This is a genomic window from Paenibacillus sp. FSL H8-0280, from assembly GCF_045040665.1.
GTDB classification, from domain to species: domain Bacteria; phylum Bacillota; class Bacilli; order Paenibacillales; family Paenibacillaceae; genus Paenibacillus; species Paenibacillus xylanexedens_A.
The window spans coordinates 4,959,744-5,075,086 of sequence record NZ_CP150296.1; the positions used below are offsets into that span (position 1 = coordinate 4,959,744).

Annotated in this window: 89 protein-coding genes; 35 read left to right on the forward strand and 54 right to left on the reverse strand. The window is 45.6% G+C overall.

What is annotated here, in order from left to right; all coding sequences use genetic code 11:
• Nucleotides 1–91 precede the first annotated feature (91 nt).
• Nucleotides 92–949 (forward strand): SDR family oxidoreductase, encoded by an 858-nt coding sequence (locus MHI12_RS21710; RefSeq protein WP_405170267.1) that lies wholly within the window; start codon nucleotides 92–94, stop codon nucleotides 947–949.
• Nucleotides 950–1,145: 196 nt separating this feature from the next.
• On the opposite strand, the gene MHI12_RS21715 is transcribed toward MHI12_RS21710, so the two are convergent.
• The 7 genes from MHI12_RS21715 to rnhA form a co-directional block, all read right to left on the reverse strand.
• The gene (locus MHI12_RS21715; protein WP_405170268.1) at nucleotides 1,146–1,685 is read right to left on the reverse strand and encodes an RNA 2'-phosphotransferase; all 540 of its coding nucleotides are present in this window, start codon (nucleotides 1,683–1,685) and stop codon (nucleotides 1,146–1,148) included.
• Between the two features lie 31 nt (nucleotides 1,686–1,716).
• A complete protein-coding gene (gene imm48 / locus MHI12_RS21720; protein WP_405170269.1) occupies nucleotides 1,717–2,157 on the reverse strand; it encodes an Imm48 family immunity protein in 441 nt (146 codons plus the stop codon).
• Between the two features lie 91 nt (nucleotides 2,158–2,248).
• Nucleotides 2,249–3,490 (reverse strand): transcriptional regulator, encoded by a 1,242-nt coding sequence (locus MHI12_RS21725; RefSeq protein WP_405170270.1) that lies wholly within the window; start codon nucleotides 3,488–3,490, stop codon nucleotides 2,249–2,251.
• Between the two features lie 182 nt (nucleotides 3,491–3,672).
• Complete coding sequence (locus tag MHI12_RS21730; RefSeq protein WP_405170271.1) at nucleotides 3,673–9,360, reverse strand: S8 family serine peptidase; 5,688 nt, start codon at nucleotides 9,358–9,360, stop codon at nucleotides 3,673–3,675.
• Between the two features lie 546 nt (nucleotides 9,361–9,906).
• On the reverse strand, nucleotides 9,907–10,896 hold the full coding sequence (locus MHI12_RS21735) for a serine/threonine protein kinase (protein WP_405170272.1): 990 nt from the start codon (nucleotides 10,894–10,896) through the stop codon (nucleotides 9,907–9,909).
• A gap of 299 nt (nucleotides 10,897–11,195) precedes the next feature.
• Nucleotides 11,196–12,065, reverse strand: a complete 870-nt coding sequence (locus MHI12_RS21740) for an alpha/beta hydrolase (RefSeq protein WP_341008275.1) — start codon at nucleotides 12,063–12,065, stop codon at nucleotides 11,196–11,198.
• A 332-nt stretch (nucleotides 12,066–12,397) separates the two neighbouring features.
• Complete coding sequence (rnhA, locus tag MHI12_RS21745) at nucleotides 12,398–13,051, reverse strand: ribonuclease H (RefSeq protein WP_341008276.1); 654 nt, start codon at nucleotides 13,049–13,051, stop codon at nucleotides 12,398–12,400.
• A gap of 154 nt (nucleotides 13,052–13,205) precedes the next feature.
• On the opposite strand from rnhA, the gene MHI12_RS21750 reads away from it, so the two are divergent.
• Complete coding sequence (locus MHI12_RS21750; protein WP_405170273.1) at nucleotides 13,206–13,838, forward strand: DUF421 domain-containing protein; 633 nt, start codon at nucleotides 13,206–13,208, stop codon at nucleotides 13,836–13,838.
• Nucleotides 13,839–13,980: 142 nt separating this feature from the next.
• Here MHI12_RS21750 and MHI12_RS21755 read toward each other — a convergent pair whose 3' ends face one another.
• The gene (locus MHI12_RS21755; RefSeq protein ID WP_405170274.1) at nucleotides 13,981–14,748 is read right to left on the reverse strand and encodes an ABC transporter ATP-binding protein; all 768 of its coding nucleotides are present in this window, start codon (nucleotides 14,746–14,748) and stop codon (nucleotides 13,981–13,983) included.
• Nucleotides 14,749–14,750: 2 nt separating this feature from the next.
• Nucleotides 14,751–15,827, reverse strand: coding sequence for a FecCD family ABC transporter permease (locus MHI12_RS21760; protein WP_405173032.1), 1,077 nt, complete (start codon nucleotides 15,825–15,827; stop codon nucleotides 14,751–14,753).
• Nucleotides 15,828–15,993: 166 nt separating this feature from the next.
• Between MHI12_RS21760 and MHI12_RS21765 the strand changes: the two genes are divergently transcribed.
• Nucleotides 15,994–17,058, forward strand: coding sequence for an ABC transporter substrate-binding protein (locus tag MHI12_RS21765; protein ID WP_405170275.1), 1,065 nt, complete (start codon nucleotides 15,994–15,996; stop codon nucleotides 17,056–17,058).
• Nucleotides 17,059–17,277: 219 nt separating this feature from the next.
• On the forward strand, nucleotides 17,278–18,483 hold the full coding sequence (locus tag MHI12_RS21770; protein WP_405170276.1) for an MFS transporter: 1,206 nt from the start codon (nucleotides 17,278–17,280) through the stop codon (nucleotides 18,481–18,483).
• A gap of 94 nt (nucleotides 18,484–18,577) precedes the next feature.
• On the opposite strand, the gene MHI12_RS21775 is transcribed toward MHI12_RS21770, so the two are convergent.
• Complete coding sequence (locus MHI12_RS21775; RefSeq protein ID WP_221824361.1) at nucleotides 18,578–19,030, reverse strand: Lrp/AsnC family transcriptional regulator; 453 nt, start codon at nucleotides 19,028–19,030, stop codon at nucleotides 18,578–18,580.
• A gap of 170 nt (nucleotides 19,031–19,200) precedes the next feature.
• On the opposite strand from MHI12_RS21775, the gene MHI12_RS21780 reads away from it, so the two are divergent.
• A complete protein-coding gene (locus MHI12_RS21780; protein WP_405170277.1) occupies nucleotides 19,201–20,385 on the forward strand; it encodes a serine hydrolase domain-containing protein in 1,185 nt (394 codons plus the stop codon).
• A 55-nt stretch (nucleotides 20,386–20,440) separates the two neighbouring features.
• On the opposite strand, the gene MHI12_RS21785 is transcribed toward MHI12_RS21780, so the two are convergent.
• The 5 genes from MHI12_RS21785 to MHI12_RS21805 all read right to left on the reverse strand — a co-directional run bounded on the left by MHI12_RS21785 (nucleotide 20,441) and on the right by MHI12_RS21805 (nucleotide 24,055).
• On the reverse strand, nucleotides 20,441–21,802 hold the full coding sequence (locus MHI12_RS21785; RefSeq protein ID WP_405170278.1) for an amino acid permease: 1,362 nt from the start codon (nucleotides 21,800–21,802) through the stop codon (nucleotides 20,441–20,443).
• A gap of 259 nt (nucleotides 21,803–22,061) precedes the next feature.
• Nucleotides 22,062–22,307 carry a hypothetical protein gene (locus MHI12_RS21790; protein ID WP_405170279.1) on the reverse strand — a complete coding sequence of 82 codons (246 nt, stop codon included), beginning with the start codon at nucleotides 22,305–22,307 and terminating at the stop codon, nucleotides 22,062–22,064.
• 356 nt (nucleotides 22,308–22,663) lie between these two features.
• Complete coding sequence (gene sigK, locus MHI12_RS21795; protein WP_017687130.1) at nucleotides 22,664–23,362, reverse strand: RNA polymerase sporulation sigma factor SigK; 699 nt, start codon at nucleotides 23,360–23,362, stop codon at nucleotides 22,664–22,666.
• Between the two features lie 181 nt (nucleotides 23,363–23,543).
• Nucleotides 23,544–23,840 (reverse strand): hypothetical protein, encoded by a 297-nt coding sequence (locus MHI12_RS21800; protein WP_341008287.1) that lies wholly within the window; start codon nucleotides 23,838–23,840, stop codon nucleotides 23,544–23,546.
• 32 nt (nucleotides 23,841–23,872) lie between these two features.
• Nucleotides 23,873–24,055 (reverse strand): hypothetical protein, encoded by a 183-nt coding sequence (locus tag MHI12_RS21805; RefSeq protein ID WP_341008288.1) that lies wholly within the window; start codon nucleotides 24,053–24,055, stop codon nucleotides 23,873–23,875.
• A 409-nt stretch (nucleotides 24,056–24,464) separates the two neighbouring features.
• On the opposite strand from MHI12_RS21805, the gene MHI12_RS21810 reads away from it, so the two are divergent.
• Both MHI12_RS21810 and MHI12_RS21815 read left to right on the forward strand, forming a co-directional pair.
• Nucleotides 24,465–24,773, forward strand: a complete 309-nt coding sequence (locus tag MHI12_RS21810) for a hypothetical protein (protein ID WP_341008290.1) — start codon at nucleotides 24,465–24,467, stop codon at nucleotides 24,771–24,773.
• A gap of 680 nt (nucleotides 24,774–25,453) precedes the next feature.
• Entirely contained in the window at nucleotides 25,454–25,804 is a 351-nt protein-coding gene (locus MHI12_RS21815; protein ID WP_017687129.1) for a hypothetical protein, read from the forward strand.
• A gap of 296 nt (nucleotides 25,805–26,100) precedes the next feature.
• Here the strand turns inward: MHI12_RS21815 and MHI12_RS21820 are convergent, their stop codons facing one another.
• From MHI12_RS21820 to MHI12_RS21835, 4 genes are all read right to left on the reverse strand, one after another.
• A complete protein-coding gene (locus MHI12_RS21820; protein WP_405170280.1) occupies nucleotides 26,101–26,373 on the reverse strand; it encodes a hypothetical protein in 273 nt (90 codons plus the stop codon).
• Nucleotides 26,374–26,498: 125 nt separating this feature from the next.
• Nucleotides 26,499–27,446, reverse strand: a complete 948-nt coding sequence (locus MHI12_RS21825; protein ID WP_405170281.1) for an alpha/beta hydrolase — start codon at nucleotides 27,444–27,446, stop codon at nucleotides 26,499–26,501.
• A gap of 400 nt (nucleotides 27,447–27,846) precedes the next feature.
• On the reverse strand, nucleotides 27,847–29,085 hold the full coding sequence (locus MHI12_RS21830; RefSeq protein ID WP_405170282.1) for an MFS transporter: 1,239 nt from the start codon (nucleotides 29,083–29,085) through the stop codon (nucleotides 27,847–27,849).
• Nucleotides 29,086–29,111: 26 nt separating this feature from the next.
• A complete protein-coding gene (locus tag MHI12_RS21835) occupies nucleotides 29,112–30,038 on the reverse strand; it encodes an ADP-ribosylglycohydrolase family protein (protein ID WP_405170283.1) in 927 nt (308 codons plus the stop codon).
• A gap of 503 nt (nucleotides 30,039–30,541) precedes the next feature.
• Here MHI12_RS21835 and MHI12_RS21840 point away from each other — a divergent pair.
• Both MHI12_RS21840 and MHI12_RS21845 read left to right on the forward strand, forming a co-directional pair.
• Nucleotides 30,542–31,210, forward strand: coding sequence for an HAD family hydrolase (locus MHI12_RS21840; protein ID WP_405170284.1), 669 nt, complete (start codon nucleotides 30,542–30,544; stop codon nucleotides 31,208–31,210).
• A 47-nt stretch (nucleotides 31,211–31,257) separates the two neighbouring features.
• Complete coding sequence (locus MHI12_RS21845) at nucleotides 31,258–32,430, forward strand: mannitol-1-phosphate 5-dehydrogenase (protein ID WP_405170285.1); 1,173 nt, start codon at nucleotides 31,258–31,260, stop codon at nucleotides 32,428–32,430.
• Nucleotides 32,431–32,674: 244 nt separating this feature from the next.
• Here MHI12_RS21845 and MHI12_RS21850 read toward each other — a convergent pair whose 3' ends face one another.
• From MHI12_RS21850 to MHI12_RS21860, 3 genes are all read right to left on the reverse strand, one after another.
• Nucleotides 32,675–33,565: a hypothetical protein gene (locus tag MHI12_RS21850; RefSeq protein WP_405170286.1), complete on the reverse strand. Its 891-nt coding sequence runs from the start codon at nucleotides 33,563–33,565 to the stop codon at nucleotides 32,675–32,677.
• A 142-nt stretch (nucleotides 33,566–33,707) separates the two neighbouring features.
• Nucleotides 33,708–34,361, reverse strand: coding sequence for a YkyA family protein (locus MHI12_RS21855; protein WP_405170287.1), 654 nt, complete (start codon nucleotides 34,359–34,361; stop codon nucleotides 33,708–33,710).
• Nucleotides 34,362–34,398: 37 nt separating this feature from the next.
• Complete coding sequence (locus tag MHI12_RS21860; protein ID WP_235193735.1) at nucleotides 34,399–35,301, reverse strand: polysaccharide deacetylase family protein; 903 nt, start codon at nucleotides 35,299–35,301, stop codon at nucleotides 34,399–34,401.
• A 228-nt stretch (nucleotides 35,302–35,529) separates the two neighbouring features.
• Between MHI12_RS21860 and MHI12_RS21865 the strand changes: the two genes are divergently transcribed.
• Nucleotides 35,530–36,474, forward strand: coding sequence for a DMT family transporter (locus tag MHI12_RS21865; RefSeq protein ID WP_076318813.1), 945 nt, complete (start codon nucleotides 35,530–35,532; stop codon nucleotides 36,472–36,474).
• 64 nt (nucleotides 36,475–36,538) lie between these two features.
• On the forward strand, nucleotides 36,539–37,393 hold the full coding sequence (locus MHI12_RS21870) for a sulfurtransferase (protein WP_405170288.1): 855 nt from the start codon (nucleotides 36,539–36,541) through the stop codon (nucleotides 37,391–37,393).
• A gap of 210 nt (nucleotides 37,394–37,603) precedes the next feature.
• Here the strand turns inward: MHI12_RS21870 and MHI12_RS21875 are convergent, their stop codons facing one another.
• The 3 genes from MHI12_RS21875 to MHI12_RS21885 all read right to left on the reverse strand — a co-directional run bounded on the left by MHI12_RS21875 (nucleotide 37,604) and on the right by MHI12_RS21885 (nucleotide 42,208).
• Nucleotides 37,604–39,163, reverse strand: coding sequence for an acetamidase/formamidase family protein (locus tag MHI12_RS21875; protein ID WP_405170289.1), 1,560 nt, complete (start codon nucleotides 39,161–39,163; stop codon nucleotides 37,604–37,606).
• Nucleotides 39,164–39,665: 502 nt separating this feature from the next.
• Nucleotides 39,666–40,253 carry an imm11 family protein gene (locus tag MHI12_RS21880; RefSeq protein ID WP_405170290.1) on the reverse strand — a complete coding sequence of 196 codons (588 nt, stop codon included), beginning with the start codon at nucleotides 40,251–40,253 and terminating at the stop codon, nucleotides 39,666–39,668.
• Between the two features lie 68 nt (nucleotides 40,254–40,321).
• A complete protein-coding gene (locus tag MHI12_RS21885; protein ID WP_405170291.1) occupies nucleotides 40,322–42,208 on the reverse strand; it encodes a helix-turn-helix domain-containing protein in 1,887 nt (628 codons plus the stop codon).
• A gap of 299 nt (nucleotides 42,209–42,507) precedes the next feature.
• Between MHI12_RS21885 and MHI12_RS21890 the strand changes: the two genes are divergently transcribed.
• The gene (locus MHI12_RS21890; RefSeq protein WP_405170292.1) at nucleotides 42,508–43,479 is read left to right on the forward strand and encodes a phosphotransferase; all 972 of its coding nucleotides are present in this window, start codon (nucleotides 42,508–42,510) and stop codon (nucleotides 43,477–43,479) included.
• A 65-nt stretch (nucleotides 43,480–43,544) separates the two neighbouring features.
• A complete protein-coding gene (locus MHI12_RS21895; RefSeq protein ID WP_405170293.1) occupies nucleotides 43,545–44,306 on the forward strand; it encodes an ankyrin repeat domain-containing protein in 762 nt (253 codons plus the stop codon).
• A 156-nt stretch (nucleotides 44,307–44,462) separates the two neighbouring features.
• Here the strand turns inward: MHI12_RS21895 and MHI12_RS21900 are convergent, their stop codons facing one another.
• Nucleotides 44,463–45,500, reverse strand: a complete 1,038-nt coding sequence (locus tag MHI12_RS21900) for an NAD(P)/FAD-dependent oxidoreductase (protein ID WP_405170294.1) — start codon at nucleotides 45,498–45,500, stop codon at nucleotides 44,463–44,465.
• A 24-nt stretch (nucleotides 45,501–45,524) separates the two neighbouring features.
• On the reverse strand, nucleotides 45,525–45,908 hold the full coding sequence (locus MHI12_RS21905; protein WP_405170295.1) for a winged helix-turn-helix transcriptional regulator: 384 nt from the start codon (nucleotides 45,906–45,908) through the stop codon (nucleotides 45,525–45,527).
• 140 nt (nucleotides 45,909–46,048) lie between these two features.
• Between MHI12_RS21905 and MHI12_RS21910 the strand changes: the two genes are divergently transcribed.
• Together MHI12_RS21910 and MHI12_RS21915 are read left to right on the forward strand one after the other, a co-directional pair.
• Entirely contained in the window at nucleotides 46,049–46,402 is a 354-nt protein-coding gene (locus MHI12_RS21910) for a DoxX family protein (RefSeq protein ID WP_405170296.1), read from the forward strand.
• A gap of 332 nt (nucleotides 46,403–46,734) precedes the next feature.
• Complete coding sequence (locus MHI12_RS21915) at nucleotides 46,735–48,696, forward strand: AraC family transcriptional regulator (RefSeq protein ID WP_405170297.1); 1,962 nt, start codon at nucleotides 46,735–46,737, stop codon at nucleotides 48,694–48,696.
• A 176-nt stretch (nucleotides 48,697–48,872) separates the two neighbouring features.
• On the opposite strand, the gene MHI12_RS21920 is transcribed toward MHI12_RS21915, so the two are convergent.
• Nucleotides 48,873–50,549, reverse strand: coding sequence for an exosporium glycoprotein BclB-related protein (locus MHI12_RS21920; RefSeq protein ID WP_405170298.1), 1,677 nt, complete (start codon nucleotides 50,547–50,549; stop codon nucleotides 48,873–48,875).
• 34 nt (nucleotides 50,550–50,583) lie between these two features.
• A complete protein-coding gene (locus MHI12_RS21925; protein ID WP_076214124.1) occupies nucleotides 50,584–50,943 on the reverse strand; it encodes a hypothetical protein in 360 nt (119 codons plus the stop codon).
• 905 nt (nucleotides 50,944–51,848) lie between these two features.
• On the opposite strand from MHI12_RS21925, the gene MHI12_RS21930 reads away from it, so the two are divergent.
• The 5 genes from MHI12_RS21930 (at nucleotide 51,849) to MHI12_RS21950 (ending at nucleotide 62,356) form a co-directional block, all read left to right on the forward strand.
• Nucleotides 51,849–53,783, forward strand: coding sequence for a carbohydrate-binding protein (locus MHI12_RS21930; protein ID WP_405170299.1), 1,935 nt, complete (start codon nucleotides 51,849–51,851; stop codon nucleotides 53,781–53,783).
• A 33-nt stretch (nucleotides 53,784–53,816) separates the two neighbouring features.
• Nucleotides 53,817–55,880 carry a family 43 glycosylhydrolase gene (locus MHI12_RS21935; RefSeq protein WP_405170300.1) on the forward strand — a complete coding sequence of 688 codons (2,064 nt, stop codon included), beginning with the start codon at nucleotides 53,817–53,819 and terminating at the stop codon, nucleotides 55,878–55,880.
• Nucleotides 55,881–56,056: 176 nt separating this feature from the next.
• The gene (locus MHI12_RS21940; protein WP_405173033.1) at nucleotides 56,057–56,236 is read left to right on the forward strand and encodes a winged helix-turn-helix transcriptional regulator; all 180 of its coding nucleotides are present in this window, start codon (nucleotides 56,057–56,059) and stop codon (nucleotides 56,234–56,236) included.
• 254 nt (nucleotides 56,237–56,490) lie between these two features.
• Complete coding sequence (locus MHI12_RS21945) at nucleotides 56,491–61,461, forward strand: discoidin domain-containing protein (protein ID WP_405170301.1); 4,971 nt, start codon at nucleotides 56,491–56,493, stop codon at nucleotides 61,459–61,461.
• A gap of 175 nt (nucleotides 61,462–61,636) precedes the next feature.
• Entirely contained in the window at nucleotides 61,637–62,356 is a 720-nt protein-coding gene (locus tag MHI12_RS21950; protein ID WP_017687102.1) for an SDR family oxidoreductase, read from the forward strand.
• A gap of 80 nt (nucleotides 62,357–62,436) precedes the next feature.
• Here MHI12_RS21950 and MHI12_RS21955 read toward each other — a convergent pair whose 3' ends face one another.
• On the reverse strand, nucleotides 62,437–63,465 hold the full coding sequence (locus MHI12_RS21955) for a hypothetical protein (protein ID WP_405170302.1): 1,029 nt from the start codon (nucleotides 63,463–63,465) through the stop codon (nucleotides 62,437–62,439).
• A gap of 256 nt (nucleotides 63,466–63,721) precedes the next feature.
• Here MHI12_RS21955 and MHI12_RS21960 point away from each other — a divergent pair, with 256 nt between their 5' ends.
• Together MHI12_RS21960 and MHI12_RS21965 are read left to right on the forward strand one after the other, a co-directional pair.
• On the forward strand, nucleotides 63,722–65,797 hold the full coding sequence (locus MHI12_RS21960; RefSeq protein WP_405170303.1) for a methyl-accepting chemotaxis protein: 2,076 nt from the start codon (nucleotides 63,722–63,724) through the stop codon (nucleotides 65,795–65,797).
• Nucleotides 65,798–65,891: 94 nt separating this feature from the next.
• Nucleotides 65,892–67,064: an aminotransferase class I/II-fold pyridoxal phosphate-dependent enzyme gene (locus MHI12_RS21965; protein ID WP_405170304.1), complete on the forward strand. Its 1,173-nt coding sequence runs from the start codon at nucleotides 65,892–65,894 to the stop codon at nucleotides 67,062–67,064.
• 287 nt (nucleotides 67,065–67,351) lie between these two features.
• Here the strand turns inward: MHI12_RS21965 and MHI12_RS21970 are convergent, their stop codons facing one another.
• The 3 genes from MHI12_RS21970 to MHI12_RS21980 all read right to left on the reverse strand — a co-directional run bounded on the left by MHI12_RS21970 (nucleotide 67,352) and on the right by MHI12_RS21980 (nucleotide 71,124).
• A complete protein-coding gene (locus tag MHI12_RS21970; RefSeq protein ID WP_405170305.1) occupies nucleotides 67,352–69,400 on the reverse strand; it encodes an iron ABC transporter permease in 2,049 nt (682 codons plus the stop codon).
• Nucleotides 69,397–70,398, reverse strand: a complete 1,002-nt coding sequence (locus MHI12_RS21975) for an ABC transporter substrate-binding protein (protein WP_405170306.1) — start codon at nucleotides 70,396–70,398, stop codon at nucleotides 69,397–69,399. The genes MHI12_RS21970 and MHI12_RS21975 overlap by 4 nt, the downstream gene beginning before the upstream one ends.
• A 183-nt stretch (nucleotides 70,399–70,581) precedes the next feature.
• Entirely contained in the window at nucleotides 70,582–71,124 is a 543-nt protein-coding gene (locus tag MHI12_RS21980) for a CueP family metal-binding protein (protein ID WP_405170307.1), read from the reverse strand.
• A gap of 164 nt (nucleotides 71,125–71,288) precedes the next feature.
• On the opposite strand from MHI12_RS21980, the gene MHI12_RS21985 reads away from it, so the two are divergent.
• Nucleotides 71,289–71,921: a TetR/AcrR family transcriptional regulator C-terminal domain-containing protein gene (locus tag MHI12_RS21985; protein ID WP_405170308.1), complete on the forward strand. Its 633-nt coding sequence runs from the start codon at nucleotides 71,289–71,291 to the stop codon at nucleotides 71,919–71,921.
• Nucleotides 71,922–72,024: 103 nt separating this feature from the next.
• Here MHI12_RS21985 and MHI12_RS21990 read toward each other — a convergent pair whose 3' ends face one another.
• Both MHI12_RS21990 and MHI12_RS21995 read right to left on the reverse strand, forming a co-directional pair.
• On the reverse strand, nucleotides 72,025–72,795 hold the full coding sequence (locus tag MHI12_RS21990) for an SDR family NAD(P)-dependent oxidoreductase (protein ID WP_405170309.1): 771 nt from the start codon (nucleotides 72,793–72,795) through the stop codon (nucleotides 72,025–72,027).
• 217 nt (nucleotides 72,796–73,012) lie between these two features.
• The gene (locus MHI12_RS21995) at nucleotides 73,013–74,863 is read right to left on the reverse strand and encodes a helix-turn-helix domain-containing protein (RefSeq protein WP_405170310.1); all 1,851 of its coding nucleotides are present in this window, start codon (nucleotides 74,861–74,863) and stop codon (nucleotides 73,013–73,015) included.
• Between the two features lie 203 nt (nucleotides 74,864–75,066).
• Between MHI12_RS21995 and MHI12_RS22000 the strand changes: the two genes are divergently transcribed.
• Nucleotides 75,067–76,041: an ABC transporter substrate-binding protein gene (locus MHI12_RS22000; protein ID WP_405170311.1), complete on the forward strand. Its 975-nt coding sequence runs from the start codon at nucleotides 75,067–75,069 to the stop codon at nucleotides 76,039–76,041.
• 527 nt (nucleotides 76,042–76,568) lie between these two features.
• Here the strand turns inward: MHI12_RS22000 and MHI12_RS22005 are convergent.
• The 6 genes from MHI12_RS22005 to hcp form a co-directional block, all read right to left on the reverse strand.
• On the reverse strand, nucleotides 76,569–76,967 hold the full coding sequence (locus tag MHI12_RS22005; protein WP_405170312.1) for a hypothetical protein: 399 nt from the start codon (nucleotides 76,965–76,967) through the stop codon (nucleotides 76,569–76,571).
• A gap of 174 nt (nucleotides 76,968–77,141) precedes the next feature.
• Nucleotides 77,142–78,167, reverse strand: a complete 1,026-nt coding sequence (locus MHI12_RS22010) for an NAD(P)/FAD-dependent oxidoreductase (RefSeq protein WP_405170313.1) — start codon at nucleotides 78,165–78,167, stop codon at nucleotides 77,142–77,144.
• Nucleotides 78,168–78,173: 6 nt separating this feature from the next.
• On the reverse strand, nucleotides 78,174–79,190 hold the full coding sequence (locus MHI12_RS22015; protein WP_405170314.1) for an ABC transporter substrate-binding protein: 1,017 nt from the start codon (nucleotides 79,188–79,190) through the stop codon (nucleotides 78,174–78,176).
• A gap of 102 nt (nucleotides 79,191–79,292) precedes the next feature.
• Nucleotides 79,293–80,918, reverse strand: coding sequence for a helix-turn-helix domain-containing protein (locus tag MHI12_RS22020; RefSeq protein WP_405170315.1), 1,626 nt, complete (start codon nucleotides 80,916–80,918; stop codon nucleotides 79,293–79,295).
• Between the two features lie 226 nt (nucleotides 80,919–81,144).
• Complete coding sequence (locus MHI12_RS22025) at nucleotides 81,145–82,554, reverse strand: PTS transporter subunit EIIC (protein WP_405170316.1); 1,410 nt, start codon at nucleotides 82,552–82,554, stop codon at nucleotides 81,145–81,147.
• Between the two features lie 297 nt (nucleotides 82,555–82,851).
• On the reverse strand, nucleotides 82,852–84,144 hold the full coding sequence (hcp, locus tag MHI12_RS22030; RefSeq protein WP_405170317.1) for a hydroxylamine reductase: 1,293 nt from the start codon (nucleotides 84,142–84,144) through the stop codon (nucleotides 82,852–82,854).
• A 309-nt stretch (nucleotides 84,145–84,453) separates the two neighbouring features.
• Here hcp and MHI12_RS22035 point away from each other — a divergent pair, with 309 nt between their 5' ends.
• A complete protein-coding gene (locus MHI12_RS22035; protein ID WP_405170318.1) occupies nucleotides 84,454–87,105 on the forward strand; it encodes a cation-translocating P-type ATPase in 2,652 nt (883 codons plus the stop codon).
• Between the two features lie 63 nt (nucleotides 87,106–87,168).
• On the opposite strand, the gene MHI12_RS22040 is transcribed toward MHI12_RS22035, so the two are convergent.
• Complete coding sequence (locus MHI12_RS22040) at nucleotides 87,169–87,552, reverse strand: VOC family protein (RefSeq protein WP_405170319.1); 384 nt, start codon at nucleotides 87,550–87,552, stop codon at nucleotides 87,169–87,171.
• Nucleotides 87,553–87,800: 248 nt separating this feature from the next.
• Here MHI12_RS22040 and MHI12_RS22045 point away from each other — a divergent pair, with 248 nt between their 5' ends.
• Complete coding sequence (locus tag MHI12_RS22045) at nucleotides 87,801–89,141, forward strand: MFS transporter (RefSeq protein ID WP_405170320.1); 1,341 nt, start codon at nucleotides 87,801–87,803, stop codon at nucleotides 89,139–89,141.
• A gap of 156 nt (nucleotides 89,142–89,297) precedes the next feature.
• Here the strand turns inward: MHI12_RS22045 and MHI12_RS22050 are convergent, their stop codons facing one another.
• On the reverse strand, nucleotides 89,298–89,954 hold the full coding sequence (locus MHI12_RS22050) for a DUF2625 family protein (protein WP_405170321.1): 657 nt from the start codon (nucleotides 89,952–89,954) through the stop codon (nucleotides 89,298–89,300).
• 102 nt (nucleotides 89,955–90,056) lie between these two features.
• Here MHI12_RS22050 and MHI12_RS22055 point away from each other — a divergent pair, with 102 nt between their 5' ends.
• Complete coding sequence (locus tag MHI12_RS22055) at nucleotides 90,057–91,544, forward strand: DUF5123 domain-containing protein (protein WP_405170322.1); 1,488 nt, start codon at nucleotides 90,057–90,059, stop codon at nucleotides 91,542–91,544.
• Nucleotides 91,545–91,675: 131 nt separating this feature from the next.
• Here MHI12_RS22055 and MHI12_RS22060 read toward each other — a convergent pair whose 3' ends face one another.
• Complete coding sequence (locus MHI12_RS22060) at nucleotides 91,676–92,659, reverse strand: diguanylate cyclase (protein WP_405170323.1); 984 nt, start codon at nucleotides 92,657–92,659, stop codon at nucleotides 91,676–91,678.
• A 25-nt stretch (nucleotides 92,660–92,684) separates the two neighbouring features.
• Entirely contained in the window at nucleotides 92,685–93,491 is an 807-nt protein-coding gene (locus MHI12_RS22065) for an alpha/beta fold hydrolase (RefSeq protein WP_127550103.1), read from the reverse strand.
• A gap of 219 nt (nucleotides 93,492–93,710) precedes the next feature.
• On the opposite strand from MHI12_RS22065, the gene MHI12_RS22070 reads away from it, so the two are divergent.
• Nucleotides 93,711–94,919 (forward strand): MFS transporter, encoded by a 1,209-nt coding sequence (locus tag MHI12_RS22070; protein ID WP_405170324.1) that lies wholly within the window; start codon nucleotides 93,711–93,713, stop codon nucleotides 94,917–94,919.
• Nucleotides 94,916–95,479: a TetR/AcrR family transcriptional regulator gene (locus tag MHI12_RS22075; RefSeq protein WP_047843882.1), complete on the forward strand. Its 564-nt coding sequence runs from the start codon at nucleotides 94,916–94,918 to the stop codon at nucleotides 95,477–95,479. Before MHI12_RS22070 ends, MHI12_RS22075 begins: the two co-directional genes overlap by 4 nt.
• An 85-nt stretch (nucleotides 95,480–95,564) precedes the next feature.
• Here the strand turns inward: MHI12_RS22075 and MHI12_RS22080 are convergent, their stop codons facing one another.
• Complete coding sequence (locus tag MHI12_RS22080) at nucleotides 95,565–97,199, reverse strand: nucleoside hydrolase-like domain-containing protein (protein ID WP_405170325.1); 1,635 nt, start codon at nucleotides 97,197–97,199, stop codon at nucleotides 95,565–95,567.
• Nucleotides 97,200–97,526: 327 nt separating this feature from the next.
• Here MHI12_RS22080 and MHI12_RS22085 point away from each other — a divergent pair, with 327 nt between their 5' ends.
• From MHI12_RS22085 to MHI12_RS22095, 3 genes are read left to right on the forward strand one after another with little or no spacing between them, the layout of a single operon-like run.
• On the forward strand, nucleotides 97,527–98,177 hold the full coding sequence (locus MHI12_RS22085) for a hypothetical protein (RefSeq protein WP_405170326.1): 651 nt from the start codon (nucleotides 97,527–97,529) through the stop codon (nucleotides 98,175–98,177).
• Nucleotides 98,178–98,211: 34 nt separating this feature from the next.
• A complete protein-coding gene (locus MHI12_RS22090; protein WP_405170327.1) occupies nucleotides 98,212–98,766 on the forward strand; it encodes a DUF1697 domain-containing protein in 555 nt (184 codons plus the stop codon).
• Between the two features lie 53 nt (nucleotides 98,767–98,819).
• The gene (locus MHI12_RS22095; protein ID WP_405170328.1) at nucleotides 98,820–99,467 is read left to right on the forward strand and encodes an Imm50 family immunity protein; all 648 of its coding nucleotides are present in this window, start codon (nucleotides 98,820–98,822) and stop codon (nucleotides 99,465–99,467) included.
• A 122-nt stretch (nucleotides 99,468–99,589) separates the two neighbouring features.
• On the opposite strand, the gene MHI12_RS22100 is transcribed toward MHI12_RS22095, so the two are convergent.
• From MHI12_RS22100 to MHI12_RS22110, 3 genes are all read right to left on the reverse strand, one after another.
• Complete coding sequence (locus MHI12_RS22100) at nucleotides 99,590–100,033, reverse strand: Hsp20/alpha crystallin family protein (protein ID WP_405170329.1); 444 nt, start codon at nucleotides 100,031–100,033, stop codon at nucleotides 99,590–99,592.
• 191 nt (nucleotides 100,034–100,224) lie between these two features.
• Complete coding sequence (locus MHI12_RS22105; RefSeq protein WP_405170330.1) at nucleotides 100,225–101,427, reverse strand: MFS transporter; 1,203 nt, start codon at nucleotides 101,425–101,427, stop codon at nucleotides 100,225–100,227.
• 313 nt (nucleotides 101,428–101,740) lie between these two features.
• Nucleotides 101,741–102,700: a helix-turn-helix transcriptional regulator gene (locus MHI12_RS22110; RefSeq protein ID WP_405170331.1), complete on the reverse strand. Its 960-nt coding sequence runs from the start codon at nucleotides 102,698–102,700 to the stop codon at nucleotides 101,741–101,743.
• Nucleotides 102,701–103,019: 319 nt separating this feature from the next.
• On the opposite strand from MHI12_RS22110, the gene MHI12_RS22115 reads away from it, so the two are divergent.
• Entirely contained in the window at nucleotides 103,020–104,606 is a 1,587-nt protein-coding gene (locus MHI12_RS22115; RefSeq protein WP_405170332.1) for a choice-of-anchor I domain-containing protein, read from the forward strand.
• A gap of 133 nt (nucleotides 104,607–104,739) precedes the next feature.
• Here MHI12_RS22115 and MHI12_RS22120 read toward each other — a convergent pair whose 3' ends face one another.
• The 3 genes from MHI12_RS22120 to MHI12_RS22130 form a co-directional block, all read right to left on the reverse strand.
• Entirely contained in the window at nucleotides 104,740–104,952 is a 213-nt protein-coding gene (locus MHI12_RS22120) for a hypothetical protein (protein WP_405170333.1), read from the reverse strand.
• A gap of 147 nt (nucleotides 104,953–105,099) precedes the next feature.
• Entirely contained in the window at nucleotides 105,100–107,343 is a 2,244-nt protein-coding gene (locus MHI12_RS22125; protein WP_405170334.1) for a carboxylesterase/lipase family protein, read from the reverse strand.
• A gap of 617 nt (nucleotides 107,344–107,960) precedes the next feature.
• Nucleotides 107,961–109,874, reverse strand: coding sequence for a helix-turn-helix domain-containing protein (locus tag MHI12_RS22130; protein WP_405170335.1), 1,914 nt, complete (start codon nucleotides 109,872–109,874; stop codon nucleotides 107,961–107,963).
• A 229-nt stretch (nucleotides 109,875–110,103) separates the two neighbouring features.
• Here MHI12_RS22130 and MHI12_RS22135 point away from each other — a divergent pair, with 229 nt between their 5' ends.
• Nucleotides 110,104–111,756, forward strand: coding sequence for an alkaline phosphatase (locus MHI12_RS22135; protein ID WP_405170336.1), 1,653 nt, complete (start codon nucleotides 110,104–110,106; stop codon nucleotides 111,754–111,756).
• Nucleotides 111,757–111,920: 164 nt separating this feature from the next.
• The gene (locus MHI12_RS22140) at nucleotides 111,921–112,286 is read left to right on the forward strand and encodes a VOC family protein (RefSeq protein ID WP_341008380.1); all 366 of its coding nucleotides are present in this window, start codon (nucleotides 111,921–111,923) and stop codon (nucleotides 112,284–112,286) included.
• 119 nt (nucleotides 112,287–112,405) lie between these two features.
• Here MHI12_RS22140 and MHI12_RS22145 read toward each other — a convergent pair whose 3' ends face one another.
• Together MHI12_RS22145 and MHI12_RS22150 are read right to left on the reverse strand one after the other, a co-directional pair.
• Nucleotides 112,406–113,629, reverse strand: coding sequence for a GNAT family N-acetyltransferase (locus tag MHI12_RS22145; protein ID WP_405170337.1), 1,224 nt, complete (start codon nucleotides 113,627–113,629; stop codon nucleotides 112,406–112,408).
• 183 nt (nucleotides 113,630–113,812) lie between these two features.
• Entirely contained in the window at nucleotides 113,813–115,291 is a 1,479-nt protein-coding gene (locus tag MHI12_RS22150; protein WP_405170338.1) for a methyl-accepting chemotaxis protein, read from the reverse strand.
• Nucleotides 115,292–115,343 lie beyond the last annotated feature (52 nt).

Genomic DNA, 115,343 nt, shown 5'->3' on the forward strand with positions numbered 1-115,343 from the left:
TTTTAACCCTTTCGTTGTAATCACACCTGTTATAACATTTTTGATTACATCCATATGCAACCAACAACACATATCCTAGGAGGAAAAGAAAATGAAAATTTTGGTTACTGGCGCAACAGGTCATTTGGGTTCACTGGTTGTAGAGGCATTGTTAAAAACAGATTCTGCCAAGGATGTGGCAGTAAGTGTACGTAATCCAGAGAAAGCGGAAGCACTCCGCACTCAAGGCGTTGACGTGCGTCACGGTGATTTCGATCAACCGGAGACTTTAGAGAAAGCTTTTGCCGGTGTAGACCGTCTGTTGCTCATCTCCACCGATGGTGACAATGAGACGCGTATTCGCCAACATCAGGCTGCCATTGACGCTGCCAAGAACGCAGGCGTGGGTTTCATCGCTTATACAAGCGTTGTGAATGCAGAGAAAAATACCCTTTCCCTGGCGGAAGTTCACCGCGCTACAGAAAAAGCTATTCGTGAATCCGGCATTCCGTATTCCTTCCTGCGCAACAACTGGTACCTGGAAAATGAAGCAGGCAGTGTACAAGCAGCTACGCAAGGCGCACCTTGGGTTCATGCCACCAATGACAGCCAAGTAGGCTGGGCTACCCGCAGTGACTACGCCCATGCTGCTGCAGCTGTACTCGCAGGTGAAGGACATGAGAATACCGTATATGAATTGTCCGGCAAACTACGCACGCAAGCTGAACTGGCTGCCATTGTTGGTGAAGTGCTTGGACAGGAAATCAACGTGCAAAACGTGGACGATGCCGCATACGCTGACATCATGAAAGGGGCAGGTCTACCGGACTTTGTCGTATCGATGCTCGTTGATATGCAAAGTGCTATTCGTGAAGGTGCATTGGCTGTCGAGAGTGATACATTAGAGAAATTGCTTGGCCGTCCGGCTCAGCCACTTAGCGAAGGGATTAAAGCGATTGTAGGCAAGTAAGTTTTGGATATGAGAAAGGGACACACCAACAAATGTTGGATGCGTCCCTTTTTTTGGTGTAGCTAACGATCAATACAACGATATACCCGTTGAACGGATGACCGTACACTCACCCGTTGATTGCGACTGCTGCAATTGGAAATGGGCATTTATGCTGTCCACAACAGTTCCTCACTCATTGCTCACCAGTCACTGCTCACTGCTCAAGAATATAACGTGAAGGAATGTGATCGGCCAGCCAGATATTTTCGTTTCCATGATAAAAGAGGATTCCGTCTGTGGCCGCTTGAGCAGCATTGATTCTCAAAATGACAGGCTGATCATCCCGTCTTCGTCCCACCTGATTGGCCGTATTGATATCTGCGGACAGATGTACATATTGCCTTTGCCGCGGCTGTAAGCCATGTTCCATAATAGAATGCACTGCGCGTGCCGGGGTCCCATGGTACAGGGTTTCCGGTGGCTTAGCAGATATCTTTGATATCTTATGGGGTGTCGAATGTCCATACAATGCCCGGATGCGGCCTGAACGGATTTCATGTCTTTTTTTCTCCGAGGTTTGAATCATCTGCTCCAGATCGGCTTGCGTGACTTCCTTCCACTGCGGACTTTCATGTAAAGCCACCAGCAATTGCGAGATTTCCACCCAACCCTCTTCGTCCAGTTCCAGTTCATACTCCCATGGTGCATGTCGCAGAGCGTACGAGAGTTCCTTGCTTAATTTCATCAGATCCAATGCAATCATCTCCCACATCTACTAAAACCGTCTATTTTTGCGATTGAACCGCTGTTAAAATCTCCTGAATGTTACGTTCCAATCCTTCTTCGTCTTCCTGATTGAATTGGCGGTGTCCATCAATCCCGCGATGAATAATCGTATTCATCACCGGATGAACCTCACGATCGGAAGCCACCCGAATCAGATCATCGGCAAAATCAACCGCCTGCTGTTCACTGTAATTAAAAGGTTTAATCAGCATCCGAATGCTCAAGGCATGGGCCTGCGGCTCCGCTAGCTGATCCCGATGAGTGATGCCATACACCGCGCCAAAACCAAAAGCAGCCATGACCTGACGCTCCAGTTCTGTCGTCTGTTCCAATGGCGTGCCAATCAGCTCACACATTTTGTCCACCATCTGCTCCAGCTCGTTTGCTGCCGCAGCCAGAATTACGTCATTAATATCGTCAGCGTTGATAAAATCAGTCATATTGGTTTTCTCCATTTCTGCACCGTATTTGATCCATTCTCTCAGACTCTATGAGAACATTGTATCGGAGTTGGGGTGTTCGTTTCAAATCTTATATAAGTGAAGTCAATTGTGATTCGAAACGATTTTTGGCGAGCCTGAGCGCCTTGTCCTTTTTACCATGATCCATATAGTATTGAAACAATATCCCTTCATAACGTTCAGCAAGATACTGGGAACCAAGTTCACGATAATAAGGAAGAATTCGCTCCTCTATCATTTCATAATACGCTTGCTCCTGCCCTTGTAAAATGACAGACTGGAGTTCCAATTCCATATAACTTGCGTCTGAAAAAAGTTTAGAATTGTGCAAGGCTTCCAGAGACATGTCCAACAGTTTGTTTGCAGGAATGAGGTTCCCTAGCCTATTCGATTCTATGTAATTATTGAGTACCATCAGATATAACGGTTGTTTCTCCGGAATGATATCAAGCGCTTGTCTGTACCAGTAAGCAGCATCCTCATATTGCTTCCGCCGGTTATATTCATAACCCAGATTGTTCAACAGCTTTGCTTTTCGGTCAGGGAGCCCACAATCATCACTAATCCGAATCAGATTCTCATATCTGCGTTTCGTCTCAGGAAAATCATGATACTCACGGGAATTGAGCTGAACCAGCATAATGGTTTCAGTGTCAATGATCCGCACCATATTGAGCGTTTTCCGAAAATGCTGAATAGCTTTCTCGGCGTAATAGTACGACGTGATATTCGAATATATCGAGTGATATGCCAGAGACAAATGATAGAAGTACTCATGATTCGTATATTTGGACTGATTAATTGAAGTTAACGTCTGGATGGACTTGCTATAATGTCCTGTAAGGAAATAATAAATCCCCATCACATGGTGATAAAAATAATGTTCATATGAATGCTCCGATTCATCCGGAATCTCAACTTCGGCTATAAGTCTCTCGGCTTCAACGATATTATTCATAAACAAGTAAAATCGGATCCGCAGCAAGTCATAGGATAAACGCAAATCAGGTATACCTTTTAACGGTTCCACTTCCAACTTGTCTTTGAGACGAATAGCTTCAGCGGTTCTCTGCATAATAATGGCCTCTTGCCATGAATCCAGCAGATCGTTCATTTGATGATATCTCGCTACTTCCCTTGCCATATCAATACATAGTCGATCACAGAGCATGTCCATAATCTCCTGTGAATACTCTGTCATTCCCCGTTCAATTTTGCTCAGATGTGTGACCGAACAGATTCCCTTCACCAGTTCGCCTTGAGTTCGTCTATTCTTCTCCCGGTAAAATTTAATAATCTTCCCTTCAATCATCACTACACCTCGTTTTAATCCATCATTTTATTCCTAATTATAGGGTTCGAATATGGACTCTGCCAGTTATATATTGGAGTCTGACATACTTGGGAAGAGAATTTCAGGAGCTTAACTAGGTAAAATAACAAAAAAATAAGAGGCCCCTCTAATGTTAGAGGAACCTCTTATCCTTGTACTTCTTATTTCAGCAACGAAAGTAAATTGTGAACCGTTTGGGCTGTTTCGGCACGTGTAGCACTATTTTTCGGTTTGAATTGCCCACCAGTAGAACCGTTCATTACACCAAGCTCGGAAGCTTTCGCCACAGCTTCTTTTGCCCAAGATGCAATGTTTGCTTCATCCGTATAACCGGCAACAGCCGACTGGGTATCGTTTGATTGGGATTGATATTCGTATGCTCTCATCATGAGCACTGCCATTTCTTCACGTGAAATGGTTTGGGTCGGAGCAAACTTATCATTCGCTATTCCCTGAACCAAACCTGCTTGATATGCCGCAGCCACACTGTCTGCATACCAGGCATTCTTACTCACATCACCAAATGGCAATTCGTTACCTTTCACCTCTAAACCAAGGGTTCTCACGATTAAAGCGGCAAATTCGGCACGAGTCGTTTGACCTTGTGGATTAAACGCAGTCTCTGTTTTGCCTGTCAGCACATGTTTCGCCGAAAGAGACTTGATTGCTTCACTTGCCCAATGCGTTGGTGCCACGTCTTCGAAGGATTTATCGTAAACGAACGGTGCATACGTGCTCATATCAGACAATTGGGAAGTAACGGTACCCTTCTCTTCATTAACGATCCCACCTACGTAATCCCATTGATCCGCAGATGAATGTTCATGATACATTCCAATCAGATCACTGTTTAACCTTCTGTCGTAAAAGAGTGTCAGCGTAACATCTTCAGGAAGCGAGGACAGAGATAATTTCTCACTGGAAACCTGGAGATACAGTTCAACGTCATAAGCAGCACCTGCGGTTGTCCATGTGAGACCTTGTTTTGTTTCTGGTGCTTTCACATCTTGTTTCATTATATCCAAAATGATCTTGCCACCAGCAGCACCAGAACCTCCTTTGGTTTGCAGTTCTTTCAATACGCTAGATGGAATGGTGAGCGATAATACACCTTGCTGAGAAATTGTGAGTGAATTCGCCCCCAACAAATCCCCCGCATTAACAGGAAACTCAATTTTCTTACCAACTGTAATATCCACATTTGCGGTACCGTTTGTCACAGCTTTCAATTCTTTTTCTGTAATAACCTGATTTTGGCTTGGATCTGGGTCTGTGGTTGGTGCAGGTGTTGGGACAGGTGCAGGGGTCGTAGAAGATCCGCCGCCACCGCTATTTCCCGAACCACCCCCATTATTACCAGAACCACCATTGTTCATTTCCTGAATTTTATTGAGGAAGTACCCTAAGTCTTTGTCCCCAATTTGCAAAACAGGCTTCTTGGTAGAATAGTTAGCAGTCATTCCAAAGTTATTCGTAATATAACTCACTTCGGCGTCTCCTACAGAGCCATCCTGGTCAATATCGGCGATCTCATCCGTAGTATGATAATGTTTCGTTACAAGCTCCATGTCATAGATATCGATGACTCCATCCCCATTAATATCTCCTGCATACGTAAAGTCGGACGAATTCAGTTGATTGATGCCATAATATTCGCCATCAATCGTCTTGCTCAGAACCACTGCCAGCTTGGAAGGTAAATGACCCGGAACTCGTGTGTAGATGGTCGTCATTTCTCCTGTTGCCGGAATCCCATCGATCAGGAACTCACCATAATTTTGCACAGTCCCCTCATATTTCTCACCGGAAGCCGTCTCGGCATAAACTTCAATGCCCATTGCCGAATAGTCATTTTCAAAATCCAGATACTCTCCATCGACCATAAAAGCTTCCGGACGTACAAAACCATATGTTCTTGAAGATTTGGAGATTACTTCATAGCTGTCTGTGTTAAACGCGGCTAATGCCAATTTCTCTTCGTTCTCTTTCATGCCAACCGTCGTGTATTTCACTTCAAGAAATGGTACGTCGCTTTTCTTAAAATAGAATTCATCCTTGGGTACATCAAAGACAACCTGGAACAAATCAAGATCCCCTGTGATTCCTTCAAAGGCCCCCCCTGAGATGGATGCCTCAAAGCTGATTTCTCTTTGGTCCACTACAGGTTCACTGAATTTCACTTCAGCACCTGTGTCATCCAGTAATGCCTTCAGCTCAGGCGTTGGTTCAATCCGGTTAAATTGTTTGTAGTCATACATCGATTCCAGGGTAAACGAAATACCGTTTAACTTCTCCACATTGTTCAATTGAATGGTCTGGGTAATCGTATCTCCTTTACGCACTTCGTCTTTGTCATATGTGCTGGTCAGATAAGGTTTGCCTTCGGAAATAAACCCATAGCGATGGTCCTTAACGGCATTTGCCGCTGTACCCACATCCATTCCAAAGAGTCGAAGTTCGTAACCATTGTCATATTCTTCTTTGGTAATACCAAATGATATGTTTCCTTCTTTGGAAACAGGCAAATCACCGGAATAGAAGGGACTGCCATTCTCGTAGAAAATGACACGATTGGAGGATTGATCATAAGCCGTAATCCCATTATCAACAAAGGTTTGGACTGTTGAATCGATAGCTGTGCCATCATACCAAACGCCTTGTCCACCCTCCCTTTCCGTGAGCATACTATCATTGAGCTCGTATACCCCAGGCTCTATTCCCAAATCAATCTCTGGGGCTGTATTATCCACAACTACCAATCTTTCGTATGAATACTGCTGAGAGTCCGAGTCAGTCCCGATGAATTCAAGTGTGTAACTGCCCTCAGGGACAAATCGTGCAACGTTGGAAATCTCCCCGTTTTCAATCGGAAATGCATAACCTCTAAACACATTCAGGATCAGATATTCCACTCCCGGAAGCATGGACTGCGAATTCAAGGTACCTACAAACCCAATTTCCTCGCCAGTTTCGCGATCCTTCAGCAATACATCCACAGAATCAATGGGACTGCCCAATTGAATGGCACTCAGTGTCATCCGGTTCAGGAACTGATGGAATGGGGTATCGTTTGTAACGGATGGTGGAATCATCTCCACCGTAGTAATCCCCTTTTCGCTAATACGGATGGAGAATGGGATCTGAATATGATCCGCCGCATTTTCCGTATCCAGATATACATATCCTTCATAACGGCCGCTCGGCGTGTCCTGTGGTATATCCACTGAAACAGTCATCTCTTCCGTACTTCCGCCACTTACAGTAATGGATTCTGGCAGATGAACATTTAAGTTCATATCGTTTAACAGCTTCATGGAAGTGTTATACGTTTTGGCACCGTCCCCTTTATTCTCGATCTTAACTGTTCGGCTGTCAGATACGATTCCCTGGTCGTTTTCTTCCAAATATGCACTATCAAATACGATGGAACCTGTAATTTCATCAATCAGGATGGATTCGTCATTCGAGAAGTGAATCGTTTTATCCTGAACTTTGGCAAATACGGATGTGTGGACTGCCCGGTAAGGATCTACTCGGCCTGCACCTACTTCATACACGGAATAATTCCCTTCCAGATCGACAGCTGTATTCATAAGAGCAGTCTTCACATCAAAAGGTGTATATTCTTCATGTGCCTGAAGCATAAGTGCAGCAATACCTGCCATATGCGGGGTTGCCATGGAAGTACCCGAAATTCGTGCATAGGCAATATTATAATTCTCACCCGTATGATCATTCACAAATACAGGATAGGTTGAAAAAACAGCTACGCCCGGAGCTACGATATCGGGTTTAATATCATCATTCACGGCGGCTGGACCTCGGGAACTGAAATCGGCCAGTTTATTCCCTTCCGTAACGGTTTTGCCTGCTGCGCCAAAGGTGACTGTCACACCGTTTAACTCTTTTAATTTTTCTCCAAGCTCTCTCATCATTTGGAATGTAGGAATATATCCGTTCATTTCACCCAAATAATTAGGGATTGCTCCTTCAACATTATTATATATAATTGCTGCTGCCGCCCCTGCTTTTCTTGCGTTGACAATCTTGGCATCGAGTGCAATATCTCCCCGAGCGATTAGGGCCACTTTGCCTTGTACATCAATACCTTCAAAATCAAAAGCATTACCAAGCCCTGCATACACAAGTTCGTAGGTTTTGCCTTCAAGTGTGGTCAGATCGTCAGTAAAATCTTTACCAAACAAAGGTAACACCTCAGTATAAGTTGCAGCAGGTGTTTCTTGCGTTGGCGCTTCTTCTCCTGCTACAGGTGTTTCATCTTCTTCTGCTGGCGCTTCCTCTTCTACTACAGGTGTTTCTTCTGCTGCTGGTGGTGCTTCTACTTCTGCATCAGGTGAATCTTCTACTGATAGTGGAGTTTCTACATCTGCTGTTGGTGGCACTTCTTCTTCCTCTGGCGCTTCCTCTTCTACTACAGATGTTTCCTCACCCTCAGCAGGTGCTTCTTCCTCTGCGGATGTTCCTTCATCCATTACAGGTGTTTCCTCTGCCTCTCCCCCATCTGGATTGTTATACACATCCAGAGTCACGGTAGCCGTAGGTATAGTTAACGGAACATCGGAAGCACCAATCGTAATGGCCAGCGCGCTCGCTCCCGGTGTACCTAAAGTTCCTTCATTGGGTCCATCATTACCTGCCGCAACCATACTCACCACGCCTTGCAGCATGGCATTATTCAGTGCAATTGAAGAAGGATCCAGCGGATCATTCGTGGCGGCCCCTAAGGATAGATTGATAACATCAAGTTCATCTTCAATGGCCTTGTCAATTCCGGCAATAATGCCGCTCATCTCACCACTTCCACCAGGGCCAAGTACACGGTACACATATAAGTCTACGTCTGGAGCAACACCTTTTACAGCATACCCCACGTCATTTTTGGCCTGCCCAGCGATGGTTCCCGATACGTGTGTTCCATGGGAAGTATAATAATCTTCTGCTAATACACCTTGCTCCTTATAGCCCGAGTTTTCCCAATCTTTATAGGTCGTCTCCATCGGGTCAGCATCGTTATCAACAAAGTCCCATCCTTTAACTGTCGTTGGATCTACTTGCTTTGGATCCTCACCCGCATGAGCGCGATACCCTTTATACGCCCCTGTTAAATCTGGATGATTATAATCAATTCCGGTGTCCAGTACACCCACTTTGATTCCCTTACCAGTGATGCCCTCTTCATGAAGGTTGTCTATGCCAAGATATGGCACACTATCAGCCATTCGAGGTTGCATTCCGGATGCAGATGCAAATTCACTTGATGTGTCTGTCTCTGGCAGATCAAGTACCACTTCCTGGTCAGCCCATACTTTCTTCACAACTCCGGATTTCATCAAATCTTCTACGGCTACGCCAGGGACTGTTAACGCAACACCATTTAGTGCGGTTTCATACTCCTGAGTGATTTGGATCGAGGCTGCATCATAAGATAGCCCTCTCTTCTGCTGCAATGACTTAATGTGCTGCTTGAATTGCTGATGATTTTGTTTTACTCTGCTTGCGGCCGTAAGCTCTGACAACTTCTCATTGACTAGTCTAGCCCGTTTCAATGCAACGGCAGCCGGTTCGCTTTTGAATTGGATGATCACTTGGACCAAATCATTACTTTTGGTATTCACCTTGGAGTCGATCACTTCACCATCCATGACTTGAAGCTGGTTCAAAGCTTGTCTTTCTTCTGGCGTCAGTGATTGAAGAATAGACTTAGCGCTTTCACTCTGCTGTAGGGGACCATAAGAAGGTGCTGCGTAAGCATGTAAGGAGAACATGGAAGACAACATGACTCCTGCTGCTACTAAACCGGATAACCATCGGGTTGATTTTCGTTTCATTTTATACCTCCTGCGATTTACGATCAGATTAGGCTTATCGTATTCCGCAGCGTAGGGGATGTAAATTGGGGTAATTGAGTATGTAAATAGATGAATCACTCTGTTACCCTTCAGAAAAATTTACATATAAATAGACCGAATTATCTAATTTAGTGGCTTTATTTAACGAATTCAGGATTCTATTCTTTTATTCACAACTGAATTTGATAAACAAGTTTCTTTAGACCTAAAATCACTTTCGAAAATGAAGAGTTTTTTCAAAAATAAATTACTTTTTTTGTTATTTTTTGATTGGATTCAATTTAAAATCTTTATAAAAAACGCAAAAAAGCTCACACCATTGTTCTAAAATGAACGAAACATGTGAGCTTTTTTAACGTATATCTCGAACCGATTGGTAAACGATAAGGTATTCTATAAGCTATAAAAGAAACAAGCCAGTTCGCCCCATATGTAAGGGTAAGAACTGGCTTGTTTATATTTTACACCTATTTAACGGTTATGCTTTCATTTAAGCGTATCTACTTTAACATAGGTCATAACTGCTTACGCCGTCTCATGTTGCTTTTTCGACTCCACTTCATAGACCTGCGTATGCTCATTCTCGGCCAAAGACCATTCCACTGTACCTGGCTTGCGCACTTTCCATACCCAGGCTTGAACTCGCAGCGAGCTTCTGACCCAAGCTAAGGAAGCACAGCGTTTCTCAGAACGAACCGTCAACCCCCAATGAATAACACGAGCAAGCCAAGGATTCACATACTCATTATGTGAGCGAACAGATGGCAATTCATCCTGGAACAACCGTTGTTTCACGTCCATAGGGGGTTGCCCACATGTCCAATAATGGAGCAGAGCTGCCAAACTATAGATATCCGACATCGGTCCCTGACTGGATTTCTCTGAATAAAACTCTAGCGGAGAATAACCTGCCGATGTAAATATCACCTGTTTCTCTCCGGATTGCATAGGCCAACGGGTAGCTGAGCCAAAGTCCAGAAGTTTGGGTGTACCATCCTCCATAACCATAATGTTGGAAGGTTTCACATCCCGGTGAAGAATGCCTTGCTTATGTATGTAATCCAATGTATCCACCAGTGGAAGCAGCGTCTCCGTTATGAAGGCAGCATCGAGAGCATGATTATGTTCATTCAAATACTCGGTCAATGTGATTCCCGTGCAGTATTCCATAACCAGATACCCCGTACCATTCGCTTCAAAATGATCCAAATACGAAACAATATGAGGATGATCCAGCTTCGATAACAGTTCACCTTCGAGCAGAAATGCAGCCAGTAACTCCTGATATTGCCCACCGTATCCTCGTGAAGAGCAGAACACCCCTCGCTTGTCTGCCTGCCGTTCAGCCATTCTCTGTGGGTAAAATTCCTTAATGGCTACTTTGGCACCTGTGTTACGATCTCGCCCTGCATATACAATAGCCAACTCACTGCAGGCTAATACCTGTCTTACCTGATATGTATCATTTATAATCACATTGCGCTGCAATGCCATTTTACAATTGTCTTTTCTCATAACAGACCTCTTTTCAACCTTGTCGATCGGAAGACTTTCCGCGTAAATGCATCATTTGGTTCAACCAGTCAGCAATTCATCGCCAACTATACATATAAACCAAATGATGCAACTTGAAACACCTTAACGCGAAATATTTAAATATTAATGATATCAGGCCTTCCACGATCTACTGCTAATCCCTATCCACACTATTCTATAGAAGAAAAGCATTCTCTTATATAGAGTATCGACAGATGGGTGTAATTACTTTATTAAACTGGAGAAAAACATTTCTCATCCTTCATTTACAGCTTTTATTAATAATTCTTCTGTAAAAATCGCCCGATTTCCTCGTTCATCTGAACCAATACGTCCTGTGAAGGAAAATGTCCTGTATCATACTTGATGGCTTCTACATTCGTAATAATCTTTTGAGCTCGCTCAATACACTTATCCGCTGGGAAAAAGACATCCTTCTCCCCTACCAATAACAAGGTTGGTGACGTATAATTCACCAGTTCTTCCCGCTCCGTAAGCTTGGGCAGATCCTGATCTATGCTGACGTATTTAAAAAGTTTGCCGATAATGTTTTTATCCATTTCTTTCATGCAGTTGCACGACATGTTGTCCGTAATTTTTTGCAAAGAAGATGGTGAAGACGTCATACGATACTTGACGAGTGGCAGCGTGATATCCTGAGCTGTTTTAATTTTGGAATTGACCGCAAGACCCGCAGGAGCAACCAATACGGCACACGAGATGCGTTCTGGAATATAGGTAGCCAGTCTGAGGATAATGCCTCCTCCAAACGATGGACCGATAAATGCACTCTTTTCAATATCATAGTGATCTAACAGATCCGATACCCATAATGCCAAGCTATCAAACCGTGTCGAGATACTCGCTTCCTCACTATAACCAGGATGACCAATCGTATCAGGAGCAATAATCCGGTATTCTTTAAATAAAGAAGAGAACCATGACAACGTCATCGGATTCACACAATTACCGCCTTGGAGAATAAATAACGGCTTGCCATCTAGAGGACCCGTCAGTAAAACATGCGTCTTGCCAAAACGCGTCTCTACATACTCCCGAGTAAATTTCTCACCCAACTCGTTCAAATAAATCTCATACTCTTCAAGTATGCTGCTCTTGCCTTCTTCACTTCTATAAATGGAACTCATGTCTGCCTCCTGCAATATATACTCAAATACCCCATTCTATTGAATGGACTTGCTAATCAGTGGACCAAAAAGATAAAGAGGGCCTGCAGATGACAGGCTCCTCCATATGTTTAACTAATCATATTCAGATGATTATAGAGCGGAAACTGGAAATTGTAAATAACGATTCTAATAGACCAGAAATAAAGGAGGCATCCTTTGGAAAAATCAATTTCATAACTCACTGAAAATGGATTTTTGTAACTAGATATAGACAAATTAAACCGCTTTGATCTATATCTAGCCTTGATTAAAGCAGCGAAAGGTATTATGAAATTGATACGGATAAATACCTACTTCCGGCCGTAATCTGCCTTGATTTCGCCCCACTGCTTGGTCTGCCATTTTAGCACTTTATTGCTGTACGTATTCGTCTGGAGCCACTGCTCCGCACGATCAATCATCAACCAGATCTCTTCCGTGGAGTTGTCTCTTGGTAACGTTGTGGCTACTTTTTTCTGCTTTAGCCATTTCATGGCATTGACCGAGTCGGTATAGACCGTTTTGGTACTGCCTTCTTTCTTCAGATGTGCGAGGGCATGTACAATGGCCAAAAATTCGCCCAGATTGTTCGTGCCTTTGGAGATCGGTCCGACGGAGAAAATAATCTCACCTGTACGGGTGTCTACCCCTTTGTATTCTACAGGTCCGGGGTTACCACGTGTGCCCACATCAACAGAGATGCTGTCGTAATCCACTTCCTCCGACGTTTCCATGCCTGCACTTCTTCCGCTACTAGCCGACTTCGTCTTCGACGCTCCGCCTGCACTTGAACCCCAGTTCCCTTTCCATCCAGCACGATACGCTTCTTCTGCGGCTGCTTTGGACTCATAGGATTTATATTTTGCTCCAGTATAATGATCTGTCTGCGCTTTGCATTCCGCCCATGTGTTATACACACCAGGCTTCTTGCCTTCCCAGACAACATAGTATTTCTGTTTTGCCACTGTAACCCGCTCCTTTGTTCACTTCATCAATACCCTATTGTAAACGATCTGGTGGGCGGAATGAAAGCTATGGATTTGGCCAACTGCATAATTCCTCCAACTCCAGAACAGCCTAAGAAGCAAAGCGCATACTGAAATAGAAAGGAATATACGTATGGACTGGATATGGAAGTCTGTTTTACTTGTACTTATCGGCATGATTCTGCTGCGAATTGCAGGACGCAAGTCGATCTCTCAGATGAGTGTCGCCACAACGGTCATCATGATCTCCATCGGAACAACGATTGTACAACCCATCGCAAATCATGAGCTTGGCAAAGCGATTGGATCAGCATCGGTCTTCATTTTGACATTGCTTGTAGTGGAACAACTGCAATTGAAATTTAATATTTTTGAACGGTTAATGAGTGGCAGTTCCAAAATTGTGGTAGAGGACGGAAAGGTCATTATCCCGAATCTGAAACGTATGCGTTATACGATGGATCAGCTTGAGATGCATATGCGACAGCACGGAATTACAAGTGTAGACGATCTGGAGACGGCGACGGTGGAACCCAATGGTCAACTTGGTTATGTCCTGAAACGACATGCTCGTCCCGTGACGATTGGAGATCTGGAAGAGATCCTACGAAGTTATGCAATTACAGGTAGTAGCCCAGCAACGGGAGAACACTCCCAACAAGATAACAGCAGCAAGTCTTCAACGCATAGAGATAACTCCTCCGATATTTTCCAAGAAGTCAGTAAAGGTGCTCATGCTCATCCCGTTGATCCTAAACTTCAATAGTTGATTCCTACCCCCACCTAAAAAACAAAAGACCGGCCCTGTGAGCACCAACAACATCGCTTCAACAGGTACGGTCTATGTTCACTTCAATTGATTATTTCGAAGATTTCTCCACGTCATCCCAACAAAGATATAGTCCCAATCAACGTGTACTCAGATAAGCGATGCCCAGGCCGCCCGTTACTGGATTTGTATAAATTTCACAATCGACATCAAATACCTCACCAATCATCTCGCGAGTCAGAATATCAGCCGGTTTGCCATGGACCACAATCTGGCCCTTTTTCACCACATAGAGATAATCGCAATATTCTGCGGCGAGTTCGAGATCATGCAGCGCTGCTAATATGCCAATACCGAGTCCACGGACAATATTTAGAATCTGAAGCTGGTATTTGATGTCCAAATGGTTCGTCGGCTCGTCCAGGATCAGGAATTGAGGTTGCTGTGCCAGGACACGCGCCAATACGACACGCTGTTTCTCTCCACCAGACAGAGACACGTAATTGCGGTCTGCATGTCCAGTCAGATGTACTTTTTCCAAAGCCTGCTCGACGATTTCGTGATCCCGTTCATTATCCGTCTCCAGCATTTTTTTGTGCGGGGTACGGCCCATCATGACCATCTCACGCACCGTAAAATCAAAACTCAATTCATTAAACTGACCAACAACGCCCATGTGTCTGGAAACAAGCTTTGGACTGGATTTGAGAATATCGGTATTGTCCAGAAAAACCTTACCTTGTTGCGGTTTGATTACTTTATAGATGCTCTTGAGCAGCGTTGACTTGCCACAACCATTGGGTCCGATCAGTCCAACGAACTGTTTACCGTTCACCTGTAATGAAATATCCTTGATGATGTCCGTGTTCTGTACAGAGATGGATACATTTTCTACGTTCAGTTTCATGTTTAATTTCCTCCAAAACCGTAGCCTTTTTTGACCAGCATATACATAAACATCGGCGCACCAATCATGGCCGTAATAATCCCGATCGGTAACTCCACGCTGGATATGAGGGATCGTGCGATAACATCCGTCCAGATGAGGAAAATGGCTCCAAACAACACGGATACAGGCATCACCTTACGATGGTCTGAACCCACCAGACCTCTCACAATATGCGGAATAATGAGTCCCACGAAACCAATCATGCCACAGCTCGCCACCATGACGCCTGTCACCAAAGCGGTTAACAGCATGAACACCCTGCGGTACACACTCAGGTTAATACCCAGTGTAACGGCTGCTTCATCCCCCAATAACATCGTATTGAGAACTCTGGACTGCAACAGGAAGAAGAGAATCGCCACCAGCACAACGATACCCACCAGCGGAAGCTTGTTCCATCCGGATGCCGCGAGGCTACCCATGGTCCAGAACGTCACCGTTTTGATGCCTTCAGCATTGTTGGCAAAATAAATAATAAAGTTCGAAAAAGCGCTACATAACGCGTTAATCACCATTCCGGCAAGCACCAGCTTGACCGACGTCATTTTCCCCCGAATCCCTGCCAAAGTCAGGACCAGTAAGGACGCACCCATCGCACCGGCAAAGGCCCAGAAAGCCACCCCCGTCTGACCTAGCCACCCAATCGCACCGAATCCAATAAGAATTGCAAAGGTTGCTCCAAGCGAAGCGCCTGAGGATATACCTAGTATGTAAGGATCAGCCAGCGGATTCTGCACAGCAGCCTGCATAACAGCACCGCACAAGGCCAAGCCTGCACCGATAAACATCGCCATCAGCACACGCGGGAAACGAATCTGCCAGATAATATCGGTAAAAGAACCTGCCTCAATGGGTGTTGTCCCCCACTGAAATCCCGTTAATTTGTATAAAAGAATACGATATGACTCCGCCAGTGGAATACGAACCTGTCCAATGGAAACTGCAATACCTACGGATATAAGCGTAATCATGATTAAAGCTGCAATCAGTAAAGCAAACCCGGATTTACTATGAATCAGAGACTCTCTTTTCCCCATACGCTGTGTCTGAACCTGAACCGTCTGTGCCATCTCTTCCCCCATCAATTCGCGTAAAATGTAGAACAAATTAAATTTAGCTATTTACAATGTGTTTTCTCGGATTATAATTGAGAATGATTATCTTTGTCAATTTAAAACACATAGAAAAGGGGTTCATCATTTAATGAAATTCACATCCAGAACCATTGGCATCGCTGCTCTAAGTCTCCTGTTACTGCTGCTTGCAGCCTGTTCGAACGCTTCAACTTCTTCCCCTGCCGAAGAAACAACTTCAACTACTAACACGACAGAACCTTCAGCTTCTGCTGAGAATACTAATAAAACGACATACCCGCTCACCATTGAGAACTTCACGATTTCGGGTGAAGGCGGCGAGTGGAAACCCAAAGTGCAAGTATTCGATAAAGCACCTGAACGTGTTGTTGCGAATACCCAATCTGCGGCTGAGATGCTCATCAAATTAGGTCTGACCGATAAAATGGTCGGTGTTGCTGCTCTATACGGTTCCGTTACACCGGATGTGGCTGATGATTTCGCCCAAATTCCGGTATTGTCCAAGGATTATGTAGGTAAAGAGCTGGTAGTAGGTGCAAGCCCAGATCTGGTACTCGGACGGGGCGACCTATTCGCTGATGCAGACTGGGGTGTGGGTACCGTCGATGGATTGAATGACATGAATATCCGCACATTCTTGCAAACGACGAATCACAAAGGCTCACTCGATAGCCTCTATATCGATATTGCACAACTTGGGCAGATCTTCGATGTTCAAGATAATGCCGCAACATTCACGGAAAGTCTGAAGACTCGTGTTGCAGCCATTAAGGCAAGTGTAGCCGATCAGCCTGAGCATAGTTTTGCTTATATCGTACCCGCTACAGAAGACACCATTACGGTAAGCAGCATGCAGAACGATACGTATCAGCTTGATGCACTTGGCCTGTTGAAGCTGAAAAATACGTTTGATGGTGTGCAAGGCGAGGTAAGTGTTGAGCAATTGATCACAGCGAACCCGGACTACCTGCTCTTGTCCGCGTATGCCGGTTCACCGGATATCGATAAACTGATTCAAAATCTGTATGCGAACCCTGCCCTGCAAAGTATGAACGCAATCAAAAACAAACAGATCTATGTGACAGATTTCAGCCAATTCTGGGGCTATGGATATCAAATACTAGACGGTATTGAGAAAATGGGACAGGAAATGAAAGCTAATCCGATGAAGTAATGACTTGAGCCAATGAGCAGGAGAAGACATTCTCACTGCTCTTTTTTTAGTCCACTTTGGAACATATTAAATTAACGGATAAACTTACAAATTAAATTAAAAATCATGTTAAAACCTCCTTCTTACCTTTAATCCTGTATGCAAAAGTTTGATTTTTTCAGATAAGCTTATATGCATAGTTCTGGATAGGATTAAAATATAAGAAATGAGGTTTTATTCATGACCGCTCACACATCCCTCCCAAACCAAAGGGAGATTCCTTCCATATCTTCAAAACGCCTTCCGTGGCATGGGCTTCTTGCATTAGCCATGGCGGGATTTATTTGCATCCTCACTGAAAGCCTGCCTGCGGGACTGCTGCCACAAATCGCAAAAGACTTGGGGATCACAGAAGCCCTCACAGGACAGTTGGTGACTCTTTATGCCATTGGATCACTTGTTGCTGCCATTCCCTTGACTGCTGCTACACGCGGATGGAGACGCCGACCTCTACTGTTAGTATGCATTAGTGGTTTTCTTGTCTTTAATACCGTTACCGCCTTATCTTCGGATTATATCCTGACACTTGCTGCTCGTTTCATGGCTGGAGTCTCTGCGGGTGTGTTATGGGGCATGACAGCTGGTTATGCTCGTCGAATGGTCCCGGATTCACTAAAAGGTAAAGCCATGGCCGTGGCTATGGTCGGCACACCTGTAGCATTAGCCCTGGGTGTTCCAATCGGTAGTTTTCTCAGTTCTTATGTCGGCTGGCGCCTCATCTTCGGGATGGTATCTCTTCTAACCGTAGCTTTAATCGTATGGGTTCTCTGGAAAATGCCGGATTTTGCCGGAGAGCCAGCTGGTGAGCGTCTTCCGCTGCATAAGGTGTTTTTAATTCCGGGAGTTAGGCCTATTCTGTTTGTTGTTCTGGCCTGGATGCTTGCCCATAACATCCTATATACCTATATTTCTCCCTACCTTGCCCAGACCGTATTTGCTAACAGAGTCGACTTGATTTTGCTCATTTTCGGTTTTACTTCCATTGTTGGAATTTGGTTAACCGGAATGCTCATTGACCGATTTTTGAGGAGATTAGTTATCATTAGCTTGGCATCATTCGCTCTGGCCTCTGTCGTGATGGGAATCGCTACTCATCAACCTGTGATTATTATCCTTGGCGTCATGATCTGGGGACTTACGTTTGGCGGAGCCGCGACACTGTTACAGACTGCCATCGCTCAAGCCGGAGGCAAAAACACAGATGTCGCCCAATCGATGCTGGTTACAGCATGGAATCTGGCGATTGGTGGAGGAGGCATCATCGGGGGCATCCTTCTTGAAGTATTTGGAGCAGGATACCTTTCTGGGGCGCTGTTTATCTTGCTCATTCCTGCGTTGCTTGTAGCTATGCGTGCTTATAGACATGGATTTACCAGAGCAAATTAACAGGAAGACATTTTGCATGAGTTACACGCAGGAGGAAAGAGGAGTTCACTTGATGTGGACTCCTCTTCTGTTTTTCATTTTAAAGCCCAGAATCTTATTCTGCCTGCGCCAACAGATTTGGTCCTTCCACGAGATTCTTATGCGCAATTGGAGAAGACATGGTGATTAAAGTCATGTAAGTACCGTACGGATCACACTTGTTCTCAAACTCTTCGAGTCCCTGAATGGTGTCTGTGAGGATTTTCAGCAAGTAATTGTACTCCCCGCTTATCCGATAACATTCCACAACTTCAGGTGACGCACGACAGAAATCCAGGAAAGGATAACAATCTCGCGTACGAAAAAGAACATAGGCCGTGCTCTGCTTGCCCAATTTGGAGGGGGAAATTACGGTTCGATATTCCTCGATGATTCCCTTTTCTTCCATTCGTTTGACTCGTTCAGTAACGGCGGGCTGAGATAACCCGACCAATTTGCCTAGTTCGGTCATGGATAATCTCGCCTGATTCTCCAAGTGATACAGAATATGCTGATCTATTTCGTCCATGTGATTCACTCCTTTAAATACATAAGATATATTCAGAAATTACCTTAAGTATATTCGCTAATTCGTTATAATGCCTTTAACAAACCATGTAATACAAGATCAATCATTTATATAATAAACACAGTTATCACGAGAAATCAAATACATCAGTTGGTGAGAGGAAGATAAGCATGAGAAAAGAAGACATGACGGCATTGCATAATTATGTGGATGAAGCCATTGACCGCGCTCTAAGCGAAAAAAGAATCGTAGGAACAGTTGTACAGGTTGCATTAGGAGGGGAACTGGTATATAGCCGGGCTGCTGGTTTCGCAGACAGGGAGCAAAAACGCACCATGTCGGAAAACGCTCTGTTTCGACTTGCTTCCGTAACCAAACCTATTGTCTCGACAGCAGCTCTGGCATTAATCTCACAAGGAAAGCTGAGTCTGCATGATCCGGTGACACGCTGGCTTCCTGCATTCCGGCCCAAACTTGCCAATGGTCAAGACGCTTTAATATCAGTACATCAGTTGATGACGCACACCGCAGGCTTGACATACCGTTTCTTCCAAGAAGATCAGGGAACCTATGAGCTTGCAGGAGTATCGGACGGAATGGATTGGTCTGAAATGAGTCTGGAGGAGAATCTGCAAAGGCTGGCTTCTGCTCCTCTTTTGTATGAGCCAGGCAACATGTGGAGATATTCCATTGCGACAGATGTACTTGGTGCCGTTATCGAAAAGGTAACTGGGATGTCACTACGAGAAGCTGTTCAAACGCTGGTTACTCATCCACTCCACATGACCGACACTGACTTTGTTGCGGTGGATTTGGATCGATTAACAGCCGCATACGCTAACGGTTCTGAAGAACCGCGTCTCCTTCATAAGGAGTTGGAGCAGATTCCTTTTATGGAGGGTACTGCTGGCTTCAGACTGTCACCCAATCGTGCGAATCGTACTTCTGCTTACTTATCGGGCGGAGCGGGTATGGTTGGAAGTACCGGAGATTTTCTTACTTTACTTGAAGCATTGCGACAAGGAGGACAGCCTCTCCTTACAGAAGCCGTTGCGACTGAGATGTCTACGAATCAAATCGGTAATCTCGTGATGCCATACTGGCCAGGCAGAGGGTTTAGCCTTGGTTTTACCGTACTTAAAGATCCTGTCGCAGCCGGTACACCGGAATCAGCGGGTACGTGGCGAATGGGTGGAACTTACGGCCATTCCTGGTTTGTTGATCCAAAAGAAGAACTTAGTGTTGCAGCATTCACCAACACGGCACTTGAAGGGATGTCGGGCCAGTATACCACCGATATCTGTGGTGCCATCTACGCAGGCATTCGTGAAGGCAAAGAGGCTGTAAGAATTTAAATACGAATAACCGCCCAATATCATTGGGCGGCTTTATTTGGAAACGATGGTAAGACTACTGTCTGTTATTACTCAAATTTTTCTTTTTGAGAAGGTAGATCCCCGCAACAAGGATAAACCACACTGGCGTGACAAACAGTGCCACACGCGTATCCTCGGCCAATGCCAGTACCACCAGCACAAATGCCAAAAACGCTAGGATCAAGTAGTTCGAGAACGGATAAAGTGGCAGTTTGAAGCGGCTGCGACTCGCCAGTTCCGGCTGAGTACGACGATATCTGAGATGACAGATCACCATGATGCCCCATACAAAGATGAAACACACAGTCGACACGCTCGTGATCAGCGTAAATACGCCTTCTGGCATGATATAGTTCAGCACAATCGCGATCAGAATAACAATCGTGGAGAAAAACAGCGCATTGGAAGGGACCTTCCTCTTGTTCAGTCTTGCAAATGATTCAGGTGCGTTGTGATCCTTTGCCATGGAGAACACCATACGGCTTGTACTGAAAATGGCACTGTTACACGCTGACGCTGCGGACGTCAGTACCACGAAATTCACAATGCCTGCAGCAGCCGCAATACCCACAGCGGCAAACACTTGTACAAACGGACTTTCAGTAGCCACAATGGCGTTCCACGGGTAAATACTCATAATAATCAGCAGTGCGCCAACATAGAAGAGCAGTACCCGGATCGGAATCTGGTTAATTGCTCTCGGAATAACCTTCTCTGGGTTCTCCGTCTCCCCCGCTGTCAGTCCCACCAGTTCCATGCCTACAAAGGCGAATACCACCATCTGGAACGATATGATGAACCCATGCAGTCCATTCGGAAACCATCCCCCATGACTCCACAGATTGGTGAAACTGGCTGGACCCTGATCCGTTGTAAAACCTTTGAAAATCATATATAAACCAACAACAATGAGTGCCAGAATAGCCACGACTTTAATCAGGGCAAACCAGAATTCCATCTCCCCAAACAACTTGACCGTTGCCAAGTTCATGATTAGTAAAATGACTAACGCAATTAACCCTGGCATCCACTGAGGTACATTTGGAAACCAAAACTGCGTATACAAACCAACGGCCGTAATATCAGCCATGGCAATGGAGATCCAGCAGAACCAATAGGTCCAGCCTGTAATAAATGCCGCCATATTTCCCAGGTAATCACGCACAAAATCGACAAAGGAATGATACTGCAAGTTGCTTAACAGCAGCTCCCCCAATGCACGCATGATCAGGAACAACACAACACCCGTAATAATGTAGGCCAGCAAGATGGATGGCCCTGTCAGCTGAATCGTTTTGCCTGCTCCGAGAAACAGACCTGTACCGATCGCACCTCCGATCGCCATCAACTGCACATGCCTGTTCTTTAATCCCCTTGTTAACGTTTCTTGCTGCATGATCAACCACCACTCTCTTTCTGTACATGCTCTCTACGATGCAAAATATTATTACTCATCATATAATAATCTGCCCAGAATACATATCCCTCTCTTATATATTTTTTTTGCACAGCAAAGAGGCCACCTTTGTAAGAGGTGACCACTTCATATGCTCCTATTTCATGCCCTTTGCTTTTATAATCTTGAGTTGCATCCGGTCCATACTATCATCAGCCTATGTACATTCCTTTGTTATTCTCATGCCATGTCATGCTGATTATACATATCTATAGAAGTATTTAAAAATATAAGCCAAGCATAGAGCGGCAACAACTAAAAAGGTAATTGCTAATGAACGTTCGGTTTTCCAAACTCGAATAGCATTAGCAACATTAATCATCAATAGCGCAAGCAAGTTAATATTACCCGAGTTTGATTGAAACATGTTAAAAACAATCATCATAAATCCTACGATCCAGATTAACAAAAACCACAGTGGAGTTTTCTGAAAAAGCTGCTTCATTATGATTTACTCCTTATATATTAGATTGGTTTATTTACAAGATATTCTTCAACAGGAATGGAAATTCCTTTATTTAGGTCATAACCCCAAAAAATTAATACTATATAGACCAATTTTAAGCATCTTCACAGTAAAAAGGGCTCCCGATAAAGGTGCCCTCTGGTTGTTCAGCTATTCCTTTTGCTTATCCAATCTGTTCTGAGGATATCAATTAGTGTAATTTCATTGCCCTCTTTGTCCGTACCATTTTTAGAGAGCGCGGTGTATCAAATTTTCGATCTTAATGCATCTCGCTACAAATATGGAAGGTTCAGAAAGCACCATCTTTTTAACGAAAAGTGCTATCTAACCAGCAACTACTTTTGCTTATAAAACTCGTGGTACAGCTTCATTAACGCTCGTTTCTCAATCCGTGATACATAAGAACGTGAGATGCCCAGTTCCTTCGCAATTTCGCGTTGAGTTCGTTCCTCCCCGCCTGCTTCCAGGCCAAATCGACCGATTACAACTTCCTTCTCCCGATCATCCAGGATGTCTAGATTGCGATAAATTTTGCTTTTTTCAATCTTGAGCTGTACCCGATCTACAACATCATCAGCTTCTGTGCCAAGGATATCGATTAATGTAATTTCATTGCCTTCTTTGTCCGTACCGATAGGGTCGTGCAGGGATACATCTTTGCGTGTTTTCTTCAGGGAACGCAGATGCATAAGTATCTCGTTTTCAATACATCTAGCCGCAAATGTGGCAAGCTTTGTACCTTTGCCTTGTTGAAAACTTTCGATCGCTTTGATCAAACCAATGGTTCCGATGGAAATCAGGTCTTCCTGATCTTCACCCGTATTGTCGAACTTTTTGACGATATGCGCGACGAGGCGCAGATTGTGTTCAATGAGCAGATTGCGAGAGTGGGCATTGCCTTCAGCCATAAGGCGTAAATGTTTGGCTTCATCACCCTCAGCCAGTGGCTGGGGGAACGCATTATTTTTGACATACGAGACGAGTAACGTTAACTCTTTAATGAATAGAGCAATTGCGGTAAACAATCCGGGCACAGATGACACCTCCTGCAGTTTTACAACGATCTGGCCTGAGCACATGTGGGAACAGGGTCGATCTATTGTATGTAGGCAGAGGCCCAGAAGTGCATGTACGGGGAAATAGGTACGGGCTATAAAGCTTTAAAAAATATTGTTTTATGTAAATGGAGTGTGTAGCATATCCACTCCATTGTTTTCAATTCCCTCTCAATCCCATCGGAATCAACCTTGTATAGTTCGCTCCTGCTTTGCGTAGTTTTGTAATTACAGTTTGTTGTAAGGTGAATACGTCCCAAAGTTTAGTTTCATCATTTGAAGTACATACTGTTTCTCCTTCTTCTGCTGTGTAAGTCAGTTTACATCTCTCTTGCTTATTCTTAAAATATTCTTCTCCAGAAATCTCTTTCGTTGTTACTTTTCTGCATCTCAAACATCTACTTAAAAATTCTGACTCATAAATTCCTCCATCACATTTAATGCATTTGTCATTCAATATCTAAATCACCTTTCCCAAGAAAGTTAAATTTACCAGTCTTGATCGTTATATTCCTCTAAAATTTCGATTGCATAATTCAAATCATAAATCTGATGCTTTACCTTTGTGATAGTTCTAGCAACGGAACTGTCTTCGGTATCCTCTAGTTGCTTCACTTCTGCTCTCGTTTTTCTCAATTCAGCCTTCATTACATAATATTGCAAATGCACCATTCATAATATCTGCCTCTTTCCTTATTTTAGCTATACCATTCTACATTCATCACATTTACTTTTCCGTTCATGTCTTCATTCTGAAAATATATAAATCGGTGCTCATTGCCCTTGAGGCATTTTTGAAAACTATTGCTCAATCTTCTCTTTGTCTGCGATATGAACCATCTTTACTCTGAGCTCTTCTACTACTTCCTCGAAAATTGAGCAATTACGCAGAATGCTTCCATTTTTTAAACTAATATCTATATTAAACACTATCCCCCTCCTTCCCCTCTAAAGATACAAAACGACATAATCCCTTAGATTAAGCAAGAAATTCAATAATAAAATGAGTCCTAATCCTCAAGAGATATATTCCATAATATGTTAATTTTGAATTATACCAAATTTAAGGAGGAATTAAATTATGAAATTCAAATCTTTGACAATATGTGCTCTGTTAGGGGTATCTATGTTACTTGGAAGTGTGAGTGCTAGTGCTGCACCTGTTGATACAAACTCTGTATCTCCATTTGCCAACCAAAGTTTAGTCTTACGCGTCGGTGAAATCCATAATTTTAACGGCACAATCTCCATGGTTGATAATATACAGAATGTGATAGCCGTGACATATCCAACGACTATTAGAGGAATCAAGCCGGGACAAGCCAAACTTAGAGTATACAGTAATGGAGTATATACATATTATGATATCCTCGTTAAAAGCAGCATTTGAATAAATTTCTGATCCATAATTGTCACATAATATCACTAGGGCACTGCGCTATTCTCTTGCGTAGTGTTTTAGTGTTTATTTGCATTCTTCACACTCTTCTTGTTTTCGGTTCACTCTCCTTTTTTCAAAGAAAGATCGATTTCATCTGATCCTGGTCATATATGTATTCGAGTTCAAATTCCAAACCTAATGCCTCTAATAAATTCCTTACAACATCCATGTCAACATCTGTATATGTACCAACTTTTCATTAACAATTAACTCTGTTCCCCATTCACCACAACAACCATCTGAGCAGCTATAGTAGTACTCTCGGACTACAATTTTGTTCAACCGATCAGCTTCTTTCTGTACTTATCTAATGGAGTCCCCATATGTACTTTCCCCACTGAGGTTCAAGTAAAGAAAACACCTCTTCGCTCACCATACATTCTGAAAAGTCACCATCTTCGTAGTTGTACTGTCCCAACTTAATTCCAAATCGCCCAAGTTCATCTCTATCCTCTACATCAGCGCATATCCAACCTTTTAATATTGTCATTCTCCTTTCTTAATGAATTATCAATTTTATTAAGATACGATAAAAGAAATTTATTCCATTAAAGATGTAAACATGCTAACATAATAAAGCACTACTTTTTGACTAGTAAAAAATAGTACATAAGACTCAGGAGGTTGTTATGGGAACCGTATCACAACAGAAAGCGAAAAAGGAAATCAAGAAAGTAGACAGACTTGGCAGAGCAGTAGTATCCTTTATATTTAGTTTTATTGGATTAGCCTCCCTAGCTTTATTCCATATGGCAATGGAAGCAAATAAAAGCTACAATACAAATGGAAACGGAATAATGATCACAATGGCATTGGTTTTATTAATTAACGCAACTAGTTTTTTTCTTGGCATGAGTGCTAGACGCTCAACATCGGGAAGAGGGTTGGCTATTGCGGCGATTACTATAAGCGCAATCCCACTGGCTCTTATGCTTCTATTAATAATAGCTACATTACTTGCGATGCTTTTAATGAACTAAGCCCTCACTGGGCTTATATTTATTTCATCAGCACTATTGTCAAGTGGCTAGATCCCAGTACACCATTATAAGTGGTGTTAGATTCCTTAAGTCACATCTGATTATACTTCTTTTGGGATTATACTTTTATCTACTCTTTTGGTTACATAAATAAGACTTGTTGTTTTCGTGAATAAATTTATTTTTCATCTCTATCCCCCTTCAATCTAAATGTCTATTTTCAAGAAAACTTAAAAAAAACGACACCCTAGGGCCATCTCACACTAAATAAATTTTCATAAGATCTTGCGAAGATTTCACAAACTCACAGAAACAATGGAGCCCACCCGCTGAAGCAGGAGAAATTCTTTTTCCACACTTTCGATAAAATACTTCTTTTCACCAAATAGGACAACATCATTCTGGGCTAATGAAACATCGCTTTTAAAATAGATCACATTGTCCGTTTCACGGAACGCACCTTTATAATAAAACATTATATCCATCTCCTTCATAAAACTACCTGTGTAATAAATTAAACCATTACTTATACTCTCATTAACCTCATCCCCAAAATTAAAAATACCCATATGCTCCTTTCAGATGACTTGATTCACAACAAAAACCCCAGCTCTGTACGAAACAGAACTGAGGCTACGGCATATCCAATATGAATCCCATTAAATATCTGAGAATCCCTAGGAATACCGGTTAATCACTTGAAGATTCGTTGTGAGAACTGATACAGGCCGCTGTTCCAGACAGATGGTTCGTGTCCACCTACATCCAGATAAAAGGTATGTGGAATGTTCATGCTGCTCAAGCCATTTTTGAAATTCTGGCTGACCCATAACAGACCATCACTCGATCCACAGGAGATCCAGAGCAATTTGAGTTGGCTAGCGACTTGTCCCGGGTTGGAAACCAGCTGCGATACAGATTGTGTATTCGGTGCAGCCGAGAAGGCCCCTACCCAAGCGAAGGTATTCAGATTTTTCAATCCGAAGTTAAGCGACTGCCCACCACCCATAGACAGTCCGGCTAGCGCACGACTATTCTTGTCTTTGTACACCGGATAGTTGGCCTCGATATGAGGAATCAGATCCTTGAGCAGATCTTGCTCAAACCGTTCAAACGCAGCCACTTTGTCCGGAGCAAAAATGTCACCGACTGGACGATCGTCCTTCATGGCACGGCCATTTGGCATAACAACGATCATCTGGGACAACTTACCTTCAGAATACAGGTTGTCCAGAATGTTCTTTGGTTTCATTGCATTAACCCACTCATGCTCATCTCCGCCGATGCCGTGCAGGAGATACAGGACGTTATACTTTTTATTCGGAGAATATCCTGGCGGTGTATACACGGTCGCTTTCCGTGTATTGCCCACCGTTGTGGAGTAATAGGATATCAGATTGGTGTTTCCGTGCGGAATATTGTTTCGATAGCCATCAAAACCCGGTGGTGCCGGCACCACCGGAGTATTAGCCAGCGCATTTTGCCCGGTATTATCCATGGTGCCGGTCGCTCCCTGATCTACAACCGCCTGAATGGGGGTTGGAGCCGCAGTTTCCTGCATATCGGCTGCAGACGCCATCGTTGGTACAAGAAGTGCTGCTGTGATGGAGAGACTCAAAATCTTGGACAGACGTTTTTTCATTAATATCAATCTCCTTTGGAATATGATTTTAAACCGTGTACGAACCTCATAACAGGTCTTTCAGATACACACAAACTCCCATTGAAAGCCCTTACATTTTAAAAAGAAGTTCCTCCTTTCCACGCATGAATACGGACCGCTATCCTTCACCTTTCCCAATACGAAAGCAACATCCGCGATCCATAATTTACAATCAATTCCAATTACATCTTTATTATATCACCTCACAAGGCCTGTACATCATCAAAAAACTTAAATAACTATATCTTATAGTTTGAAAAGTATACTTCTTCACACCACCAGATCGTCTATTCGCTCCCCAACTCCGGATCTCATCATGATATAAAAAAGCCTCAATTCTCCGTTTCAACGGAAGAATTGAGGCAAACCGATTTCATTTTCAACTTGCCTCTGCAACCTCAACAACCTCCGGCCCATGATGTTTACGCTTCATGAACAGACTGAAGAGCAGTCCTAGCAAACCTAATCCGGCAATAACTGCGGCATACAAAGGTACAGATATAAGTCCCGTATGCGTAATTGCATACCCACCCATATAGGCACCAGCGGCATTTCCCAGGTTAAATGCCGAATGACTTGAGGTTGTCGCAAGTAGCGGTGCTTCGCGGGTCATATTCATGATTCGAATCTGCAATCCTGGCATAATACCAAAAGCCGCTACACCCCAGAAGAATATGGTGATTACTGCGAGATAAGGATTCTCTAGTGTAATCGTAAGTGCAGCAAGAAGAACCGCCAGTATCCCGAAATTAACGATCAGGGAAGGCATCAGCTTCCAGTCTGCCAGACGGCCGCCAACCAAATTGCCCAAGGTTACACCGAAGCCAAACAACACCAGAATCCAGGTCACACTTTGCTCCGCAAAGCCGCTAATATCCACAAGCATCGGCGTAATATAGGTGAAGACTGTAAACAAACTTCCGCACCCCAACGCCCCAATAAGCAGAACCAGCAACACTTGTGGACGTACCAGATTTCGGAATTGCTGACCGAGGTTTGCAGGCGGTCCTTGCGCAATAACCGGAATAAAACGAATAATTCCCATTAATGAGATAATGCCCAGAATTGTAATGGCCCCGAAAGATGACCGCCATCCAAGCTGTTGCCCGATAAACGTACCAAACGGAACGCCAATAATGTTAGCAATCGTTAGCCCCGCGAGAACAACCGATACCGCTCCTGCCCTTCTCTCGGGCGCAACAAGCCGCGTCGCCATGATTGAACCTACACCAAGGAACGTACCATGAGCAAATGCCGTTAATATCCGGGCTGAGATTAACAACCCATAGGTGGGAGCAATAACGGACAATGCGTTCCCGATAATGAAAATGCACATCAGCAGTACCAGCAGTTTTTTCTGCGGAATCTTGTGTGTAAATACGGTCAAAATCGGCGCACCTACCGCTACACCAAGCGCATATCCCGTAATGAGTTGTCCTGCCTGCGGAATACTTACATTCAGGTCTGTTGCCACATTGGGCAGCAGGCCCATAATAATAAACTCGGTCATACCAATCGCAAAAGCTCCTATCGTCAGGCATAACAGGGATAATGGAAACACCCCTCGTTTACCTGACGGTGAAACCTGTGGTTGTAATGTGTGTCCAGTCGTGCTCATAGATGTTCTCTTCTCCTGTCTCTTAATCAACGATTTTCTGTCGCCTTCAACCACAAGGCATCTGTTAGTTGTTCGAACGTTCCACGCATGGCCAGCTTGTCCCGCCAGTGTGCCGGAATACCACTCAGTCCATAATAAGCACCTGCGATCTGTCCGTACACCGCTCCCGTAGTGTCCGCATCATCACCCAAATTAACAGCTAACAACGCGCCTTCCTCAAAACTTGAGGACTTATAGAACGCCCATAATGCTGCTTCAAGTGAACGAACCACATAACCACTGCCCTTAATTTCCGGCGGTTCTTTGCTCTGATAGGAACCCATAATAACCTCTTCAATAGCGGGCGAAAAAGCAGGTTCTTCCCTCCACTGTCTGCATGTCTCCGGCATCAGCATGACGTTTTTGTCCGCTCCGCGCAGACCGGCAACAATTATGGCGGCCAGCACTTCACATGCTTCCACGCTTTCCGTTGCAGCATGTGTTGTCCGGGAGCTCAGCCCGGCATAACGAACCGCCTCGTTTGGTTGATTAGCATAAGCCATTGCGACAGGTGCAAGCCTCATGATAGAGCCATTGCCCGCCGTCATCGGGTCAGTTGATCCGCTGTAGGCTTCTCCAGTTATCTCAAACCTCTCCAAGGCACTTCTTGTGGCCCCGCCGATATCAAAGCAATCGCCTGTGCTGCTCATATACCCGACCTTGTACCAATTGGTGTATCTTCGCATCTGATCCGCAGGATCAAAGTCTGCTTTACGTACCAAACTTTCTGCCAGACACAGAGCCATGGATGTATCATCTGTCCACTGCCCTGCCTCCAGCCCGAATACACCGCCACCCACGATATCCGTTACGGGTTCAAATGTGCCCGGGCTGCTGAATTCCACGGTAGTTCCGAGCGCATCACCCGCTGCAAGCCCGATGAAACAACCATTGAAACGGTCCTTTTGCAACATGCTTGTCTTCCTCCCTTACTCCATATACTTTCACAATCTTTCTTCCATTCTCCCACAGGGCCTGATCTGGCGTAAAGCTAATAAAATCCAATAAATTCAGCTCCATTTCTTCTATTATAAAAGTGTCGAAAGCTGTTGAACGGCCAGAATAGCAAATTTTCATAAAAAAAGTTTTATTTTTTTGAGCTGTAAAAACAGTTTATTCAGTACACCGCTTACATGCAAAAGGGTTAACGGTTTGCAACGTTCATCATTTTCTGAAAATAAATCATACATGTGAAAATTTTCAATGTAAACAATCATGACGCGCTTGACCCTTCGGTTTGTCCTATGTTACGGTTTTATTAGCTTCAAACGCATATTTTTTCCCAAATTAATATTCATTTTCGTTTTATTGCGTCAACTAATATCCCGCAGGTTAATGAATACAGGGAATGAATTTGCAGAAAATTTTCATTTTAATTTTATCCCCAAACTAATTCTGAAACAGGAGGAACAAATTTATGATTAAGGCACTGGTGTTTGATTTCGACGGAACGATTATTGATACAGAGACAGCATGGTATATTGCTTTTCGTGATGCCTACAAGGAACACGGCGTAGATTTAACCCTGGAGATGTATTCACAATGCATCGGTACCAGTCTGAAAACATTTAATCCGTATGAGTACCTCATCACAGATTTGAATCTTCCGATCGATCGGGAAGCGTTCAGGGAATCCGTTCAGTTGCAGCACGCTGCATTGATGAACAAAGAAAAGGTGCGTCCTGGTATTGAGGAATATCTTGAACAAGCACGTGAAGCCGGACTAAAACTGGCTGTAGCATCCAGCTCCAAACGGGAGTGGGTTGAACAACATCTGGAACAACTGAAACTGAAAGATTATTTTGAAGTCATTCGTACGGCAGATGATGTTGCAAATGTGAAGCCTGATCCAGAACTCTACAATCAAGCACTTGAAGCCCTTGGAGTAACTGCAGACGAAGCCGTAGCGATTGAGGATTCACCTAACGGCGCGCGTGCAGCTGCTGCGGCTGGTATGCACTGCGTAGTCATCTCGAATACCATCACAGGAACACTGGAATTCGATATGCCTCACCAACGGCTATCTTGCTTGACCGACCTTACATTTAATGATTTGATTTCGAAGCCACTCGTCACTACCGTCTAAGGTCTGCACGAATTTCGCGATTTAATCCTTAAAGGGGGAGTTCACACATGAAAGCTGTACATTTTGGTGCGGGCAATATAGGCCGCGGTTTTATCGGTCATATGTTGTCCGCTTCCGACTACGAAGTCTGCTTTGTCGCACGTAACCCGAAGAAAATCTCCATGCTTCAAGAGAGACAGGAATATCCGATTACACTTGCCAATAGAGATCAGGACACTACGATTGTCAACAACGTGACGGCTATCAATGTGAGTGAGCAGAATCTCGTTGCTGAAGAGATCGCTTCAGCCGATGTGATCACAACCGCGGTGGGTGTATCTGCACTCGGAGATATCGCCGAACCTATCGCCAAAGGCATTCAACTTCGCATGAAAAATAATAATCAGGCTCCACTGCATATTATCGCTTGCGAAAATGCCATCGGTGGTAGCACCAGGCTGAAGAAACGCATCTATCCATTTTTGGATGAACAAACTCGCAAAAAAGCCGAACGTTATGTTTCTTTCCCCAATGCAGCTGTGGACCGGATTGTTCCGGCTCAAAACCACAAAGACCCGCTGCAGGTCACTGTTGAACCTTTTTACGAATGGGTCGTTCATCGTCCAGCACTTCTGGATGGATTTAAGAAAATAGATGGCGTCCATTATGTGGATTCGCTTGAACCTTATATTGAGCGTAAAATGTTTACGGTCAATACAGGCCACTGTGTCGCCGCTTACTTCGGCTATCTCGAAGGATTCAAGACGATCCGCCAGGTGATGAGTAACTCTACCCTGCGGGCCAAAGTGCGCCATGTTATGGAAGAGACCGGTCAGATGCTCATCCAGAAGCACGGATTCAACGCTCAGAAGCATAACAAATATATCGACACCATACTGGAACGCTTCGCCAATCCCAACCTGACGGATCAGGTCACCCGGGTTGGACGTTCCCCCCTTCGCAAGCTTTCGCCTCATGATCGGCTTGTTCGCCCAGCGATGCAGGCCAGTGAATTCGGAATTGAAATTCCTCATTTAACTTCTGCTATGGCGGCCGCAATGCTGTTTAATGACAAACGCGACGAGGAAGCCATGAAGCTACAACACATGATTCGCGAAGATGGCGTCTCCGCCTTCATCCGTGAACGCATGGGAATTCCCGACGAACATCCCGTTCATCAGAATGTAATCGCCTGTTATCAAGAACTCAGAGGGCGCAAGGAATCGACTATAATAACCTGAGTAACGGATCAGGACACGGGTTCGATCCTGCAAACTGAATAGAAGCACGGCCAAGAAGCCGGGAGGAACCTATGCAGCTGCATCGCTCCTTCCGGCTATTTGTCTATGCACGGCACGGTACATCTATCTATATTGTAGTAACGCTAATGAAACAGCGCATCTCCTCTCTCAAGGAAACACGCTGTTTAGGGAATCTTTTTAATTTACTACATCGTTCGGCTTAGCCGAGTAGCTCATCCCTTTTCTACTCATTCATAATGGAATTGAGGGATGCATATGCCATGGGCATAAAACCTTCCGAAGGTTCACCAATAGGTGCTTGGATGTGGAAAATGAAACCATTGCCGTCCAGTTCTTTCACGATAAAATACTCTGTTTTCTTATCATTCTGGGACATCATGTATAATCTTGCATCCTTCATCGGGCCGTTGCTGAGTTGTTCAGCCGTTAACTGCTTCACTTCTCCGGTCTCGGACAACTCTTCCTTGGCATCCATCTTCAGTGCATCCAGATTGTAATTCGCCGGCAGCTTCTCAATCTCTACCTCATAATCCGGATCAATCTTCATTGTTAATTCATGGTCTTCCGCGTCAAAAGCCATCGGTTCAAACACATAAAGTGAATAACCTTTCGCTTGTGCCAATGTCACTGGACGTTTCTCGGTCATTCCTTCTACCGTCACTTCCAACTCTGATGTCTTCGGACGATCGGACGTTACTGTACCACCTGCATTGGAACCGTTATTGTCATCACTCGATTCAATCTTTGCAATCTCTGTAAGTACCAACTGTTTCGTTGTTGCATCAATGGTTTTCTCTACATATTTGAAACGAACGGAATCTTCATCATCGATATCATCCAGAGACTTCTGCAGATCTTCGCTCACCTGGAATGACATCGGCTTCTCATTCACTCGAATCTCAACGGTATGCGGATCAGCCCATCCAGTCAGAATACCTTCTGCTTCTATTGCAGCACTTTCATTTGGTTGTTGCTCCGGTGCTGGTGACTGTTCTTCCGTATTATTCACTGTTGGCTGTGCAGCAGGATTACTGTTCCCACAAGCCACAAGCGAGAATCCCATAAGTAAAACCAGGAGTGATGCACTAACTTTCATTGTATTTCCTTTTCGCATATGAACACCTCCGTTAGCTTATACGCAATGATGCTTGTCCATGTTGCTTCTTATCCATTGGCTTGGCTGTATACTAGTACTTACACGGGAGACAGGCAGCTCAATCATGCAAAATGTCTGAACGATTATTGTAGTCCTCTGCTCAGCTGGCCTGATCCATCTGTACCAGTTTGGCATTGGCTCCGTTAAATGCTTTGGTCTGGAGGTTAAATTGCTTTCGGAATTCAGCAAGCTTCGCATATTCGCTATTCCGTACCCGAATGGCTCGTTTAATCTTAACCAGATTAGGTTCTGCACGTTCTCTCATCAGATCATACAACTGCTCATCGGCACTCAGACTCAACTGATACGAAGCAACAAAATTTTCCAATGCACGTGCTCTTGCTTCATATTGATCCAGCACCTTTTCAGCCTGTGCCAACGTTTCTTCTTTTTCAAATGATAGTTCTTTCAATGAACTGCGCAGGGCCACTGTCTTCTCGTTGGTCTGTTTCATGGCCTCTTCCGCCTGTTTCAACAACGTTCTTCGTTCATGAATATGACCTGCTGCCTGATCCAGCAGTGCTTCGAGATCACTGTTTTTGTTCTTGCCTTTGTCTAAAATAGACTTGTATAACTTCATATCTTCCTGCTCATGACTGGTCAACGTCTTCAAACTCTGATCGATCTCCTGACCGCTGAGCACCAATTGGTTTATCTGATTTGCCGCAGGCTCCTGCGGATCTCCACAACCACTCACCAGCAGAATTAGCAATACACTGACCGCCGCAAGCGCCACTTTTTTACTCGTTAGCACCAAAGTCCTTCCTCTCTTGCATCATCTTGTTGTTATATTACAAGCGGGTATCTCCGCTAAAATTGGCTACCCAGTGTGCATCCGGATCGTATACTTCGAACTCGTAACCCCGATCTTCGAGTAACTTCAGAATGCGTGGTAAAGCCTGAACCGTCTGCTCCCGCTCATGCATCAGAATCACTTCCTTATCCCGATGTACACTTTTGCTCACCCGGGCCACAATCTTGTCCGGCTGACCGGGAAGATTCCAATCGAGTGAATCTGTCGTCCAGTCCCACATCTTGAATCCGGCCGCTGCAATGTCACCTCTGAACTTTTCACCGATCTGTGGACTGCTGCCATAAGGTGCACGAATCAGATGAGGCGTAAAACCAATCAGATCTTGCACCATCTTCTGCTCTTTCTTGAACTCTTTCACAAAGTTCGCAGAGCTGCCACTCTTATACAGCTTTTTATAGTTATGCGTCATGCTGTGAAGCCCAGGATAACTGCCTTCCTTCAACAGCCGTTTCACTGCTTCCGGATGCTGATTCAACTGACGTCCGATCATAAAAAAGGTAGCTTTCGCCTCATGCTGCTTCAATATATCCAGCAGTTGTTCTGTATATTCAGTTGGCCCATCATCAAACGTTATGTAAGCCAATTTGCGAACCTGGCCCTGGAACCGTGCCGGCTCCTCCTTCGCATCAGGAGTAACTTGTATCATGCCAAGCTTGGCCGGCTGTTCGATTACAGTAATCGGAGGCGGCGCCACAACGCTTTTGATCCAATGCGTCATGCCAAAGAATACATATGTAATACCGGTAACGAACAGTACCAGGAGCATTAGAGCTATGATTACCCTTCCATACCGGATTTTTCTTCGTTTATGTGTTTTCGTGCGACTTGTGCTAGGCGGAATACTGCCACGTTCTCCCGCTCTCTCTTGTTGAACTCTCACTGTCATGCCACTTCCTTACTTTCATTTTTTCCCGATTATTGGTATATTATCTCGTTTCATGTCTCTATATAGAAGATTAATAGAAAAATGGATCGGGAGAATGACAGAATAGTTACAAGCCCGGTTACAATCTACTTATCTCTTCGTTCTCTTTATCTTTCCTGCGGTTGTCTTCTCCTGTATAATGAAGTGATTTACGCTATCAGACTTCAAGAAGGAGCTACACCCATGACAAGCTTGAACCGTGCCGGCAGATCCATCTATCTGTTATTCTTTGTCGGCATTATCGCCATTTCTTTTTCTTCGATCTTTGTACGCTGGTCTACCGCAGATGTTGCGGTCATTGCCATGTACCGTCTATTTTTGACCAATCTGCTAATGCTCCCGTTTGTCTGGAAATACAGACATGAGATGATGCGTCTGAGCTTACGGCAGTGGGGCTTGCTGCTTGCATCCGGTGTGATGCTGGCCCTTCATTTTCTGCTCTGGATGGGTTCGCTGCGGCTCACCAGTGTTGCCAGTTCCACAGTTATTCTCGCGCTGGAGCCTATACTGATTCTTGCCGGTTCGGTATGGCTGTTCAAAGCCAAAATTAACCGCATGATGATCATCGGCATGGGCATCGCCCTGCTTGGATCAATCGTCATTGGCGCAGGAGATTTCCAGTTGGCAGGTACTGCTCTGCAAGGTGATGTCCTGTCTTTGCTTGGCACAATCGCAGTCGCCGTTCATATGTTACTGGGTCAATTTTTGCGTGCGGGACTTAGTGCATTTTCGTATAACTTCTGGGTGTTCTTCGTAGCCGCTTGCACGCTGGCGGTATATAATCTGATCATGGGCCACCCGTTCGGAGGTTACGCTGCGTCAGAGTGGGGAATCTTCCTGCTGCTCGCCATTGTGCCAACGATCTTTGGACATTATCTCTTCAACTGGCTGCTTCAATATATGAATGCCACGACGGTATCCATGGGCGTACTGGGGGAACCCGTATTTTCTTCATTGCTGGCCTGGATGCTGCTCGGCGAATCCCTCAGTGCATTACAGATGTCTGCCGGGGTTGTCATTATATTCGGGGTATGGATCTTCATTCGATATGGCAAAACCAAACCTCAACCCATTCCCGCCGATGCTCCTATCGCTGGCAAAGGGCCTGTTGAACCTACCACGGTATAACGTATTTTTTCGTAATTCATAGTTATAAACGACTCTACCACTCTCATAAGGCGGTGTATTTTTGATGAAAAATATTGTATCCATGTGTTGGCTGCTCGCCAGAATGTATGAACCAGATGTGGTCATTGCAGATTGCCGATTCTTGCTCGGTCAGCCAGAGGCTGGAAGACAAGCCTATGAAGCTGGACATATTCCAGGCGCTGTCTATCTCGATTTGGAAAAAGATCTATCCTCTCCTGTCTCTGCGCACGGAGGACGTCACCCGCTTCCTGATCCGGCTGAACTGGCTAATCGCCTTGCCAAAGCAGGGATTGGCTCCAATGCACGCATTATTGCCTACGATGACCAAGGCGGTATGAATGCTTCACGGTTATGGTGGCTGCTTCGCTACATCGGTCATGAACAGGTGTATATCATGGACGAAGGTTTCTCCGCTTGGAAAAACGCCAAGTTCCCGGTGACTCAGGATGTGCCCGTGCAGATCCCGTCTTCCTTTGAGGTGAACCTACAGTCGCAGATGCTGGCAAGTGTGCAAGATGTGCAACAAGCCTCGGTAACTGGCAGCGCTGTGTTGATCGACTCCCGCGATGCCCGCCGTTATGCGGGTCTGGAGGAACCCATTGATGCCAAAGCCGGACATATACCGGGTGCGTTGAACTACTTTTGGAAAGACGTGTTGGATTGGGATGGACGTTGGACAGATAATGGGGTGTTAGAAGAACGTTTTAGTAAGCTGGACAAGGATGGTGCGATTATCGTGTATTGCGGCTCCGGCGTCTCCGCTTGCCCCAACGTGATTGCGCTGGAAGAAGCGGGATATACGAATGTGAAATTGTATTCCGGAAGCTGGAGCGACTGGATTAGTTATGAAGAAAATCCGGTGGCTATAGGCGACGCGGAATCGCACAAAGACGTATAACAGTGTATAGATGTTGAATACATCGCTAGGTGGCTTATCTGCCCCGGCGATGTATTTTTCTATTTTTGGTCAACATCGAGTCAACAATACAACCCTTTAAGTATTTAAAAGCACACAGAAGTAGACATCAAGTGGCAGCTTTTTTTGATTCATGATAACGAAAAAAACCGTGATGGACATCTGTCCACCACGGTTGAATAATGAAATCCATTATTGCTTTTTACTCAACGATACATTAGCTGTTAACGTCTTGTCGATCGTCGTCCAGTTGACATAAGCACCTAGTATTTCATTAATAACAGAAACCGGAACTACGGTTTCGCCATTTAAAAGCTTTGGTACGTTACTATTGAATACTAGTTTATCGTTAATTGAATACACATCTGAACCAATTTGAGCACTTATATTTTTTGTGCCTAATTTGATTTGCGTTGTACGCATCTTATGATCCCATACTACTTTACCGCCCAATAGCTCGGAAATGGTTCGAATCGGTACGTAGAACTCATCGTTATGAACAACCGGTTTGATTAACGTACCACCTACATTCATGGCAACGTCAACATATTCAAGGAAATCGGTCTTTCGAATGAGTCCATGAACGCCTTTTGTTCGGTCCACGACCTGAGATACTTCGTAATCCGTTGCGGCCGACAGGTACGCATAAGCTACACTTCTATCCATATCAAGCTTATCGGATAAGAATTGAATCGATTCACGTACGGATTCTTTCATTGCTTCATCCAAATCAGGGTCCAATCCAATTGGAATCCAATAATCCTCTGTTTCAGCAAAGGGTTGCGTGAATTCTCCACTATGCGGTAGTGATGGATCACCTTTCTTTAACACCGTTAACCGAACTGTCCCCCTTAAGGAAGCTTCCAATGCAGTTAACGCTACTTCTCCATCTCCTTGAGCAAAGTGCGGATCTCCAGTATAGAATAGCCCGCCTTTAACTTGAATCGGATAATAAATAGTTGCACCAACACCCAGCTCATTAATATCCATATTCCCTCCTGTTTCAATAGGCGGGATCGAACTCACAACTTCGCTGGTATTTGGTGCAACCCCCATAACACCTAGAAACGGGTTAATTGGGAAACGTACATTTTTGCCAGCTTTTGTTGGTAATACTCCATACCAATTGCCGTTGATTTCTTCAATAGGCGTAAATATAGATACATTATTATATAATTCCGGTTTTGTTGCGCTAGCTCCCTCTTGTGGGCCTGTATTTTCTGGAAATTCGTTAGGAAGGGCACCTTTACCATGGCGGTTAGAAATGACACCATATGGAACTCGAGTTTGCAACGAAAGCACTTCTACTTTAAGAACATCTCCTGGCTGCGCTCCCTCAACCGCTACTGGCCCAGTGATAATATGAGGTCCGTCTTTTACATAATCATGCTTAATCGTAGAAGCCGCAATCACCTTCGCATCATCCAACACCCCATCGGGTGAGATACCGAATTTGCCGAAGTACTCCACTGGATTTCTCCCTTGATCCTCGATCAGTCCCTCATGCGATACCGTATCAAATGTTATAGCACTTCCTGAGGGTACAGTAAGAATTGGGGAGCTATCTCGATTAGGCAGGGATCCCCATCGAATGTTCTCAATCGCAGACGTTACATAATAATCACCTTCTACCTTATCAAGGGTTGTTGGTTGCAGTGGCATACTATAGCTCACTGAAGGTAGAGCAAATGTAAACATACCTATAATCCCTACTGAAACCCCAAACTTCCTAATCGTTCGGTTAATAAACATTGCGCTCCCCCTCTATACTATGTATGTAATATTACCTAACATAGATATACACTAACATATAAATACATTTACAACAATATATTTTTGTTAACAAACATGACACTATAGAGATGAATATCAAGAATAAACTTATAAACACAAATAATACGTCAACATACTTGTCATACGAAAGACATGTAAAACTAAAATACTTCTAGTAACTTGAGGATTCTCCTTCAGAGATTTGCACAAACGAAATTAAGTTACATGGAAATTATGTATGTCTTTCATGTTTCTGAACCCGCCGCAGGAATACTACTGCACTCCGGTTCAGGCTTAATCACCTGTCCGCACGTGATTGCACTGGAAGAAAGCGGATTCTAGAATGTGAAGTTTATTCCGGAAGCTGGAGTGACTGGATTAGTTATGAGGAAAATCCGGTGGCTATCGGGGAAAAATAAAGACTAAAGAGCCCACGTTTTGCGTGGGCTTCTTTGTGCTTCCATTATATCCATGTAGCATTTTAAATGCTTACATTTCCGACCTCTGTAACGCTCAGATTCAGCCTGTGTTTTCGGCATACTTCGTAAAAATCTTTTGAAACAATGGGTTTGAAGATATTAATGTAATCCAGCATAAAAAATTCATGCTCGCCAATTCGCTCTTCATGAAGGCAGATTTGAGATACAACTTTGACGATCTTACGTGGAGGCTGTTGTACAGATGCAGCAATGACCGCTTTGCGCCCATATTCCGAACGTTCATAATCGAAAACATCCAGACGATCAAGCTGATGTGCAGTCCAATAGGTTTTTTCAACCGAACGACCATCGTGGTAATACACCGTTGTCGGAATAAACTGTGTGTTTGTTTTCGTTTCCTCCAACAGCATTTTAAAACGATCTGATACGTGTCTCGTTCCTGTAATCGTCTCAAAATAATCTACGTTCAAGTTGCGCACCGTAGGCAGTAGCTCAACCTCTGCTGTTGTCCCCTCTGGCAACGGATTCTCTATCGCCAAATAATTCATATCCAATTGGGGAGTGAAGGTTGTTCCTCCACTAATAAACCCTCTACGTGGATATTGAGATTCCAGAAAATAATAGTTCAAAAGAATGATGTCTCCTTTCCAAATAAAGTGCCTTTCAATCAATTATACAGGTTAAGCGGCCCCTCCAATTACTCCGCGGTTTTAAGCAAGTTATCCACAATAAAATCAAGCTGTTTGTCTAACGAATAAATATCATTGTAGAAAAATAAACCAAAGCTCATATCAATCAGACGTCCTTCTTTGACTGCGGGTATGTTATTCCAAATTGAATTGTCTGATAGATCAACCATTCCTTCAAAGGAAGAACGGAATATATAATCACCCACATATTCAGGTAATACTTCATAAGAAACGTCCTTGCTTGTTGCATCGTTTCTTGCATTTTCAATTTCACGTTGCAAGACTTCAGGTGCTTTCATCCCTAAATACTGATAAATAATCTGCGACCCCCGGCCATAACCCAAGCCTGTCATTACAGCCATGGAACCTTTGTTGCTTTCCATAATTGTGACGGTTTTATCCAAGATACCTGCTTGTTCAAGTTTTTCCTTGCTTTGCTCAACCTTTTTGTGAAGGTTATCTAACATCTCCTGGGCTTGTCCCTCTTTACCCAGAATTTCTCCAAGCAAATTCATACGTTCTTCTACTGGCAGGTCATAAGGAATATATACTGTAGGGGCAATCATTTTAAGTCCTTCATATATTTCTTCATTGGTAACAATAATGAGATCAGGATTAAGCGCAGTTACTGCTTCCGGGTCCGGCTTAAATGCTCCTAATGAGGTGGCACCTTCCAGTTCGCTCGCAAAAGCCGCTCCTTCTTCTATAGAAGAAATCCCCACAGGATTTACGCCTAAAGCAAGCAAATCACCCATTAGATACAGGACAACCACTCGTTGTGGATTAACCGGTACTTCAATATCACCTTTTATGGTGGTTACGGTCTTCATTTGAGATGGTGTATCTGTATTGTTAGCGTTGTTGGCCGATACCTGATTCGTTGGCTTCTGAGAACCTTCATTGGCTGCAGGACTTCCTGCCCCACCAGTTGAACAAGCACTAAGCAATAGGGTTAAACAAAGTAATAATGTGATAGCTAAGGGTGTCTTTCTACTTCTGTACATCAATAATTCCTCCTCAAATATATGGTGATTATGATAATCATTATCAATATATAAGGAAGTTAGATCCTGTACAATGCCTAATCGTGCCACAGTCGATGGTACATTAGGACTTTCATGCTGCTTACGATAACGAATAGGTGCAATCCCCATATATTTTTTAAATATTTTAGCAAGATAATAACCATCCGGATAACCAACAGCCTTGGCAATTTCCTGTAAAGTAGCATCTGTAGCAAGCAGCAGTTCCTTCGCTTTGTTCATTCGGATTTGAATGACAAAATCAATCGGACTATAACCAGTCTGGCGTTTGAATAGCCTTGATAAATGACGTGGACTGCTGTCCATAAGCTCTGCTAACAAGTCCATTGAAATGGGTTCAGCATAGTGTTCCTGCATATAGTATTTCATTTGTGCTACCAGGTCTGGCTTTATGGTTGGCACGCGCCCATTGTGGATTTGCCATAACAACTCGTATACAAATTGATAAAATAATGACTTAACATGGAACTGTTCCAGTGCCTCATGCTCTTCCCAAGCTGTCATCATGTACTGTACTTTACCCAACAAGGAAACAGGATGATCAGGTACAAAGCCGTATTGAAGCTTGAAGGGATTACGGTGCTCCATCAAAGCCAGGATATCCTGACGCTCAGGTAGCGGGATGATGGCTTTGTAATAAATCATATAATATTCAAGGACCTCTTCAACAGGCAAAATGTTCAGACAACAGCCCTTCCCACCATGCAAAACATGGAATCGCGAGACCTGATGATCTTTTCTATCCAACTGGATAACAGCATTGCCACGCACCGTGTATAAGAAACAGCTCGCAGGGAATCGATAGGAGTGAAGTCCCTCCTTCCTTTGCATAGTTATATGGCGAATATCCATTATTTTAATAGATGCCTTGTTCCATAATAAAAGATGTTCATTGAAATGTAAGATGGCTTCCCAGCTCCTTAAAATCTTTGGTCATATATAGTCAACAGAGAGTCAACTTGCATGCAAAATAGGGGCCGGATCACCCACTAACGTGAGTACCCGACCCCTTGCTTTGATATACATATGAATATACAGACCTTAATCAACACTTTAACAGATAAAAAAGAAACAGTCTATATTTTTGGGAAATTATTCTATATATTTAGGTTGCTGGCCGGCAAAATACAGTTGAAACGGAGCATAAGTCGATGATGTCCAACAACCATCTTACTCGTGAAGAATTACAGGATTATGTGCAACATGTATTTGGTGCCAGTTACCTCATAACGCAGAGCGCAAGAATACATGGAGGCGCACAAAAAGTCATTTACAAAATTGACTGCACGAATGGTTTCACTTGTATGCTGTACGTTTGGGATATTTCCAGCAACTATTTTCAGGAAGAGATCTTGAATGAACCCACTTTCCACAGTTCCTATGGCAGCGAACTTTTCTCTTTGAATACTCGCTTTCTCAATCAACATGGAATCCGAACACCAATCTTGTATGATCTAAATAACGATAGAGACCAACGCTCTTATGATTTTGCTCTTGTTGAGTATGTGGATGGACAGAAAGCCGAAGCCTATTTCCAGCATAAAAGTCACAAAGATCGGGATGAGTTGTTTCAACGGATCAGGGATATGTTGTCTAATATGCATGGAATCCAAAGATACGTTTATGGAAACGCCAACGATAACAGCAAAAAGGCTGGGCCTAGCTACCAAGTTCAGCGGTTAGATGCCGAAACAGCCTTATCCTATGCATCCAAGCACATGACAGATATAAGGAAAAATGAACAAAGGTTGCTTGAGAAACTTTACGAATTGGAAGCAGCAATTCAATCTAGAGATCTCTATAGTTTCATTCATGGAGAGTTAGGTCCGGATCATATATGGATAGATCATGCTATGCAACCATGCCTTATTGATATTGAGGGCGCAGGATTCTTCGATCTCGAACATGAGCATAGCTTTCTGGAGTTTCGATTTGGAGACTTCTATCATTACTTAAAAAATAACGATCTCGACCCGGAGCGGATGACATTTTATCGATTTTGCCATCACTTGTCCTTGATATCAGGAGGACTGAAACTGCTTCACAGACAATTCCCCGATCAGCAATTCGCAAGAGGCCTCGCGGAGTATCATGCCAGATGTGCAGTTCAGATGCTTACATGAATATGGATATAAGCCTGGAAGGAGATTGGCGCATGGAATTTATTTACGAAGATGAAAAACTTGCAGTGAGCGTTATTCAAGCCATTCACACTGGAGATATTCCAACATTAGAGCAACTGCTGGCAGAGAATCCGGGATTGGCAAACATAAGAATATTGGAAAGAAAGCCTGACAACGTAGATGCAGACTCCAGTATCTCTCGAACGCTGCTGCACGTGGTGACGGATTGGCCGGGGCACTTCCCTAATGGAGCGGATGCCGTGCGAGTATTGACCAAGTTCGGTGCGGAAGTGAACGCTCCTTTTGTCGGTCCAAACATCGAGACACCTTTGCATTGGGCTGCAAGCTCCAATGACGTTCAAGTGCTCGATGCCCTTCTTGATGCTGGCTCAGACATTGAAACGCCTGGCGCGGTGATCGCCGGTGGCACGCCGCTGGACGATGCTATTGCTTTTGCACAATGGGATACAGCACGACGCTTGGTTGAGCGCGGCGCGATCTTTGCCCTTTGGCATGCAGCCGCCCTTGGAGATATTCACGCCCTACAAGAACATTTTAAAGGAGCCAAACTCCCGGGACGTTATCCTTGGGGAACAAGCACCTCCCCTTCTCCTCCCAATGCAGTAACCGTTGCCTTCTGGTGTGCTTGCCATGGAGGACAAAGAGAAGCAGCCGAGTACCTTCTTAACCAAGGCGCAGAACTGAACTGGATAGCCAGCTGGGATGGAATGACTCCACTAGACACAGCAAAACGCAATTTTTCAGCTGAACTGATCCCGTGGCTTGAAAGTCAAGGTGCCAAATCCGCTAGCGAGATTCACAGGTAGATGAAGCTAGCAAGGAATTGCCAATCGCCAGTGGCTGCGAATACAGTTATGAGGAGAATCCGGTGGCTACTGGGGAAGTGTAGAAGACTCCAACAAATATACACAACGAAAAGGGCATCGCCACTTGAGCGATGTCCTTTTCGTTGTGTGGTGAATCTAAAACCGTGAGAGGCGGCAAGGGTCTAATTCATTTCTTGATTTGCCATCAATAATTTCACTTGCAGCCAGATTCGCAATCAGCGGCGCCAGCGTAATTGCAGAATGCATTAGCGTCAGATAAAGTCCATTCATGTGATCATGGAAGCCCACAATCGGATAACCGTCTTCAGGCATGGGTCTCCATCCAACCTTTATGCTTTCCAGTTCCAGTTGATTTCGGTGCTTGAGACTGCGACGCAATGTGTCGTAAGCTCGCTTACCGACCGCCTGTGGTCCATTTGCCTCCGACTCGTCGATATAATCTTCCGCAGCCAGTAGCGTATAATCTGTCAGTTGACGCGCTTCAAATTGCGCATTGGAGATTAATGTGTGTATCAGTTTATTAGCAGTTTTCATCCGAATCAGAATCGAAGGTGACGAAGTTACCGGCACGTGACAACCTAACGGGTTACAAAGTTCGGGTGTACCTGTTCCTGTAGCCAATACCACAACATCCGACTCCACAAAACCCTTGGATGTATGAACACCAACCAGACGGGAACCCTCTTGCTTCAGCTGTGTAACGTTGGTGTCGAACTGAATCTTTGCTCCGTACTCTTGCGCTTTGCTCAACAACAGCTCCGTTACCGCTATAGGGTCCACCGCACCTTCTTCGCTGACAAACATGGCTTCATCCGGATATTCCTTCAGATTGGGCTCCAATGCCTCAAGCTGCTCCCGGTTTAATTTTTGAAAGTGTTGCTCCCTTAGAGGCGGAGTGTCCCAAGTTAGCGCGCCATGCCAATGAATTTTCAGTTCGGACAACTCTTGCTGAAGTGTGTGATATTCTTCCACAGCTGCATCGTACAAATGCCAGTATTCAGGAGCCACTCTATGCGTCGTATGTATCCAGGCAAATGATTTTTCTGTGACTTCACGCGCCGCGGCTGAGTGCCGCTCAATAACAGTTACATCTTGATTTCGTTTGGCTAGATGATAGGCAATACACGCCCCAACAATCCCTGCACCAATGACCACAATTTTTTGTTTATTCAAAACTAACTCTCCCTTGTCACCCTATCACTCCAAGGAATTTATTTTCCGAAGTTCGGATGGGTTTGCTCTTTTTTCGTCTTCTTCGCCGTACAGCATCTCCATATGCTGCACATGGCCGGCTCCCCAGTCGCTCATTGTCTGGAGCACAGGTTTCATCAGTTGTCCGTACTCCGTAATCGAGTATTCTACCTTAGGCGGGATCTGGGCATATACTTCGCGATGCACAATATCGTGATACTCCAGTTCTTTTAACTGCTGGGTCAGCATTTTTTTTGAAATATCTGGAATGGCTTTTTGTAATTCGCTGAACCGCATTGTACCGTTGCTCAGCAGTCGTAGAAGAATCAAAGATTTCCATTTACCCGTAAGGATATCCAAGGCCGTTCCGAATTTACAATATACCGTCATTCTTATTCCTCACTTTCTGACCATACCCGGGTATACTTTTGGTTACCTGGTTAGGATTAAGTGCCTACTTCCAGATTGGGCCTTCTCATTTTAGTATAGAGGCAGATATTGAAATCGAGCAAGTGAGGGGATAAGAAAAGATGAATGTAACGTTATGGATCGTACAACTTATATTGGCGCTAGGTTTCGTATATTCAGGATGGATGAAAACTATTCGTATCGAGTCGTCAAAAAAGACCTGGGCCTGGGTTAATGATGTGCCAAAAAGTCTAGTTGTTCTGATCGGTATCGCGGAGCTACTAGGAGCGCTTGGCCTAGTTTTGCCTTGGGTGCTGAACATCACTCCGGTGCTTACACCCATCGCCGCAATCGCTTTGGCTGTTGTCACACTGCTTGGAATGCTGTTTCATATTCGGCGTAAAGAGTACCGGGAGCTCGGCGTAAATATCTTTTTTATAGTTCTGGCATTGATCATAGCCTTTGGAAGACTATAAAGGAAACGGGACACCGATCCAATGCGCTGTGCAATACGAACCCCATGTTTCGGTTGCCTGGTTTCGGGTGAACGAACCACTATCAGCCTGTTTGCCACATCCCGCCATAATAAAGATCATGCACATGGAGAAATCGGCGATTTTCTTTAGATTATGGAAAGTTCATGACATCAAACATTTTCCCCCTTTTTTTACTCAAAAATTATGAGAAGAATCTGGCACTACCGGGGAACGTTTTGGAAAGTGACAAAAAGTCACTAATATTATTATATAATAACCTCACCACATAAAAGGCTGGCTTCAACAGCTCATGGAAGGAAGACAACTCTCTATTGAAAGCAACCTTGAATGTACAAGAACACATACTCATCTGGAATTGTGCATCGCTCAAAATCATGGATGTACGACATATTGTCATACAGGCCGACGAGTGCGTACGTCCTTACCTGTTCCCTGCCAGCGCCTTTTTGTACGTAACGAATGGCAATGCAACCGTGATCTTAGACGGAAATGAGCATGCTACCAAACCATTTTATATGCTTCATGGGGGCAAAAACACCCGTCTGGACATCATCCCAACGGACGAATCCTTTCATTATTACCTAATTTTCTACAAAGCCTCCTTACCGCTATCTGGCAAGCAGCATACACTTCAACAACCGGATCAACCATTGCCATTCCATCTCCAGTACGGTTTTATTCCATATCATCCTGCCATCTTCTACGAAATCACTGAGCGAATGCTGGGCGAGTGGAATAAACCGGGACGCTTGGAGCGACTCCATACCAAAACACTATTCTATCAATTTGTATATGAATTGCTCAGACAAATGGATCAACAGCAGGTAAGCATTGTTAGGCCTAACCTTGCTTCTCAGCTTATTCGCTATATGCAGGAGCACTACGCCAAGCCGCTGACGCGGGAAACCCTCGCTCATACATTCCATTACAGCGTCCCTTATCTGTCCAAGTACTTCCGACGTGAAACTGGCGCAAGTCTAATCGATTACTTAATCGGTATTAGGATGAACAAAGCAGTAACGCTGTTGCAAAAGACCGAGTTATCTCTGCAAGAAGTCGCTGCAAGCGTCGGATATGCTGATGTATCCTATTTTATAAGAATGTTCAAAAAACATACGGGAGTCACACCAAAGCAATTCAAGGATGAGTCCGGACAAGTGACAAAAGGTTCTTATCGTCCTATCCTTAGGCTTCGATCATCCATTGCTCCGCGTAAACTCCGTCGTTATATTGATATCAGAGATGATAATCATTATCAACATAGCGAAAAAGGAGATTTACGGATGTATAGAAGCAAACTACCTGTAGGAATTACCCTACTGTTGTGCCTAACTCTATTGGTTAGCGCATGTTCCAGGCCAGCAAACACGAATGGAAGCACTGGCAGTACGCAAAGTCCAACTGTAGGTGCAGAGAGTAATATCAGTAACACCACAAACGGAAGCTCGGAGATGGTAACCTATTCTGCGGTTAACGGTGAAGTACAAATCCCCAAAAAACCTCAAAGGGTAGTAATGGTTGCAGGAGCCTTTACCGGTCATTTGCTAGCTCTTGGCCTTAAGCCTGTTGGAACTGGTGATGAGTCCTTTAACAGTTATACAGAAGGAAAGCTCGATGACGTTGTCAACATCGGTAACGATGTACCCTACGAGAAAATCATGGAGTTGCAGCCGGATTTAATTGTCGTTTGGAATGACCCTGAAACGATCGAAAAGCTGTCCAAAATTGCGCCGACCGTCGCTGTTGAATATGGAATACCTCTACGGGAGCAATTGATGGATTTTGGCAAGATGACTGGTAGAGAAGAGCAAGCGAAGGCCTGGATCGCAGAGTGGGATGCTAAGATCGCTGAATATAAACCACTCGTGGAGCAAGCGGTAGGTGATCGCACGGTTTCGATTTTTGATACGGGAAGTGCCAAAGAATTTTATGCCTACGGGAGCTTTGGTAGAGGTGGAGATATTATTTATGGAGAGTTTGGCCTGAAGGCACCGCCGATCATTCAGAAGGAAGCCATCGATAGCGGCAAAGGTTGGGCCAAGTTATCACTTGAATTGTTACCACAATATGCAGGAGATTATATCTTTATAAGTGGATGGACAGGTGATGAGAGTGGGGATTCCGTTTTTGAAGGTCCTATCTGGGATAACCTCCCTGCTGTCCAGAATAATCACGTTTATCGCGAGGAAAGCCGTGGCTTCGTGTTTAGTGACCCAATTTCGTTGGAAGCCCAACTTAAATTTGTCGTAGACAGCCTAACCAAAACAGAGTGAAATTGAGTAGGCCACGGTATGAGGCGAGGAGCAATCCTCGTCTTTTTATGTTTTTGTATAGTCCTTATCTTTCATTTGAAAAGAGTTTGAAAACAAAAGCACACACATAAACAGGGACCTCTCACCATGTTGGCAAGAGTCCCTGTCTTTAAACTTGTTATATAGCCCATTTTCCGTTAAGTGATGGTAAGGCCCCCACTTGCATATCCGGCTACCGTTGTAGCCACATCAATTCCGGCTGTTACTGATGCTGAGAACACCATAAGCAGGCGGTCACCGGCAGATACCGGAATACTCAGTCCTGTAGTCACCCCGCTGGATATTGTGCCCAGTGCCAAAATGCCGGTCAGTGGAGGAGCTAAGGTTACCAATGCACCCGGTACAGCTGTAAAGGAGTTATTAGGTGTAGTGGATCGGAATAATTGTGCAGTTAAGGTTACTGTAGATCCAACCAAACTAAGTCCGGCTGTTGTGCTGAAATAAGCGGCCAGTGAAGTAATCGTTCCTGCACGCGATGCTGAGAAAGCAAAGTTAAGCAATGTGCCTGCAGCGCCTGTGAGATCAATAATTCCTCCGTTAACACTTACTCCGGTAGCACTGTTGCCAAAACCAACTAAACTGGAAGTATTCAAAAGTCCACCCAAAACTGTAGTCAACACAACGGGAAGTCCTGATGCATAAGGAACAATTGTTCCAGAACCTGTTGCACCCGTAGCCCCGGTTGTGCCTGTCGCCCCTGTTACACCCGTTGTCCCTGATGCGCCTGTCGCCCCTGTTACACCCGTTGTACCTGATGCGCCTGTCGCTCCCGTTACTCCAGTTGTACCTGCTACGCCTGTCGCCCCTGTTACTCCGGTTGTCCCTGCTGTACCTGTTGCTCCCGTTACTCCAGTTGTACCTGCTGTGCCTGTTGCTCCCGTTACTCCCGTTGTCCCTACTGTACCTGTTGCTCCCGTTACTCCAGTTGTACCTGCTGCGCCTGTTGCTCCCGTTACTCCGGTTGTACCTGCTGCGCCTGTTACTCCCGTTGTCCCTGCTGTACCTGTTGCTCCCGTTACTCCCGTTGTACCTGCTGCGCCTGTTGCTCCCGTTACTCCGGTTGTCCCTGCTGTGCCTGTTGCTCCCGTTACTCCGGTTGTACCTGCTGCGCCTGTTGCTCCCGTTACTCCGGTCGTACCTGCTGCGCCTGTTACTCCCGTTGTCCCTGCTGTACCTGTTGCTCCCGTTACTCCCGTTGTCCCTGCTGTGCCTGTTGCTCCCGTTACTCCGGTTACACCTGTTGTACCTGCCGTGCCCGTTGCTCCGGTTGCACCCGTTGTACCTGCCGTGCCTGTCGCTCCCGTTGCTCCGGTTACACCTGTTGTGCCTGTCGCTCCCGTTGCTCCGGTTACACCTGTTGTACCTGCTGTGCCTGTTGCTCCAGTTACACCTGTTGTACCTGCTGTGCCTGTCGCTCCTGTTGCTCCGGTTGCACCTGTGACTCCAGTGATGCTTGGGATGTCACCCAGCAATTCGGAAGAAACCAAACGATGGGCTGTTACCAAAGCGCCTGTGCTGCTCTTACCCCATACGGATACTTGAACAGGATCATTAACCGTCGCTGTTGTTGTAAAAGTAAACTCGAAGGCATCTAAATTGGCAAAGTAGTTATTGGTTACTATTTGATTAGGTGCGATCTCAAAAGACTCACTGACATACAGAATCCTCATTCCACCACTCATGTAATACCCTTGTATTTGTATGGTTGAGGTACTCACATCACTGCGGTTATCAATTTTGACTGTAACTGTCTGAGTCGGCCTTACACCGCTAACAGCATTATTTTCTATTGGCCCTGTTGATAAAAAGCTCATCGCTACATCTCCTCTTTTTGGGATTTCTGATCTGCTAGATGTTATTAACTGTTTTTTCGTGCTCGACCACTCGGTGTGCATCAACCAATTGTCCAGAGGCTTGTTTGCCCCACACTGAAATCTCTACTTCCTCCACGCCTTCCACATCTGTTCCAAAAACAAACTCAAAAGCATCTAAATCTGCAAAATAATTTCTGGTCACTGCTTCATTAGGGGCAATACTGATTACTTCACTCACATACAGCGTTCTTGTTGTGCTTAACACATAACCCTGAATGGACACTGTTACAGAATCCACCTCAGCCCGACTTACCAATCTAATCGTTACCTGTTGGGTCGGTCTAACCCCGGAAACCGGATTGTTTTCAATCGGCCCAGTTGACAAAATAGCCATTTTCCCATCCCACCTTTATGAACCTCTGACTCTAGCAGTATTTGGCATAAGCTCACTCGATAGTAATATTCAAACACTCAACCAACGGTGTGGACAAAACACAGGGGGCACTCCACCATTATCACTTAACAACCTTCTACGCTCAGGGCTTTAGGTATACAAAAACTGGAATATGTACAACATGGGCATGAAATTTATGCTAGTGCAAGTTGAACAACAAGTAAGAGTAGATTTTGTTATGTAACCAGGATCGATTCCAGAAAAAAACGAAATGACCGTTCCCCCGGTAGATTCCAGGGAAACGGTCGCAGCTTAAGACGTCTTTTTCTCGTATCTAATTGTTGGCCGGGTAAAGCTATGCTTGAAAGTGTAGTTTGATAGAATACGAGATCGTATTTTACCATCAAGCCCAATGTTAAACACATAGAATAATGATCTTCTTCATCCTCTACTAAAAAATAGAAAAAGATTGTATTATCTTAAAATTGTGATATGATATCGTCAAGTTAATAAACATTTAAAAGAAAATATGAAAAATAATTACATTTAAATGTGACCAAACTTCTTTCTTCGCCAAATTTCAGTGTTCTAACTCATTTTATTGAAAGCGATTACAAAAAGAAACCTGACAGATTATAGCTTTTCTAATCGCACCCACAGATCCAGGCTTACTTCGGGTTATAGCCACTCCCCTTGCTGCCGTGACCACGTACCCGGTGCACAGGTTGTCTGGCTTAAACCATATATGACAACATGAAGACTTATCCTAACAGCCAACCTAACCATTATTTCAAGAAGGGGGTGACATGAGGGAAATCTCTTCTTTTTTTTCGGCATTTCATCATCATCTCAGCTATTCTGAATTTCAGTTCACCAACTAATCCAATCTCATGGAGGCGAAACGTATGATTCGTAAACCGCTAGTTTTGTTGTTGTCTTGTCTGCTAATCTTTGTCACCCTGCCCGTTGAATCGAGCCATGCAGCCAATGCAGCCGTTGCCAAACTTCCTGGAAATTCTAATCCCCTCATCGATCATAAACTGGGAGCCGATCCTTATGTGCTCGTCCATAACAATCGGGTCTATGTCTACATGACAGGTGATGCATATCTGTACAACAGTGACGGCTCTGTCCGAGAGAACCAGTACAGCACGATTGGGAAAATTAACGTCATCTCCTCAGCTGACATGGTGAACTGGACAGACCATGGTTCCATCCCGGTAGCGGGTGCGAATAATGCCAATAATGGACAAGGAATTGCCAAATGGGCTACCCAGTCCTGGGCTCCTGCCATGGCGAAGAAAACCATTGCTGGCAAAGAAAAGTTTTTCCTGTACTTTGCCAACTCGGGTGGAGGTATTGGCGTACTCACGGCTGATTCTCCCATCGGTCCTTGGTCCGACCCAATTGGACGTGCCCTCCTGACACACGGAACACCGGGTATGTCCGGCGTAACCTGGCTCTTTGATCCGGCTGTACTTGTCGATGATGATGGCTCTGCATACCTGTATGCTGGAGGCGGTATTCCGAACGATACCAATGCTGCTTCCATTGCCAATCCCAAAACAGCTCGGGTCATTCGTCTCGGTGCCGACATGACCAGCGTGGTGGGCAGTGCTGTGACTATTGATTCTCCTTATATGTTCGAAGATTCTGGCATCCACAAGTATAACGGCAAATATTATTACTCCTACTGCATCAACTTCGCGGGAACACATCCCACTGCATATCCAAAAGGTGAGATCGGATACATGGTCAGCGACAGTCCGATGGGGCCTTTCACGTATAAAGGACACTTTCTGAAAAATCCTGGCACATTCTTCGGCGTAGGCGGCAATAACCACCATGCCGTGTTCCAATTCAACAACGATTGGTATGTGGCGTACCATGCGCAAACGGTAAGCAAGGCATTCCTCGGTGAAGGTAAAGGGTACCGTTCCACACATATCAACAAACTGACACATAATGCGGATGGAACAATCCAGGAGGTTCAAGGAAATATGACAGGTGTACCTCAGATCACTAACCTCAACCCGTATGTCCGGGTGGAAGCCGAAACCATTGGCTGGCAAGCAGGAATTAACACTGAACCGAGTCAAGCAAGCGGTGGACCTGTAGCCAATCAGAATGTCACTAATATTCATAACGGGGATTGGATCGCGGTCGGCAATGTTGATTTTGGCTCAGCTGGAGCCTCCAAGTTCAAGGCTAATGTCGCTTCTACCGGAAATGGCAACATCGAGGTACGACTGGACAGTCCGACAGGTCCTCTGGCTGGAACACTTAATGTAAGCTCAACCGGCGGTTCGCAAACTTGGCGCGAGATGGAGACGAATGTAACCAACGCAACGGGTGTACATCGTTTGTATCTGGTGTTTACAGGCTCAGGCAATGGAAACCTGTTCAAATTGGACTACTGGCAGTTCACATCCGGTTCGGGCGGCAACCCTAACCCAAATCCTAATCCCAATCCAAATGTTACCCGTTACGAAGCCGAGAATATGACGCTTGGCGGTCAATACGCTGGCGTAGTCAGTTCCCCTTTTAATGGAGTCGCTCTTTACGGGAACAATGATTATGCAGCATACAATCAATATTTTGCATTCCCAACCCATCAATTCTCTGTCCGCGGCGCTTCCAACAACAATAATACAGCCCGTGTTGATCTGGTCATCGGGGGTGTAACCGCTGGTTCTTTCTACTTCACGGGAACGGAGCCGACCGTTCAAACCCTCACCGGCATCACTCACGCTACAGGCAATCAGGAAATCAAGCTGGTCGTAACAACGGATAATGGCACTTGGGATGCTTACATTGATTATCTGGAGTACTCGCTTTAATTCATAGGACATGATCGATTGGGAGGATAGAATATGTGGAAAAAAATCAGTACTCTTCTACTCGCTCTTCCTTTGCTTATAACATCATTCCCTTGGACAAGTCCCGCTGCTTCAGCCGCAACGTTCAGCAATCCGGTTATTTACGCGGATGTTCCTGACAGTGACGTCATTCAGGTGGGCAATGCATTTTATATGACAAGCACAACGATGCATATGAATCCGGGAGTCCCGGTCATGAAGTCTTATGATCTGGTCAACTGGAGCATCGTAAACTATGTATACGATACGCTTGGAAACGGGGATATACAGAACCTGAACAATGGACAAAACGAGTATGGGCGTGGTTCCTGGGCGAGCAGTTTGCGGTACAACAACGGTATATATTATGTGGCCTTTGGCTCGCTTTCCACGGGCAAGACGTATATTTACCAAACCAGCAATATTGAAACAGGGCCATGGACACCTTACACATTGAACAGTTATTACCATGACCCCTCCCTTTTGTTTGACGGGAATCGAACCTTTCTTGTTCATGGCAGTGATAACATCAGTATCGTTGAGCTGACACCTGATGCCAAGGCCGTTAAATCCGGCGGGCTCAATCAGGTCCTGATTCCAAACGCAAGCAGTGTTGCCGGCTCCAACATGATTGTAAAGGCAGAAGGAGCACACATTCAGAAGATCAATGGTATGTACTATGTATTCCTGATCGCCTGGCCTTCGGGTGATGGTCGCATTCAGCTTGCCTATCGTGCAAACACATTGACAGGTCCATATACAGGTAAAGTTGTACTCAGAGACTCGGGAATCGCCCAAGGAGGCATCGTGGATACCGCATCCGGCGCTTGGTACGGCTTGCTGTTTCGTGATAGCGGAGCCATTGGGCGCATCCCCTATCTCGTTCCAGTGACGTGGTCGGATAACTGGCCTGTGTTTGGAGTGAACGGCAAGGTTCCCCTTAACATGAATATGCCTGTTGAAGGTCAGCCTGCTGCCAAAATCTACGGGTCCGATGAGTTCAACGCAACCACATCAGGCACACCCTCAGTAACGCAGCTGTTAGTGAACGGCGGCTTTGAGGAAAGTAGCATTCAGCCCTGGACCAGCAACAATACGGCGAACATCACTGTAACAAATGCCGAAGCGTTCAGCGGTACAAAAAGCTTGCTCGTCAGCGGCAGACAGCAGACAGCAGGGGGAGCCAAACAGATGGTTACAGGCAAGCTGGTACCTGGAGGAACATACTCTTTTTCGGCAAAGATCAAATACACTACTGGTCCTGCAACCAAAACGTTCAATCTTAGCATCCAGAACGGTGCAAGTTATACCGGAATTACCATTATGGGCAGTGCGACGTTAACCCGTGGACAGTGGGGTACCATTCAAGGTACGTATACCGTTCCGTCGAATACAGACCTGTCCCAAAGCTTTATTTTTGTGGAAACACCGTATAACTCGAATCCGGACCCGACCAATGATTTGATGGCGTTTTATGTAGATGACGTCTCCCTGACGAGCAATTCATCTTCCGGTACATCCAGTCTCGCTACTTTCTGGCAGTGGAATCATAACCCTGATGCTGCCAACTGGTCCCTGCTCCAGCGACCCGGTTTCATGCGGTTAACCGCAGGCAAAATCAGCAAAAACCTGTTAGAAGCCCGCAACACGCTGACACAACGAACCTTTGGTCCAAAAAGCACAGGGATGGCCGCTTTGGATACAGCCGGCATGAAGGATGGTGATTATGCTGGACTCGCGGCTTTTCAGGCCAAATATGGTTTTGTCGGCGTAAAAATGACGGGCGGTACCAAATCCATCGTTATGGCTAATGCCAGTTCCGGCACCATGACTGAAGTAGCAACTGTGCCATTAAACCAGAACAGAATCTATCTACGCGTCATCTGTGATTTTACGAACCAGACCGACAAAGCCTACTTCGCTTATAGCCTGAACGGCAGCAACTGGACAACCATTGGCAATACACTTCAAATGTCTTACACCCTGCCACACTTTATGGGATATCGCTTTGCACTATTCAATTATGCAACGAAGTCTACCGGAGGATATGCAGATTTCGATTATTTCCGCGTAGAATAAATGTAGTTTTATTCGGTTATTAATTTTTCACTTATTGATCAGGACCTGGACTTCACCATGTGTGGAGCCAGGTCTTTTTCAGCACATTTCTTATGAAGAGTTTCAGCTTTTAAATTTTAAAAATCCCGGAACAAGTGTTAATTCAACAATTACGCGAGCTGGAACGTGACGGCCTTGTGACCAGACATGTCTACCAACAGATGCCTCACAAAGTAGAATATGGACTTACAGAATATGGCGTTACCGCCAACACCATCGTGGATGTCATGTGTGCTTGGGGGAGGGACAATATTGCTCTCAGGCAACAACGGGGCGAAGATATCGTATTGTTGGAGAACAACGATTCCGAATCTTGATTTCATAGTTGCACATTCCCCATACATTATGTAGGACATATGTCTCTTTTTCCACGAAAACGACTAAAAAACCTTTATATTCCAGACAAAATGATCGATATACAAAATGGGGCACCTGAATATCCCGTGTTGAGCATTGGATTCACATCTCACAAAAGCAACACGGGAAACAAAATGATACATACGGTAGCGAGTAAGAGAAGAAGAGAAGCTCTGCCTGGTGAGATGGCAAGGGCTAACAAAGGAGTAGTCATATGAAGGTACGAACGAGTCAAAGAGGAAAAACACGCAACATCTACATGAACTTGCTGTTATCTGTTCTGTTGTTGATTAGCAGCATCCCGCTGTGGCCGGTCTCAAAAGTGAACGCCGCAGATGAGGAACATTATCTGTTATCCCTGAACCGGCCTGTGTACAGTTCCTCATCTCTGGGCGGTAATACGGCAGATCTTGTGGTTGACGGCAACAAAAACAGCCGCTGGGAAAGCATATGGCAGCAAGATCCGCAGTGGATCTATGTTGACTTAGGCACGGTGGCCTCCATCTCGGGCATCTCCATCCAGTGGGAAAATGCGTATGCTTCCGCCTTTGATCTGGAAGTATCCAACGACGAGGTCAACTGGCAGTCTGTTTACTCGACAACGAAGGGGCAAGGCGGCCTGACAGAAATTGAGGTCACAGCGGAGGCACGATATGTGCGCTTGTTCAGTTATCAAAGAGCACAGCCAGCCTATGGCGTCTCTGTATACGAATTCAATGTATATGGGACGGGCGGAGCAAATCCACCTCCCAAACCATTAGCAATGAACCTTGCACTAGGACAACCGGTTACAGCGTCTTCGGAAGAAATTGATGAGCCCAGCCGTTCAGCCGAGGATAAAGCCAAAATGGAAAAAGGGAATTACGAAGCCCGGAATGTAACGGATGGCCGTCCGGATACACGCTGGTCTTCCATCTACAAGGATCAGGAATGGATTGTTGTAGACCTTGGACTAATCCGGGAAATCGGGAACGTATCCCTACAATGGGAAAACGCTTTTGGACGTGCATACGATATTCAAGTATCAAATGATGCAGACCAGTGGACTACATTATACCGGGAACTGCACAGCGACGGTGGACGGGATGAGATTCCGGTATACGCCGAAGCACGGTATGTGAAATTGGCCGGACTTGGCAGAGGAACAACTAACGGATACTCGCTGTACGCCTTCGACGTCTACGAGTACATCGAAGGCGATGCCAAACCTGTGCATACAATTCCGGATATCCCTGAACCGTCCTCGGTAAAGGTGGGTTCCGGCAGTTACGCTGTAAATGACATCACCATGCTGCAGCCGAAAAACCCGAAAAATCGTACGGCTGACATCACGGCGCCCCTCCCTTCCAATGACTGGTGGCAGTCTATTCTTGTATCCGATCTGGGGGATGGCAACAGTCTGGTCACACTCCCGCTTAAAAGCAGATATACCAAACAAGGACTTCAACTTCTGAATCCCGGAGCTGGTTACGTTTCGGCTGATGGCGGTTCTATGGACGCTGACGGTGAACCGGATCTGATCATGAGCACCAGCAATATGAACCCGGCGGAGGTAAATACCAAGGTGGCGGGATATGGGGATTATTCCGCAACGATCATCATGAGCGATGATGACACAGCCAAAATGAATACCACGTTTGTGAAAGGTTCCCCTTTCCTGTACAACACCTTCGATAACCCGGATACCATTATTGTTCGTTCTCCCAACATCACACGTCTCTTCGATGATCAGAACCGTGAAATTGTTCTGAATGATGGAGAATCGCTGACGGCCGATCATATCGGTGTTGAAGTAACCAATCAGGACAGAGCGCCCACGCCTCAGACCTTTACAAGAAACTACGGGATCTTTGCACCTGAAGGAACTGTATTTATGAAACTTGGCAATACGCTCAAGATCAAACTGGGCCAGAGCGAAAACTATCTGTCACTGGCTACCCTCCCGTCCGCGGCAGAACTGCCTTATTATTACCGGCATGCCTACGCCTTTGTAACCGACACAACCGTGGACTACAATTATAATGAGAGCACTTCACTGGTAACGACTACCTTCAACTCGGTAACCCGGACGAAGCGGGTAGGCTTTTCCTCCGAGACACTGATGGCCTTGTTGCCGCACCAATGGAAACTGGCGACTACTTCGGTAACGGAGCTTGCTTACCCTTCCATTCGCGGCATGATGAAAGTAAGTGAAGGCAATACGTTTACAACACAGGATCGATTCTATGGCATTATTCCGCAATTTGTGGAGCCAGATGATCCAACTTACTCGCGTGCACAATTAATCAGCTATCTGGATCAGCTTGACGCGGATACGGCAGGCAATCTGATGAGCGAGGATCCTTACTGGCAAGGGAAAAAGCTTCATCCGCTTGCGCTGGGTGTACTCATCAGCGACCAGATAGGAGATACGGTACGACGAGATAACTATCTGTCCCTGCTTCGAACCATTTTGACAGATTGGTATACCTATTCGCCGGATGAACCTTTGCACTCGTATTATTTTTATTATTCGGATGAATGGGGAACCATCTTCCCTTACGGTAGCGGATTCGGTGTTAATACCGGATTGACAGATCATCATTTTACCTACGGTTATTACGTTTTTGCATCGGCTGTACTGGCCACATATGACAAAACATTCTTGCAAGATTACGGCGATATGGTTGAGCTTCTGATTCGGGACTATGCCAATCCTTCACGGACAGATGATCAGTTTCCATGGCTTCGCAATTTTGATCCGTACGCAGGTCACTCCTGGGCAGGTGGTTACGCCGATAATCGCAGCGGGAATAACCAGGAAGCCGCAGGAGAAGCGCTCTTTAGTTGGGTCGGCCAATATATGTGGGGTGAGGTGACAGGCAACAAAGCCTATCGCGACACCGGGATCTGGGGCTTCATGACCGAAGAGAAAGCTGCCGAGCAATACTGGTTTAACTATGACGGGGATAACTGGCTGGAGGATTACCAACACGCTACGGTAGGTCATGTGTACGGCAGCGCCTACCTGTATGGAACGTACTTCTCTAATGAGGCGGAGCATATTTACGGTATTCACTGGCTGCCGCCAGCGGAATGGATGACCTATTATGGACGTGATCCGCAGAATACTAAGGCTCTCTACAATGGTCTCATTAAGGACCTGGGTGGTCAGCAGGAGCGCACATGGCAGCATATTATCTGGCCATTTCAGTCCATTGGAGACCCGCAAGGTGCTCTAGCCAAATGGAATACGAGCGAGATGCAGCAAAATGAAGTCTTTAACGCGTACTGGTTCATGCACAGCATGGCTTCTACGGGAACACGCACGATGGATATATGGGCAGATGATCCGGCAGCAACCGTGTATGAAAAAGACGGCGTCTATACAGCGCAAATCTGGAATCCGTCCGATACTGTCAAAACCGTTCATTTCTACAATGCCAATGGCGCTTTGGGTTCGGCTACCGTTTATGCCAAAGCGCAAGTAAAGGTTAACCCGCTGGAACATTCCGTCGTTAAACAGCCGGATGCCTCTCAGGGTGTAGTCTATCTCGATCGGAGCCAATGGACCATTACGGCATCCTCCAGTTCGGAGCCGGTAGAGCGCATGGTGGACGGCGATCTGACTACACGCTGGTCATCCGGACAGATTCAGAAGCCCGGCGATTGGCTGCATATCGATCTGGGTGGCGAACAGTTTATGGATACGATATTCATGAACTCCGGCAACAACGGCGGTGATTATGCTCACGGGTACGAAATCTACGTATCCAAAGATAACGAGAACTGGAGCGAGCCTATCGCAGAGGGAGCAGGAACATCTCCAAGTCTGTCCGTTGATTTGGGCATGCAAACCGCTCGTTATGTCAAAATTGTATTGACTTCCTCTGCAGACAGCTGGTGGTCGATCTCTGAACTCAAGCTTGCCCGATTTGGCAAACTTGAAGCAACGCCAGAGCTCCCACAGCCCGTACCGCCTCCAGACCGCTCTTCATGGATCGTAACCGCCTCTTCTACTCAAGGAGCAGATGTTACAGCCAATATGCTGGACGGAAGTTCAGATACACTATGGACAAACGGTAGGAAGCAAACCAAAGGACAATGGATTACCATTGACCTCGGCCAAAAGAGTTTTTTCGATGCCATAGAATTGGACCCGGGCCATGCGAAAGAAGACTATCCGAGACAGTATCGGATTTATGTCTCGGATGACGGTGAACACTGGGGCACATCCATTGCGGGCGGCGAAGGCACGCCTGGACGCATGTCCATCACCTTCCCTGAACAGCAGGCACGTTATGTGAAAATGGTACAGTTCGGGGATTCCGATCAATGGTGGTCGATCTCCGAGTTGTCTATTCATCATAATGGAACGGGTAAACAAAAGAGGCTGCTGCCTGACGGCTGGTCCGTGACCGCTTCCTCCGGAGACGATGCAGCGGCTATACTCGACGGCTCGGACCAAACACGCTGGACCTCCGGTCAGACTCAAACAGGCGGCGAATGGATTCAGCTTGATCTGGGAGCCTCGCAGCCAGTGAATCGGATTGTGCTGGACAGCGCGTACAGCCGGGAAGACTTTGCTCGCGGTTATGAAGTATATACTTCCCTGGATGGAGAGCATTGGGGAGAAGCCTTGGCTTCCGGTGAAGGATCTGATGCGCTACTTTCTATCGCCTTTGCACCGCAAGAGGCACGTTATATTAAGGTCGTACAGACGGGTACCGATTCTCATTGGTGGTCCGTGGCTGAATTAGAGGTCTATACTGCTGATCATACACCTTGGATATCCGGGGAACAGGATCATCTGCTACCTGCTGAACTGGATCGAACATCATGGACAGCGACTGCCTCCACCTCTGAAGATGTTGCGGCGATGCTGGACGACGATCTGAATTCACGCTGGACCTCTTCATCTGGTCAACATGCCAATCAATGGGTCCAGATTGATCTGGGAAGCATGCAGAGCTTCAGCCGCTTGACAATGGACTCGGGCAGCAGCAGTAACGATTATGCTCGCAGCTTCCAGTTCTTCACTTCTGATGATGGCGAGCATTGGAATAGGGTTACGGAAGCACTGGGAACAGGAACAGCCATCTCAGAAACGTTCTCCAAACAAACGGCGCGATACATCAAAATTGTTTTGACCGCGGACACTCCCGAGTGGTGGTGGTCCATTGCCGAGTTAAAACTTTACCATTAATGTCATCATGATCTCTCCAACCATCTCTCTCCCGTCCTTCCGGGGCAGGGGTGGTTTTTCATTGACAAGGATGAAGCATACCTCATTCAAACTTCATGTTCCATGTATCACCTCTATAGTAAGATATAGATTAATGTAAAAATTATTAATTTCTAATCGATAAGGAGGGCTTTATTTGAAAAATATAATTGTCTTTGGTGCAAGCAAAGGTTTAGGCGATGCATTTGTCAGAGGTGTGCCGCAATCCGGTGATAAGGTCTGGGTAGTCTCCCGCAGCAAGCCGGAAAGTCTGTCCGTGGAGGATGGTGTCCAGCGAATATGGATTCAGGCTGATCTTTCCGAGCTTCAGGCCGCAGAGCAAGTTGCCAGTCAACTTCAAGGCGAGACGTTGGATGTGCTTATTTATAACGTGGGGATCTGGGAAAAGGAAGGATTTGAAGAGCACTACACGTTTGATCGGGATGAACCCGCAGATATCAGTCAGCTGATCCATGTGAATGTGACTTCTACGATTGTATGTATACAGGCTTTACTGCCTCAGCTCCGCCAGTCTGAAGCAGGGAAGATTATCCTGATCGGTTCAACAGCCGGTTTGAGCAATGCAGGCAGCAGCCAGGTTTCTTTTGTCGCCTCCAAATTTGCCATACGGGGTATTACGGAAGCTCTAAGAGAACATACGAGGAATGACCGCATCGCGGTGACATGCATCAACCCGGGAGAACTGGCGGCAGAAATTCCGTATGAAGACGGGATGGAACGTGCACTGGCCGAGTATGATGGGACCCGCATTCCCCTACAGGATATGGTCGCCATCGTTCGATGTATCATCAGCTTGTCCAAAGCGGCCTGCGTGAAAGAGATCAACATGCCCGCCTTAACGGATACGAACACCTAGATAGCAATGACATCTACACGCCTCAATCAATCCGTTCACCGGAGTGCGCTCTGTATACACACGCTGGACCAGACGCCCGTTTACATTAATACATGCGACAAGTGCGCAATACCTGCGGAATTCAGGCGTTCATGCTCAGGGATATTTTCATATAACAAATGGGATTTTCCAGCCTTGGCCAGGTGATCACGCATAGCTGCAATTCGTCCTTTGTTAACATCAATAAAACGAAAATCGATTTGGCGCAAATGCTCCAGCCCGGTCAGTCCAGCAAACGAATCCGCCTTGAGCGCCGTATTCATCTCTTTCAGTTCAATAGACTCCAAAGCACGGGCTGTCCATAGATGTGTGGTATCCCGTAACGATTTCATATAGTCCAGTTCGAGCTGTCTGAGAGAGGTCATATGGGAAAAGTCGCATAAATGCTCCAGCTTGGGCAAGGACAGATGCAGATATTCCAGCCCGCGCATCTGTTCGAGTCCCTGAATACTCGTTAGTTTGCGAACAGAGCTGAGCTTCAACATCGAGATGGTTGACTGTGTCAATACATCCAGTCCCCCTTTTAACTCACAGTGATCCAGTGACAGATACTGAAGCATGGGCAATTCCGCTAACACATCAACACTTTCGACCGTGCAGTTCAGAATGAGCGTATGCAGTTGGAGACATGCCGCAATGGAAGCAAATCCGTTGAATTTGCCACGCAGTTCAAGAAAGGTCAATCGTTTGTAGTGTTTAATAAAATCGAGCACGGTCGCCTTTGCAGGTGAATTCAATCTTAGAAACTGCAGTTGCTCCATCGCACCCAGAATCGTCAAATCCTGTGCCTGTGAAAGATCAAGCTGCAAGGCAGACACATGTTTCAACTGTGCCAGTCGCCCCAAAAATCCGGATGAATATACCCCTTTAGGGTCCATATGTGATATGTGTAGAATCAGATCCGGCCGGGCAAAGAATACTTTGGCATCGAGCTCGGCAAGGTCCTCGTATGTATCCGCGTCAACGCGAAAATGAACCGTTGCTCTGCGACGCAACAGATGCACCGCCTGGTGCATCTTTTCGGCATTCCATGGAACCCCCTGTATTGAAGCATGCCATAACTCACTCACAGATAATCCCCCTTTTCCACCCATAGTTCCAATTCATTCCATTATAAACAAGATCGCCTGGATGAACCACCACCTATTCCCGTTTTTCATTCCTTTCTTCTTTTTCATCCCTCCCCTTTCATCCTTCTCATACTCATGTCTTTCCTTTCCGTTGCTCTCAGGATTATTCGACAGAAATCTACATAAAACTATAGATCATGCCGACATATAACTTAGACGTTTTGAGCTTTTTATTAATCATCTGGGGAGATGGAATATGTCGAACATGTTGAACAAGTGGGGGAAAACGGGAGCACGGACATCCAGTATGGCAAATACGTTGTCCATTGTGCTGCTGGTCATTATCGTAGTTGTCTTTGCCGTGCTGGGAACATTTATGTTTGCAAGTACGCGAAGCATTCTGGTGAAGCAGCAGGAATCCATGCTCCAGACCAAGACACAAGCCATTGTTAGTGAATTTGATGCACTATTCAAGGAAAAGGGCGCACTCGTCAAGCAAATGTCCACCAACACATTATTTCAGCAATACATAGAAACAACAGCATCTGCTGCGGATGCGGCAAGTTCAACCTATGCTGCGCAAACACAGGCGACACTGGCCGCTATCGTTAAAGCAGAGCCTTCGTTTGCCGATGCCTGGGTCGCGGGTCTGGATGGAAAAGGCTTTTGGATTCAAAATGATGGTGTGGTATCTGCACCAGACTTTGATATCCAGTCGCGTCCATACTACAAGCCGGTCACCGACGCAGACGGACTTTATTTCTCCGATCCGTACATTGATATTGCAGCAGGCGATGTACTCATGGGTATCTTTTATCCGATCAAAGACGAAAACAACAACACGATCGGCTTTGCCGCAGCGGATATTGCATTCAAGGATATTCCAGCGATTATGGAGAGTTATTCCCTTGGAAGCACGGGCTATTCCATGTTGCTGTCCAAGAGCGGGGAAATTCTGTACCATCCAGATCAAGAAAAGGTATTGAAGGAGAACATCCTGAACAGTACGGGGGACATGGGGGACATCGGCAAGAAAATGCTTGCGGGTGAAAACGGCGTACAACTTATGAACGATAATGGGGAACGTCGTTATATCGGCTACGCTACCAGCAAGGATACGGGATGGTCCGTTGGTCTGACCATATCCGAAGAAGAAGTTCTCGCGGAATTAAAAACGTTCACGTGGATTACGCTTGGCGGCTTTGCTGCAGCTACCCTTCTGCTTGTAATTATCTGTTACATTACCCTTCGCCGTCTGTTACGCTCCATACCACAGCTGCTGGCTAAAATTAAACAGATTGAACAAGGTGACCTGACTGTCCAACTGGATATCAAATCTAATAATGAAATTGGACAGATCGCCACAGGCTTGAATTCCATGGTGCAGAAAATTCAGAGCATGCTGCAAATGGTCGGCAGCTCGGCGCAAATCCTGAACCAGTCGTCGAATGATCTGCAAGCCATCTCCTCACGAACGGCTGTGACCATGAATGACACATCAACAGCCATCAACGAGATTGCCAATGCAACGAATTATCAGTCCATCGAAACGGAAAATATCTTACGCAAAACAGGCTCGTTATCCAGCCAAATTGACGAAATTGCAACCGATGCGCAGGCTATGGGAACGGTCGTGCAGACATCTGCTGATCAGAGTAGCCAAGGACTTGCGGTCGTGGAACAATTATCGAAATGGTCCGAGGAAAACCATCAGTCCACCCAAGCAATGTCCACTATTATCCAGGAGATTGACCTGAGTCGGAATGAAATATCTAGTTTTGTGGATACAGTCAAACAGATTGCCTCTCAAACGAACCTGCTCGCCCTGAATGCCTCCATTGAGGCTGCACGTGCTGGCGAACATGGAAGAGGATTTGCCGTCGTTGCCGAAGAGGTCCGCAAACTTGCAGAACAGACGGCTCAGGCAACAGAGGAAATCAACAAAAAGGTGAATGTTATTGAAGAGAAAACAACCCTGTCGGTTGAACATACCATGCGCGGTATGAAGATTGCGGAGGAGAATGCCAAATCCGTAGAAGATACCAAACATGTATTCTTCAGTATTAACCAAGACCTGAAAGATCTGCAGCAACGTATGATGCAGATTACTACTAATACCGCCAATGTACACAAACACAAAGATGAGATATTCCAGGCACTGGAGATTATCTCCTCCACCACAGAGGAGAACTCGGCATCAACGGAAGAAGTAAGCGCCAGCACGCAGGATCAGCTGGATAGTATCGAACAGGTAGCGGATCTGTCAAAACAGTTGAACCAGCTATCTGGCAAACTGCAAGACGAACTAAGCCAGTTTAAAGTAAAGTCATGATCCGCAAGCTTTCCCCTGCTCTTCTCTTTTAGTCGCTGTCCATTTATTATTAATGAATATGCGTACGAAGAGGATTGGAGGCTGAATCATCATCATGAACTTTGCCAAACGAATGGATCATTTCAACGAAGGAATTTTCACCCGGTTGCTGGAGATCAAACGCCGCAGACTGGAGAACGGGCAGCCCGTTATTGATCTCAGTGTGGGTACGCCGAATATCCCACCTGCGCAGCATATTATAACTGCACTATGCGAGGCCGCTGCTGATCCGGCTAATTATATATATGCTGTGAATGATCAGAGTGAGTTGCTGCAAGCTACAAGCGATTGGTATAAGCAACGCTATCAGGTCGAGTTAGACCCGGCAACACAGATCTGTTCCTTGCTCGGTTCACAGGAAGGGCTGGCACATATTTCCCTCTCCATTGTCGATGAAGGTGATCTGGTGTTAGTCCCTGACCCCTGCTATCCCGTCTTTGCGGATGGACCGTTACTGGCAGGTGCAGAACTGTATTATATGCCACAAAAAGAAGAAAACGGGTATGTTATTCAGCTTCAGGATATACCGGAAGATATCGCTCATCGAGCAAAATTCATGCTCGTCTCCTATCCCAACAATCCGACAACCGCGATGGCACCGGATCAGTTCTATCTTGACCTGATTGCCTTTGCCAAGAAGTATGATATTATCGTGCTTCACGATAATGCGTACAGTGAACTCGTATTTGACGGAAAATCATGTGGAAGCTTTCTTGCGTTTCCTGGCGCCATGGACGTCGGTGTGGAATTCAATTCCCTGTCCAAAACGTACGGACTGGCAGGAGCTCGAATCGGCTTCTGTGTGGGCAATGCAACCATGGTCTCCATGCTGAAAAAGCTGAAATCCAATATGGATTACGGGATGTTCCTACCGGTCCAAAAAGCAGCAATTGCCGCCATTACCGGTGATCAATCCGAGGTTGAACGGGTCAGAGCTATTTATGAACAGCGCAGAGACATCCTCTGTGAGGGCTTCAGCAGTCTGGGCTGGCCGATTGCCAAACCTGAAGCAACGATGTTCGTCTGGAGCCGGATTCCGGCGCACTACGACAGCTCAGAGCAATTTGCCATGGATCTGGTTACACATGCAGGAGTCATCGCAACCCCAGGCAGTGCCTTTGGTCCTTCAGGTGAAGGATATGTGCGCTTCGCCCTCGTTCAGGATAATGAAATACTGCAACAAGCGGTACAATCCGTCGATGACAGCGGGATTCTGAAATCCAGCTAACCGGAGTACGATTCGAATGTGCTCAAGCAAATATCCCCTCAAGGTCCACAGGGAGTAAGAGTTTCACGTTTGATAACGTGATCTCTACTTCTTGTAGATGTGAGGGATTTTGTCATTTGCAGATGAACTAGCCATTCATTGCGTAAGGTTATCTGTGGGTACCACGTCAGGTCCAATGATCCAATATCTATGCAACCGGGTTAAACAGGAACATAAGATCATGGCTGGAGGGCATACCGTGACAGCAAAAAGCCTGCTCGGAGAGCAGGCTTTTTTGTTTGAACTTTTTATACAGACTTGCGCCAGTTGGAACGATACATCAGATACAGGAAGTACGGCGTTCCGATGATCGCAATGAGTATACCTGATGGAATCTCTGTCGGTGCCATGACGGTTCTGCCGATTGTATCGGCGAGCACCAGCATGACTGCACCCGCTAATGCGGATAGGAACATGGATCGTCTTAACTTATTCCCCGTCAGTAACCGTACCATATGTGGTGCAATCAGGCCGATAAAACCGACGGTTCCTACACAAGCAACCGCACCTGCTGCAAGTAATACACCCACTGTCATTGCTAATAATCGTGTACGACGTACTCCGAGACCAAGCCCGGATGCACTATTGTCGTCAAATACCAGCAGTTCGAATCTGCGTGCCAGCCACCAAGCCACCGGTACCAGAATAACTAAAAATAATCCGATAACCCTCACCTGTTCCCAGGTACGAGCATAGGTGCTTCCTGTCAGCCAGATATATCCGCTGCTACCGTATACCGCACCACGGACAATCAGAATCTGAATACCTGCTCCAGCAATGGCAGACATTGCGATCCCCAGCAACACAACCGCCGAAGGGTTCAGTCCTTTCTTCCAGGCGAGGGAGAACACCACCACTGCAGCAATGGCTGCTCCGATGATTGCCGCAATTGGCAGCAAGTATATCGGAAGACCCGGCCATAAGATGATGACCATCATCGCTCCAAGCCCTGCACCTGAGGACACACCAACAATTGAAGCATCTGCCAGCGGGTTACGCACCGCCATCTGAATGAGCACACCACTGATTGCCAGTGCAGCTCCTGAACCTGCGGCAACAAGTGTACGCGGAATCCGAAGCTGAATCAGCGCGGAGAACAATCCATCCGATTGGAACAGACTCGGTAACCAATCGGCCAGCGGAATTCGCATACCGCCAAACATCGTACTGAGCAAGATAAGCACGACCGTTATGACTGAGAATAATACAGCCATCGGGCCAAATGCAAAGCGACGCGCAGCTCCTCCTGTGCTCATTGAAGTAGACATGCCTGATCCGTTTGCAGCCTTCATGCGAGTAAGAACAAGCCAGATGAGCCACGGTGCACCAATGATCGCCATAACGGCACCCGTTGGCAGTTCCATGCTGGAGTTATGCACCATCTTGGCGAGGACATCTGCTCCAACCAGGAGCGCTGCGCCCCATATGAACACACCGGGTAATAGTAATCGGTTAGAACGTACACCACTCAATCGAACCAGATGTGGTGCGACCAGTCCCACGAAGCCAATCGGTCCGATTACACTGACAATCACAGCAGCCAGCAATACAGCGAGAATTAACCCTACTGCACGAGCCAATGTAACCTTTTGTCCCAAGGAAGAAGCCGTTGATTCATCCAACTCCAGCATATCCCACTGTCTGGACAGGATTAACGCAAGAAGGGTAATGCCAACCACCCAAGGCAAAGCATAAAACACACCACTCCAGTCATTCTGGACAAGTGTTCCGGAACCCCAAAGGAACAACCCTTGTGTCTCCATGGAGAAAAAAATATGTAATGCACTCGTAAATGAACCAAGCACCATCGATACAATCATACCGGACAACGCAAGTCGAACCGGGCTTGATGTTCGTCCGCCGCCCATGAAATAAGCCGCAAATGCTGCCAGCAAACCACCTAGTGCTGCGAAAAGAAAAGGCGACTGACTTAATAGACCTGGAAAAGCGATAGCTCCCAGCACCACCACAAAGTATGCTCCTGCATTAATGCCCAGCGTATCTGAAGCAGCCAGTGGATTACGGGTAATCGTTTGCAGCAAAGCGCCCGCAACAGCCAGTGCGCCACCCGCCAGAATACCAATCACTGTACGCGGCATGCGCAAGTCCCAGACCATATTGTGCTCTAATGAATCCTGTCTGCCTGTAAGAGCGTCCCAAACGACATGCAAAGGAATGGAAGCTTCTCCATAACACAGACTTACAAAAAAAAGCACGATGAGAGCGGTTAGACCGCCCCCATATATGCTTATTGTGCGCCAATTCATAGCTGGCTTAGATCCTTGAACCGAACTCATTTGGTAATCGCCTCAACTACCCCATCAACCAATACTTTGGAGGAGATCGGTCCACCAAATGTCCATGTTGTACTATCGAGTTGATATGTGCGTTTTTCCTTCACAAAGTTCAGTCCGTTCCATACCGAGTTATCTTTCATGGCTGTGCCAAAGACGTCATCGTCTGGTTGTGTAATGTAAATGAAGTTACTGTCCTTCACATCGGTTAAGGACTCAATGCCTACTGTAGAGAAGCCATAGTTTTCAACTTTGTCCGGCTTCCAGTCGTTAACCAGTCCGATTTTGTCCAAAGTACCAATCACAACCGAGTTATCGGTAAACATACGCAGGCTGACTGCATTTTGATATGTGAACGCTTGTGTCAGTGCAAAGTTGAAGTTTTCTTTACCCGCAGCAGCCAGTTTTTCTTTGGCTTCTACATAATGCTGATCGAGATTACTCAGAACTTCTTTTGCTTTGTCTTCTTTACCGAGAGCAGTTGCAATGTTATTAAAGATCTCTGTCATCTTGTCATAATCATAGCCGTCACCATCATACGGATCATATTCAATCGTTGGAGCAATCGCGTTAAGCTGATCGTAGACCGCTGTGTTATTATCTGCATTAGCAATGATGAGATCTGGCTTCAATGCAGCAATAGCTTCCAGATTTGGTTCACTGCGTGTTCCGATATCCGTTACACTGTCATCCAGTGCTGCTTCGGATGTTACCCACACTTTATAGTTAGCGTTATCTGCGTTACCTACTGGTTGAACACCCAGAGCAACGACATCTTCCGTATATGTCCATTCAAGCGTAACGACACGTTCTGCTGGCTTGTCCAGCTTAAGCTCTCCACGTTTATGCTTCACGGTAACAGGACCTGCTGTCTCTTCAGCCGGAGCACTACCGGAGTCACTACCTTGACTTGTATCTGTTGTAGTCGTGGTTTTACCACAACCCGCCAAAACCAGCACAAAGGCCAGCATAATCAACAGTCCATTCAACCCTTTTTTCATATCTCTTTTCTCCCCTGTTAATATGTATTTATATGATAACAATTATCATTATCACTATTGGATTATGCCGTAGGAATGGATTTTTGTCAATGGAAAGTACCTTATTCCCATTCTTTTATGAAATAAAAAAAGGAAAGGGATAGCTTAACGGCCATCCTTCCCTTCTATTGATTGCTGTTTGCATTAACTCAACTGCATTGTAGTGATGCATGTATTATCATTTTCATATGTAGACAATTGCGTTTCTGCAACCTTTCCATCTCCAACAATACGAATCAGATAGGTTCTGTCTCTAGGCACCCAAAAATCCATAAATCCGTTTGCACCAGACTTCATCACTTCATCTTTCATAAAAGTGTTGCCTTGAGAATCGTGAATGGTAACACTGAATTCCTTATTGCTCATTTCCCCCTGACAACCGGTCAAGCTATGAATTGCACAGGGATGGGTCTGGTCCACATAGGGTGCAATGGAAAGGAAAAATTCATTTTCAGGCAAATCATATGTAATGGTTTTTTCATCCTGATCGGTGACGATTAACTGTTTGGCATTGATGGAAGCAGATTCTGGTGTTTCTTTTCCTGTGCTGATATCTTCCACCAATTTTCGGATGTTGGGCGCATTGGCTGTACCCGCCTCATCCTTACCCGTATTGTTTGCAAACAGATAGGTTCCGATTACAATTACAACTGCAACACTTGCAATGATCCACATTTGTTTTTTCATCTGGAGTCCATCTCCTCGTCCGTTTTGGTTTATTATAAGGGAGAACACAGTGATACGGACAGTTTACGATACCAAAGTCACCATATATTCACATTTTTGTATTGTAGCAAGCGTAATCTGCTGCCTGTGCACTGTATCATTGATAAGTAAGGGAGGTTGTGTATATGTTTAAGTCTCCATCTGTATCTGACACCGATCGAAGAGTACACAAATCCAAACTGGCTCTGAAGACAGCCCTTCTGGAATGGATGTCCCGTAAGCCATTGGCCAGTATAACCATCACCGATATTGTCAAATCCGCCGATTTGAACCGCAGCACATTTTACAAGCATTATGTATACAAAGAAGACCTGTTTGATGAATTGTTAAATGACGTGATTGACGATCTAAAATTAGCCTATCGAGCACCCTACAAGCATTTCCGAGATTTCGATATTAAGGACCTTAACGCCTCAGCAATTCAAATTTTTGACCATGTGCTGGCTCATGCCTCCTTCTATACATTGCTGGTTCATTCTAACGTGCTACTGGATTTCAGGGATACACTCTATATAACACTTAAGAACTTGTATCTGGAGGATGTAACCGATCTGTCGCCTGATCCACGGTTGGATAAGGAACTTCTCGCCTGTTATCAGGCTAATGCCGTTCTTGGTTTAGTTACGGGTTGGGTGCAAAGCAACTTCAAATACAGCGCCTCCTATATGGCTGAACAACTGTTGGAATTCACACGCATGAACCGATCCCAAGAGATTTATCGGTCTAATCTCCATTCTGCAACGAGTCCATCAAGATAAAGTTACGCCATAACTCTGTAGTGGGATCTGCTCAAAAAAAGAGGTACTGTCTCCCCTGAAGCTTGAGATACAGTACCTCTTTAGTATGTCGAATTTATTTTAATTAGTTGCTGATCCAGCCACCATCTACAGGCAACTCAACACCTGTAATGAATTTGGATTCATCAGATGCCAAGAACAGGTAGGCGTAAGCAATATCCATAGATTCACCAGCATGTGGAGGCAATGGAGCAAGATTTTTGTAATTCTCCCCCATCTCCACCTGGGATTTGATGCCTGCTTTCTCCACCATACCCGTAAACACAGCACCCGGATGTACGGAGTTCACACGAATATTGTCTTTGGCAAACCACTGTGCCCCGTGTTTGGTCAATGAACGTACAGATCCCTTGGAAGCACTATAAGCCGCGCCCTGAGCATCCGCTATTCCACCAATGATTGCTGCAATGGAAGAGGTATTAACGATGGAACCTTGTCCATTCTTCTGCATATAAGGAATGACTGCCTTCATGCCGAGCCATACACCTGTACCATTAATGGACATAACCTTGTCCCAGTCCTCTAGCTCAGCTTCCAAAATACCTTTGGCCATATGAATTCCGGCATTGTTGACCAGAATATCTATTTTGCCGTATTTCGATACGGTTTCTTCCACAACAGCTTTCCAGGACTCTGGGCTGGACACATCCAGCTTCAACGCAATGGCTTCCCCGCCATCAGCTACGATCAGTTTAACCTGTTCCTCCAAAGCTTCGACTGCCACATCGGTAGCCACAACCTTGGCTCCTTCTTTTGCAAATAATTGAATACCTGCCAATCCCATGCCACTTGCGGCACCGGTTATAATTGCAACTTTTCCAGTTAATCTGCCCATTTCATATCATCCTTTCCTATTACGATGAATGCCTCATGATGACACCCAACCTGCTAACATCTTTAGTATACGGATGAAATGAAAGCTCTTTCAATCAGCAAATAGACAGGCTTTTGTGGGATAACCGATAATGTGTGCCTCCTTTTGTCTGTTATGTCAAAGTTAATCCACAAATCTAAACCAATCTGTTGTTTTCACTCTCATACTGTATTCCATCTCAACGTGCCATAATCCGGTCTGCCATTTCCTCGGCTTGAAGTACCGCAGACAACGGGTCGGAGAGGAAATATCTATTCCAGTCAAGGCTAATAATCCGGCAGTGATCTGTCTCGATGGACTTCTGCCATGGTTTGCCTGAAGCTTGATCAAGTCCGTGTCTTGAACCATTGTCCAACACCAACAGGTAATCCTCCACGTACCCACCAACCGCACTCCGCGCAATATCCAGGTATTCCAGGCCCGGCTCCAATAGTTCCTGGCGAACCTTGCATGCTGGCTTCAAGTTCAGTAACCCGTAGGCTGCCTTACCTCCACGAGTTCCCGTATTTCCCACAAGGGTAATATGTTCTCCCCAGTTCGGATCAATGACGGTAAATGTCTTCTCTGCGGAGACCTTGCCCGGGATCGTTTGCTGCAAAGTATGTACTCTCCGCCCGTATTCCTTAATCCATGTTTCGGCTTCTGTCTGGCGATTCAGAATACGTCCCATCTCTCGAATCTCCTCCGCGACAGAGCCGTAACCAGTCCCTCCATAGACTACCGTAGGTGCAATTCTGGCATAGGAAGCGTAGGCAGCAGGATTCCAGGTGATAATCAAATCGGGCTCCAGTTCAAGCACTTTTTCGAGCGAGATAAAATTATGATTGCCGATATCCTGTACTTGATCATAGATATAAGGCTCCAGCATTTGGTTACTTTCAATGAGTGAATGCGGCGCTCCGAGAGGCGTCACTCCCAATGCCAGTACTTCTCCCAAATTCCAGTCGACGACAACACGGCTAGGCTTGTTAGGTACCGTAATCTCGCCCATGCTTGTGGCAAGTTTTCGAGTTCTGGCTCTTGGCAACGCGGGCGCTAGGGGTTTCCTCACATGGACTCCTTGTAGATCTATAATCTTCTGTTTTGGCTGGTTTTTGTCAGCTTCAACTATAGGTACCGTTCGTTCGCTCCATCCCGAATAATGACTTTCCAGAGCGGCAAGTGGTTGGAATGTTTGCAGGGCTACATCTGGAGCACTGCACTCTCGACGCTTTCTGTAAAACTCAGGAGATACACCATAATGTTTCTTGAAATAACGACTTAGCGTGTAGCCGTTCTCATAGCCTACTCTCTCCGCGATTTCTTGTAAGGTCCCATTCGTGCTCACCAGTAGTTTTAATGCCTGTTCCATCCGAATCTGTGACAGCACACGGCTGGGACTCGTATTTAATTGAAGCTGAAACAATTGGTTCAGATACCTTGGACTACAATTCAGCATTTCAGCTACCTGTTCTATCTTGAGTGGTTCCCCGTAGTGACGTTTCATATAATGCACCGCTTGATCTACCCGATCCAGCTTAGCATCGTTAAACCTTTGCTCCTGCATTTGTTTCAGCATCTCGGCGAGCCATTGGTAGAACAACGCCTTGGTTTGAATTCGGCCTGCTGACTGTAGTTCATTCCATTGTCTGTATATCAACTGCATGATTTCAATTAATGGCAATGGACACGCTGGTTCAAAACCAAAACTGAATTGCAGAGACTCCACCACAGTATATGTTTGGGATCTTTCAGCATTTGGCTTCTCTGACTCTGGTGACGAATAAGACAACATATGTATTTCCATCGGCTTCTTAGCCAGACAATCCAGGCGCGTTCCTTTGGAGGCGTGCAGAATATATGTCCCTTTAATGTGATGCATCGCCTGACCAAGCCAGATCTGCCCCTTGCCATCCGTTATTAATAAAAAAGCATTCGAGGGAAGCGTCCACGTATTAGGATCTTCACTGATGTTAACGGTAATGATTCGAATATCCAGTAATCGGATTGTTATATGCTCCCATAATGCCCCGTATTCTTCTATGTTCATCGTAATGGACCTTTCTTTGTGTTTCCTCGTTACTACATCCAAAGCTTCGCCTCATCATATATGATAATCATTCTCAATTCAACCTGTACATCTGTTCTGAAATGGTTATGCTTTCGCTTCCGAATCGGTTATTGTGCAATCGTCAGATTGCCTCTAGAGTTATATTAAATGAAAATCATTATCAATTAGAAAGAGGGTTCGTCATGTTGTTTAAGAAAGCTTGGTATCGTATCACCCTGCCTGTTTTGCTGATCATGGCCGTATTCATTAGTGGTTGTACCCAGAAAGAGACCGTGAAACCTGGGGCGACAGAAACAGGAAACACCGCACCGCAAACAAGAACACTCTCCACGATGATGGGAGACGTTACAGTCCCCCTCAACCCGGAGCGGGTTGTCGTTGATTGGAATATAGGACATGTTCTGGCTGTCGGCGTAACACCCGTTGGTGTGCCGAGTAGCCTGCTGGATTATGGAGTATTCCTGCGTGACAAACTTGTGGATAGCGCGGATTTGGGTAACCACAGTGAGGTTTCACTTGAGAAAATGGTAGAGTTGGAACCGGACCTGATTATCACATGGGACCAGGAGAAATTTCAGACCTATTCCAAAATCGCTCCGACTGTCGTATTCGTACCCGATCAGTATGATTCCATGGAAGCCGAAGTGACAGCCATGGGCGAGATTCTGAATCGCAAAGCAGAAGCCATAGCGTGGAACGAATCGTTTAAACAGCGGATCGTAGCTGCTCAGGCCAAAATCAAAGATGTGATTCCGGATGGTGCCACATTCACCGTTGCCGATTTTAACTTTTTGAAGAACCCAGCCATTATCGGCAACAGCGCCAATCGTGGTGGAAGAGCAGCCTATGAATTGCTTGGACTAACTCCGGCACCCAAGGTAAAATCAGATCTTCTGGACCAAGGCAAAGAAAATCTGGAAGCTAGCGCGGAGGTCTTTGGAGAGTATGTAGGTGATTACCTGCTGATGATGGTTACAGAAGGCACGAAAGATCACTCCCTGTTGCCTAACGTCTGGGACAATCTGCCTGCGGTGCAGAACGACCATATCTACAAACTGGATATTCATAAATATTTCACTGCTGATCCCTATACCTCCATTCTACAAGCCGAAGAGATCGCAGATCGACTCGCAAGTGGACAGACTGAGCTGAATTAGCGCGAGTTTTCAAATCTAGTGAGACCCGAAACCGAACCTGAACGTGTTCAGCGTAGGCAAGCGCACTGAATCCTGAATGTATGAGAACGTACCCTTCAAGTGAGAGCAAGCGCTAACGAATCTGAGGCGTCTTATTCAACGATTTGAAGCGCGTGCAGAAATCTAAGGAACTTGAGACACTCTATATCCGATTAACAAGCCGTTTTCAGTGTTTTTATAAGGGGATTTTGGTAGATAACGTGTCTGATGTTCCTTACAATTTAAAAAGAGGAGCTGAAGGCCAAATAAGATGTCCTGAGTTCCTCAGAAAATCATCTATCCATTCGTCAAGATCGGCAGTCTGGGGATTTAAGACTCTTTATCCATCTCAAAAAAGGTTACACAAACAGCGCCCACCAGAACGATTCAGGTAGCGCTGTTTTATTGGTTTGAATATGTCACTATTTTCAATCAGGACACAACATATTTTATCTAATCACACAAATAAGGGTTCATATCTCAAAATCTTGCTGCTACTGACAAGAGTCTTACGAGAATCCTTGCTCATCTGCAAAACGGGGATGGACATCAGCACAAGACAACTCCTCATTAGAAAATCGAATCCAGACATAATCATCGTATAACACACCATGTGTTTGTTTTACGATCTCCGAAGCTACGTAATCATTCAGACCCAATGATTGCAAAATTTTATCGGCATGATGTCTGGTGCGAGGGAAACACCTGGATTCAAAGTAATCCAGTACATCCCCAACGGTTACCTTAGACTTGCTTGGAAAAGGGAGAAAAACAGGAGATACACTTTTATCTTGCCATACATCAACCGTTTGATTACTATAATCCAATTTCACTTTTGCTATCACCTGGTCATGCTCCAAGACCTCAAACTCAAGAGGAGAAGATATAAATTTGTTTATTTTTTTCATCTGCTACCTCCCATAGTGATCTTTCATATTTCTTTGTTATGATTATATCACTTCTTCAACTTGTATTTCATTTCCTTACTTCATCATTCAATTTAAAAAAGCCCGACAGAATTTCGAGGAGATCTCGAAATTCTGTCGGGCTCTTCAGATTGCCTTCCATCCGTGCAAACCTACTTACGTATTGGAGAGCGCTTTGTTTTTCTCATAAAACCGGGCATTGTGAGAAGATACACCCGCCATGTCGGAAGCAGCAGGTTCCAGATACGTCTTGGCACTGTTGACTGCGAGCACCGCATCGTTAAAAGCACCTGCTATCAGCCTGACTTTGCTTCCATAAGTGATGAAATCACCCGCTCCGAATATGCCTGGAATGTTGGTACGCATGCGCTGATCAACGGATACGCCGTAATCTTCCCGCGCGAGTCCCCATTGCACAAGGTTACCAAAATCACGATCATACCCATGGCTTACTACAACTTCATCCACTTCAACATGTATGATCTCACCAGTTTCTACATGGGCCAACTCGACACGGTCGATTTTATCACCTGTACCGTATAAGCGAGAGATAGTATATGGTGTCATGACTTTGGATTGAGCTTTCATCTGAGCAACTGGCGACTCGTGTCCGGTAAATTCATGACGTCTGTGTGCTACCGTGACTTCACTTGCTATCTTGCCCATTTCATTCGCCCAGTCGACTGCGGAATCGCCACCACCCGAGATCAGAACACGCTTCCCGGCAAATCGGGACAAGTCGGTTACGGTATAGTGTAGGTTCGTCAGCTCATATCGATTGGCACCCTCGACATCCAGCTTTTGCACCTGAGTCATGCCTCTACCCGCACATAACAGGATGGTACGTGTGTAGTGACGTTCGCCTGTTTTGGAAATGAGTACAAATACACCATCCTCACGTCGTTCAAGCTCGGCTATTTCCTGACCAAATACAATCGTTGGATCGAACGTTCTCGCCTGTCTCTCCAGCGATTCAATCAGCTTCTCACAGCGAATCGGATCAATCCCGCCCACATCCCAGATCAGCTTCTCCGGGTATGTACGCATGAATCCACCCAGTTCTTGTTTGGCTTCAATGATTTTGGTACGCATGGCTCTCATGCCACTATAAAAGGAGGCGTACATTCCAGCAGGTCCCCCACCAACGATGGTAATATCGTAGATATCCAATTGTGTCTCCATCGTCATCTATGGCACCAACTTTTCAACAACATAGTCCATCAATTTTACAGAGCCAATCGGACCCACACCCGATACGAATTGGCTTGTCTTCAACGGGAAGACATGATCATTCTTCACAGCCTCCAGATTCGACCACACTTGGCTTGCTTTCAGATCTTCCATAGATTTCTTCGTGTCATAACCTACGAGGGTTCTGTCTTCCAGGAAAATATAATCCGGATTCATCTCAGGCAAGAATTCCAGAGAGAACTGGCTAAACCAATCTGTAGAGTCTTTGATCGCTTCAGGACTATTCAGACCCAGGATATCATAGAAGAAAACACTGCTACTTCCTCCTTTGGGACCCATGAAACGGTAACGATTGTGCTCTACCCGGAGAACCAATACGGTCTTGTCTCCCAGGGCTGTCGCAATTTTCTCTTTCGCTTGTGAGGCTTTCTCGTCGAATTCAGCCAGTACTTTGGCAGATTCTTCGGTCTTGTCGAATATGGCAGCCAGCTTTGGCATAGCACGTTTCATTTCACTGTTGGCATCCAGTGCCACCGTAGGAGCGATTTTGGACAATTCATCATATACGCCCTGTTCCATACCTTCGCCAGCTGCAAGGATCATATCCGGTGACAGCGCAAGCAACTGCTCATAATTATATTGATATTGCTCGACTTCAATGATTTGGACCCCGTGTTCTTTCAAATAATCAGGGCGGTATTCCGCTTCAACTTCTGGAGTTAACAAAACGATTTGGGGTGTAACACCCATTTCAATCAGATACTCGGCATAAATCGAATCAAACACAACCAGGTTTTGAGGATGAGTTGGAATCGTTACTTCTCCAAACTGATCCTTCACCACCTTAGTCCCACTTTCAGTCGCTGTTTCTTTTGCAGTACTCGCTACTCCTTCAGTTGGAGCACCTGCTGTTCCAGCTGTAGCATTCTCTTCCTTGGTTCCACCGGAACATGCCGCCAGCATTACACTAATCACCAACAGCATGATGCCCAACCCTTTAAATCTTCGTGACATGATATACTTCGCCCCTTATGTATATTGATAATGATAATTATTATCAAATAGTATCAAATAAGAAGTATTGCTTCCATAGCATATCGTGCGTATTCAGTTGGATTATTGTGCTCTCTCATGAAGAGGTCCCGTAAGATTGCGAACGATCTGATTTAGAATCAGAGTGTGTCCCGTTATTCCGTGACCGTCTACCCACAGATGAGTATCTACGTAAAATACCCGATTATTTTTCACAGCCTTGAGGTCATTCCATTGCGGACTCTCCCATAGTTTCCTCATATTCTCTTCAGCACTGAAGTGCTGCATGATCCGCTTCTCCACAAACAGATAATCGGGATTGGCTTGCGTCAGCAGGTCAAGCGAACAAGGATTAAACCAGGCTGTACCTGAATCGAGTGCGTGCGGCAGTGTTAATCCAAGCTGTTCATATAACAAGTGTGATACCCCGTGTGAATGCCCACCCAGATATCGATAACCAAACGCTTCTACCCTCAGCAACATGACTGTGGACGCGGATTGGATGATGGGTTGCAACTGTCGCTTAGCTACGCTGACTTCATGTTTCATCTGCTGATGCAGTCTATAAGCCTCATCTTCTTTAAGAAACCAGACTGCCAATTGATCGAGCATTGGTTCTACATCTTGATGAAGTCCGGTAAGAATCGGTGCAATTGTGCGCAGCTCCCTTTTGACCTCTTCCGACAATACGTTTCCAATCAACATCTCCGGTTGAACTTGTCGAACAAGTTCTATCTCCACCTCATACTGTGTCACCTCCAGCATCTTCACTCCATGAGCTGTAAATTGTTCACGGTGATGTGGAGACAACAGGATCGGAGTTACCACTACGGCATGGGGAATGACACCCAGATGAATTATAATTTCTGCACAGATTGGAGAAAGTGATACGATCTTGCGCTGCGTCATCGTCTGCCTATATATCTTTGGTGATACGCCAGTCAACTGTTTGAATCGTCGGCTAAAATAATGAGCATCTTCAAATCCAGTCTTTTTGGCAATATCCTGAGAGGTTGCAGAGGTTAATAACAGTTCCTCCTGCGCGCGATAGATCCGGTAGTGGGCCAGATAATCCAGAGGTGGCTTACCATATCGCTCGCTAAATTTGCGTGAGTAATGCCATGGACTAATACCAGCGATCTGAGCTAACTGTGTACGTGTAATGACCTGATCATAATGCTGCTGCATATAGTCAATAGAGCGAAGTATACCGTGTTCTGGCTTCAACTCGTTATCCGGCTGTTTCCGATATAGATTACTTAACAACTCATATAACAAATGCTGATTGCCAACCCTTTCTGCACTCTGATCCTGTGTATGCACTTCACTCCAATGCTGAATGATACTTGCCAAGCCTCCACCGGACAGTTGCACTTTCTGATATGCCTCTCCTGACGGTAACTGCCATTCGAACTTCTCAGCTTCCCGTCGATCATGCAGCACCGAATATGTATCGAACTGAACATGCCAGCCTGCCAGATCCAGGTTGCCACCTTCAATGACCTCCATTACGGAATTCTCTTCAAGCGCAATTAATTCTCCATAGGAGACGTGAACTCGGTGTCCATTTATATTCCAGATCGCTTTTCCATCAATGATAAATATCAAGGTGTGACTGAAAAAGTGATGCAGCTCGCCTTTTGTTATCCAAGCGTTGCTTAGTGTATTCGTTGACTTCCATTGAGCAATCCATTCCATGTTGTCAGACATAGGTTATCCTTTCAAAGGGATTAGTAATCCAGATTTATAGGTTTCACTATATCAAAATACATGACAACGCCATAACCAACAAGCTATGGCTTGAATAAAATGAAGGACAGCTACTGAGCATTTCATACTTGTATTATTCAGATACAAATCAAAAAAGCCCGTACCATCAGGTACAAGCTCTTTCTTACAACTTTAACACTACTTTTTCAAAAGTACGTTCTACGTATTACTCAATGCTAGCTTTCGGTGCTGCCTGTCCCGATTTCTGTCCTTTTCCTGCCATCCAATACGTCAGTCCACCTGACACACCGAAAGCAATAACCACACCAATGCATGTGTGTAACAGATTCAAGCTACCCTCTTCGTTGAAGAGCGGGAGGCTGATCAAGTTCGGATTCCCCACCATAGCAAATGCCTTGACAGATAACAATCCGAAATATAGTCCACCCGCTGCTCCACCCAGCAATGCCGCATAGAAAGAGGATCTTTTTCTCATGTTGACCGCATACAATGCAGGCTCTACGACTCCCAAGAGTGCTGTTCCAGTAGCCCAGAAAGCCAGTCTTCTGGATGTTGGCTCTTTCGAGTGGATTCCGTTTGCAAGCGCAGCCCCTGCTTGTCCAACAATCGCCACTAACATGGCAGCAATCACCACAGAACCACCATTCATAACCATTTCATTAATGATGAGGGCAATCAGCCAGTAGTGTAATCCCATAACTAACATCAGTGAGAAGACTGCTCCCAGTAACATCACCGACAACACTGGAGCATTAGCTACTAGTGAATCCAATGCCTCCGGCAGATATTCATCAATCCAGGTACCGATAGGACCAAGTATCATCAATACTAGCGGAACAAGAATCAGTAACGTCAGGAATGGAGCTAACATCCCTTTGGAGAATTTTGGACTCCATCGTTCAACGACTCTTTCCAGGTAGGCCGCTGCACAGATTGTGAGAATGACCCAGATGGGCGTAGAGTAAAAAGCAGGCTGGGACACAAGTGGCAAACCCAGGAAATGCACCTCTTTTTCCCCTGACATCAGCATGGTCATCTCCGGATAAAACATGAGTCCGCCAATAGATGCTGCAACATAGATATTGCTCTTCAACCGATAAGCTGTGCTGATTGCTACCAATACAGGTAATACATAAAATACACTGTCTCCAATGATCCTGAAGATCGTAAAGGTCTGGCTGTCCATCAACGCAGAAGAGTCCGCAGAACTGTACGTATCCATTAATGCAATAATGGCGACTATAATTTTAATAACAGCGGCTCCGAGAATAGCAGGCATCAAGGGCCTGAACACATCGGATACAAAATGTAAGATCGAGAATCTGTTCTTCTTCGTGTGTCCTTCTTCCTGCAACGCTGTCCCTGTCGAATCCCAAGCATCCATACCCAGTAACGTATTGTAGATTAGTGAAGATTCATCTCTTATTACCAGATGACACTGCTCACCTGTTACCCGAATATCTGCTACAACATCTGCGGAGGCAAGAACCGACATGTTCAATTGTGTACTGTCCTTCAGTACCAGCGTCGTTGTGCCCTTATCGTGTTCTACGAGCTTGATGTTCTCCTTGCCACCTGCGAGTTTCAACCAATCTTCAATCTGTGTGTCATGCATTATGTACAATCTCCTCATGTTACGGTAAACCCGTGTTTTGTGATGTGTTATGATCTAATATGCCTCTATCTATATACACATTTCCATGAAAAAACTTCAATAGGATAAAAAAACTAATTTCCCTGACATTGCATGTTCATTTATACAAGGTATATGGACCTATGAAAGTCGAAAGAGCAAAAAAGCCTACTCTTATGTAGGCTCTTATCCATCTGTACTTATGAGTCATATTCTTCATACTCACAACCGACATTCGCAGTCATCAGATGGTGTTGCACGTAATTATACATCCTCATCCTAAGACAGTGCCAACATCGCGTTCATATCTTCTTCTGCCGTTGTAATTAACTTTAGACCAAACATATCCACGAGTACATCCAAGACACCTTCCGATATGAACTCAGGCGGTTTTGGTCCAATGCGAATGTCCTGAATGCCAAGGCTGAACAGGCCAAGCAGGATCGCAACTGCTTTTTGCTCAAACCAGGACAGCACAATGCTGACAGGTAACTCGTTCACGGTACAGCCAAAAGCATCCGCAAAAGCCATTGCAATTTTCACCGTAGAACCGGAATTATTGCATTGACCCAGGTCGATATAACGCGGTATGCCCGTATCTCCAACCGTACCATAATCCACATCGTTGAAGCGGAACTTGCCACAGGAGGTTGTCAGAATTACAGTATCATTCGGTAAGGATGTCGCGAGTTCACGATAGTAGTTACCACCTTTGCCTGGCGCGTCACAACCTGCAATAACGAAGAATCGACGGATATGACCGTCTTTTACCGCTTGAATAATCTCGGGCGCAAGCCCAATCACGGTCTCATGATGATATCCTGTCGTTAAGACTTGCTCCGATTGTACATTAGCCGCAGGCAGAGACAATGCACGTTCAATCAGCGGTGAGAAGTCATCATCCATGATCTTGGCCACACCCTCCAGACCCGCCACTTCGTAGGAGAAAAAGCGGTCTGCATATGTGCCTTTGATCGGCATGACACAGTTGGTTGTTGCAAGAATAGCACCCGGGAATTGTTCGAAAAGTCTTCTTTGATCGTACCAGGCTTTGCCGATATTACCCTTGAGATGGGCGTATTTCTTCAACGCCGGATAACCGTGCGCAGGCAACATTTCCGAGTGCGTATAGATGTTAATTCCTTTGCCTTCAGTTTGACGAAGCAACTCCTCCAATGCATACAGATTATGTCCCGTCACCACAATGCACTGTCCTTCAATCTGGTTCTGGCTAACCGTAATCGGTTGCGGTACACCAAAGCGGTCCGTATGTGCACGATCCAACACATCCATAATGCGGATTGCTGCATTTCCTACCTTCATCGCCATCTCCAGATGTTCCTGTACATTAAAATTCGAGTTCGTTAATGTCATATATAATGCCTCATGTGTAATCCGATCCACCTCAGGATCAGAATATCCCAACTGACGTGCATGTGTCGCATAAGCAGCGATGCCTTTTAACGCAAAAATCATCGTATCCTGCAAACTTGCGATTGTTTCGTTTTTGCCGCATACCCCTACTACGGTACACCCGCCACTCGGCGTCTGTTCGCACTGATAACAAAACATATGGTTTCCCCTCCAAACTTAGATTAAACGCAGTTCGTTATGTAATAGCGTAACAGACCCTGATATGAGCTAGTGTGATGGTGCACACAGTTTCTGATCCAACATCTATATTTGGTTCTCCAGACTATCATCCAAACTGGAAATAATAACATTCAAAAAAAGGCATATCTCGGATCATTATGAAAAATACTGTGTACAGCTAAAAACGTATAAATCCATAATCTTAAAAAAATACGAAAATGAAACGATTCTAGATTTTGCCCGTAAGGGTAATACACAGAGAAATCTAATATTCAAGGAGCTGGTCAATTGCAACATTACAGACACAGTGTGGAGGAAACCCTTCAGGATGTTCAGAGTTCCTCCAAGGGACTCACGACCTCCGAAGCTGCCAAGAGACTTGAAACGGAAGGATATAACGAGTTAAAAGGTAAAGATGCAACACCCGTCTGGAAACTGTTCCTCGAAAATTTCAAAGATCCGATGGTCATCGTGCTGCTGATTGCAGCCGCGGTACAAGTTGTACTTGGACACCTTATTGAATCATTGATCATATTCCTGGTTATTTTGCTCAACGCGGTGATCAGTGTAGTTCAGACCAAAAAAGCCGAGAGTTCTCTTGACGCGCTGAAACAAATGTCTGCACCCGAAGCCAAGGTCATTCGTGACGGGCAGAAAAAAACCATTCCAGCAAGGGAACTTGTTCCTGGTGATATTGTTATGCTGGATGCAGGTGATTATGTCCCGGCAGACGGGCGTATCCTGGAATCAGGAAGTCTGAAAATCAACGAAGGCATGCTGACCGGAGAATCCGAAGCTGCGGAGAAACACGCCGATGCCATTCCGGATGAAGCGCCTATTGGAGATCGTCGCAATATGGCCTTCAGTGGCTCACTGGTCGTATATGGACGGGGCATGCTTGTCATTACAGGTACGGCTCTCAAAACCGAAATCGGCAAAATTGCCGAACTGATTGAAAATGCCGAAGCCAAAAACACGCCATTACAGCGCAAGTTGGAATCATTCAGCAAAAAACTGGGCTTTTTCATCCTGGGCTTGTCGATTCTCATCTTTGGCATTGAAGCCGGCCGTGTATGGTTGACCGAAGGTACGGAGAATATCGGGCCTTCCATCGTAAATGCACTGATGTTTGCTGTGGCTGTTGCGGTTGCTGCCATTCCTGAGGCGTTATCCTCCATTGTGACTATCGTATTGTCACTCGGAACAAATAAGATGGCCAAACAACATGCGATCATTCGCAGACTGCCTGCCGTGGAAGCTCTCGGTTCTGCCAGTATCATCTGTACCGATAAAACAGGAACACTAACTCAGAACAAGATGACTGTCGTGGATTATTACATTCCCCATGGCACCAAGGACGAATTCCCGGATGATCCCGATCAGTGGTCGGAAGAGGAACGACGTTTGTTACATATTGCAGTGCTCTGCAATGACTCGAATATTAACCAGGAAGGCAAGGAACTGGGTGATCCAACCGAAGTGGCCCTCATTGCCTTCAGCAACCGGGTGAACAAGGATTACAATGAAATCCGTGACCAGTTCCCGCGTGAAGCTGAGCTTCCTTTTGACTCGGATCGAAAACTCATGAGTACGGTGCATACCTTCGAGGGACAGACGGCTTTGCTGACCAAAGGTGGACCGGATGTGCTGTTCAGCCGCTGTAGTCATGTATTTATCAACGGTGAGGTTCAGCCCCTCACACCCGAGATTCGCACACAATTTGAAGAAAAAAATGAGGCCTTCTCCAAACGTGCCTTCCGTGTGCTGGCCTACGCGTACAAAAAATTCGATGATAAAAACCAGGTCACCATTGATGACGAGCATGATCTGACACTGGTTGGTTTGACAGCGATGATTGACCCACCGCGTGAAGCGGTATACGGTTCTATTGAAGAGTCCAAAAAAGCGGGCATTCGCACCATCATGATCACTGGAGATCACAAAACGACGGCTCAGGCCATCGGTGTGGATATCGGCCTTGCCGAACCGGATGACCTCGCCATTACCGGTGCTGAACTGGACAAAATGTCCGATGAAGAGCTGGATCAACAACTTGAACATATCTCGGTATACGCCAGAGTATCACCTGAGAACAAAATCCGAATCGTGCGTGCATGGCAGCGTAAAGGCAAAGTTGCAGCTATGACCGGAGATGGAGTTAATGACGCACCAGCGCTGAAACAGGCCGATATTGGTGTAGCGATGGGTAGCGGAACAGATGTCGCCAAGGATGCGGCTGCCATGATTCTGACGGATGATAACTTTGTCTCCATTGTAAATGCGGTCAGTGTTGGACGGATGGTATTTGATAACATCAAAAAAGCCATCGCATACCTGTTCGCCGGTAACCTCGGCGCGATTATCGCCATTTTGTTTGCCTTGATCGTCGGCTGGGTTAATCCATTTACGGCCCTTCAGCTGCTGTTCATCAATCTGGTGAACGACTCCCTACCTGCCATTGCCTTGGGTACCGAAAAGCCTGAGCCAGATGTCATGCGACGCAAGCCGCGTGATATTAACGAAGGCATCTTCGCAGGTGGAACTCTGCAGGCTGTGATTACGCGTGGTGTCCTGATTGGTGCGGCTGTTATCGTGTCCCAATATATCGGACTTGGTATTTCGGAGGAAATCAGTGTGGCTATGGCCTTTACAACCTTGATTCTCGCACGCAGTCTGCAAACATTTGCAGCACGTTCCAACACACAGACGATCTTCCAGGTGGGCTTTATGACCAATAAATTCGTGCTTGGCTCCATTCTGGTATGTCTCTGTCTCTATGCAATCACACTGATTCCAGGTATTCGCGGTGTATTCGCAATCCCGGATACATTCGGCTGGAATGAGTTCCTGATTGCAGGCGGACTTGCTCTTGCTGCCGTCATTCTGATGGATGTCATCAAGTGGATTCGCAATCGCGGCAAACAAGTTACTGCGGTGTAAGATCTGCAGTTATAACATGCACAAACAGGCGCCCGTTATCGGAGCGCCTGTTTCTGTATCTAATTATCCCTGTTTGATGCCAAAAGCGATCCATCGTCCATCAACATCCTCGATCACAAACTCCTTGTTATTATAGTCTGTGTGATTAAGGACACGTACGATGTTCACATCGGCGTTGATCAATTCCTGTTGAAGCTCTTCCTGGTTCTTGGTAATAAAATATGCATCATATCCATACCCATATAATTCTCTGTTGGGAATGACCTTCTGTCCATTGCTTTGGGTTAAAATAATCTCGGTAAGATCACGATACAGGCAGATATGGGGTTCCGCGGCATCAAGATATTCGACCACCCGGAAGCCCATCTTTTCTTCATAAAACTGCGCGGTTCGCTTCATATCCAGAGTCGGAAATACGCTGTGGGACATTAATAATAAGTGAGTCATACTGTAGTCTCCTTCAAAATCTCTTCAAAACATGATTATGTAATCCAACCATCATCTTACCCAATTTCAGGGAACTAGTCTATAAATTCCGACTCTACATCACTTAATTTTACTTATACTGCGCAATATACAGTATGACATTATTGCCATATATTAAAATGAAGTGTAAAATGATATATTGCTTTTCATCACATTTTCATCAAAGCTCCATCCGAATTCACATTCATAGATAAGACAGGAATGGTACCGTGAAAGATAAAATTGTCATGCCACTCTGGACATGCTGTTTGTTCATCGTTGTGATGAATACCACCATGTTCAATGTTTCTTTGCCAGTCATTATTCAAGATCTACAGATCACCTCAGACTTGGGGTCTTGGGTCATCTCAAGTTATTCAATTGGTTATGCCCTGTCGACGGTGATTTACAGTCGATTGTCAGACCGTATCCCGGTACGCAAACTGTTAACAGTTGGGCTTCTGATCCTGGGGTTATCTTCATTGCTGGGGTTGTTCGCGCATAACTTTGCGGTCCTGTTACTGACACGTATTCTGCAATCTGCGGGTGCAGGAGTTATGGCCGGGCTGGGTCTCGTCATTGCAAGTCGTTACATCCCGGTGGAACGACGTGGAGCTGCTATCGCGCTGATCTCATCAGGTAGCGCCATGGCTTTTGGACTTGGCCCCATTGTCGGCGGACTCATTAGCGAGTACTGGGGCTGGAACGGACTTTTTGCCATAACCGTGCTTGTCCTGCTCGCTCTGCCTGTATTGCTCTATTTTCTCCCCCGTGAATCCGTCAAAACAGATCAGCCGTTCGATGTTATTGGTGCCATATTAACCGTCATTAACGCCACTACACTTCTGGTCGCGATCACCCAGCAGTCCTGGTTGTGGTTCGCCATAGGCGTTATCTCGCTTATTGCACATCTCCTGTATATTCGGAAAGCGAATCTGCCGTTTGTGAATCCACAAGTGTTCCAAACGCCAGGATACACCCGGTTAATCCTTATCGGATTCTGCGTACTGGTGGTGAATCTGGGCAATCTGTTTTTGATGCCGCTTGTGCTCGCTGATTTATATGGACGCTCTTCGCTCGCCATTGGTTTGCTGATTGCTCCTGGAGCTATTGTTGCAGCATTTTGCACCCGTTTCGTTGGACGGTGGATCGACCGTTATGGCAATATGCGATTTATGATCATCGGACACATTCTGCTCGCAGCTGTACTTGCCCTATTCATGCTCGGACTTGATCAGTCCGCCTTGATCATTACCAGTGGTTATCTCTTTTTCTCACCGGCACTCTCAGCATCTATGGCTTCCTTGAATAATGAAGCGTCACGTGTGCTTCCCAAAGCCCAGATTGGTTCAGGTATGGGCATGTTACAATTGATCCAATTCTTCGGTGGTTCGGTGTCTGTAGCCGTGTGTGGGCTGCTGCTACACAGCATTCCGGGAGTCTCGGTCGAGGAAGCTTATCATGTAGTGTATGCTTGTCTGTTAATCATCTGTGTTGTTTCACTCGGGCTGACCATCTGGCATAGCAGAGCTTCACGCTCAAGCATTAAACCTGTTACATTGGACAATTGATAATTGATGTTTAAAGTTCAGAACCAAAAAGGCCCGCGCCAAGCGCGAGCCTTTTTTAGTTTGGAACAGAAATGCCGTTTTTTTAAAAAGTGGATCACTCAATGAACTTGAACTTACCGGTTACTTTCCTGATTTCATCCTACAGCAGCATGCCAACTAATTTCCGTCCAGTGCGAACTTCCAGGCCTCCATTATGCTAATTGGGGCTTTACTGCTGCTCTCGCCGCCACCATCCTGCGTCCAAAGTGGTGGGTAATACGCGAATACTTGACCTGTCTGTAGCTGAGACATATCCTCTTGCCAGCCTTTCCAGCGAAAGGTCTGATAGAACTGCTCCAGATCGCCATTCGCCAGCCAGTTGATAAAACCTGAATATGCCAGTTCTGTCGATTCCCATTCGAGTGTATCCGGTGCAAAATAATAAATGTGTCCCGTGCGGCCATACTTGCCTGTATCCAGTCCGAAGAAACCGCCTGCCGCATCATATGCAACGACCATCATGCCTTCCAGTACATCTACCCAAGGTTGCTCACTCACACCATTCCAACTGGTGAGACTCCCCGATGTACTGTCACCACCAGCACCAAGCAGCGTGATCCAGCCATGGTCCAGTACAATACCTTCTGTCTCATAAGCAACAGCCCCCAAATAGGATTTGGTGCTTATTTGCAGACGATAGAGGGTATCCTCTCCAGGCTCTTGTTTTGCTGGAACATACACATATGTATTTTGCCCGCTATCCAGGAGTTCCTTGAGTTCTTCCCATGCGTGATTCTCCCGATCTACTAATTCAGCTATCGTTAATGTATTCATGAGCAGTCTCCTCGCTGATTTTATAAGAGCATATCATGGCTTATTAACCCGTTCAAATCTGCTATAATCTATCTTCAAAGCTAAATTCAAGGGGGAAACGATTTGATTCGCATAGTTATACTTATAATTCCGATTCTGATGCTGCTCGTATCCGGTTGTCAGAATCATACATCTGCCATGAAGGAACCCGTTTCGGTTCAAAAGTCTGATCCCCAGGTCATCCATTACATATCACCCCAAGGAAACGACTCGAATAAAGGAAGCATTCAATCTCCTTGGAAAACGTTGCAGCACGCAGCAGACCATGCTTCGCCGGGAAGCACGATCTATTTGCGGGAAGGTGTGTATCATCAGAAAGTCAAAATCACCAGGAGCGGTAATTCTTCCGCTAATCCAACCCTATTTTCAAGTTATCCTCAGGAGCAGGTTATCATTGATGGTAAAGGTTTATCTGTCCGGGGGATTGAAGGGTTGATTGAAATTGAAAATGCCAGTTATATCACGATTCAGAATCTCGAAATTCGTAACTTCACGACCACACTTGGGGGCCAAGTTCCAACCGGGATCTATGTCCACGGAGCAGGTGAGCATATTCAGCTGTTAGGCAATACCATACACGCGATTGCTAGTTATGCACCTCCTGAAGGTCCCGATTTGCGGGGCAGGGATGCCCACGGTATTGCCATTTATGGCACAGAGCACCCCCAAGCATTACGCGATATCATTATCAAGGATAATGAATTGTATGATCTTACACTTGGTTCAAGCGAATCACTCGCAGTCAACGGTAATGTTGATACCTTTGCCATACAGGACAATATCATCCATGATTCCGACAATATTGGTATTGATCTGATCGGGTACGAAGGTACGTCCGAGGACGACACGTACGATCAGGCCCGAAACGGCATTGTACGAGGCAACAAAGTATACGATATTACGTCCAATAACAACCCTTCCTACGGTAAAGACCTGCCCAATGATACCAACTCGGCCGGCGGCATCTATGTAGATGGCGGGAAAGATCATATCATCGACCAGAACCGGGTATACCGGAGCGACATCGGAATTGAGATTGCCTCAGAGCATGCCGGACGTTCAACCAGCAACATTACCGTGCGTGATAACCTGATTTATTCCAACAGATTGACGGGTATTGCCATGGGAGGTTATGACGAGGAGCGAGGAGCTACCGAGGATAGCAAGATTATGTACAATACGCTTGTGGGGAATGATACCCTGAATGCAGGCAATGGACAGTTATTCATGCAGTCACGGACAAAGAACAATACGTTCATGCGTAACATTCTCGTATCGGGCAGCTCGGAAGTACTGATATACAACGAATATACCAGCAATACCGGCAATGTGTTTGACCATAATGTCTATTACTCACCAGGTGAGCAGGAAGATGCCCTGTGGGTTTGGAAAAATAAAGCCTACTCCGGCATCGCTGCCTACATCAAGGGATCTGGCAATGATGCACACTCCATATATGTGAACCCGGCATTTATGGATGAACCGAGCGAAGATTTTCGTCCTCAAGCGAACTCTCCGGCTAAGGAGTATGGTTACCTTGCTCCGCGATAAATTAACCCTGAGTCTGCCATCTCAACTTAGTCAATCTTTTTCACGCAAATAAAAGGAGCCTGTGCATGTGGGATCATCTCCCTACATCATGCACAGGCTCCTTATTGCTTTCTTTTGATGCAATCCAATTCTTAACTTTTTACCATCTGAGCTGCATGTGTCACCCGGTTTCGTCCTCCGGTTTTGGAGGCATACAGGGCGTTGTCCGCTCTTTGGAACAAGGACTTTTCCGTATCTTCCTCTACTACAGTGGCCGCACCGATACTCACCGTAATGTTATATTCACCCCAGTCGGCTGAAGCAACCTGTGAACGATATCGTTCTGCAATACCAATCGCCTGCTCCTCTTCACACTCTGGAAGAATGACAACAAATTCCTCTCCACCGTAACGTGCAACCACATCCGTACTTCGCGACAACGATTGCAGCAGTCCTGCCAGATTGCCGAGTACCAGATCTCCGATCGGATGTCCGTACGTATCATTAATGCTTTTGAAATGATCAATGTCCACAACAAGAAGGGAGAAATTACGTTGTTTCTGCTGGAACACCATCAAGCTTTCAACCATTTTTTCCTGGAAAAACCTGCGGTTCTTCAATCCTGTCAACAAGTCGGTGGAGGCCAGTGTCTCCAACTGATCATTCACTTTGATTAACGCCTGCTCTTTAATTTTATATTCCTCATGCAGTCGTTCAAGCTCCTTGTTCGCTTCTTGCGTCGCTTGATACAGCTCCTGTAGTTTGGTTTTGGTATGCAAAATATCCTTCTCATGTTCGATTCGCTTACGCATGACTACAACGACACAATCTACCACGTTTTCCCCATTACGGGTCTGGCGAACACCGTTAAGCAGAACAGGAACAGCCTGCTGATCACGGGTACGGAACGTGAAGTACATCTCGTCCACATGTCCATATAACTGGATGTAGGGATAGAAATACGTATGGAAAAACACCTTGTTGCTTACCGACATGGTCGATTCAATATGTTGCCCTATGAGCTCATCGCGTTCATATCCAAGCATCGTAAGCAAAGTTTGATTAACCGACTGTACGACGCCCGAATCAGAGATAGAGAAGTATCCACAGGGAGCCAGATCTAATTGTATATCCATGGAATAACTGCCTTTCTTCCGCGTTTTATGCGCTCGTTAAATAATCCTTAATCATTCGGATGGTTTCTTCCGGTTGACTTAGATGTGGATAATGTCCCTTGGCCGTCATCTGTTGCAACCTGCTATTCTTCAGATGAGCGTGTAAATAATCCCCTACTTCTACCGGGGCAATGCTGTCATCCGAGCACTGAAGAATTAATGTTGGCACAGTTGCCTGCTCCAGATCAATACGACAGTCAGATAAAAACGTCACTTCGGCAAATTGTCTCGCAATATGCGGATCTCTGGAGCAGAAGCTTTTCTCCAACTCTTCCGTCAGCTCTTTCCGTTCCGGATTGTTCATCACAATGGGTGCCAGATAACTCGCCCACCCAATAAAATTCATCTGCATCATCTCAAGTAATTCATCGATATCATTCCGATCGAAACCTCCATAATAATTCGGCAGATCATTCACGTAACGTGGGGAGGGCCCTAACATTATAATTTTTTTGAAATATTTGGGGTTCTGAATCGATGCCAGCATACCAATCATACTGCTGACGGAATGCCCGACAAATATGGTGTCCTTTAGCTCGAGCGCTTCCATAACTTCCAGCACATCCTGGGCGTATCCTTGAAGGTTGCTATATTTGACAGCATCATAATAGTTAATTTGAGATTCGCCAGATCCAACATAATCAAACAACACCACACGGTAGTTCTCCATAAAACCTGGAATAATGTAACGCCACATATCCTGATCGCATCCAAAACCATGAGCAAATACAATCGTTTGGCTACCCGAGCCAAGTACCTTAACATTATTTCTTACAAGTATATCAACCGTCATAGCATATCACCTCTCCGAGGTAGTATTCGCTTGAATCATTTTATCTGATTATTATACCGGAAAATGTTGGGATATGAATTAAAAATGTTTAATAATTTCTCTCATCCACCAAAAAATCATGACCCCCTGCTCTGAATGCGCGCTTTACAATCTGACTATCGTCAGGTAAAATCAGTTCAACATGTCGCGCGACAGAGATCAACATTACGGAGGAAAACCATGAGTACTTCAACACATAGCTCTACACCTCAGCAACTCTGGGGAAGATCATTCCTATTTATCATGTTAGCCAACGCATTATTGTTTATGGCATTTGAAATGTTGCTTCCCACCTTGCCTTTGTTTGTCTCAAGTCTTGGTGGCGAAGCCTCCCAGATTGGGCTTGTTACCGGCGTATTTATGTTTTCTGCCATCTTGATTCGACCCTTCACATCTGTTTTGGCAGCTCGAATAGACAAAAGATATCTATTGATTATCGGCATCACTATCTGTGCATTAATGACAGGCGCATACTACCTATCGTCAGGTATTTGGATGATTCTTGTATTTCGAGTGATCCACGGTTTCGGATTTGGTTTGGCTACGACATATTTTGCAACGATTGCCACTGAAAACATACCAAGAGATCGCCGGGGAGAAGGTATGGGGTATTTCGGCGTAGGGGAGACGGTCGCTATATCCATCGGTCCATTGATTGGAACAAGCCTGTTGTTTAGGTACGACTACCAGAGCCTGTTTATGGGAGGTATGTGTATTTTGCTGTTAGCTCTCCTGATGACAGTGTTTGTATCCAGAAAGCCGAAAACAGGAGGTAGTAGGGAGTCTATGCAAACTCATGTCCCTTCGGTGAAACTGATTGAAAAGAAGGTACTCTTCCCTTCCCTTCTCATTATGCTCGTTGGTATTGCAGCGGGTTCAATCATGTCCTTTGTGGCTTTATTCGCCGCCGAAAGAGGGTTCGAGAATATAGCCTGGTTTTTCTTCATCGTCGCCATCGCAAGCTTCGCCGTTCGACTGTTCTCGGGGAGAATGTTTGATCGATGGGGACCAGGTTCCGTGTTGTTACCTTCTGCCGTGTTTGCAATCGCGGGGCTACTGGTTCTGATTATCGCCCAGAGTGATGTGCAATTCCTGATCGCCGGTGCGTTATACGGCTTTGGTTTTGGTGCCATATTCCCGGCGATTCAGACCTGGTGTGTGAATCTTGTAGAAGAACATGAGCATGAAAATGCGATGGCTTCCTTCTTTAATTTTTTTGACCTCGGAATTGGTGGGGGTTCGTTGATTCTGGGCGTGGTGGCTTCTGCATTTTCCTATACGGTGGTGTATGCTATCTCTATAGGCATTTTTGTGGTATATATCTTGTTATATTTGGTATACTCCCAAAAACAGCAGGTATACAGCTCGCCAACTGGAGGTAGACATTGAGTAAAAAACGAATCAAGGAAATTGCCATTCAACATTTTAATCGTCTGGGTTACGAGGGGACCAAGATGGCGCAGATTGCCGAAGAGGCAGGCATTCGCAAGCAATCCCTGGCTTATCATTATTCATCCAAAAAAGCGTTATTGCTGGAGTTATATGAGGAAGTTGTGCAGGAGGAACAACAGTTTGTACGCCAATTTTTCAGCGAGTCTGTTACCCAAACTCTGGATCAGCAGTTATATGCCTTTTTGCATGAACACAAAAATCGCTTTCTGACTCATCCAAACGTTGCTTTTATGTATATCCTGTCCTTTATCACACCGCTGGAGGTGCATGATTTTGTGCTGGCCCAATATCGAACGTACCTCGGGACACTGAAGGAAGAGCTGGCAGCCGTATTTACCAGACATTCCGATATACGCCTGAGTCCGGAAGAAGCCACCGTAGCTTTTGTCACCGTGATGGATGGATTGGATGTACAGCTCGTGTATGAGACACGGCAATCCTATGAACAAGCTTTGGCAATCACCTGGAATGTCTTCTGGTCAGGCATCCAGCGTTAACGGATCAATTACGATCAGACTACACAAATAAGAGGGGTGTCCCGCCAGCCATGTTGATGACTTTTGGGACTGCCCCTCTATTTCTTTATTTCACGGTTAGGATCACACGTTGATAATGCTTCAACTGATGCTCTCCATCATCCTGTACTTCGGCAACGATATGAAGAGTATCACCCGATTTGGCATCGTCAGGAACGGTAAATGTCACCGCTTCGGTGTCACTGCCCTGCAATTTTATCGTATCCACCTGCTCATCCTTGGCAAGTTCACGATGTAATCCAAGCTGCAGATCACCCGCCATTTCAGGCTGAACTTTATTCGGTGTTACTTTGGAATCCTCATACGTGTCCGCTTCGAAATATCTCCACCACGTATACGTCAGTTGATCTCCATCCGGGTCTTTACCCTCCGCGTGAAGAGTAACTTCCTCCCCGGGACTAACACTTAGATCCACCCCTTCCTTAATCGTTAAAGACGGATTATGGTTGGCACCTTCGTAAGTGTCTGCAACTGCCCAGTCTGCACGTGCTGCAAAATCATCCTGCACATCGTCAAACCATCTCATCAGAGAGTATTCGGCTTCATAGCGTTTGGTGTAGGGATCGTAATCAAGCACATTGTTTCTAAACAGCTTGTCGTTCACAACGCCAAAGCGTCCACCCCAACCGCCGTAAGAAGGGTCTTCCATACTGCGCAGCCCATTATCGATCAGATAGAAGAAGGATGGAGAATCTCCCTCAGATATAAAATCGTATTTGTCATATTGAGGATTGTTCTTGAGATATTCGGCACTTCCGCGCTGTTCTTCGGCCAGTTCGCCTTCGATCATCTTGCCGTCACCCATCGACGCATACATATCCATCAGCTTGCCATGTCCATCCAGAATGTTCTTGACCATCCAGTCGCCATGAAGCTTACTGTTCACTTCTTCAGCATGCATCTTCCATGCATAGGCAAAATGCCAGAAGTTCGATTGGTCATTGAGAATGCGGATATCCGGCCAATTCTTCGCAATGTATTCGTTGTAGCTGTCATCCTGATCGAGGATGATGTACAGGACCAGTTTGTCACTGACTTTTTTGCGAATCGTATCCCACTCGGCCGTGTCTTTATACTGTTCCTCAATCGATTTTAGCGCTCTGGCCGTAGTATTGGTGCCACCCCATGTCTGAACAATCAGATCTCGGGAATCATCGTCGAGGAAAAGAGTTTCAAGGAATTCGGAACCTTCCGTTTCCTTCTCCATCTCCCCTTTATCGGAAATATTCCCGATCTTGGTCATCGCTCGAAGCTGTTCCGGCTCCGGGTAGCCCTCCGCATGTTTGGACAAGTTCGGATAGATCTCGCCATAGGCATCGATCATGTCATACACCCATTGTGTGCCTGTCCAGCGGAATGGTTGGATCCCTGCTTCCTCGTCTCCAGCATAATGATACACGGAGCTGGTCAGTACAATGCCGGCGAGATCCATCTCATTCGAATACAAGAGGAAACGAATGACCGAGTTCATATCATCCACTTCACCATCGGTTGTAATCACCGTTCTGCCTTTGGCAGCTTGGTTGTTTGCAGGTTCCTGGGTTTCATTTTCCGTCTGCTCTGTTGCCTGATTCGGTGTGTCACTCGCGGTTTGTGGTGCTTTGGATGCGCATCCACTAATCACCAGAATTATACTGAGACAACCTGCGGCAAAACCGTTTAACCATTTTCTCTTGTTCATAATGCTCCCCTTTCTTGTGTACAGCGTGATGTTGGTGTCGGGATAAGTACGTCCTCTGTTTTTCTATCCTTAATATGGACCGTAGAATGCAAAAAAACCCGAACAACAATACGAATGGCACAAAGTCCACGCATAGTGATGTTCAGGTTTTGCCTGCCCGAAGCAGTAACAATCCTTATTTGAGTGAAAGTATATCATGTCCACTCATGAATGTAAACGTATTCAAATTTTTTTTGAATTTATCTTTGATATAGTATAATGCTTATAGCCAAGAATCAAACGAATCGGCCTGTTATTATATCATGTTATTAGGAGGACTCAGACATCATGCAACAGCTGGATGCGGCCTTGAGCCGTTTTGTGGAACAGCAGGATTTATACAATGAAGCTTATGGACTTTTCAAAAATCATGATCTGCGTCCACGCGAACAACATCACCGGCCGGAAGTGGATACACGAATAGCTCTTTCTCCAGAACTTCAGTATCTGTACAGTCATTATGAAATGATAGATGCCAGTGCTGAAGGTACACTTAAAATGAAAAATGCCGCCGTCGAAATCAGTGATGCAGCGCTGATTTCCTTTGTCGCACCTGAACATCTGCTTCGTCAGCAACTGGGGTTCCGCTGGATTGGCATGAATGAACCTTATGAGGAGTCCTCCACTTGGCCAAAAAATCACGTCGTCATCGCAAACTTTAACGATGATCCGTTAATTGTAGATGTGGAAGCACCAAACTCTCCCGTATATGCCGCTTTTACAGGTGGAGAACCAAACCGTGTTGCTGATTCGCTGTCAGACTTTTTCAGTGCACTAGCCATCCTGATTGAGGCAGCGCGCACCTATGCCGGGGAAGTGAAAGATGAAGAAACCTATGAAACCAAGCCAGAGTATCTGGAGCATGTGGAACCTTTATTGCAAGATCTGTTGGGAGAAGAGTATACCGCTCATCTTTTCGAGTATCTGTCCTTTTGTTAAAACGGTGAATTGAAGGAATTGGAGGGGCGCCCATATGATCTATGTGGCTTTGCTACGAGGCATTAATGTAGGCGGGAATAATAAAATCAATATGAAGCAGCTGAAAGAAACGTTTGAACAAGCAGGCATGCTGGACGTCGTTACCTATATCAACTCTGGCAATATTATTTTTGCCGATCATCAGGAACGTGCCGATGCGAATAGGGAGATATCCCATGTGTTAGAACAGGCCATCGCCGCCGATTTTGGCTTACAGATCAGGGTAATGGTGCGGAATATGGATGAAATCTATAGCGTTATTCATGCGCTGCCAGAAGAATGGGTTAATGATGACACGGCCAAAAGTGATGTAATGTTCCTCTGGGATGAGATCAATGAGCCCTCCGTGCTGGACCAACTGCCCATCAAACCGGGAATCGGCACACTAATCTATGTTCCCGGAGCGATTTTATACTCAGTCAGCAGAGAGGATGCATCCAAAAGTGGCATGAACAAGCTTGTGGGATCCAAAGTATATGCCTATATGACGGTTAGAAATGTGAATACCACACGTAAGATCTATGCCCTGATGCAAGCAGCAGAGAAATAATACAGACAGGTAGAGATGATGCCACGCAGCTTGTGGCAATTGGGGGTAGTCTAATGAACAGAGCATTGACATTAAACGTCAGCGTCCGATCCGTAGAGCGGGAACCATTCTTGTATGCACCCCAGACTCCCTGGCAGATACAGGGACAAGGTTTTCGAGTGAAATTCCATACCAATAGGGCAATCGACTTACTTGCTCAAGATCGACTGCTTGTTACCGTTGGTGAGGAAGGTACCGCGAACTGGGCTGCTTTTATCGGAACAGTCGTGGAATGCGAACCAGACTCTCTCCTGCTCTATACAAGTCCTCAGTACGAGGCACAGTTAATGGATATCCGGAGGTTGGAACGCGAATTTTCTCCCTTGGCTTCCATTCTCGGAGCGCAACATGTAATCGAAACTCTGGGCTATTTCCCTCCCTTCCATTATGACGAAATTACGGATGTGCAGCTGGAAACAGTCCAAAATATACAATCCCTCTCTCTTGTGCTAACGCATAATGCTGATCAGGAATGGGAACAGCAGGTGCACTTCCATTTTGAACATATTCAGCAAGAGATGTTCTCCCCTGTGGAGGCATCTAACGTTTGTTTACAGCTAAGTTTCACTTATACAGCCGATCAGATTCGTGTTAACTTGGATGCCGTATACGGCTTCGCCGCTACATTCCTATGCAGCACAATTCATATTCAATTCCATTAACCCGGTTATGTAAAAAATCCCTTCATGGGACAACATGGAAGAACATCTTTACAGATGTTTTTCCATGCCTATTACCACAAAGGGATAGCTCAATTTCTTCAGCTACATATTTTGCATCTGGTTTAGTCAATTTGAATGCGTCTGCGAGATTGATCATCACCAGGACGTTTCGGAATCTCGAGCTTCAGCACACCGTTTTCCAATCTGGCCTTAATGTGCTCCTCATCAATATGATCAACATAGAATCGCCGGATAAATTCGCCGGAACGGCGTTCCTGCCGTATGATTCGATTGGAGTCATCCTTCTGCTCCACTATATCATTGCGTTTGGCACGAATAATCAATTCATTACCTTGAACCTGAATGTCTATATCCTCTTTGGCAATGCCCGGAAGCTCGGCTTCTACCGAATATTTGTCTTCTTCCTCACGAATGTCGGTCCGGAATGGCTGGGAGCCAGTTCCAAAAGGGGAGAGGAATGAGTTCTCAACCATGTCATTGAAGGATTTCAACATGTGTCCGAACGGGTCTTCATTTCGTTTACGAAACGGAATCAGATCAAACATGAAAATCAGCTCCTTTTGTGTGGTTGGTTTATTGGTGTTGCTTACATTGATTATTATAATACCCGTGCAAATAAGGCTCAAAGTCCGTAAAAGACCAAAAAAACCGATTTTCTTTCATCATGGTTCACTATTTTAAAATAGATCCTTTTTTCTTTTATTTTGACCTTATTTGACCTTCTGACTTTGTCTGACTATAACGAATGAATGGGGTCCGTTACAGTATTGGATTCATTTTTCCGCATTCCCATCATCATGATTGCCAGCAAGACAACCAGAACAGCTACGAGCATAAATGGAACATGTTTGTCCACCTGATAAAGTGTCGTTGTAAGTAAAGGCGTAATGACGGCGGATATCCCCTGAATCGCTGCTACCAATCCCGCTGCCCCTCCCTGCTGTTCTTTGCTAACTGCCAGCGAAGCACCTGCCATGAACCCCGGCATCATCAGACCCGAACCCATGCCAAACAGGAAAAACGAGAAATAATACATGGATAACACATTGAAGACCAGAAACAGGATCATGCTTGCGATCAGGAAAAGGGACCCGAGCAAAATCATTGGGCGTGGCTGCCATTTCAACCATTTCATCTGAATGACCTGCATGATCAACATCGCTGCTCCAGAGAACATGAGTCCAAACGAAACCATTCGGGCCGTCGCCGCTGAGGATAGAGCCAGTTGATCCTGAAAATAAAATCCCCCGACAACCTGTAGTGTCATGATACCCATCATCGTGACCAGGCCTGCAGCAAGGTACATTCGTAAACCGCGTTGGAACGGGTTGACTTTAGGCGGTTTTGCCTGAATGACCGGTTTGGCTGACGGGATTAACAGCAAGGCAATAATAAACGCAGCGATCGCTATAAAAATGCCAAAATAAAGCGGCCAGAGCAGACCGATAAGGGTAAAAGCTCCTGCAATCGCAGGTCCAAATACAAGGCCAAGTCCATTCGCAGCGCTGATAATCGCCATCCCGCTTCCCCGCTCTTCCCCTTCTGTCACATCACCCATATAGGCTTGGGCAGAAGACAGCACCGCCGGAATGAACATGCCGATCAGACTGCGCGTCACAATCAGAAGGGTTAACAGGAGCCCCCCTCCGATCCATGCATTCAATCCACCGTACAATGCCAGTGCAAATAATGCACAGCTCACAGACATACCTATAAATCCAATCAATATGATAGGTTTTCTTCCTCTTATATCACTCCATCTGCCCCATACCGGAGCCATGACAGCCATCATAATGGACCCAAGTGAGATAATAAGACCGGAATGGCTTTCTTTCATGCCCAACTCGCGAATAAGTGGTGGCATAATGGGTGCAATTAGCATCAGACCCAACATGGCTGCAAATACGCTAAAAAAAATACTTCCTCTGATTCTGTTCATATTTGTACACTCCTCTATATTTCAGTACAGTACCCACTGTACCTGGAGTATACAAGGCGGAATGAATCCCGACTGCCTCTATACGGAACAATTCACGGCAAGACGGATTATAATCTTATTTTAAATAAGATCAACCCTTAAAACTTTACACCAGACCACTACGATTGCAGTATCATCTTCCGATCGCTGTTATCAACGGATTTCCGTGATTCCCTTCTATGATGAAAAAAATCCGTTGATAAAGGCGAACGCTCCGCTTCTCCAGACTGGTTCTGCACTCTTCGTTCTTGTGTAATGTTTCAGTTCATCTTATTTAATAAATCTTTTTCATTTCAGAGGGCTTCACGCCGAATTTGCGATAAAATTGCTGTGAAAAGGCACTGACATTGCTGTAACCGACCGCAATGGCGGCCTCGGTGACGTTGTTATTCTGATTGCGCAGCAACTTCATGGCGTTGTCGAGACGAACCTGACGCAAATATTCGAACACCGTGCTTCCGTAAAGGGCCTTGAATCCTTTTTTTAATTTAAAATCGTTAAGACCTACTTGTCTGGACAATGCTAGCAAAGATGGAGGATCTACCATACAAGCCTCCATAATCTCCCGTGCCGTATGTAACTTCCGGATGTCCTCTCTGGAGAATCCCGCGGGGATTGGCGCCAAATCAAACAATTGGATCATAAATCGATTCAAGATTTCCAACGCTGTCGCTTCCATCATTAAGGATGATCGATAACTATTGTTTAATTCCACAATCAAACTGTCGATCATCGTTCGTATCCGGTTATCCAATTGAAATACAATCGGCTTGAACACTTTTCGCCCTAACACCTGATTAAACGCAATTGACTTGAAACCGCCCAGTTGTGCCGCAGCATAATTGAACAGAGAAACCGGAATCCCCAGCGAAAAGGACGTATACAGCTCCCTTGCCGGAGGATGAAACCACGCTTCGAAATCATGCATAAAAATAAGGGCCCCTTGTCCTATCGATAATGAATAATCCTGACCGGATATATCCACATGTCGTTCTCCTGATAAGGCAAATTGCAATTCCACAATGGGTGTATCGGACGCAAAATACGTAGGATAAGGCTGATGATATTCAACCTGGGAATATAAAATCTCAATGCCACTGTAAGTTGTCACTCTTTTGACCTTACCGCTACCCGCCTTGGGAGAGAGCAGATACGTGTGTTCATCTTGCTGACTGTAAGGTTCCTGGGTCAGGTAATGCTGATATACTACGCCTAATGCATCATCCGTGCGCATGGTATTCACCTCGCCTATATCTTGATCAGACTTGTCAGTAAAGAAAGTCCGAATTAATTGATAATGATTCTCAATTATAATTCTAGCGTATTTTCGTCCCTTCCACCAGTCCTATATATATGAAGGTTCACGTCTGCTTTTTTCTTCATGTGGCAACATCATTTTATACACTAACTTACATATCCAATTTGGAAAAATATCTCTTATCTAACCTTTTACACAAATCGCAGACTTCTCTTACCTCTCCTTAACATAAGCTCCCTATACTAAAACAATTGTACAACTCACACACACGAAACGATAAAGGGGATCTGGAACATTGAAAAAGAGAAATCAATGGCTTGCCGTTCTGTCGATGACAGCCATTCTTAGCGCAGGAGCAACCAGCTACACATCAATGGTCCATGCCGCTGACGCAACTAAACCCGCCAACGATCATGTCGTACTGCGCACAGCCATCCAAAATATGCAGGGTACGGTCACATGGAACGGAAGCAGTCGCAGTGTTGATATCCAGATCGCAGATACTAAAGTACAACTTCCTATAGGAACGTCATCAGCCACCATCAACGGTGTGAAAACTCCTTTGGACAGTAAAAGCTACATCACCAAAGGTACAACGTATGTATCTCCACAAACGCTAAAATTAATTACGGATCAACTGATCCTGAAACAAAATAAAACCGGTTTTGAACAGACCGCATCGTTTCAGATGCCTGGAGGAAAATCAGAAATATCAGCCTCTACGCCAGATGGACAGCGCCTGCTCGTAACCGAAGCAGACAATGGCAGCATTTCCGTACTGGACATTGCTGACTTGAAAAACATCAACGTATTGAAGACGGTCAGCTTCCATGACCTTTCCGCCAAAGCTGAAGTTACAAGCGTAACCGTGTCCAAAGATGGTAAATACGGTCTTGCTGTTATTCGTACAGGGGATACAGACAGTGAAGCAAACAAAGGGTTGCTTGCCATTGTGGATCTGACAACCTACAAAACCGTCAAAACGTATGAACTGGGCATTGGTCCTGACTCGATTGCACTGTCACCAGACGGTCAGCATGCAGTGATCGCCATAGAGGATGAAGAGCTGAATAAAGCTGCGGATGAAATTGACTATGCCAACACCAAACGTCCGGGTAGCATTATGGTTGTATCTTTTGCTGGCGGGAACGTATTGGAGGGTGAGATCACCAACTTGCCAGTATCTCTGGACAATGTAAAAGGTGCCATCTATCCGCATGATCCACAACCGGAGTATGTCGCCATTAGTCCAGATAGTAAAACAGCAGCCGTCACGCTACAGGAAAACAATGTCGTTGCCATTGTAGATCTGGAGACAAAAAAAATCAGTTCCATCTTCGCTTTGGGTACTACTTCACATCAAGCGGATCTGAAAGATGATGGTATTGTTCAGTTTAAAGAGACGTTGACCGCTCGTTATGAACCGGATGGAATTGCTTTCTCGGCAGATGGCAAATACCTGCTGACAGCTAACGAAGGGGATTTGGGCAAGAATGAATTTGAGGATGGTGTAAAAGCAGGCGGACGTAATATTGCTGTCTGGGATTTGCAAGGTCAGCGGATGTACGATAGCCAGAACCTCATTGACGAGGCAACAGCTATGGTCGGCTTGTATCCCGATGATCGCAGTCCCAACAAGGGCAGCGAAGTTGAGAACCTGACCGTTGCTACTGTAGACGGCACAACATATGCCACGGTAGCTTCCGAACGTGCAGATGCCATTTTGTTCTTTGATCTTGCTGATCCAATCAATCCGGACTACCTGGGTCTGATTCCTACAGCCGGAGAATCACCAGAGGGAATTCATCGTGTTAACGGACGCAGCCTGTTTGTGAGTGCAGATGAAAGCACCGGAACACTTAGTTTTTTTGCCAAGAAATAGATCGAGTATCCTTGGTATGTAAAGGCTGAAATGAGCGGTGTCAAGTTGTATTGAGTAGGTGGGGGCGTAGAGCCCCTGTCCTATCCTACTGTTGTACACGCTATCCACGTATCCACATATAATGCTGCAAAGGTTATCGACGCTTCGTATTTTCCAATTCCCGCCTGTTCCGCTCTACTTCCTCTTGTAACACTCGTACTTCCATCCTTAATGCGGATACTTCCTCTTTGACGCCAGACCTCTTCATCCCAAGATAGAAAACCAGATATAATACAAGACCAATCATAATAAAGAAAATTAATAGCGTTATAATACCTGCAATACCAAAATTACTAACTCCATCCATAATGTACGTTTCCCCTTTCCGACATTCTATTAATTTATATTTACAACAATACCATAATTAAGCATAACGAGAACAGTACAAAAAGCCAAGAGAGCACGCTCCCTTAGCTTTCAATTTATCTATATATACCTTCCTATCCGGTGATCCTTATTCCCAGAAAAAACGACCTGCGAACACTTTTTCCGTCAACAGTTTATACGTTTCTTCAGGCAATTCTTTTTTCATCTTTGCCATAACGGCTTCTTTGCCTTGATTATATTGTGTGGACATACCGATCTCTGCCGTTGTATTGCTTGCATCCAGACGCATGATTGGGGCTTGAGCATCTTTCGTCCAAGGTGTCCATGCCGCCAGATCAGGTGATCCACCCGTACCTGGATTGCCTGTGTACAGGAACTGCTTCAGATATGCTGCCATCGCGGCGGACAACTGATCACGTCCTGGTTTGTTTGTATCGCTAAAGTACCCATCAGGGAAATAAGCAGCAATTCCGTCTGCGTGTCCTGTATAGAAGTCCATATCCGCACCATGTGGTGCACCCAGTAACGTGAGCAAACGCTCAGAGATGACCCCAGGTTGTGTGCCCCATGCAAAACGATACGCATATACCGGCGGCTGACCTGCTTCCCTTGTCAATTGTTCTGCTACACGCTCTGCATTAAAGCCTGCATAAGCTTCGCTACCGTATTTCAACGCAGCAGCATATTGCTCCGCCTTGGTTTTGTCAGTAAACAGGGTTCCATCCGTAATCGATGGAGAGAAGTTTGGATCACCGAAAGCAAATCCGGAGAACTCCGTTTCCAGGCTGCCGAGCAATAAAGGAACTTTTGTGTAATTGCCATTATTGATGGCGTCAAATCCTTCTTTTGGAATCACTGTACCATCCCGGAACAGATGCGGGAATGGTTCCATACGGATTGCGGTTGCACCAAATGCTGTGACCAACTTGTCCGCAGGCAGTGCACGCAGGTAACTCTCCAGCTGTGCCTGAGATTGCTTGCCAATCCATGTTTTGGCTTCTTCTGCATTAGCCGCTTTCCCCTCTTGCACGAGTAGCTTCACAAGTACATCCTCGGATTTTTGCTCGCCTTCTTCCGGTGATGCTGTCGTCAATCCTCCGCTGAAAGCAACTGCTTTTTGATACAACCCTTTGCTAAGTGGAGAGATCAGAGTTGCCAGCACATCACGTGCACCAGCAGATTGTCCGGCTAATGTAACATTGCCTGTATCTCCGCCAAAACCTTCGATATTATCCTGCACCCACTCCAATGCGCGGAATGCGTCAAGCAGACCATAGTTACCTGAGTCATCCAGGGCATTGCCAGTTTTCAGCGCTGCATTTTTGAAGAATCCAAGGGCTCCCAAACGGTAATTCACTGAGATGATGATGCTGTTGGTGCTCCGTGCAAGCTGTTCACCCTGAAAATCTTTGCCTGATCCGGTCATATTCCCGCCGCCGTGCAGGAACACCATAACCGGAAGTTTCGAACTGGTTGTGTCGGGACGCCAGATATTGAGATACAATGAATCCTCGCTGCCTACAGTATTTTTACCGGAGATCTGCAAGCTGTTCGCTGCAAATTCCTTAGCCGATCTCGTTCCTGTCCATGAATCCGGTTCTTGCGGAGCTTTCCAGCGCAGTTCCCCTACCGGAGGTGCCGCATAAGGAACACCGAGCCAGCCGAGCGTGCCATATTGCTCATAGGTTTTGCCATCAATTGTGCCATACTTGGTCTGTTGCACCGTTTGAGGTTTGAACGCCCCAGCTTCTTTATGTTTTAACCAGTTCTGCTCCAAAGTTCCACTGCCATTCTTGAGCTGTATCTGCAAAGCCTGTGCGGTTGCCTCTGCCATCAGGCGGTTGGTAAGTTGACTCGCGCCCTTCCCTTGAAGTGCCTTGATTCCTTTCCCAGCCGCATAGGTGGAAGCCGCTCCCTGCTCATAATCTGTACCTGCTTCATATCCAAGCACCTTCAGCAGCATTTCGGCATATCCTTCCGCTGTAAGTGGTGCATTAGGTTCAAACTTCTCCGTTCCTGTTACGATCTCAGACACATATGGATGCTGCTTCAAGTAACCAACGACCGGTTGTAATACTTTGCCTGCCTGAGCATCATCGTCATACGTTTCCGATCCCTGATAAGCGAGTGCTTCTTTCTCCAATCCGGACAAACGCAAGTAAAGTACTGCGGCCTGAATGCGTGTAGCCTTTTTGTTCAGATAAGCTGCATTAACACCTTGACCGCTGCCGCGAATAAGCTCGGATTGGATCAGCTTGTCCATCGCTGCTGAAGAAGAGGTTGCTGTATTGCCTGCTGCATAAGCTGGTAGAGCGGATACACATAACCCCAGAATTGTTGCCACTGCAATCGAACGTTTAATGGTTTTCATGTCATAAATCTCCTCGCTGTCGAATAGTGTGTGATGGGATAAGTTCATTGGAAATGCGCATCTTTTCAGTATTCCAATGTCTGGATGACTCTATATCTCTTTTTATGAAAAATTAAATCTGCTGCGCTCCTTTCTGCTCGAAATATCTGCTACGGAGCTTGCGGTCATGCCATCAGGCATTTTTTTATATAAAAAAACCTGAACCGAAGGCAAACAGACATCGCTTTAGCGTGGTCTACTGCCCTCAATTCAGGTTTTGCCTGCAATCAGTAACAACCCTGAGGAATGAGGCTCATTCCATATGAAAATGTAAACGCAATCAATCGTTTGATAACTAAAAAACCAACGAATGAACTGACACAGGTATTGCCCTAAACACGGTTACAATCCTGTTGTTATGGTGATGTTAGCACATAATGTAAGCGTTCGCAATATCTTTTTTTAGAACGTCATCATAGAACTCCTGACAGAGGTAACATTAAAAATAAGCTCTGCAAGTTCCATACCACATCGAATCAGAACCGACGATATAACAAAACAGGCCATAGGCGCATCCACCTATGAACCTGCTCTGATATGACGTGATTTGCGTCAAATTTGTAGAATGAAATGTTTTTTTATTCCTGTAGCTTGCTCACTTGCTCAATCAGGCTATCTAGCCCCTTGTCGACCAGATACGGTCCATAATTCCAATAGTTGCGAGATACATTAATAATCCGATTATTTTTGATCGCAGGAATACTCTGATACACCGGCTCATTGAATAGCTCCATCATCTGCTCCATCTCTTCATCATCCATCTGGGTGAAGAAGTAGTCTGCAGGTTTATCCGCCAGCTTCTCCAATGAGAGCACGGTTCCACCATCTGCATAGGCTTTGTACTGTTCAGGCATGTCAAATCCGAAATCCTGGTATATCAGCTTGCCCAATGTGCCACCTTCTCCCCCAAGTAATACCTCCTTGTTATAGATGACGAAGGACATGGCCGTGGTTCCCGGTTCAATATTGATGTTCAGTTCATCCCGAATCCCCTTCAATTTATCTTCAAAAGTAGCAATCCATCGCTCTGCTTCCTCTTTCCGATCCATAATCTCACCCATCGTTCTCAGGGTGTTGATGACATCCGGGTCACCGCCCCAAGCTACCGTAATCGTGGGCGCAATTTTCTCATAGGTACCGAGCACTTCCGTGCTTGTATAATCAGGTACGATGATCAGATCTGGCTCTAGATCCGAGACCACTTCTACGTTCCCCGTTCCTGATCCGATATCCGGCACATTAGCCATCTCTTCCGGGTACAGATCCAGTGTTTCCTTGTTGGCACCCGCCGGCTTCATTCCGAGTGGCAGCAAATACCCACCATATGTGATCACAACCGGTTTGGCAGATTGAGCTGGAATCTCAACCGTTCTCCCCGATGCGTCGGTATACATTTTGGTTGCAGGCAGTGAAGCATCTTCAATTGCTGTTGACTGTGGATCAGCTCCTCCCCCGCAAGCTGCTAACAGCAGGGATAAACTAAATAATAAACTGACCGCCAAAGTAGGCTTAAAACGAACATTCAAGTCATTCACGCTCCAAGTGTTGTATTGATAATGATTATCGTTATTATCAATATAGCGTTGTGTGAGTTCTCCAGCAATGAACGATTCCGACTTCTTATTGGTACGATTTGAACCTTTAAGCAGATGACTGTGCATTTTATATTGAGCGGGAGTTTCTCCCATCATTCGTTTGAAGATTCGGCTAAAGTAGTACAAATCTTTATATCCAACGCTCTCAGCCACATCACGAATCTGAGCCTCTGTCTCTGTTAGCAATACTTTGGCTTGGTTCATCCGGGTTTGGATGACGTAATCCATCGGACTGCAACCGAATTTGCGCTTGAATACCCGTGCCAGATAATGACTGCTGTAATGAAATTGGGCCGCCATCTCCTCCATGGACACGGAATGTGCGTAGTGCTCCTGAATGTATGCTGCAATCTGCTCGGCTAATTCTGGAGGATCAGCTACCTGATCACTCGCCTGCTTCCATTGGCGAAACTGTTCGTATACAAACTGATACAACAGTCCTGTAACCTGCAACCTGTCCAATTCTTCGCAGCTTACCCAGCATTCATGCATTCTCTCCATTATAGGAATTAGCAACAACGGATATGTTGCTACAAAATAATACTGCTGCGGGGAAAATTCATACTCTTGTTGTACGTTTTCTACTCTCGACGGGTCGGTACCAGTGGAGCTTGGCTGGGGTTTATATAAAATAAGATAATATTCCAAGGGGAGATCCAGACAATGGATATGTATAGTTGTGCCTTTGCCACCATGCAGAACCTGCGTCTGGTTGGACCTGAGCTTTTCTTTGCCCAAATGAACAATGGCTTCTCCTCTGACCATCAGCAAAAAAGCATGGGCTGGCAAAACATACGGCTTAATTGCCTGTCCCGGCTTCAAGACCAGATGACGAATGTCCATGAGCTTCACCTGATTTTTATTCCACCACTGAATGGCTTCTGACCATTCTTTCATTACAAACCACCTCAATGCCGATCATTAGACGAGGGGCATTCCCTAGCCCGATTTTCTCCTTAACATACAAGAGTGGTCCTCATTTTGTCCAGTTCACCTGAATTCCAGCACCCTTCACTAATCGTAAATTTTACATATAGTTAACCCATTTCATACGTTAGTTTAGCAATTGTTGTATACACTTGGTTTGGGATACCAAACTATACATATATTCTAGGAGGATGCATTCATGTTAAACCGGTTTAATGTCCGTGCAGCCAAAATGATGCTCGCGGTGACAACAATTGTTACGGCTACACTCGGAGGTAGCAGTGCAGCGTGGGCTGTGGAAGACACCACTTCAACGACATCTGCATCACCGATTAAAAATGTGATTATTCTGATTCCTGACGGTATGGCTAACGATGCTACCGCTCTGGCTCGTTGGTATAAGGGCTCGTCCCTGACACTGGACTCCATGGCAAGCGGCATGGTTCGAACACACTCCGCCGATGCGCCGATTGCCGACTCGGCCCCTGCCGGAACCGCTTTTGCTACAGGTTATAAATCTCATACCGGATTTGTCGGTGTACTGCCGGACAAAGCTACTATGCCTGGACAGAAGGCTATTGCGCCTGGAGACGAAAGAAAACCTGTTGCTTCCGTGCTGGAAGCATCCAAACTGGCGGGTAAAGCAACTGGCATTATCGCTACATCCGAAATTATGCACGCCACACCAGCGGACTTCTCCTCTCACTATCCGGACCGCAAAAACTATGATGCACTCAGCAAACAACAAGTCTACAATGGCATGGATGTTGTGTTGGGTGGAGGTAGCAAATATCTTGAGCCAGCCGGACGTAAAGACGGCGAGAATCTGATTTCGTCCATCAAGGCACTGGGTTACGATTACGTCACTACACCAGATGGAATGAAAGCATCCGATTCGAACAAACTGTGGGGTATGTTTGCACCCGCAGGTATGGCTTATAATATGGACCGTGATCCTGCGAAGCAGCCAAGCCTTGCCGAGATGACATCCAAAGCCATTGAAGTTCTGTCCAAAGACAAAGACGGCTTCTTCCTGATGGTCGAAGGCAGTAAAGTGGACTGGGCAGCTCACGCCAATGATCCGATTGGTATTATCAGTGACGTACTGGCTTTTGATGATGCCGTAAAAGTAGCCATGGATTTTGCCAAAGCAGATGGAGAAACTGCCGTTGTGGCTGTAACTGACCATCAGAACGGTGGACTCACGATCGGTAATGCCTCCACAACTGGCACTTATGACAAAGAGCCGTTGTCCACATTTATCGGACCTTTGAAAAAGGCCAAGCTGACAGGCGAGGGCGTTGAAGCGAAGCTGAATGCCAAGCGTACAAACATCAAAGCAGTGATGAAACAATACTATGGCATTACCGATCTGACTTCCGAGGAGGTTGCCACCATTAAAGCGGCTGAGCCGGGCAGTCTTAACTATGCAATCGGTCCAATGATCAGCAAACGTGCAGGGATCGGCTGGACAACCGGTGGTCATACAGGTGGAGATGTCGTCTTGTACACATATGCTCCGAACAATGACCGTCCATTCGGTGTAATTGATAACACGGATGTCGCCAAATATATGGCACGAGTACTGGATCTGGATCTCGACAGCGTGAGCAAACAATTGTTTGTACCTGCCAAACAGGCATTTACAGCCAAAGGTGCGACGTACAAACTGGACCTGACTGACGCTAAAAATCCGAAGATCCTCGTAACAAAAGGCAACACCAAGCTGGAACTGCAAATCTACAAAAATATTGCACTGGTAAACGGCAAAAAGACAACTTTGGAGGGCGTCATTGTTTATAACGGTGTAGAGGCATTTGTACCACAGACGGCCATTGATCTGATTCAATAATTCGTTAGCACTACCGGAACTGCAAGAGATTACACCATTTGGCTGCCGAATATTTCGGCAGCTATTTTATTGTTTACTGATAAGGAGTAGGCTCCTTCTGACACCTATCGTATAATGAACGTAACAAAAATGCATATCATGTAAGAAAAAGGAGAGATTCACCCATGTTGATCAAATTAAACTGGATCACGCTGAGGGTCAGTAATTTGGAAGCTTCACTCGGGTTCTACCACGACATGCTTGGACTTCCCATTCAGCGCAGATTCGAAAGCCGTGGACGGCAGATTGCCATGCTGGGCAAGGAGAATGAAGCTAAGCTGGAACTAATTGAGGGCAGTGAGTCCATTCTTAAACCAGAGGCCGGCGTGTCAATCGGCTATGAGGTGAACTCGCTGGATGAAGCCATGGAACGACTGGCAGAGCTGAATATTCCGATTGTGCGCGGCCCTATCCAGCCCAATCCGCATCTGCGGTTTATTTACATTACAGATCCAGATGGCTTCGAGGTGCAACTCGCAGAGCATTTCTAATTAGGCGACTGCGCACAAATGTGCGTATCACGATGACCGGTTGGGTGTGCAAGTGTGCAGTCAAACCAGATGCAAGCTCACATCTGCATCGGGCAGCGTAAGCACGTTTTTATGTCTGTTTACAGCTTCATGCGGCGCATCAGAGGCACACCTACGCGATTCAACAACCGATCAAGCAGCAGCCAGCACCAGCGTCTGCCCCACGGAAGATGATGCTCATAGACAGCGGAATACTCGAAATCAGCCACAGCACCACGATTGCGTTTGAACTGCGCAGCCCCTGCGCTCTCATGCAACAGATGGCCGTTCTCGCGGGCCTGTCCGATCAGACAAGCCGATAACATGCGGTATAGTCCAACGGACTGGGGCACCGCTGTATCGTAACCAAACAGCGGCGTTGTCATGATTCCATTTCGGCAGAAATAACCCATCACCGCGTCCAGGCGCCCCTCCTTTCGCAGTCCATAGAGTCTGAGTGTTCCTGATGCCATCGCAGCAGCAATGAACCGCTCGGTAAATTGCGGATTGTGACAGGAGTATTTTTCAAGGTACAACAGCTTGTACAGCTCAACGATTCGCGGAATATCTGCATCCGTCATATCTGACTCGGAAACGAATTCGTAGTCGTGCTTTGCCAATAATTCGAAATCCCGCTTCAACAGCCAGCGCGATTTCGAGTTCCCAAAATTCGTATCATGCGCATGATACAAATAGATTTGTCGGCTCGGAATTAGTATACACCCCGCTTCCGTTAGCCTCGCTGTCAGATCGGGATGAAGTCCCGGACACAAGGAGCGAAACACAATGACATGTTCAGGGTATCGCTCTTGTACCGTTTCAAGCAAGCGTTCTGCCTGTTCACTGGACATGGCTGGGTACAGATTCGTAGACAACAACCAGTTGTTCACATGCACAACTTTGTTGATCTGTGATTGCTTCATTCCCCAACCTATTAGACTGAGCAGCACAGAAAGCCCCTTTTCTAACATAGGCTTCTGCAACATGGTTAATTCTTGCTTGGCGTAACTCACATAATGCGTATATGGCGAACAAACGTAAGCATTATCATACTCTTTATCGTTCACGGTCAGCGGAATAACGAGATCATCAATCCGGGCGAGCAGCAATGTCGTTTCCACGTTGGACACAAAGCTTTGGGTCCCGTCCAGCATCATAGGTTCCAGATAAGCCCTGGCATATCTGCCATCCTCTGTATCGGGCCAGTCCATGTCTTTGAACGAATGCTGATCATAAAGACGCACGCGTTCAGCGCAATTATCATTCCTAACCTCATATGTACGGTCATCACAGTCCAATCTATCTTCCATTCCTTTATTCTTCAAGCTTTTACTCCCCCATGAGGTAACATCTTCTTTTAACTACCATTTACATTTTTAGTTCTACGCTCTTCATACTCTACACAACACTGTATAGGAAAAAAATGCCGGTATCAAGCTGTACTCTAGACGAAAAAAAGCCCGTCTAGCACGATAAATACGCACCGACAGGCTCCCAACTATTAATTATTAATTTTTGTTCGCAACGGAAGAAGCCTGATGATCCGAGACTAACTCATTCAGGTTCACAATCAGTTGCTCCAATTCTCCAAAGCTCTCTACCATCTTCTGTGTCAGGTTACGTTGTTCTTCCATGCTCGCCAGAATCTCTTCTGTCGCTGCACTGGATTGCTCCGTTACACTTGAAATCTCGGAAACCTCATTCACTACTCTGGTGGAAGATTCCTTCATTGTAGCCGAACTAATCTCAATATCTGTCGCTTGATTCAACACATGCTGAGAGTTGCTGTTGATCGTACGGAACACTTCATCTGCCGTTTGCACACTGTCTCTTCCGTGCTGTAATGATAGACGAATACGTTCGAATCGATCTGTCAGTGCCTGCGTTTGTCCTTTTAATCGAGACAGAATGGTTGAAATATCGTTCGCAGACTTACCCGAGCTCTCGGCCAGCTTGCGTACTTCCTCTGATACAACGGCAAACCCGCGTCCATGCTCGCCTGCACGAGCCGCTTCAATGGCTGCATTAAGTGCGAGCAGGTTGGTCTGAGTTGCAATATCCGCTATGCTGTTCAGCATAAGCGTCATGGATTCACTTTCCTCATTGAACTTTCGCATATCATTTGCAGTTGTATTGATCGTTTCATATAGATCTTGCATCTGAATATTCAGTTGGTCCATATGTTCGCTTCCTGTTTGCGTGCTCGTTGCCATACTTGCAGACAACTCTTTCATCTGTTGGGAATACAACGCAACGTCCTTAATATGCTGATCCGATACAGCTAAGGATTCCGAAATGTCGGCGACACTGGTTGCCTGGAACTCCACGCCTTTGGCAACTTCACTGAATCCCAGGGTCACTTCATTGGTAATGGAACCTGTTGAATCCACCTTTTGCTTCAATTGATCCGTATAACGAGATAGTCCGCCAACAGACTCCTTGACCCGTTCCAGCATCGTTTCCACGCGGGTCCGCGACGCTTCGACCTCGCTCCATCTTTTTTCACTTTCATGAAAGAGCTTTTGGTTCAGATAGGACACCATGAACAAGATTCCGCCCGTAACGGCGAACATTCCTAAATTGATTGCATTAGTCACAAACTGATCCTGAGTTGTTGTAGGAATAATCACAAGTTGAAGAATGTTGTTTGCGAGCATAACCGAAAATCCGATGACAAACAATTTTTTGTTTGGATAAATAAGCAAGATCGAAGAGATGAGAATGGCCAGCAGCGGTTCAACACTTCCCCATCCGGCGAATACCCCACACAACGAGATCAGCACGGTGTTCACCCAAGGAATGAGATGAATGTGCTTCTTTTTGGCGTTTGCATAAGCGAGCCAGATTCCATACAAGACCACAACACCATTGGAAATAAATAACTTGGGCTCAATTAAAGCTACAGAAAATCCTACAATTAATACAACCCATAGAATGATGCTGATGATCTTGTTTCGTTTCCATATAATTTCGTCAATACGATTCATGCATACCCCGTCCTTTAGATAAAATAACTTACGATTGTAGGGCATACTCGCA

Coding starts and splice junctions, on each gene's coding strand:
- MHI12_RS21970 (WP_405170305.1), bottom strand. CDS start 69,400: ATGAGTTCGGTTCAAGGATCTAAGCCAGCTATGAATTGGCGCACAATA.
- hcp (WP_405170317.1), bottom strand. CDS start 84,144: ATGTTTTGTTATCAGTGCGAACAGACGCCGAGTGGCGGGTGTACCGTA.
- MHI12_RS21865 (WP_076318813.1), top strand. CDS start 35,530: ATGACAAGCTTGAACCGTGCCGGCAGATCCATCTATCTGTTATTCTTT.
- MHI12_RS21775 (WP_221824361.1), bottom strand. CDS start 19,030: ATGGACGAAATAGATCAGCATATTCTGTATCACTTGGAGAATCAGGCG.
- MHI12_RS22005 (WP_405170312.1), bottom strand. CDS start 76,967: ATGAAAAAAATAAACAAATTTATATCTTCTCCTCTTGAGTTTGAGGTC.
- MHI12_RS22150 (WP_405170338.1), bottom strand. CDS start 115,291: ATGAATCGTATTGACGAAATTATATGGAAACGAAACAAGATCATCAGC.
- MHI12_RS21815 (WP_017687129.1), top strand. CDS start 25,454: ATGGGAACCGTATCACAACAGAAAGCGAAAAAGGAAATCAAGAAAGTA.
- MHI12_RS21840 (WP_405170284.1), top strand. CDS start 30,542: ATGATTAAGGCACTGGTGTTTGATTTCGACGGAACGATTATTGATACA.
- MHI12_RS21770 (WP_405170276.1), top strand. CDS start 17,278: ATGACCGCTCACACATCCCTCCCAAACCAAAGGGAGATTCCTTCCATA.
- MHI12_RS21850 (WP_405170286.1), bottom strand. CDS start 33,565: ATGCGAAAAGGAAATACAATGAAAGTTAGTGCATCACTCCTGGTTTTA.
- MHI12_RS22130 (WP_405170335.1), bottom strand. CDS start 109,874: ATGAAAGAATGGTCAGAAGCCATTCAGTGGTGGAATAAAAATCAGGTG.
- MHI12_RS21910 (WP_405170296.1), top strand. CDS start 46,049: ATGAATGTAACGTTATGGATCGTACAACTTATATTGGCGCTAGGTTTC.
- MHI12_RS21885 (WP_405170291.1), bottom strand. CDS start 42,208: ATGGATATTCGCCATATAACTATGCAAAGGAAGGAGGGACTTCACTCC.
- MHI12_RS21930 (WP_405170299.1), top strand. CDS start 51,849: ATGATTCGTAAACCGCTAGTTTTGTTGTTGTCTTGTCTGCTAATCTTT.
- MHI12_RS21755 (WP_405170274.1), bottom strand. CDS start 14,748: ATGAAACTGAACGTAGAAAATGTATCCATCTCTGTACAGAACACGGAC.
- MHI12_RS21785 (WP_405170278.1), bottom strand. CDS start 21,802: ATGCAGCAAGAAACGTTAACAAGGGGATTAAAGAACAGGCATGTGCAG.
- MHI12_RS21905 (WP_405170295.1), bottom strand. CDS start 45,908: ATGACGGTATATTGTAAATTCGGAACGGCCTTGGATATCCTTACGGGT.
- MHI12_RS22095 (WP_405170328.1), top strand. CDS start 98,820: ATGAACAGAGCATTGACATTAAACGTCAGCGTCCGATCCGTAGAGCGG.
- MHI12_RS22125 (WP_405170334.1), bottom strand. CDS start 107,343: ATGAAAACCATTAAACGTTCGATTGCAGTGGCAACAATTCTGGGGTTA.
- MHI12_RS21845 (WP_405170285.1), top strand. CDS start 31,258: ATGAAAGCTGTACATTTTGGTGCGGGCAATATAGGCCGCGGTTTTATC.
- MHI12_RS21925 (WP_076214124.1), bottom strand. CDS start 50,943: ATGGCTATTTTGTCAACTGGGCCGATTGAAAACAATCCGGTTTCCGGG.
- MHI12_RS21710 (WP_405170267.1), top strand. CDS start 92: ATGAAAATTTTGGTTACTGGCGCAACAGGTCATTTGGGTTCACTGGTT.
- MHI12_RS21990 (WP_405170309.1), bottom strand. CDS start 72,795: ATGGGCAGATTAACTGGAAAAGTTGCAATTATAACCGGTGCCGCAAGT.
- MHI12_RS21975 (WP_405170306.1), bottom strand. CDS start 70,398: ATGAAAAAAGGGTTGAATGGACTGTTGATTATGCTGGCCTTTGTGCTG.
- MHI12_RS22070 (WP_405170324.1), top strand. CDS start 93,711: ATGAGTACTTCAACACATAGCTCTACACCTCAGCAACTCTGGGGAAGA.
- MHI12_RS21825 (WP_405170281.1), bottom strand. CDS start 27,446: ATGAAAAAACGTCTGTCCAAGATTTTGAGTCTCTCCATCACAGCAGCA.
- MHI12_RS21935 (WP_405170300.1), top strand. CDS start 53,817: ATGTGGAAAAAAATCAGTACTCTTCTACTCGCTCTTCCTTTGCTTATA.
- MHI12_RS22080 (WP_405170325.1), bottom strand. CDS start 97,199: ATGAACAAGAGAAAATGGTTAAACGGTTTTGCCGCAGGTTGTCTCAGT.
- MHI12_RS21780 (WP_405170277.1), top strand. CDS start 19,201: ATGAGAAAAGAAGACATGACGGCATTGCATAATTATGTGGATGAAGCC.
- MHI12_RS21740 (WP_341008275.1), bottom strand. CDS start 12,065: ATGAGTTCCATTTATAGAAGTGAAGAAGGCAAGAGCAGCATACTTGAA.
- MHI12_RS22000 (WP_405170311.1), top strand. CDS start 75,067: ATGTTGTTTAAGAAAGCTTGGTATCGTATCACCCTGCCTGTTTTGCTG.
- MHI12_RS22090 (WP_405170327.1), top strand. CDS start 98,212: ATGATCTATGTGGCTTTGCTACGAGGCATTAATGTAGGCGGGAATAAT.
- MHI12_RS21875 (WP_405170289.1), bottom strand. CDS start 39,163: ATGTTTATTAACCGAACGATTAGGAAGTTTGGGGTTTCAGTAGGGATT.
- MHI12_RS22015 (WP_405170314.1), bottom strand. CDS start 79,190: ATGTCACGAAGATTTAAAGGGTTGGGCATCATGCTGTTGGTGATTAGT.
- MHI12_RS22110 (WP_405170331.1), bottom strand. CDS start 102,700: ATGCGCACGGATGATGCATTAGGCGTAGTATATCAGCATTACCTGACC.
- MHI12_RS21835 (WP_405170283.1), bottom strand. CDS start 30,038: ATGTTGCAAAAGGACCGTTTCAATGGTTGTTTCATCGGGCTTGCAGCG.
- MHI12_RS22050 (WP_405170321.1), bottom strand. CDS start 89,954: ATGAATACATTAACGATAGCTGAATTAGTAGATCGGGAGAATCACGCA.
- MHI12_RS22025 (WP_405170316.1), bottom strand. CDS start 82,554: ATGCATGACACACAGATTGAAGATTGGTTGAAACTCGCAGGTGGCAAG.
- MHI12_RS21945 (WP_405170301.1), top strand. CDS start 56,491: ATGAAGGTACGAACGAGTCAAAGAGGAAAAACACGCAACATCTACATG.
- MHI12_RS21985 (WP_405170308.1), top strand. CDS start 71,289: ATGTTTAAGTCTCCATCTGTATCTGACACCGATCGAAGAGTACACAAA.
- MHI12_RS21820 (WP_405170280.1), bottom strand. CDS start 26,373: ATGGGTATTTTTAATTTTGGGGATGAGGTTAATGAGAGTATAAGTAAT.
- MHI12_RS21765 (WP_405170275.1), top strand. CDS start 15,994: ATGAAATTCACATCCAGAACCATTGGCATCGCTGCTCTAAGTCTCCTG.
- MHI12_RS21750 (WP_405170273.1), top strand. CDS start 13,206: ATGGACTGGATATGGAAGTCTGTTTTACTTGTACTTATCGGCATGATT.
- MHI12_RS21810 (WP_341008290.1), top strand. CDS start 24,465: ATGAAATTCAAATCTTTGACAATATGTGCTCTGTTAGGGGTATCTATG.
- MHI12_RS21805 (WP_341008288.1), bottom strand. CDS start 24,055: ATGGTGCATTTGCAATATTATGTAATGAAGGCTGAATTGAGAAAAACG.
- MHI12_RS21995 (WP_405170310.1), bottom strand. CDS start 74,863: ATGAACATAGAAGAATACGGGGCATTATGGGAGCATATAACAATCCGA.
- MHI12_RS21965 (WP_405170304.1), top strand. CDS start 65,892: ATGAACTTTGCCAAACGAATGGATCATTTCAACGAAGGAATTTTCACC.
- MHI12_RS22140 (WP_341008380.1), top strand. CDS start 111,921: ATGTTGATCAAATTAAACTGGATCACGCTGAGGGTCAGTAATTTGGAA.
- MHI12_RS21960 (WP_405170303.1), top strand. CDS start 63,722: ATGTCGAACATGTTGAACAAGTGGGGGAAAACGGGAGCACGGACATCC.
- MHI12_RS21920 (WP_405170298.1), bottom strand. CDS start 50,549: ATGAGCTTTTTATCAACAGGGCCAATAGAAAATAATGCTGTTAGCGGT.
- MHI12_RS21735 (WP_405170272.1), bottom strand. CDS start 10,896: ATGAGAAAAGACAATTGTAAAATGGCATTGCAGCGCAATGTGATTATA.
- MHI12_RS21830 (WP_405170282.1), bottom strand. CDS start 29,085: ATGAGCACGACTGGACACACATTACAACCACAGGTTTCACCGTCAGGT.
- MHI12_RS21730 (WP_405170271.1), bottom strand. CDS start 9,360: ATGAAACGAAAATCAACCCGATGGTTATCCGGTTTAGTAGCAGCAGGA.
- MHI12_RS22135 (WP_405170336.1), top strand. CDS start 110,104: ATGTTAAACCGGTTTAATGTCCGTGCAGCCAAAATGATGCTCGCGGTG.
- MHI12_RS22120 (WP_405170333.1), bottom strand. CDS start 104,952: ATGGATGGAGTTAGTAATTTTGGTATTGCAGGTATTATAACGCTATTA.
- MHI12_RS21980 (WP_405170307.1), bottom strand. CDS start 71,124: ATGAAAAAACAAATGTGGATCATTGCAAGTGTTGCAGTTGTAATTGTA.
- MHI12_RS21760 (WP_405173032.1), bottom strand. CDS start 15,827: ATGGGGAAAAGAGAGTCTCTGATTCATAGTAAATCCGGGTTTGCTTTA.
- MHI12_RS22010 (WP_405170313.1), bottom strand. CDS start 78,167: ATGGAGACACAATTGGATATCTACGATATTACCATCGTTGGTGGGGGA.
- MHI12_RS21870 (WP_405170288.1), top strand. CDS start 36,539: ATGAAAAATATTGTATCCATGTGTTGGCTGCTCGCCAGAATGTATGAA.
- MHI12_RS22100 (WP_405170329.1), bottom strand. CDS start 100,033: ATGTTTGATCTGATTCCGTTTCGTAAACGAAATGAAGACCCGTTCGGA.
- MHI12_RS21725 (WP_405170270.1), bottom strand. CDS start 3,490: ATGATTGAAGGGAAGATTATTAAATTTTACCGGGAGAAGAATAGACGA.
- MHI12_RS22060 (WP_405170323.1), bottom strand. CDS start 92,659: ATGGATATACAATTAGATCTGGCTCCCTGTGGATACTTCTCTATCTCT.
- MHI12_RS22065 (WP_127550103.1), bottom strand. CDS start 93,491: ATGACGGTTGATATACTTGTAAGAAATAATGTTAAGGTACTTGGCTCG.
- MHI12_RS21890 (WP_405170292.1), top strand. CDS start 42,508: ATGATGTCCAACAACCATCTTACTCGTGAAGAATTACAGGATTATGTG.
- MHI12_RS22040 (WP_405170319.1), bottom strand. CDS start 87,552: ATGACTCACTTATTATTAATGTCCCACAGCGTATTTCCGACTCTGGAT.
- MHI12_RS22085 (WP_405170326.1), top strand. CDS start 97,527: ATGCAACAGCTGGATGCGGCCTTGAGCCGTTTTGTGGAACAGCAGGAT.
- MHI12_RS21790 (WP_405170279.1), bottom strand. CDS start 22,307: ATGAAGCAGCTTTTTCAGAAAACTCCACTGTGGTTTTTGTTAATCTGG.
- MHI12_RS22020 (WP_405170315.1), bottom strand. CDS start 80,918: ATGTCTGACAACATGGAATGGATTGCTCAATGGAAGTCAACGAATACA.
- imm48 (WP_405170269.1), bottom strand. CDS start 2,157: ATGACTGATTTTATCAACGCTGACGATATTAATGACGTAATTCTGGCT.
- MHI12_RS22105 (WP_405170330.1), bottom strand. CDS start 101,427: ATGAACAGAATCAGAGGAAGTATTTTTTTTAGCGTATTTGCAGCCATG.